Annotated in this window: 121 protein-coding genes, 6 tRNA genes, 3 rRNA genes, 3 pseudogenes and 2 other annotated features (2 of these 135 only partly in view); of the genes and pseudogenes, 14 read left to right on the forward strand and 119 right to left on the reverse strand. The window is 38.7% G+C overall.

The window, feature by feature from the left end:
• Positions 1-1185: the 5' portion of a DNA cytosine methyltransferase gene (locus tag MHB39_RS22290; protein WP_342545422.1), read on the reverse strand. 3 nt of this gene lie to the left of the window's left edge; the window shows 1185 of its 1188 coding nt (coding positions 1-1185); it begins with the start codon at positions 1183-1185; its stop codon lies off the left edge, out of view.
• A 111-nt stretch (positions 1186-1296) separates the two neighbouring features.
• On the reverse strand, positions 1297-2853 hold the full coding sequence (locus MHB39_RS22295) for a restriction endonuclease FokI C-terminal domain-containing protein (RefSeq protein ID WP_342545423.1): 1557 nt from the start codon (positions 2851-2853) through the stop codon (positions 1297-1299).
• 335 nt (positions 2854-3188) lie between these two features.
• Here MHB39_RS22295 and MHB39_RS22300 point away from each other — a divergent pair, with 335 nt between their 5' ends.
• The gene (locus tag MHB39_RS22300) at positions 3189-3503 is read left to right on the forward strand and encodes a hypothetical protein (RefSeq protein ID WP_151112106.1); all 315 of its coding nucleotides are present in this window, start codon (positions 3189-3191) and stop codon (positions 3501-3503) included.
• A gap of 118 nt (positions 3504-3621) precedes the next feature.
• On the opposite strand, the gene MHB39_RS22305 is transcribed toward MHB39_RS22300, so the two are convergent.
• The 3 genes from MHB39_RS22305 to MHB39_RS22315 form a co-directional block, all read right to left on the reverse strand.
• Entirely contained in the window at positions 3622-4077 is a 456-nt protein-coding gene (locus MHB39_RS22305) for a hypothetical protein (RefSeq protein ID WP_342545425.1), read from the reverse strand.
• A 137-nt stretch (positions 4078-4214) separates the two neighbouring features.
• On the reverse strand, positions 4215-5129 hold the full coding sequence (locus tag MHB39_RS22310; RefSeq protein WP_342545426.1) for a tetratricopeptide repeat protein: 915 nt from the start codon (positions 5127-5129) through the stop codon (positions 4215-4217).
• Between the two features lie 39 nt (positions 5130-5168).
• Positions 5169-5618, reverse strand: coding sequence for a GNAT family N-acetyltransferase (locus MHB39_RS22315; RefSeq protein WP_342545427.1), 450 nt, complete (start codon positions 5616-5618; stop codon positions 5169-5171).
• A gap of 350 nt (positions 5619-5968) precedes the next feature.
• On the opposite strand from MHB39_RS22315, the gene MHB39_RS22320 reads away from it, so the two are divergent.
• A complete protein-coding gene (locus tag MHB39_RS22320) occupies positions 5969-6166 on the forward strand; it encodes a hypothetical protein (protein WP_342545428.1) in 198 nt (65 codons plus the stop codon).
• Positions 6167-6192: 26 nt separating this feature from the next.
• Here the strand turns inward: MHB39_RS22320 and MHB39_RS22325 are convergent, their stop codons facing one another.
• Both MHB39_RS22325 and MHB39_RS22330 read right to left on the reverse strand, forming a co-directional pair.
• Complete coding sequence (locus MHB39_RS22325; RefSeq protein ID WP_342545429.1) at positions 6193-6474, reverse strand: hypothetical protein; 282 nt, start codon at positions 6472-6474, stop codon at positions 6193-6195.
• 35 nt (positions 6475-6509) lie between these two features.
• Positions 6510-7019, reverse strand: a complete 510-nt coding sequence (locus tag MHB39_RS22330) for a Holliday junction resolvase RecU (protein ID WP_342545430.1) — start codon at positions 7017-7019, stop codon at positions 6510-6512.
• A gap of 754 nt (positions 7020-7773) precedes the next feature.
• Here MHB39_RS22330 and MHB39_RS22335 point away from each other — a divergent pair.
• Together MHB39_RS22335 and MHB39_RS22340 are read left to right on the forward strand one after the other, a co-directional pair.
• Positions 7774-8283 carry a hypothetical protein gene (locus MHB39_RS22335; RefSeq protein WP_342545431.1) on the forward strand — a complete coding sequence of 170 codons (510 nt, stop codon included), beginning with the start codon at positions 7774-7776 and terminating at the stop codon, positions 8281-8283.
• 305 nt (positions 8284-8588) lie between these two features.
• Positions 8589-9329, forward strand: coding sequence for a hypothetical protein (locus MHB39_RS22340; protein ID WP_342545432.1), 741 nt, complete (start codon positions 8589-8591; stop codon positions 9327-9329).
• Between the two features lie 51 nt (positions 9330-9380).
• Here MHB39_RS22340 and MHB39_RS22345 read toward each other — a convergent pair whose 3' ends face one another.
• The 19 genes and pseudogenes from MHB39_RS22345 to MHB39_RS22435 form a co-directional block, all read right to left on the reverse strand.
• Complete coding sequence (locus tag MHB39_RS22345; protein ID WP_342545433.1) at positions 9381-10376, reverse strand: hypothetical protein; 996 nt, start codon at positions 10374-10376, stop codon at positions 9381-9383.
• A 79-nt stretch (positions 10377-10455) separates the two neighbouring features.
• The gene (locus MHB39_RS22350; RefSeq protein WP_342545434.1) at positions 10456-10803 is read right to left on the reverse strand and encodes a helix-turn-helix domain-containing protein; all 348 of its coding nucleotides are present in this window, start codon (positions 10801-10803) and stop codon (positions 10456-10458) included.
• Between the two features lie 341 nt (positions 10804-11144).
• Positions 11145-12002: a hypothetical protein gene (locus MHB39_RS22355; RefSeq protein ID WP_342545435.1), complete on the reverse strand. Its 858-nt coding sequence runs from the start codon at positions 12000-12002 to the stop codon at positions 11145-11147.
• Positions 12003-12622: 620 nt separating this feature from the next.
• Positions 12623-13720: pseudogene (locus MHB39_RS22360) on the reverse strand (transposase); the annotation flags it as partial.
• Complete coding sequence (locus MHB39_RS22365) at positions 13717-14556, reverse strand: TnsA endonuclease N-terminal domain-containing protein (protein WP_342545436.1); 840 nt, start codon at positions 14554-14556, stop codon at positions 13717-13719. The gene MHB39_RS22365 and the pseudogene MHB39_RS22360, both read right to left, overlap by 4 nt.
• Positions 14557-14708: 152 nt before the next feature.
• Positions 14709-16511, reverse strand: coding sequence for a glutamine--fructose-6-phosphate transaminase (isomerizing) (gene glmS, locus MHB39_RS22370; protein WP_016995284.1), 1803 nt, complete (start codon positions 16509-16511; stop codon positions 14709-14711).
• 605 nt (positions 16512-17116) lie between these two features.
• The gene (locus MHB39_RS22375) at positions 17117-17632 is read right to left on the reverse strand and encodes a type 1 glutamine amidotransferase domain-containing protein (protein WP_016995286.1); all 516 of its coding nucleotides are present in this window, start codon (positions 17630-17632) and stop codon (positions 17117-17119) included.
• Positions 17633-17759: 127 nt separating this feature from the next.
• A complete protein-coding gene (gene glmM / locus MHB39_RS22380; RefSeq protein ID WP_342545437.1) occupies positions 17760-19112 on the reverse strand; it encodes a phosphoglucosamine mutase in 1353 nt (450 codons plus the stop codon).
• A gap of 213 nt (positions 19113-19325) precedes the next feature.
• The gene (locus MHB39_RS22385) at positions 19326-20402 is read right to left on the reverse strand and encodes a CdaR family protein (protein WP_036075017.1); all 1077 of its coding nucleotides are present in this window, start codon (positions 20400-20402) and stop codon (positions 19326-19328) included.
• Positions 20395-21231 (reverse strand): diadenylate cyclase CdaA, encoded by an 837-nt coding sequence (cdaA, locus tag MHB39_RS22390; protein WP_016995289.1) that lies wholly within the window; start codon positions 21229-21231, stop codon positions 20395-20397. Before cdaA ends, MHB39_RS22385 begins: the two co-directional genes overlap by 8 nt.
• A gap of 149 nt (positions 21232-21380) precedes the next feature.
• Positions 21381-22007, reverse strand: a complete 627-nt coding sequence (locus MHB39_RS22395) for an anti-sigma factor (protein WP_036075014.1) — start codon at positions 22005-22007, stop codon at positions 21381-21383.
• A 13-nt stretch (positions 22008-22020) separates the two neighbouring features.
• Positions 22021-22584 carry an RNA polymerase sigma factor SigW gene (gene sigW / locus MHB39_RS22400; RefSeq protein ID WP_004225410.1) on the reverse strand — a complete coding sequence of 188 codons (564 nt, stop codon included), beginning with the start codon at positions 22582-22584 and terminating at the stop codon, positions 22021-22023.
• A gap of 133 nt (positions 22585-22717) precedes the next feature.
• Positions 22718-23623, reverse strand: coding sequence for an arginase (gene rocF, locus MHB39_RS22405; RefSeq protein WP_036075010.1), 906 nt, complete (start codon positions 23621-23623; stop codon positions 22718-22720).
• Positions 23624-23808: 185 nt separating this feature from the next.
• A tRNA-Lys gene (locus MHB39_RS22410) sits at positions 23809-23881 on the reverse strand.
• 13 nt (positions 23882-23894) lie between these two features.
• Positions 23895-23969: transfer RNA gene (locus MHB39_RS22415), tRNA-Gln, on the reverse strand.
• A gap of 14 nt (positions 23970-23983) precedes the next feature.
• Positions 23984-24067 (reverse strand) — tRNA-Tyr (locus tag MHB39_RS22420).
• 18 nt (positions 24068-24085) lie between these two features.
• Positions 24086-24161, reverse strand: a tRNA-Val gene (locus MHB39_RS22425).
• Between the two features lie 55 nt (positions 24162-24216).
• A tRNA-Glu gene (locus MHB39_RS22430) sits at positions 24217-24291 on the reverse strand.
• A 113-nt stretch (positions 24292-24404) separates the two neighbouring features.
• Positions 24405-24481 (reverse strand) — tRNA-Asn (locus MHB39_RS22435).
• Between the two features lie 269 nt (positions 24482-24750).
• Between MHB39_RS22435 and MHB39_RS22440 the strand changes: the two genes are divergently transcribed.
• Positions 24751-26337, forward strand: coding sequence for an acyl--CoA ligase (locus MHB39_RS22440; RefSeq protein ID WP_342545438.1), 1587 nt, complete (start codon positions 24751-24753; stop codon positions 26335-26337).
• Between the two features lie 115 nt (positions 26338-26452).
• Here the strand turns inward: MHB39_RS22440 and rrf are convergent.
• The 3 genes from rrf to MHB39_RS22455 all read right to left on the reverse strand — a co-directional run bounded on the left by rrf (position 26453) and on the right by MHB39_RS22455 (position 31299).
• A 5S ribosomal RNA gene (rrf, locus tag MHB39_RS22445) occupies positions 26453-26568 on the reverse strand.
• 69 nt (positions 26569-26637) lie between these two features.
• Positions 26638-29565, reverse strand: a 23S ribosomal RNA gene (locus MHB39_RS22450).
• Positions 29566-29747: 182 nt separating this feature from the next.
• A 16S ribosomal RNA gene (locus MHB39_RS22455) occupies positions 29748-31299 on the reverse strand.
• Together the 16S, 23S and 5S rRNA genes form the textbook arrangement of a ribosomal RNA operon.
• Before the next feature lie 271 nt (positions 31300-31570).
• Between MHB39_RS22455 and MHB39_RS22460 the strand changes: the two genes are divergently transcribed.
• Positions 31571-32227 carry a hypothetical protein gene (locus MHB39_RS22460; protein ID WP_312124169.1) on the forward strand — a complete coding sequence of 219 codons (657 nt, stop codon included), beginning with the start codon at positions 31571-31573 and terminating at the stop codon, positions 32225-32227.
• 36 nt (positions 32228-32263) lie between these two features.
• On the opposite strand, the gene MHB39_RS22465 is transcribed toward MHB39_RS22460, so the two are convergent.
• The gene (locus MHB39_RS22465; RefSeq protein ID WP_342545439.1) at positions 32264-32938 is read right to left on the reverse strand and encodes a KinB-signaling pathway activation protein; all 675 of its coding nucleotides are present in this window, start codon (positions 32936-32938) and stop codon (positions 32264-32266) included.
• A 151-nt stretch (positions 32939-33089) separates the two neighbouring features.
• Between MHB39_RS22465 and gerD the strand changes: the two genes are divergently transcribed.
• Entirely contained in the window at positions 33090-33698 is a 609-nt protein-coding gene (gerD, locus tag MHB39_RS22470; RefSeq protein ID WP_016994497.1) for a spore germination lipoprotein GerD, read from the forward strand.
• A 55-nt stretch (positions 33699-33753) separates the two neighbouring features.
• Here the strand turns inward: gerD and MHB39_RS22475 are convergent, their stop codons facing one another.
• The 3 genes and pseudogenes from MHB39_RS22475 to MHB39_RS22485 all read right to left on the reverse strand — a co-directional run.
• Entirely contained in the window at positions 33754-34809 is a 1056-nt protein-coding gene (locus MHB39_RS22475; protein ID WP_016994496.1) for a P-loop NTPase, read from the reverse strand.
• 72 nt (positions 34810-34881) lie between these two features.
• Positions 34882-35595, reverse strand: coding sequence for an N-acetylmuramoyl-L-alanine amidase (locus MHB39_RS22480; RefSeq protein WP_342545441.1), 714 nt, complete (start codon positions 35593-35595; stop codon positions 34882-34884).
• A 124-nt stretch (positions 35596-35719) separates the two neighbouring features.
• Positions 35720-36601 (reverse strand): annotated as a pseudogene (locus MHB39_RS22485) (DUF4822 domain-containing protein); the annotation flags it as partial.
• 520 nt (positions 36602-37121) lie between these two features.
• Here MHB39_RS22485 and MHB39_RS22490 point away from each other — a divergent pair.
• Together MHB39_RS22490 and MHB39_RS22495 are read left to right on the forward strand one after the other, a co-directional pair.
• Positions 37122-37727: an ankyrin repeat domain-containing protein gene (locus MHB39_RS22490; protein WP_342545443.1), complete on the forward strand. Its 606-nt coding sequence runs from the start codon at positions 37122-37124 to the stop codon at positions 37725-37727.
• Positions 37728-37746: 19 nt separating this feature from the next.
• Positions 37747-38226, forward strand: a complete 480-nt coding sequence (locus MHB39_RS22495) for a nucleoside deaminase (RefSeq protein ID WP_339280500.1) — start codon at positions 37747-37749, stop codon at positions 38224-38226.
• Positions 38227-38330: 104 nt separating this feature from the next.
• Here the strand turns inward: MHB39_RS22495 and rpsI are convergent, their stop codons facing one another.
• The 72 genes and pseudogenes from rpsI to MHB39_RS22855 form a co-directional block, all read right to left on the reverse strand.
• A complete protein-coding gene (gene rpsI / locus MHB39_RS22500; RefSeq protein ID WP_004233744.1) occupies positions 38331-38723 on the reverse strand; it encodes a 30S ribosomal protein S9 in 393 nt (130 codons plus the stop codon).
• 25 nt (positions 38724-38748) lie between these two features.
• Positions 38749-39186 (reverse strand): 50S ribosomal protein L13, encoded by a 438-nt coding sequence (gene rplM / locus MHB39_RS22505; protein WP_004233742.1) that lies wholly within the window; start codon positions 39184-39186, stop codon positions 38749-38751.
• 178 nt (positions 39187-39364) lie between these two features.
• Positions 39365-40105 carry a tRNA pseudouridine(38-40) synthase TruA gene (gene truA / locus MHB39_RS22510; protein WP_016994491.1) on the reverse strand — a complete coding sequence of 247 codons (741 nt, stop codon included), beginning with the start codon at positions 40103-40105 and terminating at the stop codon, positions 39365-39367.
• A gap of 13 nt (positions 40106-40118) precedes the next feature.
• Complete coding sequence (locus tag MHB39_RS22515; RefSeq protein ID WP_016994490.1) at positions 40119-40916, reverse strand: energy-coupling factor transporter transmembrane protein EcfT; 798 nt, start codon at positions 40914-40916, stop codon at positions 40119-40121.
• Positions 40913-41785 (reverse strand): energy-coupling factor ABC transporter ATP-binding protein, encoded by an 873-nt coding sequence (locus MHB39_RS22520; RefSeq protein WP_016994489.1) that lies wholly within the window; start codon positions 41783-41785, stop codon positions 40913-40915. Before MHB39_RS22520 ends, MHB39_RS22515 begins: the two co-directional genes overlap by 4 nt.
• On the reverse strand, positions 41761-42606 hold the full coding sequence (locus MHB39_RS22525) for an energy-coupling factor ABC transporter ATP-binding protein (RefSeq protein ID WP_016994488.1): 846 nt from the start codon (positions 42604-42606) through the stop codon (positions 41761-41763). Before MHB39_RS22525 ends, MHB39_RS22520 begins: the two co-directional genes overlap by 25 nt.
• Positions 42607-43033: 427 nt before the next feature.
• Positions 43034-43414, reverse strand: coding sequence for a 50S ribosomal protein L17 (rplQ, locus tag MHB39_RS22530; RefSeq protein WP_008181938.1), 381 nt, complete (start codon positions 43412-43414; stop codon positions 43034-43036).
• A gap of 57 nt (positions 43415-43471) precedes the next feature.
• Positions 43472-44416, reverse strand: a complete 945-nt coding sequence (locus MHB39_RS22535; RefSeq protein ID WP_004233733.1) for a DNA-directed RNA polymerase subunit alpha — start codon at positions 44414-44416, stop codon at positions 43472-43474.
• Positions 44417-44555: 139 nt separating this feature from the next.
• The gene (rpsK, locus tag MHB39_RS22540) at positions 44556-44945 is read right to left on the reverse strand and encodes a 30S ribosomal protein S11 (RefSeq protein ID WP_004233731.1); all 390 of its coding nucleotides are present in this window, start codon (positions 44943-44945) and stop codon (positions 44556-44558) included.
• Positions 44946-44970: 25 nt separating this feature from the next.
• Positions 44971-45336 carry a 30S ribosomal protein S13 gene (rpsM, locus tag MHB39_RS22545; RefSeq protein WP_004233729.1) on the reverse strand — a complete coding sequence of 122 codons (366 nt, stop codon included), beginning with the start codon at positions 45334-45336 and terminating at the stop codon, positions 44971-44973.
• Positions 45337-45360: 24 nt separating this feature from the next.
• Complete coding sequence (gene rpmJ / locus MHB39_RS22550; RefSeq protein WP_000868344.1) at positions 45361-45474, reverse strand: 50S ribosomal protein L36; 114 nt, start codon at positions 45472-45474, stop codon at positions 45361-45363.
• A gap of 37 nt (positions 45475-45511) precedes the next feature.
• On the reverse strand, positions 45512-45730 hold the full coding sequence (infA, locus tag MHB39_RS22555) for a translation initiation factor IF-1 (RefSeq protein ID WP_004233690.1): 219 nt from the start codon (positions 45728-45730) through the stop codon (positions 45512-45514).
• An 86-nt stretch (positions 45731-45816) separates the two neighbouring features.
• Positions 45817-45894 (reverse strand): annotated as a pseudogene (locus MHB39_RS22560) (type I methionyl aminopeptidase); the annotation flags it as partial.
• Between the two features lie 249 nt (positions 45895-46143).
• A complete protein-coding gene (locus tag MHB39_RS22565; RefSeq protein ID WP_016992655.1) occupies positions 46144-46797 on the reverse strand; it encodes an adenylate kinase in 654 nt (217 codons plus the stop codon).
• A 70-nt stretch (positions 46798-46867) separates the two neighbouring features.
• On the reverse strand, positions 46868-48163 hold the full coding sequence (secY, locus tag MHB39_RS22570; RefSeq protein WP_004233672.1) for a preprotein translocase subunit SecY: 1296 nt from the start codon (positions 48161-48163) through the stop codon (positions 46868-46870).
• Positions 48163-48603, reverse strand: coding sequence for a 50S ribosomal protein L15 (gene rplO / locus MHB39_RS22575; protein WP_004233670.1), 441 nt, complete (start codon positions 48601-48603; stop codon positions 48163-48165). Before rplO ends, secY begins: the two co-directional genes overlap by 1 nt.
• Positions 48604-48637: 34 nt before the next feature.
• The gene (rpmD, locus tag MHB39_RS22580) at positions 48638-48820 is read right to left on the reverse strand and encodes a 50S ribosomal protein L30 (protein WP_004233668.1); all 183 of its coding nucleotides are present in this window, start codon (positions 48818-48820) and stop codon (positions 48638-48640) included.
• A gap of 13 nt (positions 48821-48833) precedes the next feature.
• Positions 48834-49337, reverse strand: coding sequence for a 30S ribosomal protein S5 (rpsE, locus tag MHB39_RS22585; RefSeq protein ID WP_016992656.1), 504 nt, complete (start codon positions 49335-49337; stop codon positions 48834-48836).
• Between the two features lie 21 nt (positions 49338-49358).
• Positions 49359-49718 carry a 50S ribosomal protein L18 gene (rplR, locus tag MHB39_RS22590; RefSeq protein ID WP_004233662.1) on the reverse strand — a complete coding sequence of 120 codons (360 nt, stop codon included), beginning with the start codon at positions 49716-49718 and terminating at the stop codon, positions 49359-49361.
• A gap of 32 nt (positions 49719-49750) precedes the next feature.
• On the reverse strand, positions 49751-50290 hold the full coding sequence (gene rplF / locus MHB39_RS22595) for a 50S ribosomal protein L6 (RefSeq protein WP_048395570.1): 540 nt from the start codon (positions 50288-50290) through the stop codon (positions 49751-49753).
• 30 nt (positions 50291-50320) lie between these two features.
• The gene (gene rpsH / locus MHB39_RS22600) at positions 50321-50719 is read right to left on the reverse strand and encodes a 30S ribosomal protein S8 (protein WP_008181717.1); all 399 of its coding nucleotides are present in this window, start codon (positions 50717-50719) and stop codon (positions 50321-50323) included.
• A gap of 29 nt (positions 50720-50748) precedes the next feature.
• Positions 50749-50934: a type Z 30S ribosomal protein S14 gene (locus tag MHB39_RS22605; protein ID WP_004233656.1), complete on the reverse strand. Its 186-nt coding sequence runs from the start codon at positions 50932-50934 to the stop codon at positions 50749-50751.
• Between the two features lie 21 nt (positions 50935-50955).
• The gene (gene rplE, locus MHB39_RS22610; protein ID WP_004233654.1) at positions 50956-51495 is read right to left on the reverse strand and encodes a 50S ribosomal protein L5; all 540 of its coding nucleotides are present in this window, start codon (positions 51493-51495) and stop codon (positions 50956-50958) included.
• A 28-nt stretch (positions 51496-51523) separates the two neighbouring features.
• The gene (rplX, locus tag MHB39_RS22615) at positions 51524-51832 is read right to left on the reverse strand and encodes a 50S ribosomal protein L24 (protein ID WP_004233652.1); all 309 of its coding nucleotides are present in this window, start codon (positions 51830-51832) and stop codon (positions 51524-51526) included.
• Between the two features lie 35 nt (positions 51833-51867).
• On the reverse strand, positions 51868-52236 hold the full coding sequence (gene rplN / locus MHB39_RS22620) for a 50S ribosomal protein L14 (protein WP_004233650.1): 369 nt from the start codon (positions 52234-52236) through the stop codon (positions 51868-51870).
• Positions 52237-52279: 43 nt separating this feature from the next.
• Positions 52280-52543: a 30S ribosomal protein S17 gene (rpsQ, locus tag MHB39_RS22625; RefSeq protein ID WP_004233648.1), complete on the reverse strand. Its 264-nt coding sequence runs from the start codon at positions 52541-52543 to the stop codon at positions 52280-52282.
• 18 nt (positions 52544-52561) lie between these two features.
• Positions 52562-52762 carry a 50S ribosomal protein L29 gene (gene rpmC / locus MHB39_RS22630; protein WP_004233646.1) on the reverse strand — a complete coding sequence of 67 codons (201 nt, stop codon included), beginning with the start codon at positions 52760-52762 and terminating at the stop codon, positions 52562-52564.
• The gene (gene rplP, locus MHB39_RS22635; protein ID WP_004233644.1) at positions 52752-53186 is read right to left on the reverse strand and encodes a 50S ribosomal protein L16; all 435 of its coding nucleotides are present in this window, start codon (positions 53184-53186) and stop codon (positions 52752-52754) included. The genes rpmC and rplP overlap by 11 nt, the downstream gene beginning before the upstream one ends.
• Before the next feature lies 1 nt (position 53187).
• Positions 53188-53841 (reverse strand): 30S ribosomal protein S3, encoded by a 654-nt coding sequence (gene rpsC, locus MHB39_RS22640; protein WP_004233642.1) that lies wholly within the window; start codon positions 53839-53841, stop codon positions 53188-53190.
• 3 nt (positions 53842-53844) lie between these two features.
• Positions 53845-54189 carry a 50S ribosomal protein L22 gene (gene rplV / locus MHB39_RS22645; protein ID WP_004233639.1) on the reverse strand — a complete coding sequence of 115 codons (345 nt, stop codon included), beginning with the start codon at positions 54187-54189 and terminating at the stop codon, positions 53845-53847.
• A gap of 22 nt (positions 54190-54211) precedes the next feature.
• Positions 54212-54490, reverse strand: a complete 279-nt coding sequence (gene rpsS, locus MHB39_RS22650) for a 30S ribosomal protein S19 (RefSeq protein ID WP_004233637.1) — start codon at positions 54488-54490, stop codon at positions 54212-54214.
• 60 nt (positions 54491-54550) lie between these two features.
• Positions 54551-55381, reverse strand: a complete 831-nt coding sequence (gene rplB / locus MHB39_RS22655) for a 50S ribosomal protein L2 (RefSeq protein WP_009373990.1) — start codon at positions 55379-55381, stop codon at positions 54551-54553.
• Between the two features lie 47 nt (positions 55382-55428).
• Entirely contained in the window at positions 55429-55713 is a 285-nt protein-coding gene (gene rplW / locus MHB39_RS22660) for a 50S ribosomal protein L23 (protein WP_004233628.1), read from the reverse strand.
• Complete coding sequence (gene rplD, locus MHB39_RS22665) at positions 55713-56336, reverse strand: 50S ribosomal protein L4 (RefSeq protein ID WP_342545451.1); 624 nt, start codon at positions 56334-56336, stop codon at positions 55713-55715. Before rplD ends, rplW begins: the two co-directional genes overlap by 1 nt.
• Before the next feature lie 26 nt (positions 56337-56362).
• Entirely contained in the window at positions 56363-56992 is a 630-nt protein-coding gene (gene rplC, locus MHB39_RS22670; RefSeq protein WP_004233625.1) for a 50S ribosomal protein L3, read from the reverse strand.
• A gap of 45 nt (positions 56993-57037) precedes the next feature.
• The gene (rpsJ, locus tag MHB39_RS22675; protein WP_004233624.1) at positions 57038-57346 is read right to left on the reverse strand and encodes a 30S ribosomal protein S10; all 309 of its coding nucleotides are present in this window, start codon (positions 57344-57346) and stop codon (positions 57038-57040) included.
• Positions 57347-57700: 354 nt separating this feature from the next.
• Complete coding sequence (locus MHB39_RS22680) at positions 57701-59011, reverse strand: Na+/H+ antiporter NhaC family protein (RefSeq protein ID WP_258859979.1); 1311 nt, start codon at positions 59009-59011, stop codon at positions 57701-57703.
• Positions 59012-59168: 157 nt separating this feature from the next.
• Positions 59169-61148, reverse strand: coding sequence for an ABC transporter permease (locus MHB39_RS22685; RefSeq protein WP_274770952.1), 1980 nt, complete (start codon positions 61146-61148; stop codon positions 59169-59171).
• Positions 61138-61899, reverse strand: coding sequence for an ABC transporter ATP-binding protein (locus tag MHB39_RS22690; protein ID WP_016995265.1), 762 nt, complete (start codon positions 61897-61899; stop codon positions 61138-61140). Before MHB39_RS22690 ends, MHB39_RS22685 begins: the two co-directional genes overlap by 11 nt.
• 96 nt (positions 61900-61995) lie before the next feature.
• The gene (locus MHB39_RS22695; protein ID WP_339280501.1) at positions 61996-63012 is read right to left on the reverse strand and encodes a sensor histidine kinase; all 1017 of its coding nucleotides are present in this window, start codon (positions 63010-63012) and stop codon (positions 61996-61998) included.
• A gap of 15 nt (positions 63013-63027) precedes the next feature.
• A complete protein-coding gene (locus MHB39_RS22700; protein ID WP_339280502.1) occupies positions 63028-63708 on the reverse strand; it encodes a response regulator transcription factor in 681 nt (226 codons plus the stop codon).
• A 158-nt stretch (positions 63709-63866) separates the two neighbouring features.
• Positions 63867-65054 carry an elongation factor Tu gene (gene tuf / locus MHB39_RS22705; protein WP_004233614.1) on the reverse strand — a complete coding sequence of 396 codons (1188 nt, stop codon included), beginning with the start codon at positions 65052-65054 and terminating at the stop codon, positions 63867-63869.
• A gap of 136 nt (positions 65055-65190) precedes the next feature.
• Positions 65191-67269, reverse strand: coding sequence for an elongation factor G (gene fusA, locus MHB39_RS22710; protein WP_016993310.1), 2079 nt, complete (start codon positions 67267-67269; stop codon positions 65191-65193).
• A 42-nt stretch (positions 67270-67311) separates the two neighbouring features.
• A complete protein-coding gene (gene rpsG, locus MHB39_RS22715) occupies positions 67312-67782 on the reverse strand; it encodes a 30S ribosomal protein S7 (protein WP_004233610.1) in 471 nt (156 codons plus the stop codon).
• 44 nt (positions 67783-67826) lie between these two features.
• Positions 67827-68246 (reverse strand): 30S ribosomal protein S12, encoded by a 420-nt coding sequence (gene rpsL / locus MHB39_RS22720; protein WP_004233609.1) that lies wholly within the window; start codon positions 68244-68246, stop codon positions 67827-67829.
• Positions 68247-68344: 98 nt separating this feature from the next.
• Positions 68345-68593, reverse strand: a complete 249-nt coding sequence (locus MHB39_RS22725) for a ribosomal L7Ae/L30e/S12e/Gadd45 family protein (protein WP_004233607.1) — start codon at positions 68591-68593, stop codon at positions 68345-68347.
• A gap of 139 nt (positions 68594-68732) precedes the next feature.
• On the reverse strand, positions 68733-72416 hold the full coding sequence (gene rpoC, locus MHB39_RS22730) for a DNA-directed RNA polymerase subunit beta' (RefSeq protein ID WP_036077765.1): 3684 nt from the start codon (positions 72414-72416) through the stop codon (positions 68733-68735).
• A gap of 202 nt (positions 72417-72618) precedes the next feature.
• Positions 72619-76194, reverse strand: coding sequence for a DNA-directed RNA polymerase subunit beta (gene rpoB / locus MHB39_RS22735; protein ID WP_176408505.1), 3576 nt, complete (start codon positions 76192-76194; stop codon positions 72619-72621).
• A gap of 242 nt (positions 76195-76436) precedes the next feature.
• Positions 76437-77039 (reverse strand): class I SAM-dependent methyltransferase, encoded by a 603-nt coding sequence (locus MHB39_RS22740; protein ID WP_342545454.1) that lies wholly within the window; start codon positions 77037-77039, stop codon positions 76437-76439.
• Positions 77040-77115: 76 nt separating this feature from the next.
• Positions 77116-77475: a 50S ribosomal protein L7/L12 gene (gene rplL / locus MHB39_RS22745; RefSeq protein WP_004233598.1), complete on the reverse strand. Its 360-nt coding sequence runs from the start codon at positions 77473-77475 to the stop codon at positions 77116-77118.
• Between the two features lie 73 nt (positions 77476-77548).
• Positions 77549-78049, reverse strand: coding sequence for a 50S ribosomal protein L10 (gene rplJ / locus MHB39_RS22750; protein ID WP_004233596.1), 501 nt, complete (start codon positions 78047-78049; stop codon positions 77549-77551).
• 32 nt (positions 78050-78081) lie between these two features.
• Positions 78082-78227 (reverse strand) — a sequence feature (ribosomal protein L10 leader region).
• Between the two features lie 53 nt (positions 78228-78280).
• Entirely contained in the window at positions 78281-78979 is a 699-nt protein-coding gene (rplA, locus tag MHB39_RS22755; RefSeq protein ID WP_004233594.1) for a 50S ribosomal protein L1, read from the reverse strand.
• A 116-nt stretch (positions 78980-79095) separates the two neighbouring features.
• Complete coding sequence (rplK, locus tag MHB39_RS22760) at positions 79096-79521, reverse strand: 50S ribosomal protein L11 (RefSeq protein WP_004233593.1); 426 nt, start codon at positions 79519-79521, stop codon at positions 79096-79098.
• 229 nt (positions 79522-79750) lie between these two features.
• A complete protein-coding gene (nusG, locus tag MHB39_RS22765) occupies positions 79751-80284 on the reverse strand; it encodes a transcription termination/antitermination protein NusG (protein ID WP_004233590.1) in 534 nt (177 codons plus the stop codon).
• A gap of 354 nt (positions 80285-80638) precedes the next feature.
• Positions 80639-80824 (reverse strand): preprotein translocase subunit SecE, encoded by a 186-nt coding sequence (gene secE, locus MHB39_RS22770; RefSeq protein WP_004233589.1) that lies wholly within the window; start codon positions 80822-80824, stop codon positions 80639-80641.
• Positions 80825-80872: 48 nt separating this feature from the next.
• Positions 80873-81019 (reverse strand): 50S ribosomal protein L33, encoded by a 147-nt coding sequence (rpmG, locus tag MHB39_RS22775; RefSeq protein WP_004233588.1) that lies wholly within the window; start codon positions 81017-81019, stop codon positions 80873-80875.
• A 77-nt stretch (positions 81020-81096) separates the two neighbouring features.
• Positions 81097-81744 carry an RNA polymerase sporulation sigma factor SigH gene (gene sigH / locus MHB39_RS22780; RefSeq protein WP_004233587.1) on the reverse strand — a complete coding sequence of 216 codons (648 nt, stop codon included), beginning with the start codon at positions 81742-81744 and terminating at the stop codon, positions 81097-81099.
• A gap of 68 nt (positions 81745-81812) precedes the next feature.
• Positions 81813-82325, reverse strand: coding sequence for an NYN domain-containing protein (locus MHB39_RS22785; protein ID WP_016992137.1), 513 nt, complete (start codon positions 82323-82325; stop codon positions 81813-81815).
• Between the two features lie 2 nt (positions 82326-82327).
• The gene (gene rlmB / locus MHB39_RS22790) at positions 82328-83080 is read right to left on the reverse strand and encodes a 23S rRNA (guanosine(2251)-2'-O)-methyltransferase RlmB (protein ID WP_342545455.1); all 753 of its coding nucleotides are present in this window, start codon (positions 83078-83080) and stop codon (positions 82328-82330) included.
• On the reverse strand, positions 83080-83499 hold the full coding sequence (locus MHB39_RS22795) for a Mini-ribonuclease 3 (RefSeq protein WP_016992139.1): 420 nt from the start codon (positions 83497-83499) through the stop codon (positions 83080-83082). Before MHB39_RS22795 ends, rlmB begins: the two co-directional genes overlap by 1 nt.
• A gap of 5 nt (positions 83500-83504) precedes the next feature.
• Complete coding sequence (gene cysS, locus MHB39_RS22800) at positions 83505-84905, reverse strand: cysteine--tRNA ligase (protein ID WP_342545456.1); 1401 nt, start codon at positions 84903-84905, stop codon at positions 83505-83507.
• 60 nt (positions 84906-84965) lie between these two features.
• Positions 84966-85184: a binding site (T-box leader), on the reverse strand.
• 50 nt (positions 85185-85234) lie between these two features.
• Positions 85235-86695, reverse strand: coding sequence for a glutamate--tRNA ligase (gene gltX, locus MHB39_RS22805; RefSeq protein ID WP_016992141.1), 1461 nt, complete (start codon positions 86693-86695; stop codon positions 85235-85237).
• Between the two features lie 90 nt (positions 86696-86785).
• Positions 86786-87262 carry a 2-C-methyl-D-erythritol 2,4-cyclodiphosphate synthase gene (gene ispF / locus MHB39_RS22810; protein WP_004233581.1) on the reverse strand — a complete coding sequence of 159 codons (477 nt, stop codon included), beginning with the start codon at positions 87260-87262 and terminating at the stop codon, positions 86786-86788.
• Between the two features lie 141 nt (positions 87263-87403).
• On the reverse strand, positions 87404-88345 hold the full coding sequence (gene epsC / locus MHB39_RS22815) for a serine O-acetyltransferase EpsC (protein WP_004233580.1): 942 nt from the start codon (positions 88343-88345) through the stop codon (positions 87404-87406).
• Between the two features lie 303 nt (positions 88346-88648).
• Entirely contained in the window at positions 88649-89344 is a 696-nt protein-coding gene (ispD, locus tag MHB39_RS22820; protein ID WP_036077773.1) for a 2-C-methyl-D-erythritol 4-phosphate cytidylyltransferase, read from the reverse strand.
• A gap of 11 nt (positions 89345-89355) precedes the next feature.
• Positions 89356-90441: a PIN/TRAM domain-containing protein gene (locus MHB39_RS22825; protein ID WP_312124192.1), complete on the reverse strand. Its 1086-nt coding sequence runs from the start codon at positions 90439-90441 to the stop codon at positions 89356-89358.
• A 284-nt stretch (positions 90442-90725) separates the two neighbouring features.
• Positions 90726-92102: a DNA repair protein RadA gene (gene radA, locus MHB39_RS22830; protein WP_342545458.1), complete on the reverse strand. Its 1377-nt coding sequence runs from the start codon at positions 92100-92102 to the stop codon at positions 90726-90728.
• Between the two features lie 91 nt (positions 92103-92193).
• On the reverse strand, positions 92194-94638 hold the full coding sequence (locus tag MHB39_RS22835; RefSeq protein WP_016992144.1) for an ATP-dependent Clp protease ATP-binding subunit: 2445 nt from the start codon (positions 94636-94638) through the stop codon (positions 92194-92196).
• Complete coding sequence (locus tag MHB39_RS22840) at positions 94628-95737, reverse strand: protein arginine kinase (RefSeq protein WP_036077777.1); 1110 nt, start codon at positions 95735-95737, stop codon at positions 94628-94630. The genes MHB39_RS22835 and MHB39_RS22840 overlap by 11 nt, the downstream gene beginning before the upstream one ends.
• A complete protein-coding gene (locus MHB39_RS22845; protein ID WP_016992146.1) occupies positions 95734-96276 on the reverse strand; it encodes a UvrB/UvrC motif-containing protein in 543 nt (180 codons plus the stop codon). The genes MHB39_RS22840 and MHB39_RS22845 overlap by 4 nt, the downstream gene beginning before the upstream one ends.
• Before the next feature lie 13 nt (positions 96277-96289).
• Complete coding sequence (locus tag MHB39_RS22850) at positions 96290-96760, reverse strand: CtsR family transcriptional regulator (RefSeq protein WP_004233573.1); 471 nt, start codon at positions 96758-96760, stop codon at positions 96290-96292.
• Positions 96761-97026: 266 nt separating this feature from the next.
• On the reverse strand, positions 97027-97332 hold the full coding sequence (locus tag MHB39_RS22855) for a DUF4870 domain-containing protein (RefSeq protein ID WP_016992147.1): 306 nt from the start codon (positions 97330-97332) through the stop codon (positions 97027-97029).
• Positions 97333-97456: 124 nt separating this feature from the next.
• Between MHB39_RS22855 and MHB39_RS22860 the strand changes: the two genes are divergently transcribed.
• Together MHB39_RS22860 and corA are read left to right on the forward strand one after the other, a co-directional pair.
• Positions 97457-98140, forward strand: coding sequence for a class I SAM-dependent methyltransferase (locus MHB39_RS22860; RefSeq protein WP_342545459.1), 684 nt, complete (start codon positions 97457-97459; stop codon positions 98138-98140).
• Positions 98141-98173: 33 nt separating this feature from the next.
• Positions 98174-99136 carry a magnesium/cobalt transporter CorA gene (gene corA, locus MHB39_RS22865; RefSeq protein ID WP_016992149.1) on the forward strand — a complete coding sequence of 321 codons (963 nt, stop codon included), beginning with the start codon at positions 98174-98176 and terminating at the stop codon, positions 99134-99136.
• A 46-nt stretch (positions 99137-99182) separates the two neighbouring features.
• On the opposite strand, the gene MHB39_RS22870 is transcribed toward corA, so the two are convergent.
• Positions 99183-99392 carry a hypothetical protein gene (locus MHB39_RS22870; RefSeq protein WP_036077781.1) on the reverse strand — a complete coding sequence of 70 codons (210 nt, stop codon included), beginning with the start codon at positions 99390-99392 and terminating at the stop codon, positions 99183-99185.
• Between the two features lie 284 nt (positions 99393-99676).
• Here MHB39_RS22870 and MHB39_RS22875 point away from each other — a divergent pair, with 284 nt between their 5' ends.
• On the forward strand, positions 99677-100987 hold the full coding sequence (locus MHB39_RS22875; RefSeq protein ID WP_036077783.1) for a globin-coupled sensor protein: 1311 nt from the start codon (positions 99677-99679) through the stop codon (positions 100985-100987).
• Positions 100988-101020: 33 nt separating this feature from the next.
• Here the strand turns inward: MHB39_RS22875 and MHB39_RS22880 are convergent, their stop codons facing one another.
• The 5 genes from MHB39_RS22880 to adh all read right to left on the reverse strand — a co-directional run bounded on the left by MHB39_RS22880 (position 101021) and on the right by adh (position 106348).
• A complete protein-coding gene (locus MHB39_RS22880) occupies positions 101021-101500 on the reverse strand; it encodes an acyl-CoA thioesterase (RefSeq protein WP_016992152.1) in 480 nt (159 codons plus the stop codon).
• 69 nt (positions 101501-101569) lie between these two features.
• Positions 101570-102997 (reverse strand): aldehyde dehydrogenase family protein, encoded by a 1428-nt coding sequence (locus MHB39_RS22885; RefSeq protein ID WP_342545460.1) that lies wholly within the window; start codon positions 102995-102997, stop codon positions 101570-101572.
• A gap of 43 nt (positions 102998-103040) precedes the next feature.
• Positions 103041-104009 (reverse strand): DUF4003 family protein, encoded by a 969-nt coding sequence (locus MHB39_RS22890; RefSeq protein ID WP_342545461.1) that lies wholly within the window; start codon positions 104007-104009, stop codon positions 103041-103043.
• A gap of 437 nt (positions 104010-104446) precedes the next feature.
• A complete protein-coding gene (locus tag MHB39_RS22895) occupies positions 104447-104806 on the reverse strand; it encodes a DUF779 domain-containing protein (protein WP_048395522.1) in 360 nt (119 codons plus the stop codon).
• 21 nt (positions 104807-104827) lie between these two features.
• Entirely contained in the window at positions 104828-106348 is a 1521-nt protein-coding gene (adh, locus tag MHB39_RS22900; RefSeq protein WP_257962050.1) for an aldehyde dehydrogenase, read from the reverse strand.
• Positions 106349-106589: 241 nt separating this feature from the next.
• On the opposite strand from adh, the gene rluF reads away from it, so the two are divergent.
• A complete protein-coding gene (rluF, locus tag MHB39_RS22905; RefSeq protein WP_312124196.1) occupies positions 106590-107291 on the forward strand; it encodes a 23S rRNA pseudouridine(2604) synthase RluF in 702 nt (233 codons plus the stop codon).
• A 27-nt stretch (positions 107292-107318) separates the two neighbouring features.
• A complete protein-coding gene (locus MHB39_RS22910) occupies positions 107319-108038 on the forward strand; it encodes a hypothetical protein (protein WP_258859985.1) in 720 nt (239 codons plus the stop codon).
• A gap of 42 nt (positions 108039-108080) precedes the next feature.
• Here MHB39_RS22910 and MHB39_RS22915 read toward each other — a convergent pair whose 3' ends face one another.
• From MHB39_RS22915 to MHB39_RS22950, 8 genes are all read right to left on the reverse strand, one after another.
• Positions 108081-108578, reverse strand: a complete 498-nt coding sequence (locus tag MHB39_RS22915) for a cupin domain-containing protein (RefSeq protein ID WP_036077792.1) — start codon at positions 108576-108578, stop codon at positions 108081-108083.
• 113 nt (positions 108579-108691) lie between these two features.
• The gene (locus MHB39_RS22920) at positions 108692-109399 is read right to left on the reverse strand and encodes an ABC transporter ATP-binding protein (protein WP_004233555.1); all 708 of its coding nucleotides are present in this window, start codon (positions 109397-109399) and stop codon (positions 108692-108694) included.
• Positions 109399-110178, reverse strand: coding sequence for an ABC transporter ATP-binding protein (locus MHB39_RS22925; protein WP_048395513.1), 780 nt, complete (start codon positions 110176-110178; stop codon positions 109399-109401). Before MHB39_RS22925 ends, MHB39_RS22920 begins: the two co-directional genes overlap by 1 nt.
• The gene (locus tag MHB39_RS22930; RefSeq protein WP_016992163.1) at positions 110178-111113 is read right to left on the reverse strand and encodes a branched-chain amino acid ABC transporter permease; all 936 of its coding nucleotides are present in this window, start codon (positions 111111-111113) and stop codon (positions 110178-110180) included. The genes MHB39_RS22925 and MHB39_RS22930 overlap by 1 nt, the downstream gene beginning before the upstream one ends.
• A 12-nt stretch (positions 111114-111125) precedes the next feature.
• Positions 111126-112001, reverse strand: a complete 876-nt coding sequence (locus tag MHB39_RS22935) for a branched-chain amino acid ABC transporter permease (RefSeq protein ID WP_016992164.1) — start codon at positions 111999-112001, stop codon at positions 111126-111128.
• Positions 112002-112147: 146 nt separating this feature from the next.
• Positions 112148-113368: an ABC transporter substrate-binding protein gene (locus MHB39_RS22940; protein ID WP_004233542.1), complete on the reverse strand. Its 1221-nt coding sequence runs from the start codon at positions 113366-113368 to the stop codon at positions 112148-112150.
• A gap of 398 nt (positions 113369-113766) precedes the next feature.
• A complete protein-coding gene (locus tag MHB39_RS22945) occupies positions 113767-114369 on the reverse strand; it encodes a class I SAM-dependent methyltransferase (protein ID WP_342545463.1) in 603 nt (200 codons plus the stop codon).
• 88 nt (positions 114370-114457) lie between these two features.
• Positions 114458-115343, reverse strand: partial view of a CotH kinase family protein gene (locus MHB39_RS22950; RefSeq protein WP_342545464.1) — the 3' portion only. The gene runs 884 nt beyond the window's last position; the window shows 886 of its 1770 coding nt (coding positions 885-1770); its start codon lies beyond the right edge, outside the window; its stop codon occupies positions 114458-114460.

Below are 115343 nucleotides of genomic sequence, written 5' to 3' on the forward strand. Positions count from 1 at the left end.
TACCGTAAATTCGACCTGCTCTTCTTTTGGAGCTTCGTCATTATTTTTCTCTTTGTTTTTCTTCTTTGTTGTTGAACCTTTTCTATTTTTCTTCGTTTTACCTGTTGATAGCATTTCACTAAGCTCTTCTTCCCATTTAGAAGACTCTGTTTCATACTCTATTCCAGCAAAGGATTTTAAAACGGCCTCAATGATTACTTTTGCTCCCTCTGGCGGAACAGCCATCCCCACTTGCCTTCTAACGCTCTCTTTGCCCCCGATAAATTCAAACCAATCTGGGAACGTCTGTAGTCTTGCTCGTTCACGACTGGTTAAAGCCCTTGGTTCATTATAATGATACATATGAGTACCACCGCCACCACTTCCAGTTACAGTATAGGCTGGTGCATTAGGGTCTAATCTCTTATAAATATTAGACATCCTTGCACCCTTCACATTCAGCCTTAAATGTTCAGGAATTCCTTCATACCAAGCGTTTTCCCCTGGAGGTATGTACTCCAACATTTCTATTACCTTACTTTGGTGTTTTGTAAATTCATGATTAAAGGCATCTTCTGAAATCGGTGGTTCTTCCAATGCTTGACGAGAAGTTTGCCAAGACGTAGAATCTTTGAACGGTGCTTTTGGCACTTTAAATGTCCATCCAAAGTCTTTGTGAATACCAACAATAATTATACGATGACGTGATTGCGGTACTCCATATTCTTGGAATTTATATAGGTGAGGTGTAATATTGTATCCCGCCTCTTCCATCTCTTGTAGGATTTTAATAAACGCCTGTCCTTCATTAGCACTTTCCAACCCACCAACATTTTCAGCAATAAACCATTTTGGTTTATGATGTTTTAAGACTTTTATTCCATACGTATATAAAGGACCATACTCTCCTTCTAAGCCTTTTGATTCTCCAATAATTGAATAGTCATTGCATGGAAAACCGAAAGCAAAGGCATCAATTTCAGGAAGTTTGGTAATATCCAATTTCCGTACATCACCACAAATAACTGTTTCGGGGTTGTCTGGACAAATATTATGACGAAAGGTCTCGCAAGTTGCTTCATCGTAGTCATTTGCCCAAGCATGTTCAACTTTAAAAAGTTCCCCGTCTTTTTCAACTTCAGCCATTTTTGCACCAAGCGTTAAACCGCCAGGTCCGCAAAATAGCTCTCCTTTTTTAAATATCATTTACGACAACTCCAAATGTTCGTTCTTTGTTCGACATATCAAATTATACACTATACAAGTTTTATTGAAAATAATCAAGACTTACTAATAAAAGACTCCAAATAAAGGAGTCTATAATGAATCTATTTCTGACATCGTGATTACAGAGTTATTTGCAAACAATATTCTAAGTGAATTATGGTCAATTGGAGTAGCTTGGTAACGTTGAAGCAGCCTAATAACATTTCTTGCAGTAATAACACTACCATTTACATTTGTTCGGTCAGCTATATTCTGAACCTGAGAAGCGATGTTGCTTCCGAAACCGTCAGCAACATACATAAAAAACTCAACATTGCCATATTGATTTTGATAAGTTGGTATATAGTTGTTTACCATTCTATTTCTATGGTCATTATTAATCGTATAGGTTCGGTATGCTTTTGTATCTATTATTCCAGAGTAATTTTGTGGCGACTCCACAAATATGTCAGGATGCAAAGCATGATTACCGACATGCTCCGCATGGAATCCTAATTGTTCAAAAATACCACGAGTCGCAATTTCAAATTCTGTTGCCAGTTCCGTTCCGCTTATTGCCATATTAAGATAACTTGCCTCAAATTGGCTAAAGGTATCTGGTCTGAATCCATCCAACGCATCTTCCACTTCACGAATACTATAGCCTGTTGAATCAGCAATTTCTCTGACTAAAGAAACTGTAAAGTTTGTGATAGGTCTCGTACCCGCAATATGAAGCAAATCACTGCGAATCCTTCTCTCTCTATATAAATTATCCGTAACTGTCTGACCGCCAAAATTGCGGTTATCTCTGTTTTGCCCAGGTGCTAAACCAAATCCTCTTTGAAAGTTTTCAATACCATAAGGATGGTTCGTGTCAAGCTGTCTTATATTAGTGCCATCATTTAAAATTGCATCTACATCACTGATTCTGTCCTGTGGTATATAAATACCATTTGAATTTCTTTCGATAAGTTGCGTGTACTCTAAATAATTTATAAATGTATTTGCAATATCCTCTAAATACGATAGGGTCTTTTCTCTTGAACGCAAACCAGTTGTACTACTTAGGTACTGCTCTTCAAAATCAGAAGGTAATATTGCATCTCCATTTAAACGGTAGCTGATTATTCTCTGCACAACATGTTCAAAACAATTACGTGATTCATTCTCACCTTCTGTGATTACAAACCGACCGATTTCCTCTTTAGATAAAGACTGGACTCGGCTATCAGCAAGTAGTCTTAATAAAAATCTAAACGGTCTTACTTGGAAGCGATAATGTATATTTACTCTTCCTCTAACTGAATATGGAGACGGATACTGCAACTTCATTAACTGATTTGTGATAATAGGTACAGGAGGCTGACCAGCTAATAACGCTTCTCCTGCTAATGTTGTTCGGACAATATCTGTATTTGTTTCCCTAAAAATAAGACCTAAATTGTATAGCCATGATTCATAAGTTCTTGCTCCACCCGCTCGTCTATCTCGCCTTTGCCCAGCCCTTTTTAACCCATATCTTTCTAATTCTGCTTCAAAATCCAGTTGGCGGTTTAAGTTGCTTCTCCAATTGTCTCCTAAAGTTTGTAATGTAAAAAGCGAAAGAACATCAACCACTGGGTACAATTTTCGCTTGTTTCGAGGAACTTGCCAATTATTAATCATAGTTGCAACTCCAATGCAAAAGTTTTCTTATATGTAAAATGCCTAACCCACACTAAAAAATCTTATATATACTATAGTCAAAATTATAGCAAACATTAAAAAAACTGTAATCAAAGTTTTCTAATGGATTTGAGTGTGTTTTTAAGTTCAATCAAGGGTAGGTATGGTATTTGTTAAAGATACTATATGTGAGGTGTACAGAATATTCTTTTATCCTGCAGCCACACTTAATTAATGAGAGTAAAGAGAAAGTGTTTAACCGAAAAAATTGCTAAAACACAGCTGCCATTTTTTATGCTATGTTAGAGCTATAAAATATAGTTGAGGTGGTAGCTTTGGCGAATACAGTGCAAGTTGAGGATTTATTAAATCGTGTGGGGAAAAGAATTTTTGTAAAATACTATGAAGATTTTAAGGAATTAGAAACGAAGAATGTTCCAAACCAAGTAGTTGTTGAAAAGATTCAGGAGGATTTCACACAAAAGTCTAAGAATTCAAGAACTGCAAAAGCTAAGCGTATATTCGTTGAAGGAAAACAAATAGAAGCACTAAAAATTATTGTAGAATCCAATCATCCGAGTGTACATTCATTTCAAGGAAAAGCAAATGAGTTGCTCCGTAAAGAATTAAATAAAGAACTTATTGTGTAATTAAAATAAACTATGCTTTACTCAATACAAACAATTTTCGACTGCATTATGCAGTCTTTTTCTATTAAAATATCATTTTATTTAACTCACTAAAAAAACACCATAAAAATGGCGTTCTCTACATATCTCTATTTTTCAATCCCTCAACAAAGCCATTCCACATTTCTTTCTCTTCTTGTTCAATCTCTTCACGTTCTTGTTGAATTTCAGCATTATCCTTTTCAATTACTCTTACTATCTCAGGATTCTTCAATTCGTTTTCAAGATACATTTTAACTAAATCTATGTTAGAGTATTCTGTTAGATAATCCGAGTCAATGGATAGATTTCTAAGCAACTCGCCAACTTCATTTAAATAAAGAGCCACTACTTTATTGCCAATATTATAGTCCCCTTCTTTTTCTGGAAAAGACATCCCGTTTTGAGAATCACTAATAAGCGTTTTTGTAGCTTTCACATGTAAATCCAATCCGCCAAAATGAGCCAATTCTTGGTCATCTACACCTTCACATTTAATCATAATATCATTTCCCTTACGGTCAACACTATGTACTTCAAACCAGCCTTTTTCCATTATGTATATCTCCCTTTATTAATTTCTCACTTTATTAATTTCTCAAAAATTATGGTTGGTTATATTTTGAAATAATTTAATTGTTTTGTCTATCCTTTATTCCCATATTATTCAATAGTGTTTTCATACCTTTTAACCTAATCTTTATATTCAGGGTGATTATGGCGATTGCAACCATAGAGATAACACGCTGTCTGGATAGATGTATCGAATTCCATAGCAGGAACATAGCCAGACGAGACTTTTTCAAACATTTGCTCATATCCTTTCTTTTCATTGAGCAATTCTTTAATATGGGCTTGTTTATCACTCTCTGTCCAATCTTCATCGCATTCTTCTTCATGTGCATCTTTAATTTCTTCTATTTTTACGTTAATTGCTTCATTCAACAGTTCTTGAGACCGAGTAGGATTGTTTATTTTTAGCAATGAATAGATATATCGAGCAATCCAATTTGGTTGTTTCCAGTAACTATTCCAACCTTTTTCAAACCATTTTATCGCATCTTCATAACAGCTTAACTCAACATATAAATCTGCCACATCCACTTCTCCGACAAATTCATCATCATTCTCGGAAAAAGTATCAAGTTTACGTTTTGCTTCACCGCTATTTCCTAATTCAATCAAACACTTTACATGGCTATAGAAGGCGAAATCAGACGGTTCTGAAGCTAAAAGGAAATACTTTGAAGCATCCTCTATATTCCCCAAATGATAATTAGCAACCGCTAAGTTGTTATAAGCAGTTTTTGAAGACTGGACAGAGATTGCCTTTTCCAATATATCTCTTGCAGATTCCCATTTTTCTTGTCTACAATAAATCTCTCCAGCCAAATTATACGGAAAATGAGAGTTAGGATTCATATTAATAGCTTCATCTAATAAAGGAAGAGCCTTTGTGTCATCATATTCCTCGTAACAATAAATCCAAGCAAGGTTATTTAGAGATTGGACATCTCTTGTTATTTCTACAGCTTCTTTAAATAACTTTAACGATTCATCATATTGATTTTCTTCCAGCAATTCAATTGCTTTACGATTGATGTTCAACAGATTTCCCCCTTACGTAGATGGCTAAACTGCTACCCTCTACAAGATATTAAACTCCAACCATTCATTAGTTTCCTTGAAACCAAACTTCTTATATACAGGTTTACCCAATTTTGAAGCCCCAAGCCATATGTTTGAGATACCTCCAGCTTTTGCTTCATCAACTAATTTAGTCATCAAAGTGGTGGCAATGCCTTTTCCTCGGTAATTTTCATTGGTGTACATATTTGTAATATAGCCCTTCTTACCGCTTTTATTGGTATATGTAGGTGGAAATTCATAATAAATAATTGCACCACAAGCAATCATTTCTTCATTATCTTCTACTACCCATTGAATTAAAGAACCATCACTTAGTTTATTTTTAAAGAAATTACTCAGTTCGTTATCAATATCTATAGTTGGTTCTATCCCCTCGTCAATCAATTGCTTTTTCCTCAAATGAATTAATTTATCGATGTCATCAATGTTTGCTTTACGATATTTCATCTTTCAACCACTCCTATTTATAAAAAACCATCGCACATTATGCCCGTCACTTGAATAAAGGTAACTTACATTTCTTATTCGCTAACTCACTTAACATCAGAATAATTTGATGGCAAATTGCTTTTCCGTTTTATAACTTACTATTTTATCTTAAGGAAGCCTTTTATATGATTCAAGTATGACTCGAAAAAACTGTGAAATCCATTTAACAAATTTTCTGTCAGTGTCCTTACATCAATGTTGATTGTTTTCAAAATCTATTGGCAGGTAATAGATTTCCCTACCCTATTCTATAATCTATTAGGCTAATAAACAGGGGTAATCATTTACAACAGTAAAGGTGGCAGAGCATGAAAAAGGTGGAGATAATTCTTACAAAAGAGTTAGAAAAAGAAATAGGTGAAATTGTACAACTCAAGTCTTATGGTAATTATGTAGCAAAGGAAGAAGATGTTATTTTGAAGGTATTAGAACTGTACACAAGCCGATACAAAAGCATGGTGAAAGGCTCAATAAATGCCATTGATAAAGCAACAAAAAGAAAATAGAAGCTCCTTCACAGGGGCTTCTGATACTATCCTATTTCTCTTTCATTTACAAACTCAATTTCACCCCCATATTTCTCTTTTACCTTGCTCAAATCGCCTGTAAATGGCTTTAGCGTAAGCCATAATTGGGTCTGATAGCATTTAAATTCTGTCAGCCTGTATAGTTTTTCATTCAGCTTAATGACCCTTTCTTTTCTATACCAGCCCATAAATACTGGCTTATCATCTACTTCCCTTTTAAGGATAGTCCATAAATTATGGTAAAACACGTCTTCATATTTTCTTTCAATTTCAATTATTTTCCTCACCTTCATTCCTCCGTTTCTTTAAATTACGATTGAATTTAATATTTTAGTAGATTACATAAATCATATTGATAGCGAGTTCGCTTTAATTTTTGCGGAATCAGAATCCCCTTGTCTCTTGCCCATTCTAATGAAAAACTCTTGCGTTCTCCCATATGGTAAAAATGATAAACAGTTACCGCATCTACAAAATACGTTTCATTGTTATCACGATAATTGAATACAAATCCAGCTATTATCCCCTTTATTTTGTTGTGTCGGTACAATGATTCAATTTGATTGGGTTGTATAGCTCCGAATGGAATGGATTTACCTTTGTGGCTCTTCAGTTCTAAAAGGTAGATGTTAGGGTTTTTATATAGGATAAAGTCGCAAGGATTCTTCACATTAGCAAATCCTAAACTGTCGTCTTTTAACCGATAAGAAAATACAGCTTCATCCGCTGGAACGGAATCATAAAACTCCTTCTCAAAAACCTTCCCTGGATTCCTACTGCTCCTATTCTTTTTGTCTTTCGTTGCAATTACTATGGTTGTCCCTCCCTTCATGTCCAATTTGTATATGATAGCAATTGAACATGAAATACATAACAGTTACCCTGTTCAACCCTTGATTACTGAATTTTGAGCCACTGCGATTATATATCATGAGCCATATTGCTTTTACACTGAAAAGCCAATAAATGAGTTTTGTTATTATCTACAATCATCCTATTTTTAGTATTTTGCTTACTGTGATTTTTCAAAAGAAATGTAGACTTAATGAGGTATTAGTAATTGGTTTTAATTATATTGGCATTTTTTAGAGACCTGAGATATTTGGAAAGAGGCTTTTATCCAAAAACAGCTTGGCTGTGATTAAAAGTTCCCAATGTTGTTACTGAGGAATGACGACTTTTTTAATAGACAGAGGTCTTTTGGAAGAGGTCTTAGACATTTAAAAAAGAACCTTATATCGCATTTTGCAAATCAATTTCAGATGTTTTTTTGTACTATATAGGTTTATGTTTTCCAAATGTTACGGAGCAATTCTAACCCTTGATACGACTCGATTCATAGGCAATTTCAACCCCAAAATATCAATCTCATTTTACAGGAGGTTTGCATCGGTCAATTGTTGAATAGGAGTCTATTTCCTGTACAAATGTAGATATGTTTCAAACAACTTTTAACCTCCTACCTTTACTTTTAGCACCGTTCTCCCATACGAATCACTGCTTAAAATAGCTCCGACAGAGTGCAGTTATAAAGGCGAAATAAGTCTACTATAATACTAAAAAACTAATAGAAAGGGGCAAGAGGTATGAACAAAGATAGATTTTTTACAATGGATGTTGACAAACGAGTAGAAGAAATCAACAAAATGCTGGTAAATAGCGATTTAAAGGGGGTTGCAGAGGCTTTAGGGATAGCCTATTCCAGCTTCACAAAATCTATGCAGTCTGGCGACTATACGTATATAGCCAGAGAGAACCAATACTTCAAGTTTATTCGGGATAAAGAATTATTAGGAACTGTAAAACCCTCTACTAAAGCAACAACTGGCTTTCAAGAGGAACTAACTTTTATAAAAGAGAATATTGAAACCTTAAAAAGACTGATTAGCACCATTGATGAAAGCCCTACACTTGTTTTAGATAAAGAAATATACAATTCTAAAGCCAGATACGTGAATAAAAACCTGAAGCTAAATGAAGCCATTTATGAAAAGTTCTCAAAGTTGTGCGAGAACCAGTTCCCCCACCTTAAGGTTCAAGACTTAATTGCCCAAGCCTTGTTATCTTTTACAAATGACTTTCAGACAAATGAATAGAATGTATTTATATTAGGCACAGTTAAAAGCTACTGTGCCTTTTTTTCAATTCTAAACCAGAAATCCTTCCATAATGACTTGCATTACCGCAGTTTCTATTAATAAAGACATGAATATTTTCATACTTTCTATGTAATTGCTCCGAACAATTACGAAAATAACAAGAATTATTATGAATCTATTTCGGAATTCTTTCTCAATTGTTACGATATATTTATGGAACAAACACTATTTAAACAAAGCTACTTAACTTATGTAAGTAGAATATGAGAAACGAAAAAAAGGATTATATGTGAGGTGGCATTATGTACAGGCAGTTTTCTAAAGAAGTGATTAATAAGCTAAAGTATTATGTTTATATTTACTCTGACCCCGAAACCGAGGAAATATTTTATGTGGGGAAAGGCATCGGCAATCGGGTATTTTCCCATTTAACCGACTCTGAGGATTCGGAAAAGACCCTTTATATTAAACGCATAATGGATAGAGGACAAGAGCCCAAAATTGAAATTCTCACTCATGGCTTAGAAGACGAGCACACAGCGTTAAAAGTTGAGGCCGCTATTATTGATTTAATTGGGAAGGATAGATTAACAAATAGAGTTCGGGGATGGCAAAGTGGAGTCTTTGGAAGAGTGGAAGTTAATCAATTGATTTCACATTATGAAAGAGAGCAAGTCGATATAGATGTACCAGTGATTTTAATTCGTTTAAATCGTTTGTTTCGCTATGATATGACCGATATTGAACTATATGATGCAACAAGAGGGGTTTGGCGAATAGGATTAGACAGAGAAAAGGTTGAATATGCCTTTGCAGTATTTGATGGAATTGTTCATGAAGTCTACGAGGTGATAGCATGGTTTCAAGCTGGAAGTACATTCAATACAAGGGGTTCATTAGAAGATGAACCAAATCGCTGGGAGTTTGTCGGTCAAAGAGCCGAGGAAACTCTAAGGTCTAAGTATATTGGGAAATCAGTTGAGCATTACCTGCCAAGAAATGCACAAAACCCTATTAAATACGTTAATATCAAGGAAGATTAAAATGATATTAGATAAGGCACTGGGATAACCCAATGCCTTGTTCCTGCTTAACTATAGACTATATTCAAATTCTCCCCACATATCAAGTCTCTCCTCCTCACCATAAAGAACATCATTACTGAATGCCAAGATAAATTTCTCAGCAACATCTACTAACCTATCAACTGTTTCTCTTACACTCCTTCCTCTTGATTTAAAGGAGTAAGTTATGGTGTGTTTATCATCCAAAAATTTTAGCTCCTCCCCAATTAATTCTTTTGCCTTCTCTTCTCTCTCCTTTATTTTGTAATAGATTGGTGGACTAAACTCTCTAAATCTTAACTCTACGAACGCACGATAACGCATATCCTCTACTGTTAGCATAAGCGACACACCAGATTTTCCGAATCCACATGGGATAATCCTCAAATTATCAAGATTGGATTTCTGCCTTTGGAATGATAAAAAATATGGAATCCTTTCTCTTAATTGCAGTAAGAGATAGTTGTTTACATCCTCCCTATTAGTAAAATCCCAATCAATCTTTTCCGTATATTTCTTGTTCCCCTTAATTGGTCGAATAATGCTCATTTCCTTTTGTAATTGGATGGGATTAGAGACTTCATTGAGGATATGAAGGTTTTCATAGACTTTCAACTTATGTGTTCCACTATTCAATAAGTCAATTCCCTTAAATAATTCAGGATTAATCGTTACAAAGTAAAGGTTGACTTTTTTGCTCGAATTCAATATTTTATCTCTCAACTGCTTTACGTATTTATCCTTAAACCCTACCGCTTGATAAATAATAATCCCTTTATCAATAGCCTCTATCAGCTTAAGAAGTCGGTATTGGTGAGAATAATCCGATTTCAACAACACATTCTCTACAAAGACCTCTACTCCTAAATCCTGTTCTATCCCATACATATCAATTTTCAACCCTGCAAATTTTGTTTCTAATTCTAATCCTGCTAATTTCAAGTTCAATTCCTTTTCTAAAATTTGAGGATTTTCAAATTGCGAAAGTGTAAATATGAATTCACGCTCACTTGAATTTTTAGACATTTTTCTCTAACCTCCAAAAAATATAGAAAAAGAGAACCAGTAAAAAATACATAGTTCTCTTTCCTCGCCTGTTTGATGATTATTTTAAAGACCTTAAAAATGTATCAACTCTGTTTAAAATCTCCACAGAATCCAAATGTTTACTATGTTCTTCCCATTCACAATCAAGTAATGCCTCTATTAATCCTAATAAATCCTCCCTTGTTTCCATAGTCGGAAGTTTCCCTTTTATAAGATATTCTTGATTAACCATAACTTCTTGAATACTTTTTAAAGGAAGCTCACCCTCGCTTGGTTCAATATCAATCAAATCAGTAATATCTACTTTTAGTGCCTTTGCCAAATTTTTGATTATGGGATAGGTAGGCGCTTTTTTCTTCCCACGCTCTAAAGAATTTACGTAGCCTGGGTCAATTTTCGCCATCATTCCCAATTATTTACAGGTATAACCTCTGAGACCTCTATAATATTTTAATTGTTGAGCAAATGTTCTTGGCATCTCTCGTACTTCTCTACTACTCATAAAAACTCATTCCTCCTGGTTTATCTGTCTAATCCGAATTGATAGATTAGAACATCCTGTTTTTATAGGTTTCTTAATAGAACCCTTGTTTGTATTAACCTTATATTATAGATAGGAAAGTTTGATTTATAACTGATAGAAAAGGAGTCGCACATAGTTCGGCATGTTGACACAAAAAGACACCTTACCACTGCGAGGCAAAGTGTCTATCTCTACTTAATATTGTCTATTCTTAAAAATGCTTTTCACTCGTTGATTCGGTATTCTTCCAAATACTCATTTTCAGTATAAATTCTCAAAATATCAGAAACTCGTACATAAGCATCATTTTTCAAATTAGAATAACAATCGTCTATACTATTGTAAAAAAGGTCATTGTTTATTCTTCTTAATGATTGATTTATAAGCCATTTTATTTTCCTTATATTAATTTCACTTTCATCCAAATAATTGATTTCATTCTTATCAATATCAAAATTCCAATCAGCGAATCGTGAGAGTGTTGCCTTATATTTTATGACATAACAAGATATATCATTCATCCAGTCATATTCTATATTTGGCACTCTTAAAAATTCAGCCAAATTATATAGAAACTCAGGTCTCCTTCTAATCCCTCCGCCATATTTAAGCACATTGTCAGAATAAAAGAATGAATTTAGTTGGAAGTCCTTATACAATTTGTAGATAATCCAATCAATCGGTTCACTTATGCCATTATAATCTTTGCTTATATCAAAGAGCTTATCTTGATATTGAATTTGTTTCTTTTCAATTTCAATGCGAACTCCGTAATTCCTTAAATAAGCCCTTAAGGGCGTATCCTTTATGATGGCTTGTTGCAAATTTAAAAGTCCATACTTCTTTAAGGATGAACAATTATCCTTATCCGTAGTTACGTGCAATGAAGTTATATAAATCTCAAAATCCAACAGAGAATGTTCACTTAATCCTAACAAACTTAAAAAACCCTCTGCATCATAATCATCCTTATGACTTGCACAGTATTTCGTAATTTGTCGTTCATCCACACCCAATAATTTGCTCATTGAGCCAATTGTATCTTGAAGTGTAGTCATGTCATAAATAATTTGCTCCCCCATAAAACCTCTCCAAATTAAGATTTTATAATTAGCATAGCACAGAACTATAGAATATCATCAAAATTCCAATCTTTTGCTATTTCCTCCCTTTACCCTCTTTTCCTACTTAGTTCAGAATCACGTTAGATTCCATCTCAAAAAATCCCTGCCTTCTATGTAGTCGCAAAATTAAAGTGTTCCCTCCCCCCTTCTTCCAAACCCTTGCCACTCCTGCCTCACTCCGATTTTCCAATTTCTGTCGTTAAACATAAACGGTAAATATCCCTCGCTCTCTTGCTCCTGCTTTTTGTCAGAAATCAGGATTTTTAGGAAAACATAAACGGTAAATGGAATGACAAGAATTAGGAGGTTAAAGAATAGATTTCCCTTCTTTTTCTCCTGCCTTTTTTCGCTATTTCCTTCCTGCCTTCTTTTTAAAAACTGTTGGTTTTTCAGGCCTTTCCCCCGCTTTTATATTCGCTTTCCTCTTGCCTTTCTCATGCTTTTTCCAGGCTTTTTAGAAACAAAAAACACGAGGAAAACTGGAGAGTTGCTCCAATTTCCACTCGTGCTATTTACCGTTTATGTTTGACCATTTTACATTTAGTTTTGCTATTTACCGTTTATGATTTGCGGTAACAGGTCGGCCATTGTTCTTTTGTAATATCGATGCCATACTGCTTACAAAATTCGACTTTATCAGCAACCATATTATCTAAACCCATCATCGCTCCTAACCATGAAGGTCCTTCTAAGCCTACGTAAATACCTGTAATGATGCGTGAGTAAACATCAACAATGGCATAAATTACAGGTCTACCAATAATTCGATTGACATCAAAAGAACTCACCAAGTAAATGTCTGCAATCGTTGCATCAACTTGAAAGCGTGTGCCCGGTCCATTCGTTTCCACTTTAGAATTACTTAATATCGGACGATGTTTCAGCTCATACTCTTTTGCACTTTTACGAAATTCAATATCCTTCTTCGGATCTTCTAATTTCTTGAACCAATAATAAAACTGGTGGTACGACGGAATGCGATTAGATTCCCAAATACGATAATGAATTTCTCCGTTTTCCTTATAGCGGTCTGAGTAAAAGTCCCGCAAAATAAACCCATACACGTCCTTTAAAGAATAATTATTCGATTTACGGTAGTATTTGTTTATTGCATGCTCAAATTGTGTTTTGATTTCATCTGTAATGTTAATACCACTTCGATATTCACCGTTAACTGTCACTCTACGTGGACGTCCTACTTTTTCATCGTTTAGTTTTTTCGCTTTACCTCGACCGCCTGAGTTTGCATAGTCGGGAAGCATCGCATTTTTATTCATGCCACGTTGCCAATAGCGACTAAGTAATTTTTTAACCTTTGTCGGCGTAACATTCAATCTTACAGCTATCTCTTTAATTTTTATTTCTCTACCATTCTTCTGAAGCAAATTGCTCATTTCTTCCAAACAGTACGTTTGAATGATTTCCCAATCTACATTTCGTTTTTGAATTTGCACTTCTGTTAATTCTTCTTCTGCGACTGCACCTGCAAAAGGATCTGCGATAATAATCCATTCTTTTTGTTCTATATCCGTTATTAACGATGAGTAGAGTTCTTTTTTAGGCATGGATGTATTAGCATCAATATTGACGGTATACACATAAGATTCTTTAATTTCAATAATACGAATACGAGTTGAATCTTTTACAGATTGAAGTACTTGGTTAATATAAATCATCCATATTTCACCTTCTTCAGTTTACTTTCATCAATTGACTGAATGACAAGCGGTTGCTCTACGTTTAATGGCTCTAACATATCAATACGAAGCGTTTTAGTAGCGAGTAAATGATAAAACAGTGTCATACCACTACCTAAAGGCATATGCGTATCCTTATCAAATTCATTCGTAATAGCTTTAACACTTTCGTTATTTGTTAAAAGGCGCTGCAATAGTGCCATAGCTAAATCTTCGATGTGCTGAGAACTTAGATTTTGAAAAGCATCATAATGCTCCAAACTGTAATAATCATGAATATAGCTAACATTTCTAGCCATTTCTTTCGGAATTTCTAGCTCCGTTACAATGCCCCAATCAATCTGTCTTCTTTCCCAATACACACGTTCAATTTCAAATTTCTCAATGACACGCTCTTTTAACAGCTCATCTTTCATTTTTATAGTTCTAGTAAGCTCAACTAATCCTTCACCTTTATCTACGGTTAATAAAAAATCCGTTGTCATAACAACTGGCTCATTTGTTTTAGGATCGGTAGGATGCTTAATACCTAGTTCATCTGCAATGACAATTGTTTCTTCCAACGGTAATAAAGGAAATTGTTCTCGAATATCTACAACGAAATCAGAATATTCAGTTATATAAAAATAGTTTCGTTCTAAATCTGATAAAAACTCATGTTGCCTATTAGTTTTAATACCTTTTAAACGTGTAGACCTTCCTAATGAGGAAACATCTTGAATGTTTAACCAAGGCTTATAATCCATACCTATTCCAGATCCTCGACCTTCTTTAATCCATTTTTCAATTTGCGATATTCTGGTTCTTTTGGACATAAAAACACCCCTTTAGATTAATATAATCCAAAGGGGCGAAACGGTGCAACTTTTTTACAAACGGTATAACTTTGTTTCAAACAGTACATCTTTTTTATAAACGGTATATCTTTATTTTAAGTCTACACAAAAATTAAATCTAATTTCTGTTCTTACTCAACAGTTACCGATTTTGCTAGGTTACGTGGTTTATCCACATCACAGCGGCGGTGAAGTGCAGCATAGTAGCTAATTAATTGTAAAGGTACTACTGATACAAGCGGTGTTAGTAATTCATGAACATGTGGAATGACTAAACGGTCGCCATCTTCATCAATGCCTGCCATCGCGATAATACATGGATATGCACCACGAGCCGCTACTTCTTTGACATTACCACGGATGTTTAATCCTACTGAAGCTTGTGTGACAAGCGCAAACACAGGTGTACCTTCTTCGATTAAGGCAATTGTTCCATGCTTCAGTTCTCCACCAGCAAAGCCTTCTGCTTGGATATACGAGATTTCTTTTAGTTTTAAGGCACCTTCAAGGCTGACATAGAAGTCCATATTACGGCCAATGAAGAATGCGTTGCGTGCGATTTTTAAGTAATCTTCTGCAATGTCTTCTAACACATCTTTTGAATCAATAATTGTTTGGATGCCATTAGCGGCAATCGCGAGCTCTTGTTTTAAATCAAATTCTAAGCCTTTGCCATTTGCCTTTGCTGTTACATAGGCTGCTAATGCAAGTACTGCTACTTGTGCCACATAAGCTTTTGTAGAAGCTACAGCAATTTCTGGACCTGCATGTAATAACAATGTATGGTCAGCTTCACGTGATAACGTAGAGCCAGGTACATTTGTAATCGTTAATGTTGGATAGCCCAACTCTTTAATTTTTACAAGTACTTGACGGCTATCTGCTGTTTCACCTGATTGTGTAATGAAAATAAATAATGGTCTTTCTGAAAGTAATGGCATGTTATAGCCAAATTCACTCGAAATATGCACTTCTACAGGGATACCAGCCATTTTTTCGAAATATTGTTTACCAATAAGACCCGCATGATAGCTAGTGCCCGCTGCAATAATATATAAACGATCTGCTGCTCGTAAGGCTTCTAAAATCTCCGCATCAATCGTTAAATCGCCATTGTCACCTTCATATGCCTGAATGATTTTACGAATAACTGTAGGCTGCTCATCCATTTCTTTTAACATATAGTGTGGATATGTGCCTTTTTCAATATCACTCATATCAAGCTCAGCAGTATATGGTGCACGCTCTACTACAGTACCATCTAATTTTGTAATTTCCACACTTGCTTTGTGTACGATAACTACCTCTTTATCGTGAAGCTCTACGTATTGATCTGTTACCTGTAGCATCGCCATTGCATCTGACGCAACAACATTGAAGCCTTCACCAATTCCAACTAGAAGTGGTGATTTATTTTTTGCTACAAAGATTGTATCTGCTGCCTCTGCATCTAATAGTGCTAGTGCATAGGAGCCATGTAATAGAGATAATGTTTTACGGAAAGCGTCTGCTGTGCTTAGACCATCTTTCACAAATAACTCTACTAATTGCACAATAACCTCTGTATCTGTATCAGATTTCATTGGAATGCCTTTTAAATATGTTTTTTGCAATAAGTGATAGTTTTCAATAACCCCATTATGCACAAGTGTAAAGCGTCCTGATGCACTTTGATGTGGGTGAGCATTTAAACGATTTGGTACACCATGTGTTGCCCAACGTGTATGACCAATACCAATTTTAGCCGTAACATCTTCATCTACCGCTTCTCGTAAATCTGCAATACGTCCTTTTTCTTTGAAAACCGTTACGCCTTCCTCATTACGTACTGCAATACCAGCTGAGTCATATCCACGGTATTCTAGCTTTTCTAAGCCTTTTAATAAAATTTCCTTTGCATCTGATTCACCAATATATCCTACAATTCCACACATAAATTCTCGTCCTCCGATAATGTCAATTTAATGCAATGACAAACTAGGCCTCATCCTATCGAATTTTTTGAATGTACAAGCATTGCTTTATTTTTATGAAAAATAAAGCACTCCAATACACACAAGCTACTCACTCTACTCAGCCAACTGAATAGAGATCTTCGATATGTGAAGCTTCATCTATTTATCTATTGCTTTTACAATACCTTCTCCATTTTCTGTACATTCAATCACTCAAATGCTTTCAAAATGGAAAATGACAATCGGGTATGTCGATTGGGAGGCATCCGCCGAATTTTCGATAAACCTCCACCTCGTCTGCTGAAGATCTTTTCGTCCGATTTCTTCAGCTCAGGCGCTATAATTGTTTTCCGATTTTGCGCTTTCTTCCCTCCTTAGGCGCTCGTTAAAGGATAAGGTCGGACCTCATCTTCAACTTCTCCATCATACTCAATCATATGCTATCCGTCAAATTTTCGTTATAAAAAACACCTAGTCCTAAGGCTTTTTCGTGACAAATATGTAGACAAAGCGATATATAAGCACTTTGATAAGCATTGTAATACAAAATAGGCACAAGCATATAAAATGCTTGTGCCTCTCCTTTATTTACTGTCTAATAATTTAACGATTTCTCGATTAAACGCAGGAAGATCGTCTGGCGTTCTACTTGTTACAAGCTGCTTTTGACAGACAAATACCTCTTCATCATGGAAGTTTGCCCCTGCATTCTCTAAATCCACTTGAATGGATTTATAGCCTGTGGCGTCACGACCATTTAATGTCTTTGCAGTAATGAGAAGTTGTGGTCCATGACAAATGGCAAAGGTAGGCTTCATTTCATCCATAAAGGACTTTACAAATGCTACTACACGATCATCCGCACGTAATATATCAGGAGAAAAACCACCAGGAATAAATAACGCATCGTAATCAGTAGCTTTTACTTCATCAATGCCTTTATCAATTTTCACTGACTCTCCATGCTTACCCTTAATTTCCTTACCCGCTTCGGTATCAATTGTTACAAGCTGATGCCCAGCTGATTCTAAAGCTTCCTTAGGGCTCGTAAACTCAATGTCCTCAAACATATCTGTTATAACTGTAGCAATTTTAGCCATATCAATTAAACACTCCTTGTTATTGTGACTCTTAATTACTGTTCCCCATCTCGCTTATTTAAAACATTTCTTTCAAATAAGTAAACCCGATTTCCTGTTTACGGAAATCGGGTTTACACTATATTTCTTATTCTGTTAGGCCCATTTCTGCACGTACCACATCCGCAATACGCTCGACAAAACGCTCGCAATCTGTTTCTGTTGCCGCTTCCACCATGACACGTACTAATGGCTCTGTACCTGAAGGACGCACTAAAACACGACCATTTCCAGCCATTTCAGCTTCTACCTCTGCAATTACTGTAGCTACTTTCGCATTATCAGTCACAGCATGCTTATCTGTTACACGCACATTGACAAGACGCTGAGGGTATATTTTCATTTCATCTGCTAGTTCTGAAAGCTTTTTACCCGTCGCTTTCATAATGTTGACAAGCTGAATTCCTGTCAGTAAGCCATCACCTGTTGTATTAAAATCTAGGAAGACGATATGCCCTGATTGCTCGCCACCTAAATTGTATTCATTGGCACGCATTTCTTCCACAACATAACGATCTCCTACAGCTGTTTGTATACTCTGCATACCATTGTCAGCCACAGCTTTATAGAAGCCCATATTGCTCATTACTGTTGAAACAATTGTTTGCTTCTTCAAACGCCCTACTGCATTTAAATGCTTACCAATGATAAACATAATTTGGTCACCGTCAACAACTTTTCCGTTTTCATCTACAGCAATTAAACGGTCTCCATCGCCATCAAAAGCTAAACCAACATCTGCACCTTTTTCAGTAACAAATTTTGCTAGCCCTTCTGGATGTGTTGAGCCTACACCATCATTGATATTTAAGCCAGTTGGAGAAGCGCCCATTGTAGAAATGTCAGCTTCTAAATCAGCAAATAAATGTGTAGCTAAAGAGGAAGTTGCACCATGTGCACAATCAAGCGCTACATGGATACCATCAAATTCTTCATCCACTGTTTGCTTTAAGTATTGAATATATTTTTGACCACCTTCGAAATAGTCACTTACAGATCCTAAATCTGCTCCTATAGGACGTGGTAATGTATCCTCTTGTGCATCAATTAACGCTTCAATTTCCGCTTCCTGTGCATCTGTTAGCTTAAAGCCATCAGGACCGAAAAATTTAATACCGTTATCTGCAACTGGGTTATGTGAAGCTGAAATCATGACGCCTGCATCTGCGCTCATAATTCGAGTAAGGTATGCCACACCTGGTGTTGAAATAATACCAAGTCGCATTACCTCTACCCCAATTGATAAAAGACCAGCCACAAGTGCACCTTCAAGCATCTCACCTGAAATACGTGTGTCACGACCAATTAAAACCTTTGGACGGTCAGTTGCATCTTTGGTTAAAACATAGCCGCCTATACGACCAAGTTTAAATGCAAATTCTGGTGTTAATTCACTATTCGCGACGCCACGGACGCCATCTGTTCCAAAATATTTACCCATTCTACTTATTCTCTCCTTCAATGCAAGACAGTGCCTAGTGAGTTTCTATCAAGCATTAGACACTTGTCCGCTTACTTTTGGAAAAGTCTGCTTTTGTTCATTCGTTGGTAATTATTAATTTTCCACTCTGCCAGTTTGATTGATGAAATCTGAATCACAAACCTGATTGGATTTTTGATTTAGAATCAAAATAAAATTATAGTCACATATTGTTTAAGAATCAATATCTTCCGATTCCTCGGTTGACGTATTTTTATCAGTTGTAGTGTTCTCATCTGTCACATTAGGTTCTTCCGTTGGAGGTGGCGTTTCCTCTGTAGAAGCTGGTGTTTTCTGCTGTTCTTCTTTCTCAATCTTTGTAATATCCGCCTTCACTTTTATTTTCTTGTCAGATATTTTTGTCACACCATCTGGTAATTTTACATCAAATTCATAAGTTTTGGACTCAGTAATTTTTGACAGATCAACTGTTATTGGAATGGATGTTAAACTATCAATAATTGATTTTCTACCATACACTTTGACCATTTTTGGTGTAAATGTTAATGAATTAATGGTAATGTCTTCCGCTGCTTGCCCTGTTTCCTTAAGGACAACTGGGATCTCTCGACTATACTCCGCTATATCTACTTGAACCTTCACAATTTCAGGTTCAATAGTCACGTCTAACTTATTTAAATCTCGATCTAATACTTTTACAGCGGCTTCCTGAGAGAACGATTCCTTCAAGCCTTGCTCTCCTGTAACAGTTGCTTTTACATAACTAATGCTTTCAATAGCACTTTTTGCACCCGTTACATAAACAGTTGGCGGATTGGCCGTCATTTCTTTTAAGATAAAACCTTCTTCGATTAAACGTTTGTTCATTTCAGGGTCCACTCGGAACTCCTGTGTGACCTTTTCCTCAATATTAACATGAACAGTTGCAGGGTCTAATGTCACCTTTAACTTTTCTGAAATATTTTCGTATTGCAGTTTTACATCATGCTCTCCAAGTAATAAGTTGCTTAAATCGGCAAATATAGAAAAATCCTTAGCTCCCTTTGCTTTTAAAACCAATGCCATCGGACCTTCTATCGTTACATCTACGGTTTCAGGTAAACCTGTCACAATAAGATTCTCATTATCGTAATAAACATCTACTGGAACATCGCGAATAACATCCGTTTGTTCATTTGAAGTAGCTTTATTTAATGGTGACAACTCGGTACGCACTGAGAAAAAAAGCAAAAATGCTAAAAATAGCGCGATGATTCTTAATACCCAAGGGCTATCCATCATTTTATCCATTCTTTTTCCCCCTCCAAGTCAACTTAGAGGATGCATTTGATTCTTGTGCTGATCCGAACCACATTTTTCGTAATAATGTTTCGAACTCCTCTAGAGAAAGATTTCGATGGAGATTACCATTTAATGTTATACTAATTGCGCCTGTTTCTTCTGACACAACAATTGTAATAGCATCTGTAACTTCACTTAAGCCGAGAGCAGCACGGTGGCGTGTCCCTAACTCTTTTGAAATAAATGGGCTTTCAGATAAAGGTAAATAACAAGCTGCTGCTGTCACTTTATCTTTTTGCATAATAACCGCCCCATCATGTAGCGGCGTATTTGGTATAAAGATATTTATCAGTAATTCTGATGAAATTTCAGCATTTAGCCCTATACCTGTTTCGATATATTCATTAAGACCTGTTTCTTTTTCAATAGAAATTAACGCACCTATTCGACGTTTAGCCATATAACTTACAGACTTCTTCATTGCCTCAATAAGTCTTGTTTGTTCTTCTTCCTCTTGACTAGATGAACGTTGGAATAGCTTTCCTCGCCCAATTTGTTCTAAACCACGTCTGATTTCAGGTTGGAAAATGATAATAATCGCTAGGAAACCAAACTCAATAACTTGTTGTAGCATCCAGCCAAGTGTTTGTAACCCTAAAAGGTCTGTTGCAATTCGTGCAATAATAATGACGAATATTCCCTTAAGTAATTGGACAGCCTTCGTACCTTTAATGAGGGTTAAGACTTTATAAACAACGTACCAAACGAGCAGTACATCAATGAAGTTAATAACAATATTCACAGGCGTTAAATCCGTGAAATGTTCGATAATTTGCACGTGGCATCCCCCACTTTTCATTACGAATCCATACACATTCAAGTATATCACATTCTTAACAAATGTAACTTTTTTCAAATAAAAAGTCTACTCAGAAGAGTAGACCTTTCAGCCTCTCACGTGCACTATTTTTTAGGACGTATAGAGTGTTATTTAGTTTCTTCTTTTTCCTCAAATGTCATGGCAGTCTTAACAGAATTTTTAATCGTATACCATAACCATTCAAATACTTCGTCTATTTCTTCGATTCTCCCTGAAACTACCGCTGAAGATGCCATATATTGCCCGTTAATTACTGTGACGTTGCCATCAACTTCACCTTCAACAATCAAATCGCCATTTTTTACAACAATATCGCCTTTCACCACTTCCCCTTCAGGGACAATCACTGTTTGACCTTCAACAACTAAATTAGGTTGCTTGGTCACTGAGAAATGCTGGTCATCCATGAAGCTACCCAATAATGTAGCACTCATGAATAAGCAAAATACTGCTGCTGCCACAAAGAACGGATGCCGGCGAATCCATTTTTGTATACCTACTCGACTTTTTGGTTTTGGTAAACGAGCCATCACTGCTGCTTCAAAATCCGGAGGCGCTGTAATATGGGAAGCACTCTTCACAAAGGCGATTGTTTCACTCAATTCTTGCATCAACTGTTTACAATCATTACATGTATGCAAGTGTTGTTTCAACTCTTGCTCATGCTCACGACTAATGTCACCGTCTAAATAATCATGCATATAGTCTATAATATGCTCTGGACAAGTATTCATGATGCTCCCCCTCCTACAGATTGTTTAATTGCTTACGTAATGCCTCACGTCCGCGGTGAATCCTCGTTTTCACCGTTCCAAGCGGCATATCTAAAATCTCGCTAATCTCTTGTAACGATAACTCTTCTATATATTTCAATACTATAACCGAACGGTATTTATCCGGCAATCGTCCAATTTCATATTGAATGCGATCTTGCAGCTCCATTTGTTCTAACTGCTCCTCTGGTAGCTGGTCGTCTGCTGCGATTTGCGAATACATATCAAGCCCTTCTGTACCAGCTACTTCTGCATCTAAATAATAATCCGGTTTCTTTTTTCGAATCCGGTCAATGCAGAGGTTTGTCGCTATGCGATAAAGCCACGTTGAAAACTTTCTTTTCTGATCAAATGTATGCAAGTTCATATAAGCACGCACAAAAGCCTCTTGAGCAATATCTTCAGACTCTTGTTTGTTGCCTAACATTCGATAGCATACTTGGTACAGTTTGTGCTGATAGAGACTCACAATATCGGCAAATGCGTTTTGATCGCCTTTAAGCACTTGTTTTATTCTCTTATTTACTAACGCATCCATTGTGTTGACTTCTCCACCTTTACAACTGTCTTATACTATACGAAGCACCGATAAGAAAAGTTTCGTTTTAATTCAATTATAGCAAAAGATTTTTATGCAATGTGGCAACAGGCAATTTTTTGTCAAATTTTCTTTAAACTAGTGTTTCGCCAAATAAAGATCCCATTAATGCAACAGCCACATTTGCTGTTGTATTCTTTTCATCTAATATAGGATTTACCTCTACAAACTCTGCTGAAGTTACCATGCCTGATTCTTGTAACATTTCCATTGCTAAATGGCTTTCTCGATAAGTAATTCCGCCTGGGACTGGTGTACCCACACCTGGCGTATAAAGTGGATCTAGTCCGTCTAAATCAAGCGATAAATGTAAGCCATCAACATTTCGTTCCTTTAAATAAGCAAGTGCATCTTCCATCACACGTGTCATGCCAAGTCGGTCAATTTCATGCATTGTATATACTTTAATTCCTTGTTGACGAATCAATTCACGCTCTCCTGGGTCTACTGAACGAGCTCCAATAATTATAACGTTTTCTGGCTTAATTTTTGGAGCATAGTTACGAATTTGCACTAAACGCTCATGTCCTAGCCCAATACTAACTGCTAACGGCATCCCATGTATATTGCCTGAAGGTGTTGTTTCAGGTGTATTTAAATCTGCATGAGCGTCATACCAGATAACACCAAGATTTTTGTAATGCTCGCCTAATCCTGCTAATGTTCCAATAGCAATACTATGATCTCCACCAAATACTAGTGGGAATTTTTTTTGTTCCACTACTTCATGTACACTATTGGCTAATGCAGTGCTAACTTCTACAACTTCCTCTAAATTTAGTAATTTTTCATCCACAGCTCCGTCTGCAAGCTTTTGACTAACACGAATATCCCCTTGATCCTGTACATCGTGTCCGATAGCCTCTAAACGTTCAACAACACCTGCATATCGAATAGCACTTGGTCCCATATCTACACCACGACGTGTTTGTCCGTAATCTGTTGGTACTCCAATAATAGAAATATTAAGTTTATTCATGTTTTTATACCCCCTAAAAGTTATAAGATTATTGTAAAGCCTACATACCACTTGGCTCAACTCGACAAAAAGTTGTATATTTATTCATTCTTAAATGACATAAAAAAATCTCCTACTGTTTTCAGCAAGAGATTAGTTATCTGTAGTTAATATAACACTTTTGAATAATTTTCATTCTAAAAAAGTGAGCCATGAAGGACTCGAACCTTCGACCCTCTGATTAAAAGTCAGATGCTCTACCAACTGAGCTAATGGCTCATAAAAGAAAAAATGGCTGGGGTACTAGGATTCGAACCTAGGCATGACGGAATCAAAATCCGTTGCCTTACCGCTTGGCTATACCCCAATCATTTATAAAACTGGTGGAGGGGGACGGATTCGAACCGCCGAACCCTAAGGAGCGGATTTACAGTCCGCCGCGTTTAGCCACTTCGCTACCCCTCCGAAATAACACAATAAGAATGGTGGAGGATGACGGGCTCGAACCGCCGACCCTCTGCTTGTAAGGCAGATGCTCTCCCAGCTGAGCTAATCCTCCATAGAAACAGGTGTTATATCACAGTTTATATTCTTTATAAAGCCTATGTTTTAAATGGTGACCCCTACGGGATTCGAACCCGTGTTACCGCCGTGAAAGGGCGGTGTCTTAACCACTTGACCAAGGGGCCAATATTACGTCTCAAACAAGACAAGAATTATAATAACATTTTTCATTAATAATTGCAATGCTTTTCCACAAATTTTTTTATGTATTATAGCATTTGAAAAAAGGACAAAAAAATGGCTCCGAAGGCAGGACTCGAACCTGCGACAACCTGATTAACAGTCAGGTGCTACTACCAACTGAGCTACTTCGGAACAATGCTATTCACTTTGGTTTTAGACAACCTCTTAAGTACATTTATTATTATAGCAAGCATTATAAATAATGCAACACATTTTGTGAAAATTTTTATATTTTTTGTCGAAGTATGCTCCTATATTCGTTTGAAAGCATAATAGTTCTCTATTAATTCTAATATTTCTATTTAACGTACTAAATATTCTTGCTGTATATTATTGTAATTGTTAAAATAAAAATAGTTTTATGAATTTTCTATCAAATTTTCTGGGGGAGGATGTTCAAGATGGTATCAAATGATTTAATTGCACCTGAATTTTATAACATCACAGAGGAATTAGAAAAATTTTCGCAAGATAGTGATCGCCAAGCAATACGTTGGTTAAATACACAACAAGAGAGACGTACAGTTTCTTATTTGGAGCTTAACCAAAAAATGAATCAATACGCAAACGCTTTTACGGAGAAGGGGCTTCAAAAAGGTGATCGTGTATTAGTTATTATTCCTCGACTTCCAGAAGCCTATTTCGTTTTTCTAGGCTGCTTAAAGGCTGGTATCGTACCCATTTCATGTTCAGAGATGCTACGTGCAAGCGATTTAGAATATCGGATGGAACATTCTTCTGCTAGTGCAGTTATTGCTTATGAGGCTTTTACTAGTGAAGTTGATCAAATTGCTTCTTCTGTAGACGCATTGAAAAATAAACTAGTGATCGGTGCTGCGAAAGGAGATTGGACTTCTTTAGATGAATTAGCAAGCAGCCAGCCAGCTACATTTACAGCCGTAGCTACTACACGTGATGACATGGCATTCCTTTCTTATACATCTGGTACCACTGGCAAACCTAAAGGCGTTGTTCATTCACATGGCTGGGGATATGCACATATTAGAACTGCAGCTTCAAAATGGCTTTGTGTACGTGAAGGAGACCTCGTGTGGGCAACAGCTGCTCCTGGTTGGCAAAAGTGGATATGGAGTCCTTTTTTATCCACAATCATGCTCGGTGCTACTGCATTTGTCTATCATGGTGGATTCGATGCAAAAACCTATCTTCAATTAATGCAGGATGAAAAAGTTAATGTTCTATGTTGTACACCGACTGAATACCGAATTATGGCGAAAATCGATAATTTACAAGACTACAATCTATCATCTCTACGTAGTGCCGTTTCTGCTGGTGAGCCTTTAAATCGTCCAGTTATCGAAACATTTATGAATCATTTTGGACTAAAAGTACGTGACGGCTATGGACAAACAGAAAACACATTATTAATTGGTACACTCGAAAACACAGAATTACGTCCTGGATCTATGGGTGTTCCAACTCCAGGTAATATTGTACGTATTATCGACAATGAAGGGAATGAAGCGCCAGTTGGAGAAGTTGGTGATATTGCTGTTCACAAATCTTCACCAGCTTTATTTAAAGAATATTATAAAGAACCAGAGCGCACACAAGCTGCATTCCGTGGGGATTGGTATATTACAGGTGATCAAGCAAAATGTGATGAAGACGGTTACTTTTGGTTTGAAGGCCGTGGGGATGACATAATTATTTCATCTGGTTATACGATCGGACCATTTGAAGTTGAAGATGCATTAAACAAACATGAAGCTGTACAAGAGTGTGCAGTTGTAGCTGCGCCAGATGAAATCAGAGGACATATCGTAAAGGCATTTGTGATCTTACGAGAAGGCTTCAAAGAGCGTAATGAAGATGAGTTAACAAAGGAGCTACAAGAGCATGTTAAAGCGTTAACAGCCCCTTATAAATATCCTCGTAGCATTGTCTTTATTGATGAGTTACCAAAAACAACATCAGGGAAAATTCGTCGTATTGAACTACGAGCTACTACAGTTCATACACATTAAGTATTAAAATAAGAAGGCATCCTCAATGGATGCCTTCTTATTTATGCGTTTATAAATAAAGAATCCGTTCAAATAAAAAAAGCCACTACTGAGTGTATCAGTAGCGACTTTTTGCGCCTAGCGACGTCCTACTCTCACAGGGGGAAGCCCCCAACTACCATCGGCGCTAAAGAGCTTAACTTCCGTGTTCGGTATGGGAACGGGTGTGACCTCTTTGCCATCATCACTAGACTTTGTATTTAATTGAAAGATTTATTCTTTCAAAACTGGATAAACGGTGCATTGAATGTTTCAAACGTTTTGGTTAAGTCCTCGATCGATTAGTATTCGTCAGCTCCATGTGTCACCACACTTCCACCTCGAACCTATCTACCTCATCGTCTTTGAGGGATCTTACTTACTTGCGTAATGGGAAATCTCATCTTGAGGGGGGCTTCATGCTTAGATGCTTTCAGCACTTATCCCGTCCACACATAGCTACCCAGCGATGCCTTTGGCAAGACAACTGGTACACCAGCGGTGTGTCCATCCCGGTCCTCTCGTACTAAGGACAGCTCCTCTCAAATTTCCTACGCCCACGACGGATAGGGACCGAACTGTCTCACGACGTTCTGAACCCAGCTCGCGTACCGCTTTAATGGGCGAACAGCCCAACCCTTGGGACCGACTACAGCCCCAGGATGCGATGAGCCGACATCGAGGTGCCAAACCTCCCCGTCGATGTGGACTCTTGGGGGAGATAAGCCTGTTATCCCCGGGGTAGCTTTTATCCGTTGAGCGATGGCCCTTCCATGCGGAACCACCGGATCACTAAGCCCGTCTTTCGACCCTGCTCGACTTGTAGGTCTCGCAGTCAAGCTCCCTTGTGCCTTTACACTCTACGAATGATTTCCAACCATTCTGAGGGAACCTTTGGGCGCCTCCGTTACCTTTTAGGAGGCGACCGCCCCAGTCAAACTGTCCGCCTGACACTGTCTCCTGCCCCGCTAAGGGGCATGGGTTAGAATTTCAATACAACCAGGGTAGTATCCCACCGACGCCTCCTTCGAAGCTGGCGCTCCGAGATCTCTGGCTCCTACCTATCCTGTACAAGTTGTACCAAAATTCAATATCAGGCTACAGTAAAGCTCCACGGGGTCTTTCCGTCCTGTCGCGGGTAACCTGCATCTTCACAGGTACTATAATTTCACCGAGTCTCTCGTTGAGACAGTGCCCAGATCGTTACGCCTTTCGTGCGGGTCGGAACTTACCCGACAAGGAATTTCGCTACCTTAGGACCGTTATAGTTACGGCCGCCGTTTACTGGGGCTTCAATTCGCAGCTTCGCTTGCGCTAACCACTCCTCTTAACCTTCCAGCACCGGGCAGGCGTCAGCCCCTATACGTCACCTTACGGTTTTGCAGAGACCTGTGTTTTTGCTAAACAGTCGCCTGGGCCTATTCACTGCGGCTCTCATGCGCTTGCACGCTCAAGAGCACCCCTTCTCCCGAAGTTACGGGGTCATTTTGCCGAGTTCCTTAACGAGAGTTCTCTCGCACACCTTAGGATTCTCTCCTCGACTACCTGTGTCGGTTTGCGGTACGGGCACCTCTCACCTCGATAGAGGCTTTTCTTGGCAGTGTGAAATCAGGAACTTCGTCCATACGGACTCGCCATCACAGCTCAACGTTACAGTGTGCGGATTTGCCTACACACACGCCTTACTGCTTGGACGCGCACAACCAACGGCGCGCTTACCCTATCCTACTGCGTCCCCCCATTTCTCAAACGGTGAGGAGGTGGTACAGGAATATCAACCTGTTGTCCATCGCCTACGCCTATCGGCCTCGGCTTAGGTCCCGACTAACCCTGAGCGGACGAGCCTTCCTCAGGAAACCTTAGTCATACGGTGGACGGGATTCTCACCCGTCTTTCGCTACTCATACCGGCATTCTCACTTCTAAGCGCTCCACCAGTCCTTCCGGTCTGACTTCAACGCACTTAGAACGCTCTCCTACCACTGACATCGTAGATGTCAATCCACAGCTTCGGTGAATCGTTTAGCCCCGATACATTTTCGGCGCAGCGTCACTCGACCAGTGAGCTATTACGCACTCTTTAAATGATGGCTGCTTCTAAGCCAACATCCTGGTTGTCTGTGCAACGCCACATCCTTTTCCACTTAACGATTACTTTGGGACCTTAGCTGGTGGTCTGGGCTGTTTCCCTTTTGACTACGGATCTTATCACTCGCAGTCTGACTCCCGTGTATAAATATCTGGCATTCGGAGTTTGTCTGAATTCGGTAAACCGGGATGGCCCCCTAGTCCAAACAGTGCTCTACCTCCAGTATTCTCATCACGAGGCTAGCCCTAAAGCTATTTCGGAGAGAACCAGCTATCTCCAAGTTCGATTGGAATTTCTCCGCTACCCACACCTCATCCCCGCACTTTTCAACGTGCGTGGGTTCGGGCCTCCAGTAAGTGTTACCTCACCTTCACCCTGGACATGGGTAGATCACCTGGTTTCGGGTCTACGACCACGTACTACTTCGCCCTATTCAGACTCGCTTTCGCTGCGGCTCCGCCTTCTAAAGCTTAACCTTGCACGTAATCGTAACTCGCCGGTTCATTCTACAAAAGGCACGCTATCACCCATTAACGGGCTCTAACTACTTGTAGGCACACGGTTTCAGGATCTCTTTCACTCCCCTTCCGGGGTGCTTTTCACCTTTCCCTCACGGTACTGGTTCACTATCGGTCACTAGGTAGTATTTAGCCTTGGGAGATGGTCCTCCCGGATTCCGACGGAATTTCACGTGTTCCGCCGTACTCAGGATCCACTCAGGAGAGAACGAACTTTCGACTACAGGGCTTTTACCTGCTCTGGCGGACCTTTCCAAGTCGCTTCATCTAACTCGCTCTTTTGTAACTCCGTATAGAGTGTCCTACAACCCCAAGAGGCAAGCCTCTTGGTTTGGGCTCTTCCCGTTTCGCTCGCCGCTACTCAGGGAATCGATTTTTCTTTCTCTTCCTCCAGGTACTTAGATGTTTCAGTTCCCTGGGTCTGCCTTCAAGACGCTATGTATTCACGTCAAGATACTACGCGATTAAACGTAGTGGGTTCCCCCATTCGGAAATCTCCGGATCAAAGCTCACTTACAGCTCCCCGAAGCATATCGGTGTTAGTGCCGTCCTTCTTCGGCTCCTAGTGCCAAGGCATTCGCCGTGCGCCCTTAATAACTTAACCAAGTTATTAAGCCTATAAAAAAACTTAAAAAATAAATGTGTTTGTTACAATTTCAATGTCGTTTTATCCAGTTTTCAAAGAACAAGTTTTGAAGTATTTCATTCAGAAAGAATGAACCTTCAAAACTGAACGCAAAACGTAATCTTACAAACCCAAGGTTTGTATTCCGAAATAATCCTTAGAAAGGAGGTGATCCAGCCGCACCTTCCGATACGGCTACCTTGTTACGACTTCACCCCAATCATCTATCCCACCTTCGGCGGCTGGCTCCAAAAGGTTACCTCACCGACTTCGGGTGTTACAAACTCTCGTGGTGTGACGGGCGGTGTGTACAAGGCCCGGGAACGTATTCACCGCGGCATGCTGATCCGCGATTACTAGCGATTCCGGCTTCATGTAGGCGAGTTGCAGCCTACAATCCGAACTGAGAACGACTTTATCGGATTAGCTCCCTCTCGCGAGTTGGCAACCGTTTGTATCGTCCATTGTAGCACGTGTGTAGCCCAGGTCATAAGGGGCATGATGATTTGACGTCATCCCCACCTTCCTCCGGTTTGTCACCGGCAGTCACCTTAGAGTGCCCAACTAAATGATGGCAACTAAGATCAAGGGTTGCGCTCGTTGCGGGACTTAACCCAACATCTCACGACACGAGCTGACGACAACCATGCACCACCTGTCACCGTTGCCCCCGAAGGGGAAACTATATCTCTACAGTGGTCAACGGGATGTCAAGACCTGGTAAGGTTCTTCGCGTTGCTTCGAATTAAACCACATGCTCCACCGCTTGTGCGGGCCCCCGTCAATTCCTTTGAGTTTCAGTCTTGCGACCGTACTCCCCAGGCGGAGTGCTTAATGCGTTAGCTGCAGCACTAAGGGGCGGAAACCCCCTAACACTTAGCACTCATCGTTTACGGCGTGGACTACCAGGGTATCTAATCCTGTTTGCTCCCCACGCTTTCGCGCCTCAGCGTCAGTTACAGACCAGAAAGTCGCCTTCGCCACTGGTGTTCCTCCAAATCTCTACGCATTTCACCGCTACACTTGGAATTCCACTTTCCTCTTCTGCACTCAAGTCCCCCAGTTTCCAATGACCCTCCACGGTTGAGCCGTGGGCTTTCACATCAGACTTAAAGGACCGCCTGCGCGCGCTTTACGCCCAATAATTCCGGACAACGCTTGCCACCTACGTATTACCGCGGCTGCTGGCACGTAGTTAGCCGTGGCTTTCTAATAAGGTACCGTCAAGGTACAGCCAGTTACTACTGTACTTGTTCTTCCCTTACAACAGAGTTTTACGATCCGAAAACCTTCTTCACTCACGCGGCGTTGCTCCATCAGGCTTTCGCCCATTGTGGAAGATTCCCTACTGCTGCCTCCCGTAGGAGTCTGGGCCGTGTCTCAGTCCCAGTGTGGCCGATCACCCTCTCAGGTCGGCTACGCATCGTCGCCTTGGTGAGCCGTTACCTCACCAACTAGCTAATGCGCCGCGGGCCCATCCTATAGCGACAGCCGAAACCGTCTTTTAGTCTTTCGCCATGAAGCAAAAGAGATTATTCGGTATTAGCCCCGGTTTCCCGGAGTTATCCCAAACTATAGGGTAGGTTGCCCACGTGTTACTCACCCGTCCGCCGCTAACGTCAAAGGAGCAAGCTCCTTTTCTGTTCGCTCGACTTGCATGTATTAGGCACGCCGCCAGCGTTCGTCCTGAGCCAGGATCAAACTCTCCATAAAAGAAATTTGATTAGCTCAAATTGTTTTGCTGGCATCATGTTTGATGTCCAAAATTGTGTTTCGTTTACTAACTCAAGGTTAGCTACTAAAAACTTTATTGATTACGTTTTGCTTGTTCAGTTTTCAAGGTTCATGTTTTCTTTATTTCGTTGTCACCTCTTGGCGACTTATACATAATAACATCGATTATTCATGAAAGTCAACACTAAATCATAAGTTTTTTTAAGGAGATTCATTTTTTATTTTATATTTTAGAAACGAGGTTATCATTATGGTCCGTAAAACGTTGATTTCACTGCTTTTAATCGTAACGCTCTTTGCCTTTCTAAAGCCTATAAATTCAACGATGATTTCTGTATTCAATATTGCGAATGCACCAGTAGTGGTCACGAAAGGACATTATGGCATATCTCTGATTGTAGAGATTTCTTTCTCTGATGACTCTCTATTAGAATGGCTACAAACGGTGAAGGAGCCTTACCCACTTCTACTTTTAGATGCCGACTGGATTAAACGGTCACCCGATCATTTAAAAATTATCCAACAACGAAAATTGCCTACAGGATTACTTGGGCCGGATGATTCAGTAGAAGAACCCGTTGATATTGCGCTCATCCAAAAGGATATTGATACTTACGAAAAATATTTAAAAGAAAAACCTTTATGGTTTGCTACCCGAAATCATCAATATTCACAGGATATACAGAAAGCTTTATTCCAACAACAAATGAATTTACTATCTCCTTCTCTTATTTGGCAAGGTGATAAAACTCCGAAATTACAAAAAGGGGATTTTGTCTTTTTCCCACTACACCAAAAAAATCAAATATCCTTTAAAGAGCTTAACACGCTAATACAACAACATAAGTTTATGTCGATTGAAGAAAATATATTTGGTTATAAAGTTCAAACTAAAAAAGCCCCATAAAAAAATTGCCTCCACTAGAGTGGGGCAATTTTTTCCTTATGCGTTTTTAGCCTGTTCACGACGAGCTTTACGGCGTGCTTCTAATTTTTGACGATCCTCATCGGATTTTGCATTATATTTAGGTAATACTAATAATTGATACGCATTAACCGCCAATAACGGGAATAATAAAAGCGCAACATACTCATTAATATTTTCATCTCGACCCATCAATGCAATTGTCCATTCCAACGTTGTAATGACAACCATAAAGAATAGTGCAGAAATCATTACATGTTTTTTCCCTGTTAATTTTACTTTTTGAACAGCTGTTGCTATGGCCCCAAAGATGAGCACAATTAATAGTCCTACATAGAACAACCAGCTTTGCCCATCCTTAACTCCAGGAATAAAGCGGAAGAAAATAATATCGAAAATCGTAATGGCAATTAATAATAGTTGTACCCAATTCCATAATGTCAGTGTTCTAAAAATATTAACACCTACCTGATGAAGTGTTAAATAAGCGAAAAAGCCAGCTTGTGCAATAACACTCATTGTAAACCCTAAGAAAACCATCCATAAAAGTCCTGCGAAAAACTCACCCCATTGACCGTTTGCTATGTATGGTTGGAAGAATTCCCAGCGAATAAATAAACTAAAAACTCCGTTGACTGCACCACCAACGAGCATTGCAAAGAAGAAAAACTTTGCCCAATTTCGTATCGTCACAACTAAAAGTCCCCCAATTTCTCAATATATCTGTCCTTATTTTATCAATGCCTTGTTAAAAAAGCTATTTCTCATCCTAACCAATACATAAAGTCCTCAGAAATGTGAACAATAATTGAAAGAGTCTCTCTAGAGAAAGGACTGATTGCCGATGCGAAAATTCACCTTATTACTGATTCTAATGCTTTTTCTTTCTGCCTGTTCACAAGATAAAACCTCTACCATGTCCTATGATGAAATAAAAAAAATCATGATTGACTCTTTGCAAACAGAGGATGGTAAAAAGGCATTGCGACAGCTTTTGGAGGAGCCAAGTTTCCGTGAGCTCTTGATTTTAGAGCATGATGAAGTGAAAAAGGCTACCGAGGAAACTTTACTTTCCAAGGAAGCAGAAGACTTTTGGAAAAAAACCTTTGAAGATCCAAAGTTTAAAGAAACTGTTGCGAAAAGTATGCAAAAACAGCAACAGGATATTATGAAGAACTTAATAAAAGATCCGACTTTCCAAAAGGATATGGAGGCATTTTTCGGGCAGCCCGATATGCAAAAGCAGTTGGAGACTATCCTTAAATCTTCCAATATGCGCAAGCAAATGGAGGAAGTCGTAAAGGAAACGATCGAAAGCCCTTTAATGCAATCTAAATGGCAGGAACTTATTAAAAAGAGTGGCGAAACAAGTTCATCAGGAAGTGGCAATAAGAAAGAAGCAAGTGGCGATAGCGGTGGTGGATCGGGTAAGGAACAAAAAGGTACCGAGTAACCTTGGTAATGTAAAAACGGATTTCCCCATAAAAGTGGTGGAAATCCGTTTTTTATTATTTATTTAATTTACCGATGATTTTGGTAGCAATATCTAAATAAATTTGTCCTGTTGTATGTTTTTCAGCATATACAGAAGGAGCAAAATCTTCATCTGTCCAATCTGGTTGCCCAAGCGGGATTTGTCCAAGTAGCTCTGTACGTAATTCATCAGCTAGCTTTGGACCTCCTCCTTGCCCAAAGACAAATTCTCGGTCACCTGATTTAGATTCAAACCATGCCATGTTTTCGATAACACCTAAAATTTCATGGTCTGTTTGAAGCGCCATTGCCCCTGCACGTGCCGCAACAAATGCTGCTGTTGGGTGTGGTGTTGTTACAACAATTTCTTTTGATGAAGGTAACATTTGATGGATATCTAATGCAACGTCACCTGTGCCAGGAGGTAAATCTAATAATAGATAATCTAATTCACCCCACTCCACATCACGGAAGAACTGATCTAATACTTTACCCAGCATTGGACCACGCCATACGATCGGTGCGTTATTTTCCACAAAGAACCCCATTGAAATCATTTTTACCCCAAAGCGATCTACTGGGAAAATACGATTATCGACTACTTTAGGCATATCCGTCACACCCATCATATCAGGCACACTAAATCCATAAATATCTGCGTCAATTAAGCCGACTTTCTTTCCTAGTCGAGCTAAAGCAACAGCTAAGTTAACTGATACCGTCGATTTACCTACTCCACCTTTACCAGAAGCAATTGAAATTACTTGTACTGTGCTTAGCGGTGATAAAATATCCTGTGCTTCTGACTCTGTTGCTGTACCACGGAAGCTTTGTAATTTTTCTGTTGAAAGTTCTTCAAAGCGGATACCAACCGTGTTTGCACCCGCTTCTTTCAACACCTCAACAACTTTCATTTGTAGTTGTAATTGTTCAGGTGTATTCAGTTTAGCAATGGCAATTTTTACACTGACATGATTTTTTTCTTCTTTTATTGCTACGTTCGTTATACCATCTGTTTCTGCAAGCGATTTATGTAAAAATGGATCTTGTAGTTGTCCTAGTATTTCTCGTACTTGTTGTTCAGTAATCACGACGAACACTCCCCTTATATTGTCTCAATATTAGTATATCATAATGATTTGATTTACGTTGTAGATGTTGCTCTACTCAATTTTAGCTAATAAATAGTCTTCTATACCTTCAACTATGGCATCTGCCATTTTTTCTTGATACTTTTTATCAACTAATAATGCTCGTTCCTCATCATTACTAATAAAACCAGTCTCTACTAAAGCTGCAGGTACTTCCGCTTTCTTCAATAAATAGATTTGCTTAATTGACAATGCTTCACGGTCTGTATTTTTTAAATTTGTACGAATTGCTTGTTGAATACTCTTGGCAAGAATCTCTCCATCAGCATGTCCTTCCTTATGGTAAAATACCTGTGCGCCACGCCATTTTGTTTCAGGTATGGCATTTGCATGAATAGTTATAAATACATCAGGCTTTTCCTTTTCCACGATATCCTTTCTTAAGAAGATATCTTGCTTTTTCCGTTCTCTCATTGTTCCATATTTTTCTGATGGCGCATGCTCATCTATTACATCCCCATTTTTTGTTCGTGTCATTATAACCGTTGCGCCTTTTTTCTTTAATTGCTTCTCTACATGCTGAGCAATTGCAAGTGTAATATCCTTTTCAATCACTTCGCCCTTTGAAGCTCCTCCATCCTCACCACCATGCCCTGCATCAATGACAATTTTTATGCCACCAAGTGGGTCCGGTAAGAAGAAGTTACGGTCCGAAGCATTTGTTTCATATGCCACGACCACTATACTCATAAGCATAATTACTCCTAGTGCAAGCCAGCGCTTCACCCATATCCACCACCCTTTTACATTTAGTGTACGAAATTAATGGATAAACTATGCCAGAAAGTAAAAAAAACTCCCAAGTCGCAAACTTGAGAGTTTTCTTCTATATTAAGGAAGGAAGAACAACTTATTGTATTGTAAAGGTAGGGTTAAATTCACCTGTATATGGTTCATGCTCAACAAATACAGTTATTTCATTACCCTCTTTGTCTTTACCTGTTCGTTTATACGTGAACTTCTTATCGTTGATTTCTGTAATTTCAAGAGCGACACCATACTTATTATCACCGATAGAAACATGCGCTCTTATTTTATTATCATGAATGACATCAAAGTAACCATAGTCTCCACGACTTTCACCTGTTTCAGGATTGAAGAACTCATATCTATTTGTATTTGCATCATACTTTGCAATGCTGATGAAATTTGAATTGAATTCTGTTACATCATTACCCGCTTCATCTAACACAACAGTTCCATGCCATAATGTATCAGCTAAAATTTTGTCTCCGTCCACGTCTGTAACAATATCACCTGTTGAAGCATCTAACGTTTTATCGGAATCTGTAAATGCCAGTTCCTTTTCTTTATAAGGTATATGTTCCACGAATACTTCCACATCATTGCCTGTAGCATCTTTACCCATTCTTTTATAGGTAAAGATACTATCGTTTAGCTCAGTGATCTCGACAACCGCTTGGTATTTTTTCGATTCTGAAATTAATATTCTTTGTTTCCCATCATTTGTGATAAAGAATGTCCCTTTATCGTCACGGCTTTCACCTGTAGCAGCGTCAAAGAATTCATAATGACCTGTCTGAGCATCATATTTTGCTAACCCAATGAAATTTGCGTTCTCAGCTGTTAAGTCATTATTATCTTTGTCGTAAACTTTTGTACCTTGCCAATTTGTACCACTTAGAATATTAGCCATTTCTTGTCCCTTTGTTAATTGCTCTTTGGCAGTATTTTCTGTTGAAGCACTTTCGGTTTTGACTTCCTCACTATTCGTTGTATAGCCTTTTGTAGGCGCCTTATCTTGACATGCTGCCAGTAATGCTATTGCTGCAACAGATACTATTAATAATTTTTTCATAACTACTTACCTCCATCGGTTAGTTTATATTTGGAGTTACATCAAACCTATAACGATAATTTTTTAAAATGAAAGGTTTGTTGTACCTTCTGAAACTATATTAAAGTGGAATGTTAAACCCCCCCTAAATAATTTCTTAAAAAAACATAAACTTATACGAAAATATTTTTAATATATATTAAATCTGCACAGAAATAGTGTTGTCTATGTAAAAAGCTAATGATTATTTTCTAGATCTTCTTAATCTCCAGCAAATACCTTCCTATTATTTATTATATGAAAAAACTAAGCACAGCATATTTTTTTAATATTACTCGTACAATTCGTAACGTGTTACCATATTTTTATAAACGAAAAAGTAGGATACAGTTATATACACTAGTCATTTGGCTGTTATATTGCTGGACACCTCCAAAGAAAAGAAGGTGGAAAAATGAATGATCAATTTATACTTTCAGCAGCGAACGGTGATACTGACAAAGTATTAGCACTTCTGCAAAATGGCATCAATATTAATATAACGGATCAGAATGGAAGAACGGCTGTTTTAGCTGCCACTTATAATAATCAGGTGGATACTGTGAAGGTGCTCATTGAACATGGTGCAGATATTAATATTCGAGATAATAACCTTGAGAACGTACTTTTGCATGCAGGGGCATCAGGCTATTTAGAAATCGTTAAACTTGCCATAGCGGCAGGGGCAGATACAAAGCTGACTAATCGCTTTGGTGGAATTGCCATCATCCCTGCAGCAGAACGCGGGCATGTTGAGGTAGTTCGAGAGCTACTTAATCACTCAGACATTGATGTCAATCACATTAATAATTTGCATTGGACTGCTCTATTGGAGGCAGTCATATTAGGCAGTGGCGGGGAAAAGCATCAAGAAATTGTGCAATTATTAGTAGATTATGGTGCTGATATGTCTATCGGAGATCGAGATGGTGTCACGCCATTGCAGCATGCAAAAAAACTAGGCTTTTATGACATTGAGCAAATTTTAAAAGAAGCTGCATCCGAACGAAATAATGGTTAACACATAAGGAGGTTTTTTCATGATCCAGGACGTAGATCTAAAGCATCTAGAGAGATGCATCGAGCTTGCCAAAAATGCGCTGGAAGCAGGAGATGAGCCCTTTGGTTCGATACTTGTAAATTCAAATGGCGAGATACTGGCAGAAGAACAAAATCGTGTATCGGGCGGGGATCACACACAGCACCCAGAGTTTGCATTAGCACGCTGGGCAGCACAAAATATGAGTCTCGAGGAAAGAGGCTCAGCAACCGTTTACACTTCTGGAGAACATTGTCCAATGTGTGCTGCAGCCCATGGATGGGTTGGGCTTGGAAGAATTGTTTACGCTAGCTCATCTAAACAGTTAGCGCAATGGCTAAATGAGATGGGTATCATTTCTACATCACGAGTTCGTAATTTATCCATTCATGAAGTCATTCAAGATACTATTATAGATGGCCCCGTTCCTGCATTAGCCGAGCAGGTGCATCAACTTCATCTTCAGTTTCATAAGAAATAGTGTTAAGCAATCTTTGAAGTAACTTCAAAGATTGCTTTTTATGATGGAATGACAAAAGACTCCTTCCACGAAAGTAGAAAGAGTCTTTGTATAGAAAGCAGATATTAACGTTTTGAGAACTGAGGTGCACGACGAGCGCCGCGTAGACCTGGTTTTTTACGTTCTTTCATGCGTGAATCACGAGTAAGTAATCCAGCTGATTTTAATGCAGCACGGAAATCTGGGTCTACTTGAAGTAGAGCACGAGCGATACCGTGACGAACAGCACCAGCTTGACCAGTGTATCCACCACCGTTAACGTTTACGTGGATATCATAGCTTCCTGTAGTTTCAGTAGCTACTAATGGTTGTTTAATTACTTCGCGTAATGCAGCGAATGGTACGTATTCTTCGATTTCACGTTTGTTGATAACAATTTTACCTGTACCTGGTACTAAACGTACGCGAGCTACAGAGCTTTTACGGCGACCAGTGCCGATGTATTGAACTTGTGCCAAAGTAATATCCTCCTCTTAATTTATATTATCCGCGAAGCTCGTATGCTTCTGGTTTTTGTGCAGCATGTGGATGCTCTGTTCCAGTGTAAACATTAAGTTTAGTGAACATTTTACGACCTAAAGAGTTTTTAGGAAGCATTCCTTTAACTGCTAATTCGATCATTCTTGTTGGGTATTTATCTAACATTTCACCAGCAGTACGTGTTTTTAAACCACCCGCAAATTGAGTATGGTGACGGTATAGTTTACCCTCTAATTTGTTACCAGTTAAATGGATTTTGTCAGCGTTGATGATGATTACGTGATCACCTGTATCAACGTTTGGTGTGAATGTTGGTTTATGTTTACCACGTAAGATTGCAGCTACTTCAGAAGCTAAACGTCCAAGAGTTTGGCCTTCTGCATCAACTACTAACCATTTACGGTCTACTTCGTGACCTTTAGCCATGAATGTTGTACGCATGTATATATCCTCCTAATCGATTCGATTACCGTTATTTTTCATTAGACTACACTATAAGTTTCGGGGCTTATTTGTGGTGGTAATGAAAATACCATCTGTTATCATATAATGAATGACTTTTAAAGTCAAGCAATTTCATTAAACACCTGGTGAAGTTGTTCAGAATTGTAGAACGCCACTAATAGAACACTTTTTCTAAGTACAGCCCTTGTGGTGGTGCGGTTTTTCCCGCCTTATCACGATTACCTGAAGCAACTACCTCGGACACATTTTCAATCATACGTCGACCTATGCCAACCTCCCAAAGAGTACCTGCAATAATACGCACCATATTATATAAGAAGCCATTCCCTTCAATCACCATATGTAGCTCTTCACCATGCCATTCAAATTGCAATAATGTTACTGTGCGTACTTTATCTTTCACACTTGTATTCGCCGCGCAAAAACAAGAAAAGTCATGTGTACCAATAATAGCCTTAGCTGCCTCTTGCATCGCCTCTACGTTAGGTTTGACTCCATTTGTCTCTACAGTATAATATCTGCGGAATGGACTTTGGATAGGCTCACAAGACCAAATATAGCGATATCTTTTTCCAGCCACGTCATAACGCGCATGAAAGTCATGAGCCACTTCCTCTACCGATAATACACGAATATCTCGTGGCAGTTGCACATTCAAAGCCTTACTATACTTTTCTACAGGTATGCCAAGTGGTGTGTCGAAATGCAATGTTTGCCCTGTCGCATGTACTTTAGCATCTGTACGACCACTTGCAGTTACCTTAACCGATTCTCCCTTATGCATAATGGCTAGAACACGCTCAAGCTCAGCCTGCACTGTACGTTCCCCTGGCTGTATCTGATAGCCTGAAAAAAGTGTTCCATCATAGCTAATAATTACTTTTAATCGTCGCATATAGCCTACTCCTTTAACTTCTATAGAAGAATAGCAATACGCCTATTGCTACTAATAACACAAGCGCAAATGTGTCCCCCATATCCCATTTTAACCTGCGGTACCTAGTGCGCCCTTCACCACCGCGATAGCCTCTTACTTCCATCGCTGTTGCTAAATCCTCAGCCCGTTTAAATGCACTGACAAAGAGAGGCACAAGCAATGGTACTACTGCCTTTATACGGTCCTTAATTGGCCCAGATGATAAATCAGAGCCCCTTGCCATCTGTGCCTTCATAATTTTATCCGTCTCATCCATTAAGGTTGGAATGAAGCGTAATGAGATGGACATCATTAAAGCCAATTCATGGACGGGTACTTTTATTGCTTTTAAGGGATTCAGCAGAACCTCGATACCGTCTGTTATGGAAATTGGTGATGTTGTAAGGGTTAAGATTGACGTCATAAATACTAATACTAGAAAACGAATTGAGATAAATATCCCCCGCCTAATCCCTTCATCATAAATCGTAATGAATTTTGATTCAAACACAGGGACGCCTTCCTTCGTCATAAAAATATGGAGAAGGAATGTAAAGGCCATTAAAAAGAGCACTGGTTTGAGTCCATTAATTAAAAAATAAAGGCGAATGCGCGATATTAATACAATCAGTAGCGTGAATGCGAGTAACATCGCATACGTCACGGTATTATTGGCTAAAAACACAATAATAATAAAGGCGAACACAAAGATCAGCTTTGACCGTGGATCAAGCTTGTGTACGGGTGAGTCACCAGGTAAGAAGCGACCAAAGATCATTTTTTCCATCATGACTCTGCACGCTCCTCTCTAAGTGCTTGAGCAATTTCAGCAGCAAGCTCTTCCTCTGTTAAGCAAACCTTAGACAAGGAATGACCCATCATGTGTTCAATCTTTTGCTGAAAGCGGACAATACGTGGAGGCTCTAGACGGAATTTCTTTAATGTTTCAACATCTTTAAAAATAATTCGTGGTGTTCCACTTAAGACATTCTTTCCTTCATGCATGATCACAATATTATCTGCGTACCGAGCTGCATCCTCCATACTATGGGTTACTAGAATGGTTGTAAGATGACGTTCTTGATGGAGCTGATAAAACATATCCATAATTTCCTTTTGACCTCGTGGATCAAGACCTGCTGTTGGTTCATCTAAGACAATAACCTCAGGATCCATCGCCAAAACACCTGCAATCGCTACACGACGCATTTGACCACCTGATAAATCGAAAGGTGATTTATCCAAAACACTATCAGGCAAACCGACTAAGCTGACAAGTTCTCTTGCACGAGCTTCCGCCTCCTCCTCTGATATACCAAAGTTCATTGGGCCAAACATAATATCCTTTAACACTGTTTCTTCAAAAAGTTGATGCTCTGGAAATTGAAAGACAATGCCCACCTTTTGTCTTACAGCTTTTAAATCCTTTGCTTTTTTCCCAGCTATAATAAGTCGATCTCCTATATGTACTTCTCCTGAAGTAGGTCTTAGAAGCGCGTTAAAATGCTGCAGAATCGTTGATTTTCCAGAACCCGTATGGCCAATTATCGCTTGATACGTATGAGATGGAATGTCAAAATCTACATCGAATAATGCCCGTTTTTCAAAGGGGGTTCCTTGTGCATAGGCATAGCTTACTTGTTGAAGTTTGATGTCCATAAATCATTCACCAACTCTTCTTCTGTCATATGTTGCCCCATTAATGGAACACCTTCCTTTTGCAATAGCTTTGATAACTTCAAGGCAAATGGCAAATCTAGTCCAAATTCAACTAGCTTGTCTCCAAGTGCAAAGATTTCAGCAGGTGTACCTTCTGCAAATTTCTTACCATCATTCATAAAAAGAACACGATCTGCTAACATTGCCTCTTCTAAATCATGGGTAATAGATAAAACTGTTAATCCTGTTTCTGCACGTAATGTTTGCACCGTTTGTAACACCTCTGCACGACCCTGAGGATCTAACATGGATGTAGCCTCATCTAAAATTAAAAGCTTCGGCTTTAAAGCAAGTGCCCCAGCAATGGCTACACGCTGTTTTTGTCCACCAGATAAATGATGTGGCTCATGGTCTAAAAACTGACTCATTTTTACCTGTTCGAGTGCCGCATGTACACGTTTCACCATTTCTTCAAAAGGGATACCGTTGTTTTCCAAAGCAAATGCTACATCATCCTGTACCGTTGCCCCAACGAATTGATTGTCAGGGTTTTGAAAAACCATTCCCATCAAGGAGCGAGATTCCCAAAGATTTTCTTCATTTAAAGGTTCTCGTAATATTCGTACATCCCCCTGTTGAGGAAACAATAAACCATTCATCAGCTTGGCAATGGTGGACTTACCAGAACCATTATGTCCTACAATAGCAATCCACTCACCTTCATCAACAGCAAAACTAACATTTTCTACAGCATTACGACTGTTTTGAATTTCTGGTGTATATGAAAAAGTCACATTATTTAAAGATAAAATTTCAGGCATATCTAGAACTCCTCTCTCTAAGCTCAGCTCTACTAACTAACTTACACTTTTTTATGTATGAATTCTACTACAATCCGTATGTCGATAAAAGAAAAATACTACAATAGCAACTCAAATTGATAATGGACTAATTGAATTACAAAATAACGCCCATATATTAAAAAAAGCACCACAAATTGGCGCCATCTAATCTAATAAAAAAGCGCGCACCTCATTCGATAGAAATGCGCTAGTCGTTACATTTACAAGAAATATGGGTGCTCAAGCCCTTATTTCTCCTGAATGAGGTGCGGAGAGCTAAACGAGACGCCACACTAATAAGTGTCCGCTCATCATAACGCTCAGCTTAATTATTTGTCGTATAAATCATTTATAAAGAAAGAGGGTGGTGATTCCCACCCTCTTCACCACAAGTTTTCTCTTATGATTAAACTAGTTCAATCACAACAACAGGTGCACCGTCGCCACGACGAGGACCTACTTTAAGAATACGAGTGTAACCACCTTGACGCTCAGCATAACGTGGTGCAACATCATCAAATAACTTTTGAAGTGCAAATGATGTTGATTCGTTACCTTCTGCATCAGTCGTTGTTACTAGTTCACGACGGATAAATGCAGCAGCTTGACGGCGTGCATGTAAATCTCCGCGTTTACCTAAAGTAATCATTTTTTCAACAGCTTTACGTACTTCTTTAGCGCGAGCCTCAGTAGTTTCGATACGCTCGTTGATGATTAAATCAGTAGCTAAGTCACGTAACATCGCTTTACGTTGAGAACTTGTACGACCAAGTTTTCTGTAACCCATGGATGTTTCCCTCCTTTATAGAAAAAAATCTGATCTTGTTAGTTGTGTTTAAATCGCTTAGTCTTCTTTGCGTAATCCTAAACCAAGCTCTTCTAACTTCGCTTTTACTTCTTCTAATGACTTGCGTCCAAGGTTACGAACTTTCATCATGTCGTCTTCTGATTTATTCGCAAGTTCTAGTACTGTATTAATACCAGCGCGTTTTAAACAGTTATAAGAACGAACAGAAAGATCAAGTTCTTCAATAGTCATCTCTAAAACTTTTTCTTTTTGATCTTCTTCTTTTTCGACCATGATTTCAGCAGTTTGTGCCTCATCTGTCATGCCAACGAAGATGTTAAGATGCTCGGTTAAAATTTTTGCTCCGAGCGAAATCGCCTCTTTCGGACCGATGCTGCCATCTGTCCACACATCAAGAGAAAGTTTGTCGTAGTCAGAAGACTGACCAACACGAGTATTTTCCACTTGGAAATTGACGCGTGATACTGGAGTGTAAATAGAGTCGATCGGGATCACGCCGATAGGAAGATCCTCACGTTTGTTTTGATCAGCAGGAGTGTAACCACGGCCGCGTTGTGCATACATACGCATACGTAAATGACCGTTTTTAGCGATTGTTGCAATATATAGATCTGGGTTTAAAATTTCTACGTCACTGTCATGTGTAATGTCAGCAGCCGTAACTGTACCATCGCCTTTAACATCAATCTCAATAACTTTTTCTTCGTCAGAGTAGATTTTAAGAGCTAGTTTTTTCACGTTCAAAATGATTGAAGCTACATCTTCTACTACGCCTTCTACAGTTGAGAATTCGTGAAGAACACCATCAATTTGAATTGAAGTGACAGCAGCTCCTGGTAATGAAGACAGAAGGATACGACGTAAAGAATTACCCAAAGTGTTTCCATATCCGCGTTCAAGCGGTTCTACAACAAACTTTCCATATTTGGAATCTTCGCTGATCTCCACCGTTTCAATCTTTGGTTTTTCAATTTCGATCATTTTATTTACCCTCCTTCAAAACATCGAATGTATAGGTTCTTTCCATCATAGATTCGATCGTCAATGACGTATCGTTTATTATCTGCACAAGACAGTCTGTACAAAAAATGATGTTCTCATACAATATGAGACGCACCCATTACACGCGACGACGTTTTGGCGGACGGCAACCATTGTGAGGAACTGGAGTAACGTCTTTAATAGCAGTTACTTCTAAACCAGCAGCTTGAAGTGCACGAATAGCAGCTTCACGACCAGCACCAGGACCTTTAACAGTTACTTCCAACGTTTTCAGACCATGTTCAAGGGATGTTTTAGCAGCAGTTTCTGCAGCCATTTGAGCAGCGAATGGTGTAGATTTACGTGAACCACGGAAACCAAGAGCACCAGCACTTGACCAAGATACAGCATTACCTTGCATATCTGTAATCGTTACGATTGTATTGTTAAATGTAGAACGAATGTGTGCAATACCAGATTCGATATTCTTTTTCACACGACGTTTACGAGTTTGTTGTTTACGAGCCATGTTAAGAAGGAACCTCCTTTACCAATTATTTTTTCTTGTTCGCAACTGTTTTACGAGGACCTTTACGCGTACGCGCATTGTTCTTCGTATTTTGACCACGAACAGGTAAGCCACGACGGTGACGGATACCACGGAATGAACCGATTTCCATCAGACGTTTAATATTTAATGAAGTTTCGCGACGTAAGTCACCTTCAAGTTTGTAAGAATCTAATTGTTCACGGATTTTGTTTAACTCATCTTCAGTTAAGTCGCGTACGCGTGTATCTTCTGAAATACCTGCATCAGCTAGTACTTTCTGAGCTGTAGTTTTACCAATACCGAAAATGTACGTTAATGAAATTACCACGCGTTTGTCGCGAGGAATATCAACACCAGCAATACGTGCCATGTACGTTGTGCACCTCCTTTAGAATTAACCTTGTTTTTGTTTATGTTTAGGATTTTCACAGATTACCATTACTTTACCGCGTCGGCGAATTACTTTACATTTTTCGCAGATCGGTTTCACAGATGGTCTCACTTTCATCTAACCTAACCTCCTTAGTAGTCCGGAGCGCAAAAGATTATTTAAAACGGTATGTGATACGACCGCGAGTTAAATCATAAGGAGATAACTCAATAGTAACCTTATCTCCAGGTAGAATACGGATAAAGTGCATACGAATCTTACCAGATACGTGTGCTAGAATCACATGTCCATTTTCTAATTCTACCTTAAACATCGCGTTTGGCAAAGTCTCAACAACTGTCCCTTCGACTTCAATTACATCATCTTTCGCCATCTACTCTGTCTCCTCTCTATATGCAAATTAAAGTTCTCATCGTTACATCAAACGGATATCTGCTGCAACTTTAGAAGCAACCTCGTTTCAACATATGTTTGGATTGTATGAGAGATGTTTGAAAGACGCTCGTCTGGTTTCGCTTCACACAATCCACGGAATATACAGAACCAGTAAGGGCACTGAATCTCCCATGTTTACACGAATACCGGAATGTCTTGGATGAGATATTCATACCCGTTACACAGATGCTTCCACGAAACCCATTATACTCCTCCAAAAGGTATGTTGCACTTTTTAGAAGAAATATATACCGGGCACAATATGCTTTTGCAACTCTCAAAAAAATTATGTTTCGTTGTTGCTCCCGCATGCCTCCCGCGGAAGCAGTACTCTGCGCCCGGAGCCGGGTATCAGCTGCGGCTGCCCTGTAATAGAGCATCAAGATCAGCAAACACTTTGTTAATATCTTGCTGTCCATCTATATTAGTTAACACGCCTTTAGCTTGATAGAAATCAAGTAGAGGTTGTGCTTGTTTCATATTTACTTCCAGACGGTTCGCAACCGTTTCAGGATTATCATCTGCACGTGTATAAAGCTCGCCACCATCTTTATCACATTTCCCTTCCTCGGCAGGAGGATTGAAAATTAAATGATAAGATGTACCACAAGTTTTACAAATACGTCTACCTGAAAGACGAGCAATTAGCTCATCCTTTTCAACTTGAATGTTTAATGTATGCTCAATAGCTTTACCTAGATCAGCAAGAATGCTATCTAAAGCTTCAGCTTGAGGAACAGTACGTGGGAAACCATCTAATAAGAATCCTTTTTCACAATCAGGTTTAGCCAGTCGCTCACGAACAATACCAATCGTTACTTCATCAGGTACAAGTGCACCTTGATCCATAAACGACTTAGCTTGTAAGCCTAGTTCAGTACCTTCTTTAATTGCAGCACGGAACATATCGCCTGTAGAAATATGAGGAATTGCGTACTTCTCAACAATTTTATCTGCCTGAGTACCTTTACCAGCACCTGGCAGACCCATTAAAACGATATTCATTAGGAAATATTCCTCCCACAAAAGGTTTGCTGATTAAAGGAAACGATGGAACGTTCCCTAAAAACCAACATTATTTCATAAAGCCTTTGTAGTGACGTTTAACAAGTTGAGATTCTAGCTGCTTCATCGTTTCGAGCGCTACGCCGACTACGATAATAATACTAGTACCACCGATCTGCACTGAGGCAGGTAGATTCATAAAGTTTATGAATATAACCGGCATTACTGAAATAACAGTTAAGAAAATCGCGCCGACAAATGTCAGACGATATAACACGCTTGTTAAATACGTTTGAGTGTTTTCACCAGGACGAATACCTGGAATATAAGCACCTTGCTTTTTCAAGTTATCTGCCACATTTTCTGGATTCACTTGTACGAATGCATAGAAATATGTGAATGCGATGATTAATGCCACATAAATAATCATTCCAACAGGTTTTGTATGATCAAACGTGTTATTAATGAAGGTTGTAACATTATTTTCACCGAAGAACGGAACTAACGTACGAGGTGTCATCAGAAACGCTGAAGCAAAGATTACTGGAATAACCCCTGCAGCATTTACTTTTAACGGTAAATGCGTTTGTTGACCACCAGTTTGTTGATTTCGCCCAGTAACTCGTTTTGCATATTGAATTGGAATTTTACGTAGTGCTTGTTGCACGTAGATAACTCCAATAACAACAGCAAGCAAGATTAAAACAAGTAGACCAAGGATAATTAGGTTGATAAATAGCTTATCACCAGCACCCTCGATTTGTTGTGCATAGATTTGGTTGATACCTGTAGGTAATGCCGCAACGATACCTGCGAAAATTACAACAGAAATACCATTACCAACGCCATGCGCAGTAATTTGATCAGCAAGCCATACTAGGAATGCTGTACCCGCTGTTAATACAATAGAGATTATAACATATGTTAAAACTCCTTCTTCCTTAATCAAAGAACCGCCGTACATTCTATTAAAACCGAATGACATCGCGAATGATTGAATAAAAGCAAGAATAATAGTAAAGTAGCGTGTAAATTGTGCAAGTTTACGTCTTCCGACTTCACCTTGCTTTGCCCATTCAGCAAACTTCGGTACTACGTCCATTTGCAATAACTGAACAATAATTGAGGCTGTGATGTAAGGCATAATCCCCATCGCAAAGATCGAGAAGTTCTTTAAAGCACCACCGCCAAAAGTATTGAGGAAACCAACGAGGTTAAACTCATCAGTTGCCTTTAATACATTAGCGTCAACGTTAGGTACTGGAATGAAAGTTCCAATACGGAAAACGATTAACATTAAAAGTGTGAAAATGATTTTATTTCTTATATCTCGAACACGCATAAAGTTAGAGATTGTCTGAAACATTAAATCACCTCAGTAGTTCCGCCGGCATTCTCGATTGCTTCTTTCGCTGAAGCTGAGAATTTATGAGCTTTGACAGTAAGCTTTTTATTAAGTGTTCCATTACCTAGAACTTTAATTCCAGCTTTTTCATTGCTCACTAGACCAGTTTCAAGTAATAATGCAGCAGTTACCTCTGCACCGTCTTCGAAACGGTTTAAAGCATCAAGGTTAACGATAGCGTATTCTTTACGGTTAATGTTCGTAAAGCCACGTTTTGGTAAACGACGGAATAATGGGTTCTGACCGCCTTCAAAGCCTGGGCGTACACCGCCACCAGAACGAGCGTTTTGACCTTTATGACCTTTACCTGCTGTTTTACCGTTACCAGAACCGATACCACGACCAACGCGGTTGCGTTGCTTACGAGAACCTTCTGCTGGTTTTAACTCATGCAGTTTCATAGTGGGTGGCACCTCCTTGTTCAATAATTAGAAATTAAATTTCTTTTACAGTAACTAAGTGAGCTACTTTATCAAGCATACCGCGAGTAGCTGCGTTATCAGCTTTCTCTACAGTTTGGTGTAATTTACGTAAACCTAAAGCTTCAACAGTTTTGCGTTGTGCAGGTTTAGTACCAATCACAGATTTAGTAAGGGTGATTTCTAATTTGTTAGCCATTATCTTTCCCCCCTTATCCTAATATTTCTTCCACTGATTTACCACGTAATTTAGCTACGTCCTCTACGCGTTTTAATTCAGTTAAACCTTGAATTGTTGCACGCACCATGTTAATTGGTGTGTTAGATCCAAGTGATTTTGAAAGAATATCAGTAATACCAGCAAGTTCTAGTACAGCACGTACTGGACCACCAGCGATAACCCCTGTACCAGGAGCAGCAGGTTTGATTAGGATTTCTCCTGCACCAAAGCGACCTTGCACTAAGTGTGGAGTTGTTCCACCTACGCGTGGCACTTCGATTAAGTTTTTCTTCGCGTCTTCAACAGCTTTGCGGATAGCATCTGGCACCTCTTGAGCTTTACCAGTACCGAAACCTACATGACCGTTTCTATCGCCAACTACAACTAATGCTGTGAAGCGGAAGCGACGTCCACCTTTAACAACTTTAGCAACGCGGTTAATAGTAACTACGCGTTCTTCAAGTTCTCCAAGTTTGTTTGCGTCAATACGACTCATGAAATGTGTCCCTCCTTCTTATTAAAATTCTAAACCGTTCTCACGTGCAGCTTCAGCTAAAGCTTTCACACGTCCATGATATAAGTAACCACCACGGTCAAATACTACAGCAGTAATATTTTTTTCCGCAGCGCGTTTTGCGATTGTTTCACCGACTTTAGTTGCTGCGTCAACATTGCTACCTGCACCTTCGAAACCATTTTCTTGAGAAGATGCGCTAACAATTGTTACGCCTGCTACGTCATCGATAAGTTGCGCGTAAATGTTCTTGTTAGAACGGAATACGTTTAAGCGTGGACGCTGAGCAGTACCCGAAATTTTAGAACGAACGCGAGCATGACGTTTTTTACGAACCTGATTTTTATCTTGTTTCGTAATCACAAGGGTCACTCCTTTCTAATGCTTAAGCTGCATTATTTACCTGTTTTACCTTCTTTACGACGAACATATTCGCCTTCATAACGAATACCTTTACCTTTATAAGGCTCTGGTGGACGAACGTCACGGATGTTAGATGCAAGAGCACCAACGCGTTCTTTACTAATACCTTTAACGATGATCTTAGTGTTTGAAGGAACTTCAATTTGTAGACCATCTTCAGGTGTGAACTCTACTGGATGAGAGTAACCTACGTTAAGTACAAGTTTATTACCTTGTAATTGCGCACGGTAACCTACACCGATAAGTTCTAAAGCTTTTTCGAAACCTGCAGAAACACCAGTAACCATGTTCGCAAGAAGCGCACGAGTAGTACCGTGGTTTGTGCGGTGTTCTTTTGAATCAGAAGGACGTACTACAGTGATTACGTTACCCTCTTGCTCAATTTTCATATCTTGGTGGAAAGAACGAACAAGTTCGCCTTTAGGACCTTTAACAGTAACAGTGTTGTCAGCTGCAACAGTAACAGTTACGTTAGCTGGTACCTCGATAATTTTTTTACCTACACGAGACATTTAGTTGCACCTCCATTCATTTATTGCTAATTACCAAACGTATGCTAGAACTTCGCCGCCAACTTGTTTAGCGCGAGCTTCTTTATCTGTTAATAAACCTTGTGAAGTTGACACTAAAGCGATACCAAGACCGTTCAATACTTTAGGTACTTCATTTGTTTTAGCATATACACGTAAACCAGGTTTAGAAATACGTTTTAAGCCAGTGATAACGCGCTCGTTATCTTTTCCATATTTTAAGAAAATACGGATGATACCTTGTTTGTTGTCTTCCACGTATTCTACGTCACGTACGAAACCTTCACGCTTTAAAATTTCAGCGATTTCTTTTTTCACGTTGGAAGCTGGTACTTCTAACTTCTCGTGACGAACCATGTTCGCATTACGAATGCGAGTAAGCATATCTGCAATCGGATCAGTCATTGTCATTACATTTACCTCCTTCCCAAATTAGGGGATTACCAGCTGGCTTTTTTCACGCCAGGAATTTGTCCCTTATATGCAAGTTCTCGGAAACAAATACGGCAAAGTTTGAATTTGCGATATACTGAATGTGGACGACCACAGCGTTCACAACGTGTATACTCTTGCACTTTAAACTTTTGCTTACGTTGTTGTTTAACGATCATAGATTTTTTAGCCACGTTTTCGCCCTCCTTGTTTGATTACTTTTGGAACGGCATACCGAATTGTGTCAATAACTCGCGAGCTTCTTCGTCAGAGTTCGCTGTCGTTACGATCACGATGTCCATACCGCGTACTTTTGAAACTTTATCGTAATCGATTTCTGGGAAAATTAATTGTTCTTTAACACCTAGAGTGTAGTTACCGCGACCATCGAATGCTTTTTTAGAAACACCACGGAAGTCACGTACACGAGGTAGTGAGATAGAAATTAATTTGTCCAAGAATTCATACATACGCTCACCGCGTAATGTAACTTTAGCACCGATAGGCATACCTTCACGAAGACGGAAACCTGCGATCGATTTTTTAGCTTTAGTTACTACTGGTTTTTGACCAGTGATAATTGTTAATTCTTCAACAGCTGCATCTAACGCTTTAGAGTTTTGAACTGCATCACCAACACCCATGTTGATAACGATTTTCTCAACTTTCGGTAGTTGCATAACTGATTTATATCCAAATTTGCTCATAAGAGCTGGAGAAACTTCATTTAAATATTTTTCTTTTAGGCGGCTCATGTGTGTACCTCCCTTCTATTTATACTAATTAGTCGATTACTGCACCTGATTTTTTTGCTACACGAACTTTTTTACCGTTTTCGATTTTATAACCTACACGAGTCGGCTCGCCAGATTTAGGATCGATTAGCATTACGTTCGAAACGTGAATTGCAGCCTCTTGGCTAACAATACCACCTTGTGGATTCAATTGGTTAGGTTTAACGTGTTTTTTCACGATGTTCACACCTTCAACAAGAACGCGATCTTGTTTTGGGAAAGCAGCAAGGATTACGCCTTCTTTGCCTTTATCCTTACCAGTGATTACCTTAACCTTGTCACCTTTTTTTACATGCATGCTGTCGCACCTCCTTGATTGGCACTGTCATGAAATTAAAGAACTTCTGGAGCTAGAGAAACGATTTTCATGAAGTTGCTGTCACGTAGTTCACGTGCAACAGGTCCGAAAATACGAGTTCCGCGTGGTGATTTATCATCACGAATAATTACACAAGCATTTTCATCAAATTTGATGTACGTGCCGTCTTTACGACGAACGCCTGATTTAGTACGAACGATAACAGCTTTAACAACGTCACCCTTCTTGACAACGCCACCTGGTGTTGCTTTCTTAACTGTACAAACAACGATATCACCGATGTTAGCAGTTTTACGGCCAGAGCCACCAAGCACTTTAATTGTAAGAACTTCACGTGCACCTGAGTTGTCAGCAACTTTCATACGACTTTCTTGTTGGATCACTTAGGTTACCTCCCTTCGGAAATTGGTTGTTCCGAAATAGTTATTAAATAATAACCGCTTTTTCTACAACTTCTACTAGACGGAAACGTTTAGTAGCTGATAGCGGGCGAGTTTCCATGATACGTACGATATCACCGATTTTCGCTGTGTTTAACTCATCATGAGCTTTAAACTTTTTAGAGTATTTTACACGCTTACCATAAAGCTTGTGCTTTTTGTAAGTTTCAACTAAAACAGTAACAGTTTTGTCCATTTTATCTGAAACAACGCGGCCCGTGTAAACTTTGCGTTGATTGCGCTCAGTCATACTTGAAAACCTCCTTTATCAGTTATTTGCACTGATTTCTCTTTCACGAATAACAGTTTTCATACGCGCGATTGCTTTACGCACTTCACGAATACGAGCTGTGTTTTCTAATTGACCAGTCGCCAATTGGAAGCGAAGGTTGAAAAGCTCTTCTTTCAGTGATTTCACTTTTAATTCTATTTCAGAAGTAGCAAGGTCACGGATTTCATTAGCTTTCATTAGATTCACCACCAGTTTCTTGACGTTTTACGATCTTACATTTAACAGGAAGTTTGTGTGATGCTAAACGAAGTGCTTCACGTGCAACTTCTTCAGATACGCCAGCAATTTCGAACATTACTTTTCCTGGTTTAACTACTGCTACCCAACCTTCAGGAGAACCTTTACCAGAACCCATGCGGACTTCTAGAGGTTTTTTAGTGTAAGGTTTATGTGGGAAGATTTTAATCCAAACTTTACCGCCACGTTTCATGTAACGAGTCATCGCGATACGAGCAGATTCGATTTGACGGTTAGTAATCCAGCTAGCAGTTTGAGCTTGTAAGCCCCATTCGCCGAAAGTTACTTCTTTACCGCCTTTCGCTTCGCCACGCATGTTGCCGCGGTGTTCACGACGGTATTTAACGCGTTTAGGCAATAACATATTATTTGCCTCCTTCCACAGATTTCTTCGTAGGAAGAACTTCACCACGGTAGATCCATACTTTAACGCCTAATTTACCGTAAGTAGTATCAGCTTCTGCGTGTGCATAATCGATGTCAGCACGTAGAGTATGAAGTGGAACAGTTCCTTCACTATAGTGTTCAGCACGCGCGATATCAGCGCCACCTAAACGACCAGATACTTGTGTTTTAATTCCTTTTGCACCAGCGCGGATTGTGCGTTGGATCGCTTGCTTTTGCGCACGACGGAATGATACACGATTTTCTAATTGACGAGCGATGTTTTCAGCTACTAGACGAGCGTCAAGATCTGCACGTTTGATTTCAATGATGTTGATGTGTACACGTTTACCAGTTAAATCGCTAAGGTATTTACGAAGATTTTCAACTTCAGTACCACCTTTACCGATTACCATACCTGGTTTCGCAGTGTGAATTGTAATGTTTACACGGTTTGCAGCACGTTCGATTTCTACTTTAGAAACTGAAGCGTCTTTAAGAGCCGTTTCAATATATTTACGCACTTTGATGTCTTCGTGAAGTAGAGTTGCATAGTCTTTTTCAGCGTACCATTTTGACTCCCAGTCACGAATAATACCAACGCGTAGTCCTATTGGATGTACTTTTTGACCCACGGATTAACCCTCCTTCTTCTCAGATACCACTAGAGTAATGTGGCTTGTGCGTTTGTTAATTGCGCTTGCACGTCCTTGTGCACGTGGACGGAAACGTTTTAAAGTTGGACCTTCGTCAACGAATACTTCAGAAACTACTAAAGAGTTGATGTCAAGATCGTAGTTGTGCTCAGCGTTAGCAACTGCAGATTTTAATACTTTCTCAACGACTGGAGACGCCGCTTTTGGAGTATGACGTAAAATTGCAACTGCTTCACCAACTTGCTTACCTCGGATTAAGTCTACAACTAGACGTACTTTGCGAGGAGCAATGCGTACTGTACGAGCGATAGCTTTAGCTTGTGTCATTAGGATTTACCTCCTCTCAAAATTAGCGTCTTGTTTTCTTGTCGTCTGCACCGTGACCTTTATAAGTACGTGTCGGTGCGAACTCACCAAGTTTATGGCCTACCATATCTTCTGTTACGTATACAGGAACATGTTTACGTCCATCATATACAGCAATCGTTAAACCGATGAAGTTCGGGAAGATTGTAGAACGGCGTGACCAAGTTTTGATAACTTGTTTTTTCTCAGAAGCCTCTTGCGCTTCCACTTTTTTCATTAAGTGGTCATCGACAAAAGGTCCTTTTTTCAAGCTGCGACCCATGTAGGAACCTCCCTCCGTGATTCCACCACGGCTCTCACATAGAACCGTAGTTTAACCACTTTATTTTTTACGACTACGGATGATAAATTTATCCGATTTGTTTTTCTTCTTGCGAGTTTTGTAACCAAGTGCTGGTTTACCCCAAGGAGTCATTGGTGATTTACGTCCGATTGGAGAACGTCCTTCACCACCACCGTGTGGGTGATCGTTAGGGTTCATTACAGAACCACGAACTTCTGGGCGTTTACCTAACCAACGGCTACGACCTGCTTTACCGATGTGTACAAGTTCGTGTTGTTCGTTACCAACTTGACCGATTGTAGCGCGGCAAGTAGCTAAAACTAAACGTACTTCACCAGATTGTAAACGAACGATAACGTACTTATCTTCACGACCAAGTACTTGCGCAGAAGTACCAGCTGAACGTACTAATTGTCCGCCTTTACCAGGTTTTAACTCGATGTTATGGATTGTAGTACCCATTGGAATGTTTGCTAATGGTAAAGTGTTACCTACTTTAATATCAGCATCTGGACCAGAAACGATTGTTTGACCAACCTCTAGACCTTTTGGTGCTAAGATGTAAGCTTTTGCTCCATCAGCGTAGTTGATTAATGCGATATTCGCAGAACGGTTTGGATCATATTCAATAGTAGCAACTTTTGCCGGAATGCCATCTTTAACACGTTTGAAATCGATAACACGGTATTGCTTCTTATGACCACCACCATGATGACGAACAGTGATTTTACCTTGGTTGTTACGACCAGCTTTGCGTTTAGTTGGTTCAAGCAATGATTTCTCAGGCTTGTTAGTTGTAATTTCCGCAAAGTCTAATGACGTCATGTTACGACGACCATTAGAGGTAGGTTTATACTTTTTAATCGCCATTGTGTTTTCCCTCCTTCTTGAGTGTTCAAATCATAAATCCGTTAGGATTACATTTCGAATAATTCAATTTCTTTGCTATCAGCAGTTAGTTTAACGATCGCTTTACGACGTTTGTTAGTGTAACCACCGTAACGGCCTACGCGTTTGAATTTACCTTTGTAGTTAAGAACGTTTACTTTCTCAACTTTTACGCCAAAGATTTCTTCTACAGCGTCTTTTACTTGAGTTTTGTTAGCGCGAGTGTCTACTTCGAAAGTATACTTTTTCTCTGCCATAAGTTCTGAAGAACGCTCAGTAATGACCGGACGTTTTAAAATATCACGTGCTTCCATTATCCAAGCACCTCCTCAACTTTTTCTACTGCAGACTTAGTGAATACAACTTTATCATGACCTAATAGATCAAGAACGTTGATTCCGTTTGCAGTTAAAACTGTTACACCTGGGATGTTACGAGCAGATAATGCTACGTTTTCATCTAGGTCAGCAGTTACGAATAAAGATTTTTTCTCTAAAGAAAGATCTTTAAGGATTTTTGTGAATTCTTTTGTTTTTGGTGCTGCTAGAGTTAGAGCATTAAGAACTAAGAAGTTTTGTTCTACTACTTTAGCTGATAAAGCAGATTTAAGAGCTAAACGACGAACTTTTTTAGGTAATTTATAAGAATAGCTACGTGGAGTAGGACCAAATACGATACCACCGCCGCGCCATTGTGGAGAACGGATAGAACCTTGACGAGCACGACCAGTTCCTTTTTGACGCCATGGTTTACGACCACCACCAGCAACTTCAGAACGGTTTTTAACCTTGTGATTACCTTGACGAAGAGAAGCGCGTTGAGCAACTACTGCGTCGAATAATACTGCTTCATTTGGCTCGATTCCGAAGATCGCATCGTTTAATTCGATTTCACCAACTGAAGCACCTGTTTGACTAAGTACAGATACTTTTGTCATTCCTGTTTCCTCCTTTCCTTAAGTGATTACTTAGCTTTAATTGCAGTTTTTACTGTAACTAGAGCTTTTTTAGAACCAGGAACATTACCTTTAACAAGTAGTAAGTTACGATCTGTGTCAACTTTCACGATTTCTAAGTTTTGGATTGTAACTACATTGCCACCCATTTGACCAGGTAATTTCTTTTGTTTGAATACGCGGTTCGGAGCAACTGGACCCATTGAACCAGGACGACGGTGGTAACGAGAACCGTGGGCCATAGGACCACGAGATTGTCCGTGGCGTTTGATAACACCTTGGAAACCTTTACCTTTAGTAACTCCTGTTACATCGATTACATCGCCTTCTGCGAAAATTTCTACTTTGACTTCTTGACCAACTTCGTATTCTTCCACGTTCACGTTGCGGAATTCACGAATGAAGCGCTTAGGAGCAGTGTTCGCTTTTGCTACGTGACCTTGTTCTGGTTTGTTAGAAAGCTTAACGCGCTTGTCTTCGAAACCAACTTGAATTGCTTCGTAGCCGTCTGTTTCAACAGTTTTCTTTTGAAGAACTACGTTTGGAGTAGCCTCGATAACTGTTACCGGGATTAAATCGCCGTTTTCAGCGAAAACTTGTGTCATACCAATTTTTCTACCTAAGATTCCTTTAGCCATTTGTCACACCTCCTGTAAGTTTTAAAAGTTATATTGTTTTTACCATTAAAGTTTGATTTCGATATCAACGCCAGATGGTAAATCAAGTTTCATTAACGCATCAACAGTTTGTGGTGTTGGGTTAACGATATCGATCAGACGTTTATGCGTACGCATTTCGAATTGTTCACGAGAATCTTTGTACTTGTGAACCGCACGAAGAATTGTGTACACAGACTTCTCAGTTGGAAGTGGAATCGGACCTGATACACTTGCACCTGAACGTTTTGCAGTTTCCACAATTTTCTCAGCAGATTGATCTAAAATACGGTGATCATACGCTTTTAAACGAATACGAATCTTTTGTTTTGCCATTATTTTCCCTCCTTCTCGCCTATTTTCTAGACATTCTCCACGAAAATTTTCCCACACATCGCCATGGCAAAGCGGCCGGGTGTGTCGGCAACCTCTCGCTTCATCGCAGTCAAAGACCAACATTCAACATTATATACAATAAAAAAAGAATAAGCAAGTCTTTTCGCTAAATTCTTTTAAATGTTGCAGATATTCTTAGTACTACTATTTCTACGCTTTATTAAGCCGTTTATTAGTATATAAAATTTCTATTCATATTGCAACACTTAAGGTTGTCATATCAACATTTTCGCACATTTCAAATAACTCTAAAATGAAAAGTAGTTTCTATTTTATATAGAAACTACTTTCTTGTTATAGAAAGAACACACAGGCAATCCAACCAAATAGGATTAGTGGTATGTTAATGAAAATAAATGTCGGAACACAGGTATCCCAAATATGATGATGCTGACCGTCTACATTTAGGCCAGCAGTTGGCCCTAATGTAGAATCAGATGCTGGAGAACCTGCATCTCCTAAAGCGCCAGCTGTACCAACTAAACAAAGTATCGCTAATGGACTCATATCTAAGCCTTGTGCAAGCGGAACAAAGAGTGTAGCAATAATTGGCACCGTTGCGAAGGATGAGCCAATTCCCATCGTCACAACTAATCCTATGACTAACATGATGAAAACAGCAAGACTTCTATTTCCTTCTAATACGGTGAGTGAATTTGCAATTAAGCTGTCCACATCACCTGTTGCATTGATAACCGCCGCGAAACCATTTGCTGCGATCATAACAAAGCCAATAAAGGCCATCATCTTCATTCCTTCAGAAAGAATATCATCGGCTTCTTTCCATTTAAGGGCACCTGTAAAATACATAATCATAATACCTGCAAACGAGCCTACAATCATTGAATCTGTTAATACTTGAGCGCATAGTGCTATCACTAATGCCAGCGCTGTAGAAAACATAATAAACTTGCTGACGTTTACATTTAAAGATTCAGTCTCCACTTCACTATGTTTATAATGCCTTGGCTTGCGGTATACAACAAAGGCGATTACCAATCCAATTAGCATTCCTAATACGGGAATCCCCATTGCTGCAGAGACATCACGTGAAGATACAGCCATTCCTGCCTCTGACACTTGTGTAGCAACGATATCTTGAAAGATTGCTCCAAAACCAGCAGGTACAAAACTATAAGTACCAATTAAGCCTACTGCAATCAACGTTGCAATTATACGTCGGTCGACTTCTAGCATATTTAAAATCTTTAAAATAGGAGGAATTAATAATGGAATGAAGGCAATATGAATAGGAATGACATTTTGAGATAAAATTGACATCACAAAGATAAGGAAGAAAATTAATACCTTGATAAGACCTTTTCTATTACTTTTACCCTTTAATATTTTTAACATCCCAGCTATCATTAATTCGGGTATTCCTGTCTTGGCAATGGCGATTGCAAAACCACCAAGTAAGCCATAACTCAATGCAATGGTTGCTCCTGCTCCTAATCCTTCCGTAAATGATCGGACTGTTGACTCGATGCCCATCCCACTAGTTAGACCACCTACAAATGCTCCTAGAACTAACGAGAGAACGACATTGATGCGAAGCAAGCTTAATATTAACATAACGGCAACAGCCGCAATTACTGCATTCATTGTTACACTCTACTTTCATACACTAAATTACTAACATGTTAAACTTTATTATTCTGATAATTGAAAGTCAAGGGTTTTTGTAATTTCTATATTTCAGCACTAAAAAACAGTGTAATGATAAACACCACACTGTTTCCGAGTTTCTTCTTATTTAATATTACAACGACTGACGTACAACCTTTTTATAATAGCCTACTGACAGAATGGCAAAAACCGTATATAAGGCTATATAACAGCACATTGCAATCCACAAGGGAGCTGTTAACTCTGTTCCGAATAAAAACCACCCTGACTTAACAGCAAAGTAGCTATGCAATAACCCAATAACTAATGGAACACCGAAATTAAAGGCCTGTTTCATATAAATACCCTTCATGATATCTTTTTCAGCAAAGCCAATCTTTCGTAGGATTGTATAGGAATCACGTTCTTCCTCTGCCTCAGACATTTGTTTAAAGTATAGAATACTACCTGTTGTCATTAAGAATGCTAAACCTAAAAATGCTGTTGTAAATATTGTCAGACCTAATGATTCAATATTGTCTTTACGTTTGCCTTCATAGGATGATTGTGTATATTGCTTTGTTTTCCCTTTATCATCAACAGCCGTAATAATGCCTGCATTTGATTGAATATATAATTTTTCTGCTGTCGCGATATCTTCGTTCGACTTTAAAGTAATTGTTGTTTGATGATGCCAAGGATAAAGAGCTGCCTGTGTAGTTAAACTTTTAAACATATCATCTGTCACCACAAAGACAGGTCCACCACCCCCAGCCGTTACAATACCACTTATCACACTTTTATCGTGAACATCAACGACATGAAAAGTTTCTTCCAGTTTTCCTGCAGATACTACTAAATCATGATCTTTCTCTAACGGGAACATCTCAGCCATATAACCACCATAGTTTGTTAAGATAACCTCGTTCCCAGATAGCTTGGCTTCTGGAACACTCTGTTGATAATCTGAAAGCGGAATGGTATAAATTGTACCTTCCATCGTATATAAAGGGTTATCCTGCTGTTTTTTAGACATCAGCTGACCTACAGCAGCGGTTACCCCCTGCAAACGGTAGTCAATTTTATCATAAGCAATGTTATTTTCCTCTAACTTCTCTAAGAAGGCTTTCCCTTGCTCTTCAAGCAATATGAAATCACCTGGTACTTGGCTATATGCAGATGCTGCTGAGGAGTAATAGGCAATATAGGAAAGCGTCGTCACGCCTAGAGAAACGCCTGTTAACACGGTGATTAGCGTTAATGACTTTGCATTGCTTTTCATGCGATGCATTATGGGTGTTAATGCCAATACATCCTTTATGGATAAATGCCCTTTTTTCTTTAGGCGAATCGTATTCATAATAAATGCTACAGAGAAACGGAAAACAAGGAATGTTCCACCAATTGTAGTAGCTAAAATAATGATCATATTAATAAATAAATTACCTGCAGATTCGATATCGAACAGCTTTGTTGATGCATAGTAGCCATATACAATCAGTATAAGACCCAAAAAGCCAATAACCATCTGCAACGCACTAAAACGTCTTACGCGCTCATCTGCTTGTTTTGCTGCACTAAATAATGATAACAATGAAACATGATGAATCATCCAGGCCATCTGTATAAGAACAATGATCAATAAGATGGTAAATACAATCATCGACTGCTGTAAAGCTTGTGTACTAAAAGTCATGGTTACGAGAGCTTCTTTTTCAAGCACACGAAGCAAAATCATTGCAAACACACGAGAGCTAAAGAAGCCTGCCAACATACCTATAATAACGGCTCCAACGAATAAGAGGATGTTTTCAATCGCTAATAAACGCACGATTAGACCCTTAGTCATGCCAATCAGTTGATACAAGCCTATTTCCTTACTACGACGCTTCATAAATAAATGGTTTGCATATAAAACGAAAAACAAAACGATAAAATATAGAATATAAGTTGCTGCCTTAAATCCTGCCGCAGCCGTCCCACTCATTTGAACAGCAGCCCACACTTCCGTATTATTTTGCAAGGTGACAAAAGAAAAATACAATGTAACACTAAAAATAAGTGCAAAAAAATATAAATAGTAGTGTCTCATATTTTTCTTCATACTTCGAAGTACTAGCTTACTAAGACTCATACCCATCACCGCCTAGCACACTTTGTGTATGCATGATTTCTTGGAAAAAGGCCTGCCTTGTTTTATCGCCCTTATAAAGCTCACTATAGATAAGGCCATCCTTTAGAAATAACACACGTGTACAGAAGCTTGCAGCTACTGCGTCGTGTGTAACCATCATGATTGTAGCTTCTTTTGTCTCATTAATATTTTGTAGATTTTGAAGCAAGGCTGTGGCAGATTTAGAATCTAATGCACCAGTGGGCTCGTCTGCAAATACCAATGACGGATTGGTAATAAGTGCGCGTGCAGCAGAGGTACGCTGCTTTTGTCCACCCGATATTTCGTTGGGGTATTTATTTAAAATTTCTGTGATTCCCAGCAAAGAAGTGAGTTCCTTCACTCGACTTTCTGCAACGGCTTTTGGTAACTTACTGATGGCTAATGGTAGAAGAATATTTTCTTTTACTGTCAAGGTATCTAATAAATTATAGTCTTGAAATATAAATCCCAGCTGCTCTCGTCGGAAGTTTGCTAAAGCCTTTTCTTTCATACCACGTAAACTATGACCGTTTATCTCAATAACACCTTCCGTCGCAAAGTCAATTGAGCATAAGACATTTAAAAGCGTTGTTTTACCAGAGCCAGAAGGTCCCATAATACCTACAAATTCACCTTTATTCACTTCTAAATCAATACCCTTTAATACTTCTTGAGCTGTTGATTTTTTTCCATACACTTTCTTTATTTTACGACCGATTAAAACTGTCACTTCATAACGCCCCTTTCTATAGTCCAAGTGTACCCTGACAAACCTAATCATTCGTGCGTTTTACATGACAATATAAAAAGGTAGGTGACATTTTCGTCATCTACCTTTTAGTTTCGCATATTCATTTTGTAAGGGGAAACGTAGTGTAAATAGTGAGCCTTCACCAACTTTAGATTGAACATTAATACGAATACCAATTTTATGGGCTACATTAGATGCTAAATAAAGACCCATACCTGTAGACTGAGAGGATTCCCTTCCCGCTGTTCCTGTATAAGATTTTTGAAAAATCCTAGGTAAATCCTCTAAAGGTATACCCCTACCTATATCTTTAATATGTAGTAATGTAGCACCTGTAGAATCATGTTCTGCAAAGATTGTTATCTCAGAATTCGCTGGGCTATACTTGATGGCATTTGAAAGAATTTGTCGAATAATAAATGCTAGCCACTTGCCATCTGTCAAAACTGTCTCAGTAAGTTCAGCAATTTCAAAGCCAATGCCTCTCTCAAGACACCAGGCTTGCATAGCTCTGATTTCTTTATAAACAATGGGCTTTAGTTCAATCTCATTTAAATAATTATCCTTTTCAATAGAAGATAATCTTGTTTGATGCAGTTGTTGATCAACCAAAAGATGCAGTCTTAGCCATTCATTCTCTAATTTTCGACGTAGCTGTAAATCCTCAATATGTTCAAACATTAAATTAATAGCAGTTAAAGGAGCTTTTACTTCATGAACCCAAGCTAATAGCTCATCTGAATATTCCTGTAGCTGCACTTTGGCTAGATTTAACTCCATATTCTTTTCAAAAAGGATATCTTCCATTTTTCGAAAGTATACTTCTTGAAAAGGAGATAAAGCTAAACTATTTCTATGTGCATCATCAAGATAGCTATCCATATTTCCCAGGAAATCTTTTAATTTCCCAACTTCGATGACATAGCGATACCCCAAAAAGAGTATAAAACTAATAAGCAAACTAATATTCACATACCAAATAGACACTCCATTTAAACCAACGTCAAGAGAGAATAGTACATTTAGTATTATCAAAGTAAAAATAAAAAAAACTATCCAAGCAAAGCGTTCTCTAATAAATAATAATAACAACTTCCCTCACGTCCCTCAGCTTACTGCCATATAACCAAGTCCCTTTTTTGTCAGTATTACTTCATGTAAACCAATATCCTCTAGCTTTGTACGTAACCGATTAACATTGACCGACAAAGTATTATCGTTTACAAAACGTTCGTCATCCCATAGTTTTCTCATTAACTCATCTCTTGAAACTATTTGATTAGCCTGTTCCACTAATATTCTTAAAATGAAAAGTTCATTTTTTGTTAAGGAAGCAATGACACCATTATACATAATTTCACTTCTTGCATAATCGATGATGGCATCGTTAAAACGTGTAACATTCATTTTCTCTTCAACGTAATCATAGGTTCTACGTAAAATAGCCTGTGCTTTTGCGAGTAAAACTTCCATATGAAAAGGCTTTTGAATAAAATCATCTGCTCCCATTTGCATAGCCATTACCATATCCATCGGGTGATCTCGGGAAGAAAGAAATAGGATTGGCACTTTGGATAAATGACGAATTTCACGACACCAATGAAAGCCGTCATAGGCAGGCAATTGAATATCAATTAACACGAGATGTGGCTTCTCCTCTATAAAGTCATCCATCACCTTTTGAAAATTTTTAGGTCCAACAACGTGTAATGACCACTGTTCAAATCGTTCTTGAATCATACTAAAAATAGAAGGATCATCTTCAATCAGCAAAATTTTCATGTCCATAGTCAATTCCCCTTTCCCTTTAATTATTTACCCTAGATGACATGCTTACCGTTATGTACACATACACTAATTAAAACTCTAATTTTTCTTTATTTTAACACAAAAAACCAATCTGTAGGCGTCCCTACAGATTGGTTTAAAATTAACGAGAGTTAAAATTATTTTTGGATAGAAGCAACTACGCCAGCGCCTACAGTACGGCCACCCTCACGGATAGAGAATTTAGTACCTTCTTCAAGAGCGATTGGAGCGATAAGTTCAACTGTCATTTCGATGTTATCACCAGGCATTACCATTTCAACGCCTTCTGGTAAGTTACAGATACCTGTTACGTCAGTTGTACGGAAGTAGAACTGAGGACGGTAGTTAGAGAAGAATGGAGTATGACGGCCACCCTCTTCTTTTGATAAAACGTAAACTTCAGCTTTGAAGTTAGTGTGTGGAGTAATTGAACCTGGTTTAGCTAATACTTGACCACGTTGGATTTCTTCACGAGCAACACCACGTAGTAAAGCACCGATGTTGTCACCAGCTTCAGCATAGTCTAATAATTTACGGAACATTTCTACACCAGTTACAGTAGTAGATTTAGCTTCTTCAGCGATACCGATGATTTCAACTACGTCACCAACTTTAACTTGACCACGTTCAACACGGCCAGTTGCAACTGTACCACGACCAGTAATAGAGAATACGTCCTCTACTGGCATCATGAATGGTTTGTCAGTTTGACGTTCTGGAGTTGGGATGTAAGAATCTACAGCGTCCATTAATTCAACGATTTTTTCTTCCCATTCTGGTTCACCTTCAAGAGCTTTAAGAGCAGAACCTTTAATTACAGGAATATCGTCACCTGGGAAGTCATATTCAGATAGTAGATCACGGATTTCCATTTCTACTAATTCTAATAATTCTTCGTCGTCAACCATATCACATTTGTTCATGAATACTACTAAGTAAGGAACACCTACTTGACGTGATAAAAGGATGTGCTCACGAGTTTGTGGCATTGGGCCGTCAGCAGCAGATACTACTAAGATACCGCCGTCCATTTGAGCAGCACCAGTGATCATGTTTTTAACATAGTCAGCGTGTCCTGGGCAGTCAACGTGTGCATAGTGACGAGTTTCTGTTTCGTATTCTACGTGAGAAGTATTGATTGTGATACCACGTTCTTTTTCTTCTGGAGCGTTATCGATATCAGCGTAAGATTTAGCTGTACCACCCATTTTTTTAGAAAGAACTGTAGCGATTGCAGCAGTTAAAGTAGTTTTACCATGGTCAACGTGTCCGATTGTACCAATGTTAGCATGCGTTTTAGAACGGTCAAATTTTTCTTTAGCCATTAGAGATTGCCTCCTCAAAATTGTATGTTTTAGATTTAAAATTTATAGAATGAATGCTGATAGAGAACGGGCCCATCCCCTATCCTGCAATCATAGCTTACAAATTAGTTATACTTTATGCAAGATGAAATTTCAATTATTCACCTTTATTTTTTTTGATGATATCTTCAGAGATTGATTTTGGTACTTCTTCATAATGATCGAATACCATTGAGAATACACCACGACCTTGCGTTGCAGAACGTAAAGTTGTTGCATATCCAAACATTTCTGAAAGTGGAACCATCGCACGAACAACTTGAGCGTTACCGCGAGCTTCCATACCTTCTACGCGACCACGGCGAGAAGTGATGTTACCCATGATATCACCAAGATATTCTTCAGGGATTACAACTTCAACTTTCATCATAGGCTCTAAAAGAACTGGACTACATTTTGATGCAGCAGCTTTAAGTGCCATAGATGCAGCGATTTTAAATGCCATTTCGTTTGAGTCAACATCATGGTATGAACCATCGAATAATTTCGCTTTGATGTCGATTAATGGGTAACCAGCGATTACACCGCGGTCAAGCGAGTCACGAAGACCTGCTTCTACAGCTGGAATATATTCACGTGGTACTACACCACCAACGATAGCATTTTCGAATTCAAAGCCTTTACCCTCTTCATTTGGAGAGAACTCGATCCATACGTCACCGTATTGACCACGACCACCAGATTGACGAGTGAATTTACCTTGAACTTGAGCAGAGCCACGGAATGTTTCACGGTAAGATACCATTGGAGCACCTACGTTAGCTTCTACTTTAAATTCACGGCGCATACGATCAACTAAGATATCAAGGTGAAGCTCACCCATACCTGAGATAATTGTTTGACCAGTTTCTTGGTCTGTATGTGCACGGAATGTTGGATCTTCTTCTTGTAGTTTTTGTAAAGCTTGACCCATTTTATCTTGGTCAGCTTTTGATTTTGGTTCTACAGAAAGAGAGATAACTGGTTCTGGGAACTCCATAGACTCAAGGATAACAAGGTTTTTCTCTTCACAAAGAGTGTCACCAGTTGTTGTATCTTTAAGACCTACAGCAGCTGCGATATCACCAGCAAATACTTTTGAAATCTCTTCACGGCTGTTTGCGTGCATTTGTAGGATACGACCTACGCGCTCACGTTTACCTTTTGAAGAGTTTTGTACGTATGAACCTGATTCAAGAACACCAGAGTACACACGGAAGAACGTTAATTTACCTACGAATGGGTCAGTCATAACTTTAAATGCTAAAGCTGAGAATGGCGCATCGTCTGATGATGGACGTTCAGTTTCTTCACCATCTGGAGTTGTACCTTTAATAGCAGGTACATCAACTGGAGATGGTAAGTAGTCGATAACCGCGTCAAGCATTTTACGAACACCTTTGTGTTTGAATGCTGTACCGCAGATTACTGGGTAGAATTCTACAGCGATTGTCGCTTTACGGATAGCCGCTTTAAGCTCTTCTTTTGTAATTTCTTCACCAGCAAAGTATTTTTCCATGATTTCTTCGTTAACTTCAGCGATTGCTTCGATTAACTTCTCACGGTATTCTTCAGCTTGCGCTTGGAATTCTTCAGGAATTGGTTGACCTTCACGTAATGCTGTACCTTCTTCGTTATCGTAGTAAGTTACATCCATTTCAACTAGGTCAATAATAGCTTTGAACTCATCTTCCGCACCAATTGGTAATTGGATTGGATGAGCATTTGCTTGTAAACGCTCGTGTAAAGTACCTACAGAATATAGGAAATCTGCACCCATTTTATCCATTTTGTTAATGAATACGATACGTGGTACACCGTAAGTTGTAGCTTGACGCCATACAGTTTCTGTTTGAGGTTCAACACCAGATTGAGCATCAAGTACAGTTACTGCGCCGTCAAGTACACGTAAAGAACGTTCTACTTCTACAGTGAAGTCTACGTGTCCAGGAGTATCGATGATGTTTACGCGGTTGCCTTTCCATTGAGCTGTTGTCGCAGCAGAAGTGATTGTGATACCACGTTCTTGCTCTTGCTCCATCCAGTCCATTTGAGAAGCGCCTTCATGAGTTTCACCGATTTTGTGAATCTTACCTGTGTAATAAAGGATACGCTCAGTTGTTGTTGTTTTACCAGCATCAATGTGAGCCATGATCCCAATATTACGAGTATTCTCTAGTGAGAATTCGCGTTTCATTAGGTATTTCTCCTTCCATATTGGGCTTATGCTATGTTTAGATTACCAACGGTAGTGAGCGAATGCTTTGTTCGCTTCTGCCATTTTGTGCATATCTTCACGTTTCTTAACTGATGCACCAGTGTTGTTAGAAGCATCAAGGATTTCGTTAGCTAAACGCTCTTCCATAGTTTTTTCACCACGAAGACGAGAATAGTTAACTAGGTAACGAAGACCTAAAGTTGTACGACGTTCTGGGCGTACTTCAACTGGTACTTGGTAGTTAGAACCACCAACACGGCGAGCACGTACTTCAAGAACTGGCATTACGTTATTTAGAGCAGCTTCGAATACTTCGATTGGATCTTGACCAGAACGTTCTTTAACTAGTTCGAACGCACCGTATAAAATCTTTTGAGAAGTACCTCTTTTACCATCAATCATCATTTTATTGATTAAACGAGTTACTAGTTTTGAATTATAAATTGGATCTGGTAACACGTCACGTTTGGAAACAGGACCTTTACGAGGCATGTGTTTTCCTCCTTTCATTGAGTAAATATATTGTAGGATTTAAATTATTTTTTTTCTTTAGGGCGTTTTGTACCGTATAAAGAACGTGATTGCATACGACCGTTTACACCAGCAGTATCAAGAGCACCACGAACGATATGGTAACGAACACCCGGTAAGTCTTTTACACGACCGCCACGGATAAGAACAACACTGTGCTCTTGTAAGTTGTGGCCTTCACCAGGAATGTACGCTGTAACCTCGATTTGGTTAGTTAAACGTACACGAGCGTATTTACGTAACGCTGAGTTTGGTTTTTTAGGCGTCATTGTACCTACACGAGTACAAACACCACGTTTTTGTGGAGATTTAACATCAGTTAAAGATTTTTTAAATGAGTTATATCCTTTGTTTAACGCTGGTGAATTTGATTTCGTGATTTTAGATTTACGAGGCTTACGTACCAATTGGTTAATTGTAGGCATCGATTTTTCCTCCCTTCATTCCTTCTTTTTTAATACCACACATCCAGGTGGTTCATTTTTTGGGTAAAAACAAAGTCTTTGTGCATTTTACACAAAAACTACTCTACAGTAATCGCAACTACCGCAGCTCCAACATGGATTCCACAGGCTTTGCCCAGTTCCTTTTTGGACTCGACAAGAATAACTGGTATACCGATTTCTCTCGCGAAAGATATGGCCGAATCGGTTACCCAATTGTCTGCATCAAGTGCCACAAAAAGTTCTTTCACTGAACCAGCTCGCATTGCTTTTACTGCTTGCTTTGTACCTATGATTGTTTGACTAGCCCTTACTTTATCATAAGACATTTGCATATCCTCCGAAGTACAGACAGTTAACTATCAACCTTCAATATATTATCATTACTCATTTACACTGTCAACTAATATCTTGAAAAAGTCCGAAGAGATGATGAAAATATGCATCTCTTCGGCCTAATTTTAATGTTTATTCAGCAGAAACGACTTCTGTGTCAAGCTCATCTTTTTCGATGCGGATTTGACGATAACGTTGCATACCAGTACCTGCAGGAACAAGTTTACCAATAATTACGTTTTCTTTTAATCCAAGAAGCTCGTCACGTTTACCCTTAATTGCTGCATCTGTTAACACACGTGTTGTTTCTTGGAACGATGCTGCAGATAAGAATGATTCTGTTTCAAGAGAAGCTTTTGTAATACCAAGGATAACAGGTCGACAAGTTGCAGGGTTTTTGCCATTCATAACAGCGTCTACGTTTGCCTCTGTGAATTGGTGGATATCTAGTAATGAGCCAGGCAGTAATTCTGTATCTCCAGCTTCAATTACACGAACTTTACGAAGCATTTGGCGAACCATTACCTCGATATGTTTATCCCCAATTTCTACCCCTTGCATACGGTATACTTTTTGAACTTCTTTTAATAAATATTCTTGAACAGTTGAAACGTCTTTGACTTTTAGCAATTGTTTTGGATCGATAGAACCTTCTGTTAAAACTTGACCACGTTCTACATTATCACCTTCGATAACTTTCAAACGTGCGTTATAAGGTGCTTGATACTTACGAGTTTCTACGTCACCTTGAATTGTAATTTCTTTTAAGCCTTCACGAATTTCTGTGATATCTGAAACCGTACCAGCGATTTCTGAAATAACAGATTGACCTTTTGGATTACGTGCTTCAAAGATCTCTTGGATACGTGGAAGACCTTGTGTAATATCGTCTCCGGCAACCCCACCTGTATGGAATGTACGCATTGTTAACTGTGTACCTGGTTCACCGATTGATTGAGCAGCAATAATACCAACTGCTTCCCCAACTTCAACCTTCTCACCTGTCGCCAAGTTCATGCCGTAACATTTTTTACAAACGCCGTGTTTTGTATTACATGTAAATGCTGAACGGATTGTCACTTCTTCAATACCAGCATCGATAATTGCACGAGCGATATCTTGATCGATTAAACCGTCTTTTGCAAGAATAACTTCACCAGTTTCAGGGTGGAAGATTGTTTTCTTCGTATGACGACCAACAATACGTTCATCTAGAGCCTCGATTAATTCAGTGCCTTCCATTAATGCACCGATCGTTAAGCCACGGTCAGTACCACAGTCATCTTCACGGACGATAACATCTTGAGCAACGTCAACAAGACGACGCGTTAAGTAACCTGAATCGGCAGTTTTTAGGGCTGTATCGGCAAGACCTTTACGAGCACCGTGTGTCGAGATGAAGTACTCTAATACTGTTAAACCTTCACGGAAGGAAGATTTGATTGGAAGTTCGATAATACGACCAGCCGGGTTGGCCATCAGACCACGCATACCAGCTAACTGAGTAAAGTTAGATGCGTTACCACGGGCACCTGAATCAGACATCATGAAAATTGGGTTTGTTTTCTCAAGTGACTTCATCAGTTTCGCTTGAATTTCATCTTTTGCAGCACTCCAGCTTGAGATTACACGATCATAACGCTCATCCTCAGTAATGAAACCACGACGGAATTGCGCTTGAACTTTATCTACTTTCTCTTGAGCTTCTGCTAAAATTTCACCTTTATCAGGTAATACCACGATATCAGATACACCTACAGTAATACCTGCACGTGTTGAATATTTGAAACCTAGGTTTTTCATACGGTCAAGCATTTTAGATGTTTCAGTAATGTGGAAACGTTTAAATACTTCAGCAATGATATTTCCTAAGAATTTCTTACGGAATGGATTTACAACTGGTACTGATGCAAAGTATTTACGCAATACAGCTGTACGTTGTGCATCAATTTTCCCTTTTTCATCTAAGTTATTATAAGCACTATCTGATTCAAGCTCTTTAAGCGTTTCTTCATCAATTGTTAATTTAGCGAAGTATTTTTCTGGTGTTACTTGCTCTAAGTTGAAATCAGTTGGCTCATTAATATAAGGGAATGATTTTGGCAAGATTTCATTAAAGATTACTTTACCAACAGTTGTTAATAAGAACATATTATTTTGTTCTTCAGTGAATGTTGGATTATTTAATGAGCTTGCTTTAATCGCGATACGTGTATGCAAGTGTACATGTCCAGTATCATATGCAATTAAAACTTCATTTGGACCATAGAAAACAGTACCTTCACCGCGTGCGCCTTCACGTTCAAGTGTTAAGTAGTAGTTTCCTAATACCATATCTTGAGAAGGTGTTACAACAGGTTTACCGTCTTTTGGATTCAGAATGTTTTGTGCAGCAAGCATTAAAAGTCGAGCTTCAGCTTGAGCTTCTGCTGATAATGGTACGTGAACCGCCATTTGGTCACCATCGAAGTCAGCGTTGTAGGCTGTACATACTAATGGGTGAAGACGAATAGCACGACCCTCAACTAGTGTTGGTTCAAATGCTTGAATACCAAGACGGTGAAGCGTTGGTGCACGGTTTAGTAATACTGGATGCTCACGGATAACATCTTCTAAAACGTCCCATACGTCGTTATTTAAACGTTCAATTTTACGTTTAGCAGATTTAATGTTATGAGCAAGGCCGCGCTCAACCAATTCTTTCATAACGAATGGCTTGAATAATTCGATAGCCATTTCTTTTGGTAAACCACATTGGTACATTTTTAAGTTTGGACCTACTACGATAACGGAACGACCAGAATAGTCAACACGTTTACCAAGTAGATTTTGACGGAAACGACCTTGTTTACCTTTCAACATATGTGAAAGTGATTTTAACGGGCGGTTACCAGGACCAGTTACAGGACGTCCGCGACGACCATTATCGATTAATGCGTCAACAGCTTCTTGTAACATACGTTTTTCATTTTGTACGATGATGCTTGGAGCACCTAAGTCTAATAAACGTTTTAAACGGTTATTACGATTAATTACACGACGGTATAAATCGTTTAAATCTGAAGTCGCGAAACGACCACCATCTAATTGCACCATTGGGCGAAGCTCTGGTGGAATAACAGGTAGTACATCTAGAATCATCCATTCAGGTGAGTTTCCTGAGTTACGGAAAGATTCAACAACTTCTAGACGTTTAATGGCACGAGTACGTCTTTGACCTTGAGCAGATTTTAACTCTTCTTTTAAAGATTGTGTTTCATCTTCTAGGTCAATTTTACCTAATAATTTTTTGATTGCTTCTGCACCCATTGATGCTTCGAATGTGTTACCGAATTTTTCACGGTATGCACGATACTCTTTTTCAGAAAGTAATTGTTTACTTTCTAAATTAGTAGCACCTGCATCGATCACAACGTATGAAGCGAAATAGATAACTTCTTCAAGGGCACGAGGTGACATATCTAAAATTAGACCCATACGGCTAGGAATACCTTTGAAGTACCAGATATGAGAAACTGGTGCTGCTAATTCGATATGTCCCATACGTTCACGACGAACTTTAGCACGTGTTACTTCAACACCACAGCGATCACAAACTACGCCTTTATAGCGCACGCGTTTATATTTCCCACAATGACACTCCCAGTCCTTAGTTGGACCAAAAATACGCTCACAGAATAAACCATCTTTTTCTGGTTTTAGTGTACGGTAGTTAATTGTTTCAGGTTTTTTAACCTCTCCATATGACCAAGAACGAATCTTGTCAGGTGATGCTAAACCAATTTTCATATATTCAAATTCATTAACGTCTATCAAGGAGCCTACCTCCCTCTAGTATAGGTCTTTATAAAGACTCTTTTACGCAGCTCGATAATCGTTTGCAAAGATTGCCTCTTTGGCAAAGGATTAAAAATAGAATGATTTATTAAAAGAAAAAGCCAGGCAGGGCGTTAAATCCTGCCCGGCTAATTTGAAAAATAAGTTTGACCTTATTCACATTTGTGAATTTGGTTTTCCATTATTCAAAAGACTCTACTGGCTCTTCTTCTGTATCTGGCTGTGGTGCAATGTTAAGTGCATCAGCTGGCTGAAGATCGTCTTCTTCGTCTAAATCGCGAAGCTCTACTTCTTCATCATTAACTGTTAACATCTTAACATCCATACCAAGAGATTGAAGTTCTTTAATCAATACTTTGAATGACTCAGGAACACCTGGCTCTGGTACACTTTCACCTTTAACGATGGCTTCATATGTTTTCACACGACCAACAACGTCATCGGATTTAACCGTTAAGATTTCTTGAAGTGTATACGCAGCACCATATGCTTCAAGTGCCCATACCTCCATCTCACCAAAACGTTGTCCACCAAATTGCGCTTTACCACCAAGTGGTTGTTGCGTAACAAGTGAGTAAGGACCAGTTGAACGTGCATGAAGTTTATCATCAACCATGTGAGCAAGTTTAATCATATACATGATACCAACTGATACACGGTTATCGAATGGTTCACCAGAACGGCCATCATACAGGATTGTTTTACCATCACGGTTCATTCCAGCTTCTTCCATCGTTTCCCAAACGTCTTCTTCATTAGCACCATCAAATACTGGTGTTGCCATGTGAACGCCTAGGTAACGAGAAGCCATACCTAAGTGTAACTCTAAAACTTGTCCGATATTCATACGAGAAGGTACACCAAGTGGATTTAACATGATATCAACAGGCGTGCCATCTGGCATGAATGGCATATCTTCTTCTGGTAAGATACGAGAGATAACCCCTTTGTTACCATGACGTCCGGCCATTTTGTCCCCAACACGAATTTTACGTTTTTGAACAATGTAAGCACGAACTAATTGGTTAACACCTGGTGGTAATTCATCGCCATCTTCACGGTTAAATACTTTAACATCAAGAATGATACCGCCAGCACCGTGTGGTACACGTAATGAAGTATCACGAACCTCACGAGCCTTTTCACCGAAGATTGCATGTAATAAACGCTCTTCAGCAGTTAATTCTGTAACCCCTTTAGGCGTTACTTTCCCTACAAGAATATCACCGTCACGTACTTCCGCACCAATACGGATAATACCACGTTCGTCTAGGTTACGAAGTGCATCTTCTCCGACGTTTGGAATATCACGAGTGATTTCTTCTGGTCCAAGCTTTGTATCACGAGATTCTGATTCATATTCTTCAATATGAACAGATGTATAGACATCGTCTTTTACAAGGCGCTCACTCATAATAACAGCATCCTCATAGTTAAAGCCGTTCCAAGTCATGAATGCAACCAGTACGTTACGTCCAAGAGCTAGTTCGCCTTTTTCCATTGATGGACCATCTGCTAAAATATCACGAGGTTTCACACGTTCGCCTACTTTTACAAGTGGACGTTGGTTATAAGAAGTACCTTGGTTAGAACGAATGAACTTTTGTAATTTATATTTTGTTAAATCGCCTTTAACCTCTTTGCCGTCTACAACTTCAATGCGGCGAACATGGATAGAGCGAGCTTCAACGTGCTCAACAATACCATCATACTTCGCTACTACAGCTGCACCAGAATCACGCGCATCAACATGTTCCATACCAGTACCAACGAATGGTGCTTCTGGGTTAAGAAGTGGAACTGCTTGACGTTGCATGTTGGCACCCATAAGTGCACGGTTCGAGTCATCGTTTTCTAAGAACGGGATACACGCAGTCGCTGCAGAGACAACTTGTTTAGGAGATACGTCCATGTAGTCCATTTGCGCTTTATTGAATACCGTGTTATCCCCACGGAAACGACCTACTACTTCATCATTAGCAAAAGTACCATCTGGATTTAACGGTGAATTTGCTTGTGCTACATAGTAGTTATCTTCTTCATCAGCTGTTAAATAATCAATTTGCTCCGTTACTCGACCTGTTTCGTGGTCAATACGACGATAAGGTGTCTCAATGAAACCAAATTTATTTACTTTGGCAAATGAAGATAATGAGTTGATTAACCCAATGTTTGGACCCTCTGGTGTCTCGATTGGACACATACGACCATAGTGAGAATAGTGAACGTCACGTACTTCGAAACCAGCGCGCTCACGCGTTAAACCACCAGGACCTAATGCAGATAGACGACGTTTATGCGTTAACTCTGCTAATGGGTTTGTTTGGTCCATGAATTGTGATAATTGAGAGCTTCCGAAGAACTCTTTAATTGACGCAATCACTGGACGGATATTGATTAATTGCTGTGGTACGATCGCAGCTGTATCGTTAATTGACATACGCTCACGTACTACACGTTCCATACGAGACAAACCGATACGGAATTGGTTTTGTAGTAACTCACCAACAGAACGTAGGCGACGGTTACCTAAATGGTCAATATCATCCGTTGCTCCTACTTGGTAAAGTAAGTTGAAGAAATAGCTTACTGAAGATAAAACATCAGCAGGAGTAATATTCTTCACTTCTTCATCAATGTACGCATTACCAATGATATTAATTTCTTTTTGCGCTTCATCTTTTGGAGCATAAATCTTAATAGATTGGATAGTTACATCATCTTCAAGCACTCCACCGACTTGTGATAAAGTGCGATAACCAATACCTTTTGATGAATCTTCTAGGTAAGGTAGAATTTTATCTAAAGTACGACGATCTAGTACTGTACCTTTTTCTACTAAAATTTCGCCTGTTTCTGGATCTACAAGCGTTTCAGCAATCGTTTGGTTGAATAAACGATTTTTAATGTGAAGCTTTTTATTCATTTTGTAGCGACCAACATTCGCTAAATCATAACGTTTAGCATCGAAGAAACGAGAGTATAATAAACTCTTCGCACTTTCTACTGTTGGTGGCTCACCTGGACGTAAACGTTCGTAGATTTCTAAAAGTGCTTTTTCTGTACTTTCAGAGTTATCTTTTTCTAACGTATTACGTAGATACTCGTTATCACCGATAATATCGATAATTTCTTGATCTGAACCGAAACCTAATGCACGCAGTAACACTGTTACTGGTAGCTTACGAGTACGATCAATTCGCACATAAACTACGTCTTTTGCATCAGTTTCATACTCTAACCAAGCACCGCGGTTTGGAATAACTGTAGCTCCAAAACCTTTTTTACCGTTTTTATCAGTTTTATCATGGAAATACACACTTGGTGAACGAACTAATTGTGAAACGATAACACGTTCAGCACCGTTGATAATGAACGTACCTGTTTCTGTCATTAACGGGAAATCACCCATGAAGACATCTTGTTCTTTCACTTCGTCTGTTTCTTTGTTGTAAAGACGTACTTTCACACGTAATGGAGCTGCGTAAGTAACATCTCGCTCTTTACACTCATCAACATCATATTTAGGCTCACCTAATGAATAATCGATGAATTCTAATGAAAGATTACCTGTAAAGTCCTCGATCGGCGAAATGTCACGGAACATTTCACGTAAACCTTCTTCAAGGAACCACTCGTAAGACGCCGTTTGAATCTCAATCAGATTTGGAAGCTCAAGCACCTCTTTAATACGCGCAAAGCTTCTACGCTGGCGGTGTTGTCCGTACTGAACTAGTTGACCTGTCAACTCATTCACCCCTCAATAAAGCGATATTAGGTCTTTGCAAAATCATACAAATAGTGTATGATTTCGAAAGACAAAAAGAAAACGAGTCTTCAAAAAGATCTCATTTTCGGTTAACTAAACTTATCTTGGCAAGTATACCCATATTAAAACAATTCTATACAAAAAGGGCATACGACCTCAAAATAATATTTTTGCATTGTATCATATTATCATAGCCGATTTGTCAAGTCAATAAATTATACATATTTCATTTATTTTTTTGCGCGTACTATCCAGTACCCTTTTTTCTTTTCTACTACATCGACTTCTGAAAACTTTTCTTCTAAGTAACTTACTGTCGATGGCGCTCCTTGTTTCTTCTGAATGACTACCCAGAGTTCACCCGAAGACACTAGCCGATCGTAAGCTCCATCGTAAAAGCGGAAAATCGTTTCCTTCCCCGCACGAATTGGTGGATTCGTTAAGATAGCTGCTGCATCTACATCTTTATCAACCATCGATAGGCCGTCACTCACAAATATTCGCACATTTTGAACACCGTTCACTTGCGCATTTTTTTGCGAAAGCGCAACTGCACGTTCATTAATATCCATCATAAAAACGGTACGGTCTGGATTAGTTTTGGCAATTGATAACCCTATCGGACCATATCCACAACCTACATCAAAAATCGCACCATCAATATCAGGCATTTGAAAAGCGTCTATTAAAACACGGGATCCAAAATCTACTTCGCTTTTACTAAATACACCTGCATCCGTTTCAAATGAAAACGTATACCCTAGTAACTTGAATGTCCAGTGACGTGGTTTACTTTCAGTTTGAGGCTTACTTGTATAATAGTGATCTGACATTTTCACGCCTCCTCAGAATGAAGAAAAAAGCTCGCCAAAATGACGAGCTTTCCTTTTGTTAAAAAGTAACGCGAGATTACTTAACTTCTACAGATGCGCCAACTTCTTCAAGTTTAGCTTTGATTTCTTCAGCTTCATCTTTAGAAACGCCTTCTTTAAGAGCTTTAGGAGCGTTATCTACTACTTCTTTAGCTTCTTTAAGACCTAAACCAGTGATTTCACGAACCACTTTGATTACTTTGATTTTTTCTGCACCAGCAGATGCTAATACTACGTCAAATTCAGTTTTTTCTTCAGCTGCAGCAGCACCACCAGCAACTACTGCTACTGGAGCAGCAGCTGTTACACCGAATTCTTCTTCGATAGCTTTTACTAAATCGTTTAATTCAAGAACTGTCATAGCTTTGATAGCTTCTAAGATTTGCTCTTTATTCATTATAATTTCCTCCTAATTGGATAATGTTTTATTTTTTTGCGATCAGGCCGCAGAAGTTTCAGTGCGTACTAAATTACGCGCCTTGTTCTTCTTTTTGTTCTGCAACAGCTTTTGTTGCAAGTGCGAAGTTACGCACTGGAGCTTGAAGTACAGATAAAAGCATAGAAAGTAGACCTTCGCGTGATGGAAGTTCTGCAAGTGCTTTAACATCTTCAACAGAAGAGATAGTACCTTCAATAATACCAGCTTTAATTTCTAAAGCCTCGTTTTTCTTAGCGAACTCGTTGATGATTTTAGCAGGCGCTACAACATCTTCATTTGAGAACGCAATTGCGTTAGGACCAACTAATACGTCGTTGATTCCTTCAAGGCCAGCAGCTTCAGCAGCACGACGAGTTAAAGTGTTTTTGTAAACTTTGAACTCAACGCCAGCTTCACGAAGTTGTTTACGAAGCTCTGTTACTTGTGCAACATTAAGACCACGGTAATCCACAACTACTACAGAAGCAGCGCCTTGGAATTTTTCAGTAATCTCTTGAACTTGTACTTGTTTGTTTTCGATTGCTTTGCTCATGATGACACCTCCTATTAGAATGGGTCATTTATACCGACAAAAGAAAAGCCTCCGAGTCAAATAGACACAGAGGCTGAAAGTCATCATCTTTAAATAAGAATCTGAATTCCGATGTCCTCGGTAGGAACATTAAGTGACAAGTCACTCCTACTGTCTACGGTACAAATGGATAATTCACAACAGCAACTATAGTATCACGTATAGCTGCTATCGTCAATACATATATATAAATTATTTTACTACTACGTTAGAAGCGTCAATTTTAACCGCTGGACCCATTGTAGTTGTAACATTTACAGATTTCATGTAAGTACCTTTAGCTGCAGCAGGTTTTGCTTTTTGAACTACATCAAAAACAGCTAAGAAGTTTTCTACTAATTTTTCTGCTGAGAAAGAAACTTTACCGATAGGAGCGTGGATAATACCAGCTTTATCAGCACGGTATTCTACTTTACCAGCTTTGATTTCTTCAATTGCTTTTGTTACATCAAAAGTAACTGTACCAGTTTTAGGGTTTGGCATTAAACCTTTAGGTCCTAATACACGACCAAGTTTACCAACTTCGCCCATCATGTCAGGAGTTGCTACGATTACATCGAAGTCAAACCAACCTTGTTGGATTTTTTGGATGTATTCTGCATCGCCTACATAGTCAGCACCAGCTGCTTCAGCTTCTTTAAGTTTTTCACCTTTTGCAAATACTAATACGCGTTGAGTTTTACCAGTACCGTTTGGTAGCACTACTGCACCACGGATTTGTTGGTCGTTTTTACGAGTATCAATACCTAAGCGGAAAGCAACTTCTACAGTAGCGTCGAAGTTTACTGTGCTAGTTTTTTGAGCAAGTTCGATTGCTTCTTGTGCAGTGTATAGTGCGTTACGATCAATTAATTTCGCTGCATCTTGCAGTTTTTTACCTTTTTTAGCCATTATATATTTCCTCCTTGATTGTGGTTATAGCGGATTTTACCTCCCACGAATAAAGGTTGCGTGTTCACAAAGAAACTTCGCAACCTTCCAAAAAACAAAACATCAAGTAAATGGGATTAGTCTTCGATAACAATACCCATGCTTCGTGCAGTACCTTCAACCATTAACATAGCAGCTTCTACTGAAGCAGCGTTAAGGTCTGGCATTTTAGTTTCAGCGATTTCGCGAACTTTATCACGTTTAACCGTTGCCACTTTTTTACGGTTTGGTTCACCAGATCCAGATTGGATACCAGCTGCTACTTTAAGTAGAACTGCTGCAGGTGGAGTTTTTGTAATGAAAGTGAAAGAACGATCCTCGAATACTGAAATTTCAACTGGAATAATAAGACCAGCTTGATCAGCAGTACGCGCATTGAATTCTTTACAGAATCCCATGATGTTCACACCCGCTTGACCTAATGCAGGACCAACCGGTGGAGCTGGGTTAGCTTTACCAGCAGGGATTTGAAGTTTTACGACTTTAATAACTTTTTTAGCCACGAGACACACCTCCTTAAGTCCGTGATGTGGTAATTGGGTTGCCCCTCCCACTCAATATCTGTCTGTCAGCTAAGTGCCGATAACATTAAAATTATCATTACAGACGTCAAACAAAAGTATGACAGTCTGACCTATGAAATGATACCACTTTTAATTTTTTTAAGCAAGTAGTAATTAACAAAATCTGCGAAACATCTACCAATTAGCATGTAATATTCTATTGGTAGAACTATAATTTTTGAACTTGTTCGAAATCTAGCTCCATAATTGTTTCGCGACCAAACATATCAACCGTCACTTTAATTTTACCTTTTTCCGTGTCAATTTCTTCAACACGCCCTTGGAAATGAGCAAACGGCCCTTCTAATACTTCTACTGCTTCACCAACAGTAATGTCCACTTCTACAACTTTATCAGTCATACCCATTTGTTGCAGTAAACGATCTGCTTCTTCTGGTAATAACGGTGTTGGTTTTGCTCCTCCACCTGATGAACCGATAAAGCCTGTAACACCAGGCGTATTTCGAACTACATACCAAGAGTCATCTGTCATGATTAACTCTACTAACACATAACCAGGGAAAACTTTACGCATCATTGTACGTTTTTTTCCATCTTTCATTTCTGTTTCTTCATGCTCAGGAACAATCACACGGAAGATTTTATCTTGCATTCCCATTGTTTCTACACGTTTCTCTAGGTTTGCTTTTACACGGTTTTCATACCCTGAATACGTATGAACAACATACCAATTTTTCTCCATAACTACTAGGACTCCTCGTCCGTCCCTCCCTTACAAATAAAAGTGAAAATGAATCGCGATACGCTCAATGCATTTTTACTCTTTTCACAAACATCTCATTAGAAAAATATAGCTTTCGCTAATTGCTTGCGAAAGCTCGATGATATATACCGAAACTAGCATAGTCATCTATCGCTACTATCATACTCTCCTAGTAGTATTTATCATAATGAGGAGATTTTACTGCTTTGCGCTTCACTTCACCCATCTCATCAATCCAATTAGATGGAGTTTTCTGCTGAATGAAGATAAAACAAACGAAAAAACCCGTTATTGCAATGGACGGGCTATTTCAAAAATATGCTATTTACTAAATTATAAATCTAAGTACCAGCGGAATAATGATGAAATACCTAAGTCAACTAACACAAAAAATAAAGCCATAATGACAACAGTTGAAATTACAACGACTGTATATTTCGTCAGTTCTTTACTTTTCGGCCAGCTTGTTTTGCGCATTTCTGACATTACATCGCTGAAAAAGCTTTTGATCTTGCCCATTCTAGCTTAACCTCCGAATCAATCAAATCTGTCTATTTACATATCATTTTATAGCGTTTGTTTATGCATTGTATGTTCATTGCAATGCGAGCAAAATTTCTTTAATTCGAGACGTACAGTTGAACCTTCTTTAGCTGGGAACGTGTAATTTCTCGAACCACATTTCTCACAATTTAGCACGACTTTTTTTGCCATATAATCACCTTTTTCGGCACTTTGTCTTTTTAAGACTAACACCTATATTTGTCAATGTCAATAAAGGCCTATATGGACTAAGACATTTCCTCAAGGACTAAATGACGTTCTAATTTGCGCTTTACCCGCTGCAATGCATTATCGATAGATTTGACATGACGATTTAATTTAGCGGAAATTTCATGATAAGATTGACCGTCTAGATATAAGGCTAAAACTTGAAGCTCTAACTCACTTAAAATCTCACTCATCTTTTCTTCTAAATATCCAAACTCTTCTCTATGAATCATCAATTCTTCTGGATCATCCATAATAGCACCCGTTAGTACATCCATAAGCGTTCGGTCTGACTCTTCGTCGAATATAGGCTTGTCCAAAGAGATATAGGAATTTAGAGGTATATGCTTTTGCCTAGTTGCTGTTTTAATAGCCGTAATAATCTGTCTTGTTATACATAACTCTGCAAAAGCCCTGAATGATGCAAGCTTATCTCCTTTAAAATCACGAATAGCTTTATATAAGCCTATCATGCCCTCCTGTACAATGTCTTCCTTATCTGCTCCGATTAAGAAATAGGATCTTGCCTTCGCCCTTACTAACAAACGGTATTTCGTAATTAAATAATCCAACGCATCTGTATTACCTTGATGCACCATTTCAATAAGCTCTTCATCATTGAATCGTTCAAAATCTTGTGTCACTTGTACAATGCTATTTTTAAACATGGTATCACCTCAGCCACAACAGATAATTAGAAACAGTATAACGGAATTGGAAAATATGCGTCAATCAATCATTTCAACCCACGTCGCCATTTTTCAAAGGCGAGCGCAACATCTGGCTTTAATTCTATACGAGAAGGCGGCTTACTTTCTTGCTTCCGCTTCACATCGTGGGTAATTTTATGTTGGATAATACCTGTATCAATTTCTAGCTCTCTAGCCGATTTCCTTAGGGCGCCATTCCCAAATATAACACTTTGCTCTGCCATATCAGAAGTTGCTACATGAATTTGTACATTTCTAGCCTTTAATTCGTGTGTCATTTTTTCAATGCGTTCATCTGCTGTTTCATTTTTTCGTGTATAAATGACTTCTACATCATTTTCTATATAAGATTGCTCTACTCCTGGTACAAGATGTGCGTCAAAAACAATAATTACGCGCCAACCCATTGCTGCTTTATATTCAGCCATGAGTTCTATCAACCTTCTTCGTGCATCCTCAAAATTCGTATCACGCAATGGCCGCAGCTCTTTCCAAGATCCAATCATATTATAGCCATCAACAAGCAAAATGTTTTTCATTGTTATTCAATCGCTTCTTGACGTTTACGATACACTTCGTACATTAATAAAGCTGCTGCTACTGATGCGTTCAGTGATGTGACATGACCAACCATCGGTAAGTGATATAAAAAATCGCATTTTTCTTTTAATAAACGCCCCATCCCTTTACCCTCACTGCCAATAATGATGGCTAATGGTAATGTTGCATCCATTTTTCGATAATCTACAGATCCCTTTGCATCTGTACCTGCAATCCATATACCGCGTTCTTTTAATTCATCTATTGTTTGAGCAAGATTGTTTACACGTACAACTGGAACGTGTTCAATCGCTCCTGTAGATGCCTTTGCCACCACTGCTGTTAAACTCACTGATCGGCGCTTAGGGATAATAATACCATGTGCTCCTATAGCATCAGCCGTTCTCATAATAGACCCTAAATTATGAGGATCCTCTAACTCATCTAAGATTAAGAAAAAAGGATCTTCCTGTTTATGAGCTGCAGCTGCAAATAAATCCTCAAGTTCAGCATACTTATAAGCGGCAACAGAAGCAACGATTCCTTGATGATTGGCGCTTGATAATTGATCAACTTTCTTTTTTGGAACAAATTGAACTATGACACCACGTTCACGGGCTAAATCTAGCAGTTCATTGACACCAGATTTCTTTACACCTTCTGCAATCCATACTTTATTCATATCGCGGCCTGAACGAAGTGCTTCTAACACTGGGTTTTTACCGGCAATAATTTCACCATTCTGTTCTGCCATTATTTAGACACTCCTTTTGATTCCTCGATTATTTGAATAGCATATGCAATGATTTCGTAGACGCGTTCTAGTTCATTCAATAAATATAAACTACCAAGCACCGCCTCAAAGCCTGAGCTATTACGATAGGTTTGGACATCCGTATTTTTTGGTACAGAGCCGGATTTGGCATTGCGTCCACGGCGGAACACTGCCAATTCCTCCTCTGTTAAATAATTTTCATCCATCATGCGATGAACGATCATAGATTGTGCTTTTGCTGAAACGTAGCGAGTTGCCTCTCGATGCAGTGTGTTTGGTTTAACACGACCAGAGCGTAGCAAATATTCTCGGACCTTTTGTTCCAATACAGCATCACCCATATAGGCTAACGCCAGCGCATTTAATTGTTTAACATCTTCATTGCGAAGTTTATCCAACTTAATTACCCTCGTTTCCATCTAGTTCCTTGTCGTGTATCTTCTAAAATGATACCTTGGGCTTGCAAATGGTCACGGATCTCATCAGAACGAGCAAAATCACGATTTTTACGTGCCTCGACGCGCTCTTGTAGTAATGCTTCAATTTCTTCGTCTAATAGTTCTTCTTCTTTTGCAAATTCTATACCTAAGACGTCACCTAGTACTTCAAAGGTTTCAATAAAGGTTTCTAATACCTTCTTGCAAGTATTGGTTTCATTTAAGTAAATATTAGCAATGCGAGCTATTTCAAATAACACAGAAATAGCGTTGGCTGTATTAAAATCATCATCCATTGCCTCTTCAAAATGCGCTTTTTGTTCCGCAATTTTGTTCAGCCATTCTTCAGAATGATCACCTAAGCTTACTGTAGTAGTAAGGCGATGCTTCACATTGTTGTAAGCTGTACGAATACGCTCTAAACCTGATGAAGCAGCTTCTACTAGGTCCTTCGCAAAGTTAATTGGATGACGATAGTGGACAGATAACATGAAGAAACGTAGTATCTGCGGGTCAATTTGTTTACGGATATCATTCACAAGAATGAAATTCCCAAGTGATTTGGACATCTTTTCATTATCAATATTAATATACCCGTTATGCATCCAATAACGCGCAAATGTTTTATCATTGTGTGCCTCTGATTGAGCAATTTCATTTTCGTGGTGAGGGAAAGTTAAATCCTGCCCACCAGCATGAATATCAATAGTATCTCCTAAATGTTCACGAGCCATTACAGAACACTCAATATGCCACCCTGGACGGCCATCTCCCCATGGGCTTTCCCAGAAAATCTCACCTGGCTTAGCTGCTTTCCATAAAGCGAAATCTAGCGCATCATCTTTTTTCTCGCCTGCTTCAATACGAGCACCGATTTTTAAATCATCAACGGATTGGTGTGATAATTTACCGTAGCCATCAAATTTACGAGTACGGTAATACACATCTCCAGCAGACTCATAAGCGTAGCCCTTTTCCATTAACACTTGAATAAATTGAATGATATCGTCCATATGCTCTGTCACACGTGGATGAACATCTGCTTTTTTGCATCCTAGTGCCATAACATCCTCAAAATAAGCTGCAATAAAGCGCTCTGTTAATTCATGCACTTCTTCACCTAGCTCATTTGCCGCTTTTATAATTTTATCGTCTACATCCGTAAAATTGGAAACAAACTTTACATCATAGCCTTTATACTGAAAATAACGACGTACTGTATCATAAACAATTACAGGACGTGAATTCCCAATATGGATATAGTTATAAACTGTAGGACCGCAGACATACATTTTTACCTTGCCTTCTTCTAGCGGTACAAAGGTTTCCTTTTGTCGTGTTAATGAGTTAAAAATTTGAATACCCATTGTATTTCACTCTCCTTTTCTATTGAATAAAAAAGCGCCCCTATCACTCCTAAAAGGAATGACAGAGACGCTCGATTTGCGTGGTTCCACTCTGATTGAAGACAAAAAGCCTTCCACTTTGGACATCCATTAACGGGGATGACTCGATAAAGCCTACTATCGTTCAGCTTTATGCTCAAAGGTGCATTTCAGTTTTGCCTAGGCTCAGACCACTTTCAGCCGGTGATGGTCCTCTCTTAAGAGCATGCGCCACTTACTTCTCCTTATCAACGCTTTTTCAATGTAAATACATTTTACAACGAAAGAATGAATTGTCAATAAATTTATCTTTATTGTGCAAATTTTTCTACACGGTCAATTGCTTTCTCTTTACCAATTAAACAAATGGCGTTCGGCAACTCTGGTCCATGTGTTTCACCTGTTGTCACAACACGGATTGGCATAAACAGATTTTTACCTTTATGACCAGTTGTCTTTTGTACAGCTTTAATCGCAGCTTTTACCGCATCTGGTGTAAACTCTTCTAGCTCTTCCAATTGTGCTTTAAATGCTGCCATTACTTCAGGTACTTGCTCTCCTGCTAAAACCTCTTTTGCTTCTTCATCATATTCAATATGGTCGTTAAAGAATAGGCTAGATAATTCGACAATTTCTGCGCCAAAACTCATTTGGTCATGATAAAGTGCGATTAAATCCGTCGCCCAAGCACGTTGCTCCGCAGTAAGCTCTTCAGGTAACAAGCCTGCTTTTTGTAGGTGAGGTAAAGATAATGCTACAACTTCTTCTAAAGACAGTTTTTTAATATATTGATTATTCATCCATGTTAGCTTTTGCTTATCAAACATAGATGGTGATTTTGAAAGACGTTTTTCATCAAAAATTTTGATAAATTCTTCTTTTGAGAAAATCTCTTCCTCTCCCTCTGGAGACCAACCAAGTAGTGCAAAGAAGTTAAACATTGCTTCAGGAAGATAACCTAAATCTTTATATTGCGTAACAAATTGAATAATCGATTCATCACGCTTAGATAGTTTTTTACGGTTTTCATTAATAATTAATGTCATATGACCAAAGCGAGGATATTCCCAACCAAATGCATCAAAAATCATCATTTGCTTTGGTGTATTCGATAAATGCTCCTCACCACGGAATACGTGAGAAATTTCCATAAAGTGATCGTCTAAAACAACTGCATAGTTATATGTTGGAATACCATTTGCTTTTACAAGTACCCAATCACCAATATCTTTAGACTCAAATGTAACTTGTCCACGAACTAAATCTTCAAATTCGTATGTTACATTTTCAGGTACACGCATACGGATTGTGTATGGCTCACCTGCAGCTTCTTTAGCAGCGACTTCATCTGCTGATAAGTGGCGACATGTACCATCATAAGTAGGCGCAGCTACACCTCTTGCTTTTTGTTCTTCTCGAGAAGCTTCAAGCTTTTCAGAAGAACAGAAACACTTGTAGGCTACACCTTGCTCTAATAGTTTTTCAGCATGCTCTTTATAAATATCAAGACGTTCCATTTGACGATAAGGCGCATAAGGTCCACCAATATCAATGGACTCATCATATTCAATACCTAACCATTTTAGGTTATCTAGCTGAGATGCTTCTCCGCCCTCTACATTACGTTCAATATCCGTATCTTCAATACGTACAATGAATTTACCGTTATGATGTTTTGCATATAAATAATTGAATAATGCTGTACGCGCTCCACCGATATGTAAATAACCTGTTGGAGATGGCGCGTAACGAACGCGAACTTCTTTCGTCATAATTAAAAGCCTCCTAAATTTTCGATCAAAAATTGACTTTGTTCATTTTACCACTCTGTTACAGGAAATAAAAGCGGGGTTCATCCACATTTATTTCTTAATCAAAAGAATTGTTGCCATTGCCGCAATACCTTCCTCACGACCTGTAAAACCTAATCGTTCAGTTGTCGTTGCTTTAACATTTACCTGTGAAGGCTCTGCGTGTAATAATTCAGCGATACGCTGTTGCATCTGTCCAATATAGGGTGCCATTTTAGGGCGCTGTGCCATAATGGTACAATCCACATTACCTAGAGAATAGCCCTTATCCTCAACAATTTTCCAAATGTACTCTAATAATTTTGCAGAATCCGCGTCCTTAAATGCAGGGTCTGTATCTGGAAAATGACGGCCAATATCCCCTTCTCCAATTGCTCCTAGAGCTGCATCTGTGACAGTGTGTAAAAGAACATCCGCATCTGAATGTCCTACTAGTCCTTTTTCATGCGGAATGGTAATGCCACCAATAATTAATGGACGACCTTCTTCAAATGCATGTACGTCAAAACCTTGTCCAATTCGAAACATATTCATCTTCCTTTAATTAATATTTATCATTATCATATCAAAATTTGCCATAGGTTGTTTGAAAAGCGCCTTAATAATTATCCTCCTATAGCAGTAATGGGCAGTTTAGAAAGCTACACTCTCTAGACTGCCCTACATTCATTAAATATGATACTCTATATTTTTCATTTGACTGTTGCTAATATTCGGAGATGGCTGTGAATTATAGACACGTGAATAAGGAGGAACAGAGTGTGTTAGCCAAATATTACTTCCTAAAACGGAATCGTGCCCAATCGTCGTCTCGCCCCCTAAAATAGTGGCACCAGCATAAATGACAACATTGTCAGCAATATTCGGATGACGTTTAATGCCTTTAATTGGATTACCATTTTCATCTAACGGGAAGCTTAGTGCACCTAATGTTACACCTTGATAAATTTTTACATTCTTTCCGATAGTACAAGTTTCACCAATAACGACACCTGTTCCGTGGTCAATAAAGAATGATTCTCCTATTGTAGCCCCTGGATGAATATCGATACCCGTTAATCGGTGCGCATATTCTGACATAATTCGAGGCACAATTTGTACGCCCATTTCGTATAACTCATGTGCAATGCGGTGAATATAAACAGCCACAATAGATGGATAGCTTAGTAAAATTTCTTCTGTGGAGAGAGCTGCTGGGTCACCATTATATGCCGCTTGAATATCTGTTTGTAGCACTTGGCGAATGGCAGGAAATCGATTAATCAAATTCATAACAATTTTGTCTGCTTGTTCACGGCAATACTTCTCGCAATTGGCAGGGTCACTGTCCTCCATATTATAAAATAATACTTTTTCGATAATATCCCGCAAATCTAATGCCGTTTCACGCAGCTTATTACTGCAAACTACGTTCACCCTTGTTTCATCAATCGGTCTTGTCATATAAATGCCAGGAAACAGCACCTCATGGAAATTATCTATTATTTTTATAACCCGATCCCGTCCATCAAAGCCTATTGAGTTGTCAACGTCGATGTACTGTTTATTTATACTAGTTAATGAACCTGTAATTTCTGGAACCTTTTGATTTAACCAATCATTTAATGACACAATAAACACCCCTCACATCTTTTCATCTATTCTATTACCTTATTAATCATATATCCACTATTTCATTTTACACGTAAAACGATCATACACGGATAAAACCACTTTATGTGAGCTTATTCTAACTTTTTATCCTTTTCCTAGCCTTCGTTTCTCATTCGGCTATAAGGATGTCATTATCATACATATATAATGGACATAATTCGCAACCAAGAGGTATTCCTGCACCATGGACTTTTACCCAACCAAAACAAATAAAAAAGACTATCCATCCTCAACAAACTACGAATGAATAGCCTATATTTCTTAATGATTGAATGATCCACGCTTACGCAAGATTGCCTCACCAAATACTAAGTCTTCTTGTGTTGTCATTTTTACATTTTCATAACTACTTTCTACGATGTGTACCTGATGTCCGAGACGCTCCATTAGCATCGCCTCATCTGTCCCAAGAAAACCTACTTTTTCAGCTACGTCCTCTGCTTCCATAATTAATTCAAAACGGAATGCTTGTGGAGTTTGCACCATCCAAAGGCTTTCTCGATCAACCGTTTCCTCTATAATGCCATTCATTGATACTTTTTTCATCGTATCTTTCGCACGAACCCCTGCAATTGCTGCACCGTGATTATGGGCGTTCTGTACAAGCTTTGCAATAATATCATGCGTAATAAACGGGCGTGCTGCGTCATGAACAAGCACAATATCTACCTGTTGCATCTCTTTCATACACGAATGAACCGAATGCTGTCGCTCAGCACCTCCATCAGGTAAGCCCTTCACTTTGGTAATCTGATAGTCCTCTAGCATTTTTTGAATATATGCACGTTCTTCTGGTTTAACGGCCAGCCAAATACCTGTGCAAGAGGGATCTTGTTGAAACACTTCTAGCGTGTGTACCAGAATAGGCTTCTCCAAAAGCTTTAAAAATAATTTATTTTGCCCTGCACCCATACGCTTCCCACTTCCAGCAGCAGGTAGAACCACTTCATATTGCATTTTCCCACATCCTAATCGTCCTTCGGCTTAGCAAAGATCATACGACCTGCCGATGTTTGCAGCACACTAGTAACTGTAACTGTAATTGCCTGTCCAATATAACTACGACCACCTTCAACTACAATCATCGTTCCATCATCTAAATAGGCAACTCCTTGGTTATGCTCTTTACCATCCTTTATAACCACAACCTGCATGTCCTCACCTGGTATGACCACAGGCTTCACTGCATTCGCTAAATCATTAATATTTAATACTTTTACATGATGGAGTTCACAGACTTTATTCAGGTTAAAATCATTCGTAACAATTTGTGTGTCGTTACCCATTTTTTTTGCAAGACGTACAAGCTTTAAATCTACCTCTTGTACATCTTCAAAATCCTCGTCCGTAATTTCAACTTTTGTCTTACGTTCATCTTGTAGTTTTTTTAATATATCTAAACCACGCCGACCTCTTGTGCGCTTTAAGGTGTCGGAAGAATCAGCTATATGCTGAAGCTCTGTGAGCACAAATTGAGGTACAACTAAGATACCCTCAATGAAGCCTGTTTCAGAAATATCAGCAATACGACCATCGATAATCACACTTGTATCTAGCAGTTTGTAGCTTCCACGAACCTCTTGAACTTCAGCACCTTCACTAGCTTTTTTCTTCGTATTGCCACTTCGTAATGTAAAAAGCTGTATGAGCTCATCTCTTTTTCTAAAACCTAGACGGAAACCTAAATACCCTAATACAAATGACAGGATAATAGGGAGTACTTCCGTAATAACAGGGAATTTTACACTATCAATGGCAAAGCCTAAAAAGTAAGCGACAATCAACCCAATTATTAAACCAAACGTACCAAATAATAAATCTCCGATAGGAACCTTAAACAGAACTTCTTCCATCCAGCTAATGAGCCTTACAAAGTAATCGGAAAATGCAAAAGATAGTGTAAACAGTAAAAGTGCGCCTAGAGCTACTGATACATAAGGATTATCTAGCCAAGGATTAGATGATAAATGAAGCAATTCGTATAATGGCGGTAAGAAAACAAGGCCCAATGCTCCTCCAATCAGTAAAAACGCAATTTGAACAAATTTTTTCACAAGCTGTCACCTCCTAATTGTTAGTTAAGATTATACATAGTTTACGGCAGAAAATCTTTCATGAGCTCAATCAAATTCTCATTATTTTTGATGTTGTGAAACAAGGATAAGTTAGTTAGACATAATTTTACAAATTTCTATTTTTGCATGTAATAGATGACAATCCTTTATTCCTACATCAGCTATTATTTAGGACGATGATTCCTTTATTTGAGTTTCCGATATTAGCATTAAAAATGAAGGAAAATGCATGTCAGCATAATGTCCAACATGCACAATCTCCTTTATAGCTCTCTAAAGCATGCATTTAAAGCATCCTTTATCGTTTCTACACCAACAATTTCAATTCCCTGTGGAAATTCCCAACCACCGATATTCGAAGCTGGAATGAAAGCTCTTTTGAATCCAAGCTTCGCCGCTTCAATGACTCGCTGTTCTATACGTGACACTCGACGGACCTCACCTGTCAGTCCTACCTCACCAATAAAGCAATCCGTTGCACGCACTGCCTGATCCTTAAAACTAGATACAATGCTTGTCAACACTGCTAAATCTATAGCTGGCTCATCCAGCTTGACACCACCAGCAACTTTAATATATGCATCCTGAGCTTGTAGCATGAGACCCATACGCTTTTCTAGTACAGCCATTAGCAATTGTACTCGGTTTTGATCGACACCTGTGGCCATACGTTTAGGATAGTTAAAGCTTGTAGGTGTAACTAAGGATTGAATTTCAACAAGGATAGGCCTTGTCCCCTCCATTGATGCAACAATAGTTGACCCCGCCGCACCTTGTGAACGCTCCTGTAAAAATAACTCAGAAGGGTTTAGAACTTCCTTTAACCCACCCTGAAGCATTTCAAATATGGCAATTTCATTTGTAGAACCAAAGCGATTTTTTTGGCTTCGTAAAATACGATGATTATGATGTCTTTCCCCTTCAAAATACAGTACAGTATCAACCATGTGTTCTAAAATACGTGGCCCAGCTATTTGCCCCTCTTTTGTTACATGCCCTACTAGAAAAATAGCAATACCTTTAGTTTTAGCGATTCGCATAAGCTCAGCTGTACATTCACGAACCTGTGATACACTACCTGGGGCGCTTGTTACTTCTGGATGAAAGACCGTTTGTATAGAATCCACAATGACAAATTTAGGTTGGACTTCATCAATGGTTTGATTTAAAAACTCTAGGTTTGTTTCGGAATATATGTAAAGCTCTTGAGAAATCACTCCTAAACGCTCTGCTCGTAATTTCGTTTGACGAATGGATTCCTCTCCAGAAATATAAAGTACGCGATGCCCTTTATTTGAGAGTAATGCGGAAACCTGTAATAGTAATGTTGATTTCCCTATTCCGGGATCGCCCCCAATTAATACTAGAGAACCAGGTACAATGCCGCCGCCTAATACACGATTGAGCTCGCCCATTTCTGTTACTACACGCGATTCCTCAGTTGCTTCCACCTGGATAATCGGGATTGCCTTTTGGGTAACTGTAGCAGAATGTTGAAATGCTCCACGTGGACCTTTAGCAACCATCTCCACTTCTTCGACCATTTTATTCCATTCACCACACCCTGGACATCTTCCCATCCATTTAGCAGATTCATAGCCACAGCCTGAACATACAAATTTCGTTTTTTTCTTTGCCAAAATGCTTTCACCTCGAATATTTGTTCTTATCCTTAATTGTACAGAAAAAAAGACAGCTTGGCACTTAAAGCCTTACTGTCTTTCCTTGAAATTATTTAGAGATGGATACTCCCTCTTTTTTCTTTACAACAAACTCATCGTTTACATAATCAATGACAACCTGATTACCCTTTTCTACATTACCTTTTAGTAATTCTTCCGATAATCGATCCTCTACTTGTTTTTGTAATGCACGACGTAGTGGACGAGCACCATATTGAGGGTCATAGCCTTCTTCAGCAATTTTTTCAAGTGCCGCATCTGTTAGCTCTAACGAAATGTCTTGCTCTTTCAAGCGTTTTGTTAAAGCATTGCCCATCATCGCAATGATTTCTTTTAAGTGCTCTTTTTCTAATGCGTGGAAGACAATCATTTCATCGATACGGTTTAAGAATTCTGGACGGAATGCTTTTTTCAATTCTTCTAACATCGTACCCTTCATGTCTTTATGCTTAGACTCTGCACCACCTACATTGAAACCAAGGCTCTTTTGGTATTTTAATGCATCCGCACCAACGTTTGAAGTCATAATGACCACTGTATTGCGGAAGTCTACTACACGTCCCTTAGAGTCTGTTAAACGACCATCTTCAAGCACTTGCAATAGAATATTGAATACATCAGGATGTGCCTTTTCAATTTCATCTAATAAAACGACTGAATATGGCTTACGGCGAACTTTCTCTGTCAGTTGGCCACCATCATCGAAGCCTACATAGCCTGGAGGTGAACCTACTAAACGAGAAGTCGAATGTTTCTCCATATACTCGGACATATCAACACGAATCATCGCATCCTCATCGCCAAACATTACTTCAGCCAGTGCTCTTGCAAGCTCTGTTTTACCAACACCTGTAGGTCCTAAGAAGATAAATGAACCAATTGGTCGTTTTGGATCTTTTAAGCCTGCTCTTGCACGACGTATTGCACGAGAAATCGCTTCTACCGCTTCACCTTGCCCTACTACACGTTTGTGTAATTCTTCTTCAAGCTGTAGTAACTTCGAAGATTCTTCGGAAGCAATTTTAGCAACTGGGATTCCTGTCCACATTGATACAACTGCTGCTACATCATCCACAGTCACCTTAGATTCGGCTTTACCTTGCTCTTCTTTCCAATTTTTTCGAGTGGCTTCAATTTCATCCTTCAGCTTTTGCTCCGTATCTCTTAGCGCTGCTGCCTTTTCAAATTCTTGACCGGATACGGCTGCATTTTTTTCAGAACGAACATTTTCAAGCTTATCCTCGAGCGCCTTTAAGTTTGGTGGCACTGCGAATGAGCGTAAGCGTACTTTAGAACCTGCTTCATCGATTAAGTCAATCGCTTTATCTGGTAAGAAGCGGTCAGAAATATATCTATCACTCATTTTTGCGGCTGCTTCAATCGCTTCATCTGTAATTTTTACACGGTGATGCGCTTCATAACGATCACGTAAGCCTTGAATAATTAGAATAGCCTCTTCCACTGTCGGCTCATCCACTTGGATTGGTTGGAAACGGCGCTCTAAAGCAGCATCCTTTTCAATGTACTTACGGTACTCATCAAGTGTTGTGGCACCAATACATTGCAGCTCACCACGTGCTAAAGATGGTTTTAAGATATTTGATGCATCAATCGCACCTTCAGCACCACCCGCACCGATTAATGTATGCAATTCGTCAATAAATAAAATGATGTTGCCTGCTTGGCGAATTTCATCCATCACTTTTTTCAAACGATCTTCAAATTCTCCACGATATTTTGTACCTGCAACAACTGTCCCCATATCTAGTGTCATTACACGTTTGTCTCGAAGGATTTCTGGCACTTCGTTATTAATAATTTGCTGTGCCAATCCTTCAGCAATCGCTGTTTTACCAACACCTGGCTCACCAATCAATACAGGGTTATTTTTCGTACGACGCGATAAAACTTCAATAACTCGTGTAATTTCCTTGCTTCGGCCAATAACAGGGTCTAATGTACCTTCACGTGCAATTTGTGTTAAATCACGTGCTAGACTATCTAATGTTGGTGTATTGGCAGCTTGAGCTGCTTGTTGGCCAGATTGGGCATTATCATTATTACCTAATAGCAATAATACTTGCTGGCGAGCCTTATTTAAACCAACTCCCGCATTGTTTAAAACGCGAGCTGCCACGCCCTCACCTTCACGTATAAGCGCCAGTAATAAATGCTCTGTGCCAATATAGGAGTGACCTAATTTACGTGACTCATCAACAGATAATTCAATTACTTTCTTAGCTCTTGGCGTATAATGAACGATTGGACCGACATCTTCTTTGCCCTTACCAACTAATTCTTCAATGCCAGCTTCAATCATTTGAGGACTAATATCAATGGCTTCTAACGCTTTCGCAGCAATACCGCCGCCTTCACGTATAAGCCCTAATAGAATATGCTCTGTACCGATAGATTCGTGCTTCCAACGAATAGCCTCTTCCTGAGCAAGCTGTAATACTTTTTGCGCGCGTTGTGTAAAACGATTAAACATCATATAAATCCTCTCCTTTTTCCCCATTTATAGGCTTATTCGCATGTTCTTGAGATAATGTCTCACGAAGCATCTCCGCTCGAACACGATCCCTCTCAGCAGGTGGTAATGCCTCACCTGCATAGTGCTGTAAAAAACCTGGTTGCATACTAACAACACATTCATTTAAGGTCGTTGCTTGTATACCATCAATCAATTGTAAATCTACTCCTAAACGAACATTAGATAGGCAAGTCGCGGCTTCCTCACTTGTTAAAATTCTCGCATGTGTAAGGGTGCCTAAAGCCCGATATACTCGATCTTCTAGCGCAAGCTCTGCCTTTTCCATTAATTTACCTCTTGCATGTCGTTCTTTTTGAATAATCTTTTCAGCGACACTTTGTATGTCTGCTAAAATATCTTCCTCTGTCTTTCCAAGTGTAATTTGGTTAGACACTTGATAAACATTCCCTAAATTTTCGCTTCCTTCACCATATATACCTCTTACAGTCATTCCTAAGCGTGTCATGGCATTTATAATTTGATTCATTTGCCCTGTTAATGTAAGAGCGGGTAAATGCATCATGACTGACGCTCGTAGACCCGTACCAATATTCGTTGGACAACTTGTTAAATAACCAAAAGTATCTCGAAAAGCATACGGTAATACTTTCTCTAGGATACGATCAATCTTATTTGCTTGTTCATAGGCACTTTGAAGTTGAAAACTTGCTGTCATACATTGAATGCGTAAATGATCCTCTTCATTCACCATAATGCTCACGGATTCATCTTCAGAAAGTAGTATAGAGCCCACTTGCTCTTTTTTAGCCAGTTGTGGGCTAATCAAATGCTTTTCTACAAGAATTTGACGCTGTAAAGGCGATAAATCCTTTATAGCAAAATAAGCATAATCATTTTGAAGCATTGGGCTATCGCTTACAGCATGTGTAACAGCCTGTTCTACCTGCAGTGCCTCATTCTCTGAAAACGCTAATGGAAAACGATACCCATCTAAATTTCGTGCGAGGCGTATCCGTGTACTAATGACGATATCTGAGTAATCATCTTTGATATGCATCCAAGTTGGTGTCGCACGCTCTAAAAATGATTCAATCATCATGACACATCACCACCTTCAAATTGTAGATGCTTCTCTAGCTCTTTGACTTCATCACGTAGCTTCGCCGCTTCTTCAAACTGTTCTTCATCTACGGCGGATTTCATACGCTTGCGGATATCTTCTATTTGCTTTTTAATAACATACACATTACTGCGAGCACCAGGCATTTTACCAATGTGTTGTGGACCTGCCTGAATGCGATTAAATAGCTTTGGCAAATGATCACCAAATGTGTCATAACAGCTTGGGCACCCGAATTTTCCTTCTTTTAAAAATTGCTTATACGAAAATCCACATTGTGGGCATGTTTGCTGTTGTGGTTGTACCTGTTGTTTTTCCCCCACCTTTTGCCATGTAGGAGAGCCAAACCAGTTAGACAATAACTGTTGAATAGATACTGGCTCTTGTTTAAACTCTGCATGAAATGGATGGAATTGTGAGGCGCAGACGTCACAATAATGATGCTCTACTTTTTGCCCACTTTGAACTTGTGTTACTGTAACTGTCGCATTACGTTGTTTACAATGTTCGCATATCATTTCCATCACCTCACTATTTTTGTTGTTCATATTTAATTGTTGTCAGCATTGCTCGCAATATTTTTGATCGAATGACATCTCTTAATGGGAGATGCAGGTCGATCGTGGAGCGATCAATTGCTGCTAACATTAATTTCGCTTCTCGCTTGGAAATTACCTGCTCATCAATGAGTCGATAAACCAAATCTTCCGCCATCGTTTGAGATGCTCCACCTTCAATTTGCCGGAGAACATCGTCGATTAAATCAATCTGTGAATTCGCGCGGACACGTAAAATTCGAATGTATCCACCACCACCACGTTTGCTCTCAACAAGGTAACCCCGCTCGGCAGTAAATCTTGTATTAATGACATAATTTATTTGTGATGGTACACATTGAAATTTATCAGCGATTTCACTACGTTTAATTTCAATATGCCCTTCTCCACCTAATTCAAGTACTTGCTTTAAGTAACCCTCTATGATGTCTGATATATTACGCATTTTAGGAATACACCTCGCTTGCTTCACTGACTTTGACTATCTTTGACTTTCTTTGAGTATATTATACAAAACGCCTGAAAAAAATTGCAATGATTTCGCCCATAGAAAAGTGGAAAGTCTTGAAAATGCCCTTTAAGGCAACAAAAAGAGCACTTTTTTAATTATTTGTGTACGGTTAATAATTTCCTCATACATTTAATGTACCCTTATTAGTCATAGAAAAAACGCAAGCATATGCAACTAGCATATACTTGCGTCTATGAAAATTATACCCAGCGACCAACAATTGGATAGCGCCAAGGTTCATCAGACAATGCTTTTACGATACCAATAATCGGTACCACAAATAGCATAATGCCGAAAATGATTAAAAATGGTAAGCCAATAAGGACAAAGCTTAAAACAACAGAGATAGCAATTAAAACACCCATGACAATTTGGAATAGCAATGCTTGAATAGAAATTGCCTTTACTTCCTCATCAGAACTAATTAAAAAGAAAATAATGGGCACTAACCATGGCGCAAAAAATGCACTTGCGTGTATGATTACTTTAGACCATTTAGTCTCCATATATATCAACCCTTTCTTTGAACTTTATCTATGTTTTATGTACTACTATTTACGGAACTATACCCGCAATAGTTTCACATTTAAAAGGATTTTTTAAAATTTTTTTGAAAGGCTGTGAGGAGAGTTGGAATTTAACAACACATTAGCAAATGAATATGAAAAGGGTATTCGCCGTACATTGCCTAGTTATGATGCCATGCTACGTTTAATACAAACTTTTTATCACTCTAGACTACCAGAAAATGCTAACATGTTAATCGTGGGAGCAGGGAGCGGCAATGAAATTATACAGCTGGCAGAAGGAAGGCCACATTGGTCATTCACTGGCATTGATCCATCAGCATCCATGCTTAGCATAGCTAAAGAGCGTTTACTCGCTCTACCAAATAATATGTCATTCCATCAGGCTACAATACTAGATGCTTCGCTGCCCTTCTCACAGTATGATGCAGCAAGCTGTGTTCTCGTCTTGCATTTTATTCAGGACTATAAAGAAAAGCTAGACACGATAAAAGAAATAGCAAAACATTTAAAACCTGGAGCACCATTTGTCCTTGTTTCAAAATATGGTCAGCTAGGCTCTTTAGAAACAGAACTACAATTTGATTTATGGCGTTCCTATTGGCAACAGCATACTAGACTTTCTTTGTCTGAATTAGCAGAGATGGAAAAATCCATTCGTTCTCTTTCTTTTATGAGTGAAGAGGAAATTGTAACACTTTTACAAAGGGCAGGCTTTACTAAACCTTCTAGATTTTTTGCCACTACTTTGTTCGGTGGATGGGTATGCTTTAAAGAGGAGCACTAACTATTTTGTAGTAAATAATTTGAGGTGAAAACCGTGATAAGCACCATTGGCATTACAAAACAACAACATCTGTTAAAAGATTTTCCCTTAGAGGAGATACATCAGCAAGAATTTGAATGGTATTGGGTTGATTTTAATTGTCCTACAGCCGAGGAAGAATCATTGTTGGATACATTTTTTCATTTTCACCCTCTTGCTATTGAAGATTGCTTAATGAGATTACAGCGTCCGAAGCTAGACTTTTATGATGATTTTCATTTCTTTGTCATTCATCGAGTGAATGAAGAGACGTTAGCTGCGGAGGAGGTTAATATATTTGCCTCCAATAAATTTATCGTAACCTTCCATAAAAATCCTGTCCCTGAAATAGATAAGGTGCAGAAGATGCTGGAAAACCAACCGAAGAATTGGGAGCGCGGTACTGTATACTTAACGTATCAAACCATTGATAAAATCGTTGATAGTTATTTTCCACTCGTTTACAAAATTGAAGATCATCTAAATGCTTTAGAAGGTGAACTTACATACCAAAGCAATGTAAATGCCATGAAAATTGTCTTCGAGTTCCGTAGTGACTTACTTGATTTAAGACGTACTATTTTACCAATGCGTGATCTTTTATATCGCGTTCTTAATTCTTACCGTTTCTCATTAAAGAAATCAGAAAGAGCTTATTTTGGAGATATCTACGACCATCTACTTAAGCTAACAGAGATGGTTGAATCCAATCGAGAGCTTACCGCGGATATGCGAGATAGTTATATGGCTATGAGTTCGAGTCGCATGAATGGCATTATGATGACTCTAACAATTGTCTCAACAATCTTTATCCCACTTACCTTCATTGCTGGTGTATATGGAATGAATTTCGATAATATGCCGGAGCTTCATGGACAATATAGCTATTTTATTGTACTTGGAATTATGATAATTATCGTTATCTTTATGCTGGCCATCTTTAAACATAAGGGATGGTTTAAACTATTTAAACCATAAAAAAAGACTGCTCGTTTTGTTGTGAAACGAGCAGTTTTTTAATTAATTAATACGGTCCTCTATCATCAATTTTATTATCGCCCTGCTGTGGAAATAAAAAATAGGCTAATACCCCTGATCCTAAAGCTGCACATATTGTAATTAATAATTGCTCAACATCTGGTACCTCAGCATAATAGTTTCGTAGCATATAAACAGAACCAATTGCAACAATCACCATGACAGGAATAACAAATTTAAAGCGTTTTTTCTCCATACTATCCCTCCTCCCATTCTTTTTTTCGTACGATTTTTATATTGCTAAACAGTTCGTATTTTACAGGTTTCCTATTTTAAATTCAAATTTACATCGCTTCACCATTTGGACTAACAATAAAGTAAAAAAATAAAGAAATAACCAATTTTTTAACCAAATATTCAGCAAATAATAGTAAAATAGATTTAAGCCCATTTATTTATTAAATTTACAAACCTAACAAATTTCAAAAGTGCTTATTTACTTACAATTTATAATGGATATTAAGAATGGAGCAAATAATAATGAGTTGGTTTTCAAAAAATAGTAGTTCTAGCTACTCAATTACATTAACACCAGAAAATTTTAAGAGCAGTGTACAACTAGATGTATTGAACCACCCCAATCTTCAAAAACAATTACAACTTTTAAATTTAACACTTGAGGATTTAGCTATTATTAAGCAACTACAGCCCTTAGCTAAAGACTTAATTCCTGAAATGGTGGAGAAATTTTATGCAGCCATTAGTTTGAGCCAAGATTTACTTGATATTATTAATAGAACATCACATATTGATCGTTTGAAAATCACGTTACATAAACATTTAAGCGACATTTTTGAAAGTCATATTAATGATGCCTACATTGCTGAACGAAAAGCCATTGCTGAGGCTCACGTTCGAATTGGCTTGCAGTCAAAGTGGTATATTGCCTCATTCCAATCACTCACTACTACTTTTGCAAACTTTGTGAACGAAGTGGATATTTCTAAAACAGATGCTATTCGTGCTATAAACGCTTTTTGTAAAATCATTAATTTTGAGCAACAGCTTGTGATTGAGGCCTATGAAAAAGAGGAAGAGCGTATTCGCTCAGTAGCAGATGCAACAAAAAATTCCCTTGTCACGACAATCCAAAGTACTGCTGAGGAGCTTAATGCCATTAGTGAAGAAACAGCCGCTTCATTATTAGTGATCTCCTCACAAACAGATGATATTGCTGTAGCGACTAAGCAAGGATTGAGCTTCGTAGCAGATACACAAGAAAAATCAAGACGTGGTCAACAGCAGTTGAAAGAACAAAATGATTTAATCCAAGTTATTTTGCAAAGTGTCAATGGTCTTGAGGTAACGATGAACCAACTACGTACCTCTTCTCAAAAAATTTCTGAAATCGTTGGGCTAGTTACAGGCATTGCAGATCAAACCAATTTATTAGCATTAAATGCTTCTATTGAGGCAGCACGAGCAGGAGAACATGGGAAAGGTTTTGCGGTGGTTGCTGAGGAAGTTCGTAAACTTGCTGAGGAAACAAAAAACGCCGTCCAAAATGTTTCTCATCTTATTAAGGAAACGGAAAGTAATATTACGACTATGGCTAATTCAGTTATCAATGTTGATCAAAAAATTCAGCATAGCGTCAATACACAAGAAAGCTTATCCAAGTCATTTAATGATATTGCTGATGCAGTTTCTGGTATTCAACAGCAATATGTAAATACATCAAGAGATATTTCAGCCATTTCCAATTTAATTACTGAATTATCGCAGGGCGCTACGCTAGTATCTTCGTCTTCCGACTCGCTCATTAATGTTGTTAATGAGTTAAATATGTAAAAAAAGGGAACTCGTTTAGAGTTCCCTTTTTCCTTAATGCGGCAATGCACGTTTTTGTTTACGGTGCTCTCGTCTTGCTGGCCCAGTTTCAAATAAACGCTTTTCTTCATCTGTTTCAGGGTAAATCGCAGGAACTGGTACTGGTTTCCCTTCCTCATTTACTGCAACCATCGTGACAAATGATTCTGTCGTTAATTTTTCCTCGCCAGTCTCAATATTGCGCGAAACAACGCGAACATAAACCTCCATTGAAGAACGTCCTGTAGACGAAACAATACTCTCGATTTCAAGAATATCTCCTACATGTGCAGCGGATAAAAAATCAACCGAGTCAATAGAAGCTGTCACTACAAGGCCTTTTGCATGTTTCATTGCTGTAATAGCAGCGATTTCATCAATATAAGCTAACACTCTTCCACCGAAAATAGAATTGTGATTATTTGTGTCTGGGGGTAATACGAGACGCGATTGAACCGTACGTGATTGGCTCATTGGTACAGCGTTGTTTGGCATAATTCTTGCAACTTCCCTTCTCATGTTGTTCTTTCGTCATCGTATCGCAGAAAAAGAGCTGATGCAAATTTAGAACGATTTTTTCATCGAAATAAATTTCATGTCAGTCATTTCCTCTAGAGCCCACTTAATTCCTTCACGTCCGTAACCACTCATCTTTACTCCACCATATGGCATGTTATCTACTCGGAATGTCGGAATGTCATTAATAATGACAGCACCAGCCTGTAATTCATCTGCTGCATATAAAGCATCTGACAGTATATTCGTGTAAATACCTGCATTTAGACCAAGGTCCGACTCGTTTACAAGTCGAATTGCGTCGTCTAATGTTTCATATGAAACAATTGAGACGATTGGTGCGAATGTTTCCTGACAGACAATTTTCATATCAGCTGTCACATTCGTCATAACTGTTGGTGTTAAAGTACGTTCAGTAAATACGCCTCCAGTTGCAATTTTAGCCCCCTGTTCCTGTGCCTCCTCAATCCATTCCCTGATGCGTTCCACTTCATTTGGATTAATCATGGCACTGACATCTGTAGTTTTATCTAATGGATCTCCTACTTTAAGCTTTTCTGTTTCTGCAACAAAGGCTTTAGTAAATTCATCAATAATGGAAGAATGCACATAAATACGTTGTAATGAAATGCATACTTGTCCAGCAAAGTTAAAAGCCCCGCTTACACAACGATTGATAATTTTATTTATTGGCGTAGAGGGTTCGACAATTACCGCTGCATTAGAACCTAGCTCTAAAGTAACTTTACGTAAACCTATTTTTTCTTTAATTTTCAAACCAACTTTACCACTACCTGTAAACGTTACTTTTTTGACGTATGGATGTGTGACAAGTGTATCACTAAGCTCGCCTCCACTGCCTGTCACAATTTGCAATGCCCCATCTGGTAATCCTGCCTCACGGAAAATTTCAGCCATAACGATAGCACTTAGTGGCGTTTGTGTTGCTGGCTTTAATACAACTGTATTGCCTACTGCAAATGCTGGACCTAACTTGTGAGCCACTAAATTGAATGGAAAATTAAATGGCGTAATGGCTGATACCACACCTAAAGGTTCTCTTTTTGTCCAGCCTATTCGATCCCCTGCTCCAGGGGCTGCATCCATTGGCACAGTCTCACCTTTTGACTGTTTAGCTCCCTCTGCTGCAAATTGATAGGTGGCGATTGTACGGTCAATTTCAGCTAAACCTGCAACTATAGGTTTTCCAGCCTCTAAGGCTAAAATCTCTGCAAGTTCTTCTTTTCGTTGGCGCATCTTATCAACAACTTTATATAATATTTCGGCACGTTCGTAGGCTGTTGTCTTTTTAAACGATTGGAATGCCTGCTGTGCACCTTCGATAGCTTTCTCTACATCTTGAATAGATGCTTTAGCTACATGAGCAATAACCTCACCGTTATATGGAGAAGCTAGCTCATAGCTTTCCTCTGCATCATGCCACTGGCCATTAATCCACAGTTTTGTTTCCTTCATCCTTCAAATGCACCTCCAAATAATCATGTTCTTCTTTATTCTATCACGAAGAACTTGAACTAGACGCAATGGTAGCTGCACTAACCGCTGCAATCATTGCTGCTTGCTGCGCTTGAATTAATAGCTCAATAGAAGACATAATGGTCATGGACAAAGACTTTTGTACCTTTGCCATATCATAAATAGCAAATTGTACAGCCATAAAGAGCACAAATTCACGATGCCACTTTAATAACTTCATGTCTTTTAATTCATGGTATAAATCAATCAACCCTTGAAGTTGTGCTTTATCCAGATTAAGTATGGCTAAAAAGCCAAGTAAAGGATAATGCATAGCCTTGACTTTAACGTTTTGCTTTTTGAGCCCATCACGAAGGGTTACAACATCGGGTACTAGCTGACCATCAAATTTGGGTGATAAAAATGTTAATACCTGTGAAAGCCATTGGAGTTCATTGCCAGCATTAAAATTAGATGTTCTTAGTTCTTTATAGTATTGATTCATGGTATCCGCGCGCAATTCAACATCATCAGATGGACTGCTTAATAATATGGCATAAGGAATGTCCTCATATGAGGTTAAAAATGGATGATGTTTACGAATAGCATCAAATAAGGCTCTTGCCGCCTGTGCATGCGTCTTTTTATCCTGTTCATCTTCCGTCAAGAATTGTGCTCCAATATAGCTAAAATTGCCGCTTCTGAATTTCGCTTCCTTTAAGATGCTCACATTTGTAAGTAAATTCTTCACTGCCTTTTCTGCATCATCTTGCTCCATGAGGTTGGCAGCAATACTATATCCAACGGTTGTCCGTAAAGGAGACAGCCATGAAGATTGCTTCTTCATCTCTAGTAAAACATTTTTATACTTCGTTGCATCAAAAGTTTTTCCTGAGGCTACAAATGTACTAGCAATAGCTAATACAATTTTACGGTCCACCGTCCAGCCTGCAGCCTTTGATACCTCCTCTACTGTATTGGCAAATTCATTTTCAATCATCACATAATCCATATTTATCACACTCCTTTACCCGTTTTACGTAACATAATGTGAGAAAGATTCACCCTCTTTGTAACAATTAACATAAAAAGTAAACATAATTTAATGTATGTTACTTACTTTATTTGATTTAATAGAAAATATTAACAACCTATGAAGGAGGTATGGCCGATGTTAGCAAAAACCACAAAGAAACTATTATTTACCATGACCTTAAAGGATCGATTAAATCTATTCCTTTTCCTAAAAAATTCATCCAATAATATCGCTTTACATACTCTTTTCCATAAAAATTAATATCAAAACACTTGAACACCCAAAATCAATATTCATCATTCCTATAAGAAAAGAGTCATGTGTCCTAAAGCCTCCCTTTCCATACAATAACTTTTCTACTTCCAGATAAAAAAACAGCGGCAGAAAAACTTTGCCGCTGTACAGATAACTTGTTAAATTAACCCTAGCTCTTGCAGTTCTTCAGAGTTGAAGGCTCTTGACCTTGTTAGGAAACGTTTTCCTTCTACGCCCTCGAGTGAAAACATGCCGCCTCTGCCGTCCACCACATCCAATATGATTTGTGTATGCTTCCAGTAATCATATTGATTTTTGTGCATATAGAAAGGGGCACCACCCACTACACCAAGGCACACATCCTGATCTCCTATTAGCAAATCCCCTTCTGGATAACACATTGGTGAGGAGCCATCACAGCATCCGCCTGATTGATGAAACATAACGGGCCCATGTTTCTCTTTTAATAGATCGATTAGTGCTAGCGCTTCTTCCGTAGCTAATACACGTTCAACCACGCTCATGCACCTCCCTACGAATTAGAAGAAACCAAGTTTGTTTTCGCTATAGCTAACTAATAAGTTTTTCGTTTGTTGGTAATGCGCTAACATCATTTTATGATTTTCACGACCAACACCCGACATTTTGTAGCCACCGAATGCAGCATGTGCAGGATATGCGTGGTAACAGTTTGTCCAAACACGACCAGCTTGAATTTCACGACCGAAGCGATATGCCGTATTTATATCTCTCGTCCAAACACCTGATCCTAAACCATATAATGTATCATTCGCAATTTCCAATGCTTCCTCTTTCGTTTTAAATGTCGTGACAGCAACTACTGGTCCAAAAATTTCTTCTTGGAATATACGCATTTTATTATGTCCTTTGAAAACAGTTGGTTTAATGTAGTAGCCATTTTCGAAGCCTTCACCTACATTATTTTTGTCTCCTCCAATTAGACATTCTGCACCTTCTTGCTTACCAATATCTAAATAAGAAAGAATTTTTTCCATTTGTTCACTAGATGCCTGTGCACCCATCATTGTGTTTGGATCAAGTGGGTTGCCAACTTTAATGGCTTCTACTCGCTGTAATACGCGCTCCATAAATTTATCGTAAATAGATTCCTGAATCAGTGCACGTGAAGGACAAGTACATACTTCCCCTTGATTTAGAGCGAATAGCACAAAGCCTTCAACAGCTTTATCTAAAAAGGCATCATCTTTATCCATAATATCTTCAAAGAAAATGTTTGGCGACTTACCACCCAGTTCTAATGTTACTGGAATAAGATTTTGAGAAGCGTATTGCATAATTAAACGCCCTGTTGTTGTCTCACCTGTAAAGGCAATCTTACCAATGCGTGGATTTGATGCAAGCGGTTTCCCTGCTTCTAAGCCGAATCCATTCACAACATTAATGACACCTGGTGGTAGTAAATCTTCTATTAATTCTAAAAGCACCATAATAGATGCTGGTGTTTGTTCTGCAGGTTTTAATACGACACAGTTTCCAGCTGCAAGTGCTGGCGCAAGCTTCCATACAGCCATTAATAACGGGAAGTTCCAAGGTATAATTTGGCCAACTACGCCAATTGGCTCGTGGAAATGATAAGCAACTGTATCGTTATCTATTTGGCTTACTGAGCCCTCTTGAGCACGTAATACCCCAGCAAAATAACGAAAATGATCAATTGCAAGAGGGATGTCTGCATTTAATGTTTCGCGTACCGCTTTACCGTTATCCCATGTTTCAGCAACGGCTAGCTTTTCTAAATTTTGCTCGATACGGTCCGCAATTTTAAGTAAAATGTTTGCACGTTCTGTTGGTGATGTTTTACCCCATGCTTCCTTAGCAGCATGTGCCGCATCTAATGCATGTTCAATATCCTCAGCTGTGGAACGTGCTATTTGTGTAAAAACTTGTCCAGTAACAGGAGTAACGTTATCAAAGTATTGACCCTTCACTGGGGGTGTCCATTCGCCACCGATATAATTATCATATTTCTCTTTGAATTGAACTACCGATCCTTCAGTGTTTGGAAATGCATAAACCATTTTACTTCTCCCCTTTACACAATTTAATGAGAACTATCTACAAAAAACGTTATTTTATATCGGAATAACAATATTTTCATAGAAACCCTCTCACCTAATATATTGTCAGAAACATAAAATAATTTCAACTTTTTAAAAAATTTTTCCAACTAATTTATTTTTGCTAGAAAAGCTTCTAGCATTCACTGTATGTGTGACGTTAAGGTATACTTAAAAATAATATAAAATATAGGAGAACAATATGCGTATTAATAAATATTTAAGTGAAACTGGCATCATATCTCGTCGTGGGGCTGATAAATGGATAGCAGAAGGGAAGGTAACGATTAACGGGGAGCTGGCTACAGTTGGTAGTCAGGTTGAAACAGGAGACATTGTTTGCGTGGATGGAAAAGAGGTAAAGAAAGAACAACAGCTTGTTTACATTGCTCTGAATAAACCTGTTGGGATTACAAGTACAACAGAACGTCATATAAAAGGCAATGTCGTTGATTTTGTCAATCATCCTTTGCGTATTTTTCATATCGGGCGTCTTGATAAGGAATCAGAGGGGCTATTGTTGTTAACGAATGATGGTGATATCGTCAATAAAATTCTACGTGCTGAAAATCATCATGAAAAAGAATACATTGTTCAAGTTGATAAGCCTATAACTGCGCAATTCATCCAAAAAATGGGGGCTGGGGTCGATATTTTAGATACAACAACTTTACCATGTCGTGTGGAAAAGATTTCAGATAAAGTATTTAAAATCATTTTAGAGCAAGGCTTAAACCGCCAAATTCGTCGAATGTGTACTGCACTAGGATATTCCGTTAAGCGTCTTCAACGTATTCGAATTATGAATATTAAGCTTGGTAATTTAAAGGTAGGGCAATGGCGTGATTTAACAGAGAAGGAACGAACAGAACTATTCAAACTACTCAATTACACACCAAAATAAACACATTTAAGGGGAGGGGCGAGGACTATGATATCCATTCAAAGCACAGAACAACTAACAGGGGTAAGAATTAGCGCGGATTATTGGGATTTAGATGAACTAATTAATGCTATTTATAAAGTAACTGGTGACGAAAATAAATACTATGATTATCAGGGTCCTCGACTACGTATTTTAAGCGTTTGCTATAAACTAAGACATGCTATGCTCGGTGAACATCACCTAGAGTTTGTTAGTAATGGACTTAATAAGAGTGTTCTAACACAACATGAGCTCATCTTTCCAAGTAAGAATGTCTATTTTTCAACAGAAATTCTTTGGCCAGAAATTATCTTTAGTGCCATCGCATTAAATGATTTTATTGACCTGCACCAAAAGTTAAACAATGCTTCTATGTGGAATCATGAAATAGCTATTATACGCAAATTTCAAGCGGCTATTGCTGAATGTCTAGAGCAAGAGGTAAGTGAAGAAGATTATGCTGTGTTTTTAAGAATGTTACATGCTAAAAATCCCTTAACTTTCCGTTTTGCAACCCAGTACGTGGATGTTCTAAATCTAGAATATATCGAATTAAGTAAAGAGGAACGTCAGGCTCATTTAGCGGCATTTGCTGTGAGATTAATGGTAGAGGACCATGAATATGTAGCTTTAAAATCCCACCTGATGGAAGCAGCTATAGCAACAAAACAAGCATTACATGATATTCAAATTCAACTAAATTATCCTGAAGAAATATTCTGGTGAACAAACCATGCCGTCTCAACATAATTGAGACGGCTGTTTTTTCTATTCTATTGTTTTGTAGGCCATTTTACGAATAACTTCCTCGTGCTGAGGATAATCTGCTAAAAGCTCTTCCTGTGTGAACAATTCAAAATCCTCAAAGTCAAAGCCTGGCGCCACCATACATCCTACTAAACTAAACGAATCAGATTCCTCCACCGACGAGCCGAAAATTGTATGCTTTGGTACTGCGATTTGAGGGACCTCCCCTGCTTCTACATTCAAGCCAAGCTTCTTCGCTTCATATGTCCCATCTGGGAAAATCATATGCACTGTTAGTGGGCTTCCTGCGTGATAATACCATAGCTCGTCCGATTGTAAACGATGTAAATGTGAAATATCCTGTGAGCGCAGGAGGAAATATATACTAGTATAAATCGGTCTCTGTACATCTCTCACTGCTATATCGTCCGATGCACGAAACGATGAAATGTAATAGCCCCCTTCAGGATGTTCGGCTAACTTTAAATGTTCAATAAAATATTGTGCTGAATACTTCAAAAAGCATCACTCCTTTTTTCAACCTTACCAAAAAGTAAAGTGGAAATGCTACCTCTGATTCTTTCAACATACAAGCCAAAAAGGACATCTCAACATGAGATGTCCTACCATTTTTATAATCCGCCTAAATAAGCTGCCTTTACTTGCTCGCTCTCTTGTAGCTCTTTTGCTGAACCAGATAAAACAATACGCCCTGTTTCAAGTACATATGCACGGTTAGCGACAGATAATGCCATATTAGCATTTTGCTCTACAAGTAAGACGGTTGTTCCTTCTTTATTAACCTGCTCAATAATATTAAAGATATTTTTTACCATCAACGGTGCAAGACCCATTGAAGGTTCATCCATTAATAATAGTTTTGGTTTTGCCATTAAGGCGCGTCCCATCGCCAGCATCTGCTGTTCCCCACCAGACAATGTACCTGACTGCTGTTTTCGGCGCTCTAATAATCGTGGAAATAACTCGAAAACATGATCCATATCTTTTTTAATACCTGCTTTGTCATTTCGCAGATATGCACCAAGCTCTAAGTTTTCCTCAACTGACATATTGGCAAAAACACGGCGTCCTTCTGGAACGTGAGAAATCCCTGATTTAACAATAGTCTGTGCCGCTTTCCCAGCTATCGAAAAGCCTTCATATTCAATAATGCCACCTTTTGGCTTCAATAAACCTGATAATGTCTTTAAGAGCGTGCTCTTTCCAGCACCGTTTGCACCGATTAACGTTACAATCTCACCCTCGTTTACTTCTAAAGAGAGGCCCTTTAATGCTTGGATGTTGCCATAATAAACATCGATATTTTGTACTTTTAGCATTAGCCGATAACCTCCTCACCAAGGTACGCTTCTATTACCTTTGGATTGTTGCGAATTTCTTCTGGTGTCCCATCAGCGATTAATTGTCCATGATCAAGTACGTAAATACGTTCACAAATACCCATAACTAAGCTCATATCATGCTCAATCAGCAATATTGTTAAGCCGAACTCTTTACGAATAAATGCAATTAGCTCCATTAAATCGTGAGTTTCTTGTGGGTTCATCCCTGCTGCTGGTTCATCCAATAGAAGCAGTTTGGGATTTGCTGCTAACGCACGAGCAATCTCTAAACGACGTTGCATCCCGTATGGCAAATTCTTAGCTAGCTCATCTTTATAGACATCTAAGCCAAAGATTTTTAAGAACTCAATTGACTGTTGCTCCATTTCGGCCTCTCCTTTGAAATGCGTAGGTAAACGAAAAATAGAAGCCCACATAGAATGCTTTGCAAGTGAATGATTGGCTACCTTTACATTGTCAAGAACAGATAGCTCTTTAAATAATCGAATATTTTGGAACGTACGGCTGATCCCTTTCTGTGTAACCTGATAGGGTGCAAGTCCATTCAATTTCAGACCATTAAAAGTAATTGTACCTTCCGTAGGTGTATATACCCCTGTTAACATATTAAAGCTAGTTGTTTTCCCAGCTCCGTTTGGCCCAATAAGTCCTACCAACTCGCCTTGGTTAAGGTACATATTAACACCCTGTACTGCCTTTAAACCACCGAATTGAATACCCATATTTTCAACATTGATAAGAAGGTTTCCAGTCATTATTTCGTACCTCCCTTTTTACCAAACTTAAATAATTGTGTTATCTCTTTCGTTCCCATTAAGCCTGTTGGACGATAAAGCATCACGATAATTAATACTAAACTGTAAATAATCATACGCGTTTCTGGGAAGTTTGCTAGATAAGTAGACACGACTGTTAGGAAAATCGCAGCAATCACTGAACCAGAAAGACTTCCTAAACCACCAAGTACAACGTAAATTAAAATATCAAATGATTTTAAGAAACCGAATGTTGTCGGTTGAATAATGTAAAAGTTATGTGCAAAAATGGCTCCTGCTAGACCTGCGAAGAAAGACCCAATCGCAAATGCAACAACTTTATAGTAAGTTGTGTTAATACCCATCGCATCTGCTGCTATTTCATCTTCTCGAATGGAAATACACGCACGCCCATGACGAGAATTTGTAAAGTTTGAGATAACTAGAATTGTTAGCACTACGCCAAAGAATGCATATGTCCAGTTCGATAAATATTTAACCTGCATCCCTGCTGCGCCACCAACATAATCCGTATTTAAAAAGATAATACGAATGATCTCTGCAAATCCAAGTGTAGCAATTGCTAAGTAATCCCCTTTTAAACGAAGCGTTGGAATTCCTACGATTAAACCAGCAACTGCTGCTGCTACAGCCCCTAATAGGATGGCCAATGGGAATGGTAACATTAACTTTGTTGTAATAATAGCGGATACATATGCTCCCACTGCAAGGAATCCAGCATGTCCAATCGAGAATTGTCCAGTAACACCAATAACAATATGCAAGCTGACAGCCAGCATGATATTAATACACATTGTGATCAACATATTTTTATAGTACAAATCAATTACTTCTGTTGTAATCAACAATTGTACAACTGCATAGATGACTAGCGCTATTACGGCATAGCCCCAGAAAACTTTAGACTTTTTCATAAAACCGCTCACCTACACTTTCTCACGGGCGTTTTTACCAAAGATACCCGATGGTCTGAAGATTAAGATTAAAATTAAAATAACGAATGCCGCTGCATCACGCCATAACGAGAAGCCAAGGGCACTTACTAAGGACTCTACAACACCTAGTAACATACCACCAACCATAGCGCCAGGGATGATACCAATACCACCAAGAACAGCTGCGATAAATGCTTTAACCCCAGGAATAACCCCCATTAACGGGTCAATTTTTGTATAATAAACCCCAAAGATAACACCTGCTGCACCAGCTAAAGCTGAACCAATCGCAAACGTTGCAGAGATTGTATTGTCAACGTTAATACCCATTAAGCGAGCTGCATCTGCATCGTGGGAAACGGCACGCATCGCTTTACCGATTTTTGTTTTATGTACGATGAATTGTAAAAGAATCATCAGTACAACTGCGACTGATAAAATTAAGATGGAAGTACTGCTGATTTGAACGCCAAAAATATCTAATGATTTATTTTTGAAAACTTCAGGATATGCTGCTGGTTGTGCACCTCTGAAGAAAATCGTTGTATATTCAATTAATAGCGATACACCAATCGCTGTAATTAAAGCTGCGATACGTGTCGCATTTCGTAAACGTTTATAGGCAATACGTTCAATTAATACACCAAAAATTGCACAAACTAACATCGCCAATAATAATGCTGGGAAGAAGCCAAGCTCCCATTTAGCAATAGCGTAAAAGCCAATAAATGACCCAATCATGAAGACATCACCATGAGCAAAGTTAATCAGCTTGATAATACCGTATACCATCGTATACCCTAACGCTATTAACGCGTAGATACTTCCAAGTGAAATACCATTCACAAGTTGCTGTATCCATTCCATGCGCATTCACTCCTTTAAATTTTCTGAAAATTGAAAAATAAATACATAGATCTATACTAAAAGTTATGTTTTGCTCTATGATTCTAGTTATCTAGCACACAAAAAAGGAAGGCGTGTTTACCCGCCTCCCCCTTGCTTACAAAACATTAAGGATTAACTTTAGAGTTGAACACTTGTTTACCGTCTTTAAATTCAAGAACTGTTGCTGTTTTAATTGGGTTATGATTTTCGTCAACTGAGAAAGTACCTGTTACTAAAGAAAGATCTTTTGTTGCAGCTAATTCATTTTTAATTGCTTCCCCATCTGTAGAGCCTGCACGTTTAATCGCATCTGCAATGTAGTAAATTGTGTCATAACCAAGTGCGTTGAATGCGTCAGGCGCTTTGTCACCATTTGCAGCTTTAAATGCCTTTACAAAATCTTGAATTTTTTGATCTGGGTCTTCAGCAGAATAGTGGTTTGTGATGTATGTGTTATTCAATGCATCCGCGCCAGCTAGTTCGATTAAAGTTGGAGAGTCCCAACCGTCAGCCCCCATTAGAGGTACATCAATGCCCATTTCACGTGCTTGTTTAACAATCAAACCAACTTCTTCATAATATCCAGGGATAAAGATAAAGTCTGGATTTGCCGCTTTAATATTTGTTAATTGTGTACGGAAGTCTGTATCCTTCGCTACATAAGCTTCTTCTTTTACAACTTTTCCGCCACTCTTCGTAATCGTTTCTTTAAAGGATTTTGCTAAACCTTTTGCATAGTCTGATGCATTATCTGCGAAAATAGCTACATTTTTCGCATCTAGCTCACCTGAAGCAAAGTTAGCTGCTACAATTCCTTGGAATGGGTCAATAAAGCATGTACGGAAAGCATATTCATTAACACTGCCATCCTCGTTTACTGTGATATTCGGTGCTGTACCAGAACCAGTAACAATAGGAATTTTATTATCATTTGCAATTTGAACAGTTGCTACTGTATTACCTGAAGTTGCAGGTGCTAGCATTGCTACTACTTTATCCTGCGTTGCTAGTTTAATAGCAGCTGAAGTTGCTTCAGAGTTCTCTGATTTATTATCTACTTTAATCAATTCAATTTTCTTACCATCAATACCGCCAGCATCATTAATTTCTTTTACAGCCAGTTCTGCACCTAGCCCAATAGAGGAACCATAAGATGCTACATTCCCTGAAAGCTCTAAGTTGGCACCGATTTTAATTGTATCGCCATCAGATGAACCTCCGCCTGATGATGAGCCTCCGCCAGAACTTGAATCGTCTCCGTTACCGCAACCAGCAAGAACACCAGCAAGTAATGAAGATGCTACTAAAAGTGAACCGAACTTCTTAAGCTTTTTGCTCTCTCTCATAATTAAATTCCCCCTGGAAATTTCTCAAATATTAGATATTTCTGATAATTATAAACAATTAAATTCATTTACTCAATAGCCAAAATAATTATTTATAACTATCTAAAAACAAAACAAAAATATTATTCATATAAGCCTTTTTCATTGTAAAACATTCTTTATATTTAGTCTAGAGTGATTTTTCAGTATAATTAGTTATTTATGAATTATCTTTTAATTCAAACTATACACTAGTACAAAACTATCAGATGAAATTATTTTTTCACAATAAAGTCTAATTACTTTAAAGAACTCCCAACTATTAAAATTATTTCCCTGAAAATAATCATAAAACTACAAGTAACTACTTGTATCTGTACTTTAAATAGTAAAAAGCTTAGAGTGGGTTTCCCCATACTCTAAGCTTTTTTTAATTCAAAGACACAAAGGCGCTCATTAAGATTTGTTTCATTTTCTAAATGCACTTCATGAAGCAACTCAAATGGTGTTCCATGATGTAAAAATTGTAAATAATCGTAAGGCGGATAATATAAAATTATATGAATATCTCGCATACGGTGCTCATAGGATTTCCAAATATTGTGAATGACTGTGCGAAAAATATGGATGGAAAAAGGATTAAAAAAGAAAAACACATTATCACGTGACTTTATTTCATATGCCTCGGCTATTGTATGAATAAACTTAATAGGGGCATGCGCTCTCATTTTTTGAAGATAACTACGTTTGTTTTCTTCAGCCTCAGTATAAAATCCTGCATCCATCTCTATCCCAATGGTTGGTATATGGAACTTATGGTGCACATAAATAGGAACTCGCCCTTTCCCGCATCCCATATCAATAAATACTGGATTGTCAGGCATCTGATACGAAGCGAATAATTGCTCCAACCCGCTGTAGGGCGTTGGCTCGTAACGATGATAATGCGCAAGCTTAGGAAAACCATATTGCTCTCCCACTGTGCTTATATGCAAATGTTTATCAAATTGCTGTTCATTCATATGAAAAGACTCCTCAGAAAAAGAATGCTTTATTTTAACACGATAAAAAGCAAAAACCATACCCAAAGCTATTGGATATGGTTATTTTCTAACGACCTCTACGTTTAAATTTGACAACAAAGAGAAGAGCGATAAGGAGTAGCACTAGACATGTAATGGCCGTAAACACTGTATTTTTATCAATAACAGGCTCCTGATTCGCAGCTTTACTATTTACACCAGGCATTCCCATTGGAGCTCCATTTCCATTAGGAGGTTGCATTTGTTCTCCATTTTGTCCTGCTCTCGGACCCTCGCCATCTAAAGGCGGGCTCTTTGCTGGGTCAAAGTCCTCTGGCAGCTGACTTGGATCAAAATTGTCTGGCATCGAATTCATTTCACCATCTTTATTTGGCATTTGCATACCCGTATTGCCCTGAGAAAACGTAGATGCTTCCACTACAAGCTCTCCAGACAGTTGCTTTAATATAGATTCTGAGCGCTGTTTAGCAAATGCAGGCAAGCTATTTTCGCCTTCAACTGCTTCTAAAAACTGCTCCGTAGTGGAGAATTTGGTTGGATCTGCCTCAACATAAGTTGTTAATAGCACAGCTAACTTTTTAGTAATAGATTGCACATAATCTTCTGTTAAATAAGTTGTTGCTAGCTCTTCTAAATAACCTTCATATTTGGCACGATATTCCTCATTCGAAAGCAATACATTCAGGAGTGGCCGCTCCTCTAAAGTTGTGCCAGAAACAGGCGTAATCACACTAAAATTAATAGCACTATCATCTAATAGGTTGCCCGACATGCCCATGTTGAAGCCGGCACCTTCTTTTTTCATACCCCCATCAACAGCTTGATCGGATTGTCCATTTTTTTGTGCCAATGGTTTTTCCATATTAGTAGAAGCGTCAGCTAGATTTTCGCCGTTTCCTCCTGCTATTCTACCGCCTCCAGCCCCAAAGCCACCAAAGGACATGTTGTAATCC

It is taken from the genome of Lysinibacillus sp. FSL K6-4013 (assembly GCF_038630435.1).
GTDB classification, from domain to species: Bacteria; Bacillota; Bacilli; order Bacillales_A; family Planococcaceae; genus Lysinibacillus; species Lysinibacillus boronitolerans.

What these genes read in the sequence shown, in the direction of transcription:
- MHB39_RS22295 (WP_342545423.1), bottom strand. Translation starts at nt 2,853, where the DNA reads ATGATTAATAATTGGCAAGTTCCTCGAAACAAGCGAAAATTGTACCCA.
- MHB39_RS22305 (WP_342545425.1), bottom strand. Translation starts at nt 4,077, where the DNA reads ATGGAAAAAGGCTGGTTTGAAGTACATAGTGTTGACCGTAAGGGAAAT.
- MHB39_RS22315 (WP_342545427.1), bottom strand. Translation starts at nt 5,618, where the DNA reads ATGAAATATCGTAAAGCAAACATTGATGACATCGATAAATTAATTCAT.
- MHB39_RS22320 (WP_342545428.1), top strand. Translation starts at nt 5,969, where the DNA reads ATGAAAAAGGTGGAGATAATTCTTACAAAAGAGTTAGAAAAAGAAATA.
- MHB39_RS22330 (WP_342545430.1), bottom strand. Translation starts at nt 7,019, where the DNA reads ATGAAGGGAGGGACAACCATAGTAATTGCAACGAAAGACAAAAAGAAT.
- MHB39_RS22335 (WP_342545431.1), top strand. Translation starts at nt 7,774, where the DNA reads ATGAACAAAGATAGATTTTTTACAATGGATGTTGACAAACGAGTAGAA.
- MHB39_RS22340 (WP_342545432.1), top strand. Translation starts at nt 8,589, where the DNA reads ATGTACAGGCAGTTTTCTAAAGAAGTGATTAATAAGCTAAAGTATTAT.
- MHB39_RS22345 (WP_342545433.1), bottom strand. Translation starts at nt 10,376, where the DNA reads ATGTCTAAAAATTCAAGTGAGCGTGAATTCATATTTACACTTTCGCAA.
- MHB39_RS22350 (WP_342545434.1), bottom strand. Translation starts at nt 10,803, where the DNA reads ATGATGGCGAAAATTGACCCAGGCTACGTAAATTCTTTAGAGCGTGGG.
- MHB39_RS22355 (WP_342545435.1), bottom strand. Translation starts at nt 12,002, where the DNA reads ATGGGGGAGCAAATTATTTATGACATGACTACACTTCAAGATACAATT.
- MHB39_RS22365 (WP_342545436.1), bottom strand. Translation starts at nt 14,556, where the DNA reads ATGTCCAAAAGAACCAGAATATCGCAAATTGAAAAATGGATTAAAGAA.
- glmS (WP_016995284.1), bottom strand. Translation starts at nt 16,511, where the DNA reads ATGTGTGGAATTGTAGGATATATTGGTGAATCAGATGCAAAGGAAATT.
- MHB39_RS22375 (WP_016995286.1), bottom strand. Translation starts at nt 17,632, where the DNA reads ATGGCTAAAATTGCTACAGTTATAACAGATATGTTTGAGGACATTGAG.
- glmM (WP_342545437.1), bottom strand. Translation starts at nt 19,112, where the DNA reads ATGGGTAAATATTTTGGAACAGATGGCGTCCGTGGCGTCGCGAATAGT.
- MHB39_RS22385 (WP_036075017.1), bottom strand. Translation starts at nt 20,402, where the DNA reads ATGGATAAAATGATGGATAGCCCTTGGGTATTAAGAATCATCGCGCTA.
- MHB39_RS22395 (WP_036075014.1), bottom strand. Translation starts at nt 22,007, where the DNA reads ATGAATACTTGTCCAGAGCATATTATAGACTATATGCATGATTATTTA.
- sigW (WP_004225410.1), bottom strand. Translation starts at nt 22,584, where the DNA reads ATGGATGCGTTAGTAAATAAGAGAATAAAACAAGTGCTTAAAGGCGAT.
- rocF (WP_036075010.1), bottom strand. Translation starts at nt 23,623, where the DNA reads ATGAATAAACTTAATATTTCTATTATTGGAGTACCAACAGATTACGGA.
- MHB39_RS22440 (WP_342545438.1), top strand. Translation starts at nt 24,751, where the DNA reads ATGGTATCAAATGATTTAATTGCACCTGAATTTTATAACATCACAGAG.
- MHB39_RS22460 (WP_312124169.1), top strand. Translation starts at nt 31,571, where the DNA reads ATGGTCCGTAAAACGTTGATTTCACTGCTTTTAATCGTAACGCTCTTT.
- gerD (WP_016994497.1), top strand. Translation starts at nt 33,090, where the DNA reads ATGCGAAAATTCACCTTATTACTGATTCTAATGCTTTTTCTTTCTGCC.
- MHB39_RS22490 (WP_342545443.1), top strand. Translation starts at nt 37,122, where the DNA reads ATGAATGATCAATTTATACTTTCAGCAGCGAACGGTGATACTGACAAA.
- MHB39_RS22495 (WP_339280500.1), top strand. Translation starts at nt 37,747, where the DNA reads ATGATCCAGGACGTAGATCTAAAGCATCTAGAGAGATGCATCGAGCTT.
- rplM (WP_004233742.1), bottom strand. Translation starts at nt 39,186, where the DNA reads ATGCGTACAACATTCATGGCTAAAGGTCACGAAGTAGACCGTAAATGG.
- truA (WP_016994491.1), bottom strand. Translation starts at nt 40,105, where the DNA reads ATGCGACGATTAAAAGTAATTATTAGCTATGATGGAACACTTTTTTCA.
- MHB39_RS22515 (WP_016994490.1), bottom strand. Translation starts at nt 40,916, where the DNA reads ATGATGGAAAAAATGATCTTTGGTCGCTTCTTACCTGGTGACTCACCC.
- MHB39_RS22520 (WP_016994489.1), bottom strand. Translation starts at nt 41,785, where the DNA reads ATGGACATCAAACTTCAACAAGTAAGCTATGCCTATGCACAAGGAACC.
- MHB39_RS22525 (WP_016994488.1), bottom strand. Translation starts at nt 42,606, where the DNA reads ATGCCTGAAATTTTATCTTTAAATAATGTGACTTTTTCATATACACCA.
- rplQ (WP_008181938.1), bottom strand. Translation starts at nt 43,414, where the DNA reads ATGGGTTACAGAAAACTTGGTCGTACAAGTTCTCAACGTAAAGCGATG.
- MHB39_RS22535 (WP_004233733.1), bottom strand. Translation starts at nt 44,416, where the DNA reads ATGATCGAAATTGAAAAACCAAAGATTGAAACGGTGGAGATCAGCGAA.
- rpsK (WP_004233731.1), bottom strand. Translation starts at nt 44,945, where the DNA reads ATGGCTCGTAAACAACAAACTCGTAAACGTCGTGTGAAAAAGAATATC.
- rpsM (WP_004233729.1), bottom strand. Translation starts at nt 45,336, where the DNA reads ATGGCACGTATTGCTGGTGTTGATATTCCTCGCGACAAACGCGTGGTA.
- rpmJ (WP_000868344.1), bottom strand. Translation starts at nt 45,474, where the DNA reads ATGAAAGTGAGACCATCTGTGAAACCGATCTGCGAAAAATGTAAAGTA.
- infA (WP_004233690.1), bottom strand. Translation starts at nt 45,730, where the DNA reads ATGGCGAAAGATGATGTAATTGAAGTCGAAGGGACAGTTGTTGAGACT.
- MHB39_RS22565 (WP_016992655.1), bottom strand. Translation starts at nt 46,797, where the DNA reads ATGAATATCGTTTTAATGGGTCTGCCAGGTGCTGGTAAAGGTACTCAG.
- secY (WP_004233672.1), bottom strand. Translation starts at nt 48,163, where the DNA reads ATGTTTCAGACAATCTCTAACTTTATGCGTGTTCGAGATATAAGAAAT.
- rplO (WP_004233670.1), bottom strand. Translation starts at nt 48,603, where the DNA reads ATGAAACTGCATGAGTTAAAACCAGCAGAAGGTTCTCGTAAGCAACGC.
- rpmD (WP_004233668.1), bottom strand. Translation starts at nt 48,820, where the DNA reads ATGGCTAACAAATTAGAAATCACCCTTACTAAATCTGTGATTGGTACT.
- rpsE (WP_016992656.1), bottom strand. Translation starts at nt 49,337, where the DNA reads ATGAGTCGTATTGACGCAAACAAACTTGGAGAACTTGAAGAACGCGTA.
- rplF (WP_048395570.1), bottom strand. Translation starts at nt 50,290, where the DNA reads ATGTCTCGTGTAGGTAAAAAAATTATCGAGGTACCAGCTAACGTAACT.
- rpsH (WP_008181717.1), bottom strand. Translation starts at nt 50,719, where the DNA reads ATGACAATGACTGATCCGATTGCAGATATGCTTACTCGCATTCGTAAT.
- rplE (WP_004233654.1), bottom strand. Translation starts at nt 51,495, where the DNA reads ATGAGCCGCCTAAAAGAAAAATATTTAAATGAAGTTTCTCCAGCTCTT.
- rplX (WP_004233652.1), bottom strand. Translation starts at nt 51,832, where the DNA reads ATGCATGTAAAAAAAGGTGACAAGGTTAAGGTAATCACTGGTAAGGAT.
- rpsQ (WP_004233648.1), bottom strand. Translation starts at nt 52,543, where the DNA reads ATGACTGAGCGCAATCAACGCAAAGTTTACACGGGCCGCGTTGTTTCA.
- rpmC (WP_004233646.1), bottom strand. Translation starts at nt 52,762, where the DNA reads ATGAAAGCTAATGAAATCCGTGACCTTGCTACTTCTGAAATAGAATTA.
- rplP (WP_004233644.1), bottom strand. Translation starts at nt 53,186, where the DNA reads ATGTTATTGCCTAAACGCGTTAAATACCGTCGTGAACACCGCGGCAAC.
- rplV (WP_004233639.1), bottom strand. Translation starts at nt 54,189, where the DNA reads ATGACACAAGCTAAAGCTATCGCTCGTACAGTACGCATTGCTCCTCGC.
- rpsS (WP_004233637.1), bottom strand. Translation starts at nt 54,490, where the DNA reads ATGGGTCGCAGCTTGAAAAAAGGACCTTTTGTCGATGACCACTTAATG.
- rplB (WP_009373990.1), bottom strand. Translation starts at nt 55,381, where the DNA reads ATGGCGATTAAAAAGTATAAACCTACCTCTAATGGTCGTCGTAACATG.
- rplW (WP_004233628.1), bottom strand. Translation starts at nt 55,713, where the DNA reads ATGGAAGCACGTGATATTTTAAAACGTCCGGTCATTACTGAGCGTTCT.
- rplD (WP_342545451.1), bottom strand. Translation starts at nt 56,336, where the DNA reads ATGACAAAAGTATCTGTACTTAGTCAAACAGGTGCTTCAGTTGGTGAA.
- rplC (WP_004233625.1), bottom strand. Translation starts at nt 56,992, where the DNA reads ATGGCTAAAGGAATCTTAGGTAGAAAAATTGGTATGACACAAGTTTTC.
- rpsJ (WP_004233624.1), bottom strand. Translation starts at nt 57,346, where the DNA reads ATGGCAAAACAAAAGATTCGTATTCGTTTAAAAGCGTATGATCACCGT.
- MHB39_RS22680 (WP_258859979.1), bottom strand. Translation starts at nt 59,011, where the DNA reads ATGAATGCAGTAATTGCGGCTGTTGCCGTTATGTTAATATTAAGCTTG.
- MHB39_RS22685 (WP_274770952.1), bottom strand. Translation starts at nt 61,148, where the DNA reads ATGAGTCTTAGTAAGCTAGTACTTCGAAGTATGAAGAAAAATATGAGA.
- MHB39_RS22700 (WP_339280502.1), bottom strand. Translation starts at nt 63,708, where the DNA reads ATGGACATGAAAATTTTGCTGATTGAAGATGATCCTTCTATTTTTAGT.
- tuf (WP_004233614.1), bottom strand. Translation starts at nt 65,054, where the DNA reads ATGGCTAAAGAAAAATTTGACCGTTCTAAAACGCATGCTAACATTGGT.
- fusA (WP_016993310.1), bottom strand. Translation starts at nt 67,269, where the DNA reads ATGAAACGCGAATTCTCACTAGAGAATACTCGTAATATTGGGATCATG.
- rpsG (WP_004233610.1), bottom strand. Translation starts at nt 67,782, where the DNA reads ATGCCTCGTAAAGGTCCTGTTTCCAAACGTGACGTGTTACCAGATCCA.
- rpsL (WP_004233609.1), bottom strand. Translation starts at nt 68,246, where the DNA reads ATGCCTACAATTAACCAATTGGTACGTAAGCCTCGTAAATCTAAAATC.
- MHB39_RS22725 (WP_004233607.1), bottom strand. Translation starts at nt 68,593, where the DNA reads ATGTCTTATGATAAAGTAAGGGCTAGTCAAACAATCATAGGTACAAAG.
- MHB39_RS22740 (WP_342545454.1), bottom strand. Translation starts at nt 77,039, where the DNA reads ATGTCAGATCACTATTATACAAGTAAGCCTCAAACTGAAAGTAAACCA.
- rplL (WP_004233598.1), bottom strand. Translation starts at nt 77,475, where the DNA reads ATGAATAAAGAGCAAATCTTAGAAGCTATCAAAGCTATGACAGTTCTT.
- rplJ (WP_004233596.1), bottom strand. Translation starts at nt 78,049, where the DNA reads ATGAGCAAAGCAATCGAAAACAAACAAGTACAAGTTCAAGAGATTACT.
- rplA (WP_004233594.1), bottom strand. Translation starts at nt 78,979, where the DNA reads ATGGCTAAAAAAGGTAAAAAACTGCAAGATGCAGCGAAATTAATTGAT.
- nusG (WP_004233590.1), bottom strand. Translation starts at nt 80,284, where the DNA reads ATGGAGAAAAATTGGTATGTTGTTCATACGTATTCAGGGTATGAAAAC.
- secE (WP_004233589.1), bottom strand. Translation starts at nt 80,824, where the DNA reads ATGGGCAAGATCAAAAGCTTTTTCAGCGATGTAATGTCAGAAATGCGC.
- rpmG (WP_004233588.1), bottom strand. Translation starts at nt 81,019, where the DNA reads ATGGCAAAAAAAGTCGTGCTAAATTGTGAGAAATGTGGTTCGAGAAAT.
- sigH (WP_004233587.1), bottom strand. Translation starts at nt 81,744, where the DNA reads ATGTTTAAAAATAGCATTGTACAAGTGACACAAGATTTTGAACGATTC.
- MHB39_RS22785 (WP_016992137.1), bottom strand. Translation starts at nt 82,325, where the DNA reads ATGAAAAACATTTTGCTTGTTGATGGCTATAATATGATTGGATCTTGG.
- rlmB (WP_342545455.1), bottom strand. Translation starts at nt 83,080, where the DNA reads ATGGCAGAACAGAATGGTGAAATTATTGCCGGTAAAAACCCAGTGTTA.
- cysS (WP_342545456.1), bottom strand. Translation starts at nt 84,905, where the DNA reads ATGGGTATTCAAATTTTTAACTCATTAACACGACAAAAGGAAACCTTT.
- gltX (WP_016992141.1), bottom strand. Translation starts at nt 86,695, where the DNA reads ATGACGAAAGAAGTTCGCGTTCGTTACGCGCCATCTCCAACAGGTTAT.
- ispF (WP_004233581.1), bottom strand. Translation starts at nt 87,262, where the DNA reads ATGTTTCGAATTGGACAAGGTTTTGACGTACATGCATTTGAAGAAGGT.
- ispD (WP_036077773.1), bottom strand. Translation starts at nt 89,344, where the DNA reads ATGCAATATGAAGTGGTTCTACCTGCTGCTGGAAGTGGGAAGCGTATG.
- MHB39_RS22835 (WP_016992144.1), bottom strand. Translation starts at nt 94,638, where the DNA reads ATGATGTTTAATCGTTTTACACAACGCGCGCAAAAAGTATTACAGCTT.
- MHB39_RS22840 (WP_036077777.1), bottom strand. Translation starts at nt 95,737, where the DNA reads ATGATGATTGAATCATTTTTAGAGCGTGCGACACCAACTTGGATGCAT.
- MHB39_RS22845 (WP_016992146.1), bottom strand. Translation starts at nt 96,276, where the DNA reads ATGATATGCGAACATTGTAAACAACGTAATGCGACAGTTACAGTAACA.
- MHB39_RS22850 (WP_004233573.1), bottom strand. Translation starts at nt 96,760, where the DNA reads ATGCGTAATATATCAGACATCATAGAGGGTTACTTAAAGCAAGTACTT.
- MHB39_RS22855 (WP_016992147.1), bottom strand. Translation starts at nt 97,332, where the DNA reads ATGGAGACTAAATGGTCTAAAGTAATCATACACGCAAGTGCATTTTTT.
- MHB39_RS22870 (WP_036077781.1), bottom strand. Translation starts at nt 99,392, where the DNA reads ATGGAGAAAAAACGCTTTAAATTTGTTATTCCTGTCATGGTGATTGTT.
- MHB39_RS22875 (WP_036077783.1), top strand. Translation starts at nt 99,677, where the DNA reads ATGAGTTGGTTTTCAAAAAATAGTAGTTCTAGCTACTCAATTACATTA.
- MHB39_RS22880 (WP_016992152.1), bottom strand. Translation starts at nt 101,500, where the DNA reads ATGCCAAACAACGCTGTACCAATGAGCCAATCACGTACGGTTCAATCG.
- MHB39_RS22885 (WP_342545460.1), bottom strand. Translation starts at nt 102,997, where the DNA reads ATGAAGGAAACAAAACTGTGGATTAATGGCCAGTGGCATGATGCAGAG.
- MHB39_RS22890 (WP_342545461.1), bottom strand. Translation starts at nt 104,009, where the DNA reads ATGGATTATGTGATGATTGAAAATGAATTTGCCAATACAGTAGAGGAG.
- adh (WP_257962050.1), bottom strand. Translation starts at nt 106,348, where the DNA reads ATGGTTTATGCATTTCCAAACACTGAAGGATCGGTAGTTCAATTCAAA.
- rluF (WP_312124196.1), top strand. Translation starts at nt 106,590, where the DNA reads ATGCGTATTAATAAATATTTAAGTGAAACTGGCATCATATCTCGTCGT.
- MHB39_RS22910 (WP_258859985.1), top strand. Translation starts at nt 107,319, where the DNA reads ATGATATCCATTCAAAGCACAGAACAACTAACAGGGGTAAGAATTAGC.
- MHB39_RS22920 (WP_004233555.1), bottom strand. Translation starts at nt 109,399, where the DNA reads ATGCTAAAAGTACAAAATATCGATGTTTATTATGGCAACATCCAAGCA.
- MHB39_RS22925 (WP_048395513.1), bottom strand. Translation starts at nt 110,178, where the DNA reads ATGACTGGAAACCTTCTTATCAATGTTGAAAATATGGGTATTCAATTC.
- MHB39_RS22930 (WP_016992163.1), bottom strand. Translation starts at nt 111,113, where the DNA reads ATGAAAAAGTCTAAAGTTTTCTGGGGCTATGCCGTAATAGCGCTAGTC.
- MHB39_RS22935 (WP_016992164.1), bottom strand. Translation starts at nt 112,001, where the DNA reads ATGGAATGGATACAGCAACTTGTGAATGGTATTTCACTTGGAAGTATC.
- MHB39_RS22940 (WP_004233542.1), bottom strand. Translation starts at nt 113,368, where the DNA reads ATGAGAGAGAGCAAAAAGCTTAAGAAGTTCGGTTCACTTTTAGTAGCA.
- MHB39_RS22945 (WP_342545463.1), bottom strand. Translation starts at nt 114,369, where the DNA reads ATGAATGAACAGCAATTTGATAAACATTTGCATATAAGCACAGTGGGA.